The organism is Synechococcus sp. UW179B, assembly GCF_900474245.1.
Taxonomy (GTDB): Bacteria; Cyanobacteriota; Cyanobacteriia; order PCC-6307; family Cyanobiaceae; genus Synechococcus_C.
In genome coordinates, this window is sequence record NZ_UCNZ01000026.1 from 115,344 (window position 1) to 228,939 (window position 113,596).

The window sequence follows — 113,596 nt, forward strand, 5'->3', positions numbered from 1 at the left end:
TCAGCCCGTCCGGCCTTCATCAGAATTCTTCCTTTTGCATCACAGACCACGGCATGGACGCGATGGATGGATTCCACCGAGGAACCTCGTTTCAGCACGACCTCAAAAGCAGGACAGCTGGAGTTTCTGGACGATCTGCCGTAGCCAGAAGAAAGGGTCATAGAGGAGATCTCAGCAAGAAAATGTCAGCGAAATTAGAGAGCCGTACAGAGGCTGGCTCCACCAAGAATCAGCCCTGTGGTTGTGGCCATGGCTCTGCCTAGCCGTCCGAGGATGGGGCGAACTTCATGTTGGGCAAGCAGCAGATCACGTTCGCGCCAGGACAAGGGTTTTTCCCAAACTTGTCCGTCATACCAACCGGATTCTTCGTATTCCACGCGTTCAGAAAGAAGACGCTTGTGGACATAGCTCCAACCCAGCCATTGGCGCACCAGTAACAACATCGGTAAAACCAGCCCCGAAACAGCACCTGCCAGCACGAGGCGAACGGGATCGTGTCTCAAGCTCCAACTACCGCTCGCGATCAACACGGTGAGAGGAACGATCAGAAGCCAGCTCAAAACCAAAGCTTTGTCTAGATCGATTTGTCGATGACGCGGCCAGGCAAAAAACCATGATTGGCTGAGCTGGGAAAACTCTTCCTGGGGACGTTGATCCGGGGGAACAGGGCAGGAGATTGTCGCGGCCATATGAACAGGTGTCAGAGGCCTACGGATGTCTCGGACGCTAGATGGGGACGGCGTTCACCGTGACTCCAGAACGCTTCTAGGTCGTAATAACTGCGTTCCTGCGATTGCAGGATGTGAACAATCAACTCGCCGTAATCCAGCAGGGCCCAGCGACCTTCATTCAGCCCTTCCTTGCGTAGGGGGAGTCGTTGCGCTTCCTCTTCCAGGCGGTCTTCAACCGATCGAGCCATGGCCTTGACCTGAACGTCACTCTGACCGCCTGCTATCACTAACCAATCGGCGAGGCTTGAGACCTCTTCGACCCGAATCAGCTGGATATCCACACCCTTGCGATCATCGCAAGCCTCGGCTGCAAGCTCAGCGAGTTGTTCACTATCCATAAACGTTCTCGCTGGTAACGGATTGATTGGAGCCTTGTTGCTGAGCCATTTCAGCCCTTGCTTTGCCTGCACTTTTGCGGAGGGCTTCCAGCCGATCTTCGTAAAAACTCCGCTTTTTCTTTTTGCGTGTCTGCTCCACTAACTCCTTGAGGGCGCCACCCAAGCTTTTGTAGGAGTTCGGAACGCTGTAGCCAAAGCGGCAAGCCAGATCAATCGCCCGCTCATCTGCCGCGATCGCATCACGAAGGCGCTTCTCGGCATTGTTTTTGAGATACAGGCGATAGCCAGCAAACCCGGACAAGCCGAGGGCCATGAACAACAACAGGCCGTCCTGGACCCAAAGCTCACCAATCGCGCCGCCCAGGCCAATAGCCAGAGCAGCCATTTCCCATCCATCTCTGGGAATGGTGTCGTTTTGGATGCGACCGACTTCGTGCCAAAACAGCAGGTTTCTGTGATCGAGAGCGAAGCTGTCCCATAGGTCGAGATCCACTTGAATCTCGACCTCATCTCTGCCGATCTCTTCAAGCGTGATCAGAGCAGGTTCCACAGCAGCAGCAGCTTCCACGAACACCCAGCTCTGCATCTCTGGTGGCAGCAACCCTTTCAGTCGCTGGAGCTCACTCATGGTGAATCAAGCACTCCTTTGACCTAACGCTAGCGACCAACCGACCCGAAAGGTTGCTGGTGAAATCTTTCAAGGGCTCCACATGGGAGTATTGGCTGGTTTGGCTGTATTGAAGGCCCATGCCCCGGCGGAACGATCTTCGTCGCATCCTCCTGTTGGGTTCCGGACCGATTGTGATCGGACAGGCCTGCGAGTTCGACTATTCAGGAACTCAGGCTTGTAAAGCCCTGAGGGCAGAGGGATTTGAGGTCATCCTGATCAACTCGAATCCGGCTTCGATCATGACGGATCCGGAAATGGCCGATCGCACGTACGTCGAGCCGCTCACGCCGGACGTTGTGACGCGCGTGATTGAACAGGAGCGGCCCGATGCCTTGCTTCCAACCATGGGAGGGCAGACCGCTCTCAATTTGGCGGTTGCCCTCGCCGAAAATGGAACGCTGGAGCGGTTTGGCGTTGAGCTGATCGGTGCTGATCTCCAAGCGATTCAAAAAGCGGAAGACCGTCAACTGTTCAAGCAGGCGATGGAGCGCATTGGCGTTCACGTTTGCCCGTCAGGAATCGCGTCCAATTTGGACGAGGCTGAATCGGTTGGTGCCTCGATTGGCAGCTATCCACGCATCATTCGACCCGCCTTCACGCTCGGTGGAAGTGGCGGCGGGATTGCTTACAACCCCGAGGAGTTCAGTGCCATTTGCAAGACGGGCCTGGATGCCAGTCCTGTCTCTCAGATTCTGATTGAGAAATCTCTTCTCGGCTGGAAGGAATTTGAGCTTGAGGTGATGCGTGATTTGGCAGACAACGTCGTGATTGTTTGCAGCATCGAGAATTTGGATCCCATGGGGGTCCACACCGGTGACTCAATCACCGTGGCACCAGCCCAAACGCTGACAGATCGGGAATACCAAAGGTTGCGAGATCAATCGATCGCGATCATTCGTGAGATCGGTGTGGCCACAGGTGGCAGCAATATCCAGTTCGCCATCAATCCGGCTGATGGCGAAGTGGTGGTGATCGAAATGAATCCAAGGGTGAGTCGCTCCTCTGCCCTGGCCAGCAAGGCCACTGGATTTCCGATTGCCAAGATCGCTGCGAGGTTGGCGATTGGATACACCCTCGATGAGATCCTCAACGACATCACTGGGAAGACACCAGCCTGTTTTGAGCCGACCATCGACTACGTGGTGACGAAAGTCCCTCGTTTTGCATTTGAAAAGTTCCGGGGATCTCCCGCTGTTTTGACAACCGCGATGAAGTCGGTTGGTGAGGCGATGGCCATCGGTCGTTGTTTCGAAGAGTCGTTCCAGAAAGCCTTGCGATCCCTGGAGACTGGCCTGTCCGGCTGGGGGGGTGATCGTCCGGAGCCCTCGTGCTCTAAAACCGATCTTGAACGCTCGCTAAGGACGCCTTCTCCCGATCGGATTTTGGCTGTCCGCAGCGCCATGCTGGCAGGAATGACAGATGACCATATTTATGAATTGAGCCATATTGATCCTTGGTTTCTTGCAAAGTTAAGGGGATTGATTGATGCTGAATCTGAGCTTTTAAAGGACCGCACGCTCGAAGATCTTGATGAACCAGCGCTGTTAAAGCTTAAAATGTTGGGGTATTCAGATCGTCAAATTGCCTGGTTTGTTGATAGTAAAGAGCTGGATGTGCGAGAGCGCAGGGATCAATTGGGTGTGACTCCTGTCTTTAAAACAGTGGATACATGTGCCGCTGAATTTGCCTCCTCCACTCCTTATCACTATTCAACCTATGAACGTCCGCTGTTTCGCTTGAAGTCAGATGGACAACTCCAACCCATGGCTCCTTCCACTGAAGTTGCCGTTGAAACAAGACCCAAGTTAATGATTTTGGGTGGAGGTCCTAATCGCATCGGCCAGGGTATCGAATTTGATTACTGTTGTTGCCATGCCTCTTTCTCTGCGCAGGATCAGGGTTTTGCGACGGTGATGTTAAACAGCAATCCTGAGACGGTCTCTACGGATTACGACAGCAGTGACCGTCTTTATTTTGAGCCTCTAACGCTCGAAGATGTGCTGAATGTGATTGAGGCAGAGTGCCCCAGTGGAGTGATTGTTCAATTTGGTGGGCAGACACCTCTCAAGCTTGCATTGCCTCTTTTGAATTGGTTATCCACAGCGAAGGGAGTGTCGACCGGGACTCAAATTTGGGGGACTTCACCAGAATCTATTGATCTCGCGGAAGATCGAGAACAGTTCGAGGCCATTTTGCGGAAACTTGATATCCGACAACCTCGTAATGGTCTGGCTCGGAGTGAAGTTGAAGCGCGATCCATTGCTGGCAACGTTGGCTATCCCGTCGTGGTTCGTCCCTCCTATGTCTTAGGTGGGCGCGCTATGGAAGTCGTCTACGACGAGACGGAGCTCAATCGCTATATGAAAGAAGCTGTTCAAGTAGAGCCAGATCACCCTGTGCTGATTGATCAGTATCTAGAAAATGCTGTTGAGGTTGATGTTGATGCCCTTTGTGATCGTGAAGGTACCGTTGTGATTGGTGGCTTGATGGAACATATCGAACCGGCAGGAATTCACTCTGGAGATTCAGCCTGCTGTTTGCCTTCTATCTCTCTGAGTGATGATGCTTTGGCTGTTATTCGGCGTTGGAGTGAGGCGTTAGCAACCACATTGAAAGTTCAGGGATTGATCAATTTGCAATTCGCGGTTCAACGTGCTGTCGATGGAGAAGAGAAGGTGTTCATCATCGAAGCCAATCCCCGTGCGTCTCGAACGGTTCCCTTTGTGGCCAAAGCCACCGGTGTGCCTTTGGCCCGACTGGCAACACGCCTGATGGCTGGTGAAACCTTGAGTCAGGTTGGTCTGCTGAAGGAGCCCGTTCCTCCTTTGCAAACCGTGAAAGAAGCGGTGCTCCCCTTCCGGCGTTTTCCAGGGGCCGATTCTCTTCTCGGTCCCGAGATGCGCTCGACTGGTGAAGTGATGGGTTCTGCATCTGATTTCGGCATGGCTTTTGCCAAGGCAGAACTCGCGGCAGGGGAAGCGCTGCCTACCGCCGGAACCGTCTTTCTTTCCACCCATGATCGCGACAAGACGGACTTGGTGCCTGTGGCGCACCAGCTGATTGGATTGGGCTTCAAGTTGATTGCAACGTCTGGAACTGCCAGGGCTTTGCGTGAGCAAGGGTTGGAGGTTGAGTCTGTCCTCAAGGTGCATGAGGGACGGCCCAACATCGAAGACCTGATTCGCTCTGGCGGGGTGCAGTTGGTGATCAATACGCCGATTGGACGTCAAGCTGCTCACGATGATCGCTATTTGCGCCGGGCCGCTCTCGACTATTCCGTTCCCACCCTCACCACACTGGCTGGTGCGCGTGCAGCTGTTGAGGCGATTGAAGCCTTGCAAACTCGAACAATCGTGATTCATGCCCTACAAGACGTCCACGCATCGCTTGTTGGCCAGTAGGGTTTTAAGAGCTTGCTGTTGATCTCTTGACCACGACCTCCGCGACAGTTATCGCTCCAGGCAGCGATTGCCGGGATGCTTTTCGTGCTGCTTATCAAAACCGTTACACCTGGGATCCAGGATTTTCCGGATACTCAGGTCGCTGCATTTGGCTACAAGGTGAGCGCTCTGTAGAAGGGACGTTCCATGTTGGCTCTGATCTAAAAGCCAAGGTTGAAGGGGTTTCCGATCCTGAAGTTGAAAAAGCTTTTGCGTCGCAACTTTGGGAAGTCTGTATTCATCGTGTGCGCCGCACATTTGAGCAGACCCATTCTGAAAATACCTTTACCGCCGGTGATTGCACCGATGAAGGTCTTGAGGTGATTATTGGCGGTAAAGGTGAAGGTGATAAGTACCGAATTAACAATGATGTTGTGACGATGGTCCATCGTCATATTCATGGAACGGTGGTAACCATTCATACCGAAAGCACAACTGATACAGGGAATGGTTACCTCAGTCGTTGTTACACCAGTCAGTACTCTGATCCAGCGAGTGGAGAGGCCCGCGGAGGAATGAATCGTTTCACCGACACCTTTGTTCCCGTTTCTGAAGGTGGGGCTTGGGTGCTGAGCGAGCGCACAATTCGTACGGATGCATGCGCTGATTCTCCTGCAAGTGAGCAGACTTTTCGCTTTGTTGACCTGACAAGCGCCTGAAATGTGGCACCATCAGCTGAGTTTCAGCTGATGAATGGAAACACTTATTTCGGCAGTCAACGATCCCATCAATGGGATCGTTTGGGGCTGGCCGATGGTCATTTTGATTGCAGCGACGGGCATTCTTTTGATGTTCGGCCTGCGTTTGATGCCGTTGCGACGCTTGATCTTTGGCGTTCGCGTGTTGGCTACTAGGTCAAGCGCCTCTGAACAGGGAGATATTTCTCCTTTCGCAGCTTTGATGACATCTCTGTCTGCCACGATCGGCACCGGCAATATTGCTGGTGTGGCTGGTGCCATTGCCGTGGGTGGACCCGGGGCTGTGTTTTGGATGTGGGTGATTGCTGTGTTTGGTATCGCCACCAAATATGGCGAGGCTGTGTTGGCTGTGAAATATCGCGAGGTTGATGGTCTTGGGAACCACGTCGGTGGTCCGATGTATTACATCCGCAATGGTCTTGGTAAAAACTGGCAATGGCTTGCTGTTTTGTTTGCCACGTTTGGAATGCTTGCTGGTTTTGGAATTGGCAACGGAGTTCAGTGTTTCGAAGTCTCCAGTGCTTTAGAGGCCTTTGGTATTCCAAGGTTGGTGACTGGATTGGTGCTTGGAGTGCTTGTCTTTGCTGTGATTATTGGCGGAATTGACCGGATTTCTCAAGCAGCGTCAGCTTTGGTTCCAGCGATGACCATCCTCTATATCCTTGCCTGCGTTGTTGCTTTGGGGATCAATATTGTTGACGTACCTGCTGCTTTTGGAACGATTTTCTCCAATGCTTTCAGTGGAGAAGCTGCTGTAGGTGGCGCTGTGGGGCAGGTGGTTCTTATGGGCTTTAAACGCGGCATTTTTTCCAATGAAGCTGGTTTAGGCAGTGCTCCAATTGCCCATGCGGCCGCCAAAACGAATGATCCCGTTCGTCAAGGCACTGTTGCAATGTTGGGAACCGTGATCGATACCTTGATTCTCTGCACGTTGACGGCACTGGTGATCATTACCAGTGGGGTTTATGGCGGTGGAGAGTCTGGTGCGAATCTCTCGATCTTGGCGTTCAATACAAGCCTGAGCGGTGCCGGATGGGTGGTCACTGCCGGTCTCATCGTGTTTGCGTTCACAACCGTTCTCGGTTGGAGTTTCTATGGAGAACGCTGCACCGAATTCTTGTTTGGCGAAAGGGCGATCAAGCCCTTCCGCTTTGTCTGGGTTGCCGTTGTCGTTATCGGCTCAGTGGCAGGAGATCGAGGCGTTGTTTGGGGTGTCGCTGACACCCTGAATGGCCTGATGGCTCTTCCAAACCTTGTTTCTTTGATCCTGCTCTCGCCAGTGATTATCAAGCTCACTGGCGACTACAACTTCAGTCGCTCTCAGGAAGAGGGCTGATCTCTTTTAGGCGTTCGTTGAGCTGCATCGCCATTGACTGGCGCCCTACCGCTAACACTTTGAGGGTGTCCTCATGCATGCGTAATTGGGCGTCAGCAACCTGCATTCCTCGGACGAGCTCTTTCAATTCATCTGGAAGCTTATTCAGGTCGTAGCGTTTTCCTTCAAAGGTCAGAATTGGGTTCTGGTCTTGGGAAACGGAAGAGCTGGTCATCAATGGAGAGCAAACGGGTGAATCTTATTGGCTGGTGCGTTACTTGAAACCATTCATTCGTTAACGCGGATGAATTGCCTTTCGCAGAGTTCTCGATATCTGCCGCCCTGGCTCATCAGAGCGTCGTGGCTGCCCTGTTGGCTAATGCGACCATGCTCTAAGACAACAATCAAGTCGGCTTCCTGAACGGTGGCCAGACGATGGGCAATCACAATCACAGTTCGGCCCAGCATGGCTTGCTTGAGTCCAAGTTGAACTGCGGCCTCCGCCTCGGCATCGAGCGCACTTGTGGCTTCATCCAACAACATCACGGCGGGATTTCCCAGCACAGCTCTGGCAATGGCAATGCGCTGGAGCTGTCCGCCGGAAACGTTGGTGCCGCGCTCCTGCAGTCGGGTGTTGTAGCCGTCTGGGAGACGGATGATGAAATCGTGGGCGTTCGCGAGATTTGCGGCTTGATGGAGCTGTTCCTGCGTGGCCTGTCGACCAAATCGAATCGCTTCCGCGATCGTTCCTGAAAAGACGCTGCTGCGTTGAGGCACAAGAGCGACTTGTTGTCTCAGGTCGCGCGCGCTGACCTGGCTCAGATCCTTGTCATCAAAAAGGAGCTGTCCTTTGTTGACGCGATTAAAGCGAAGGAGCAGAGAAAAAAGTGTGGTCTTACCAGCCCCCGACGGTCCCACGAGGGCCACAACTTGTCCGGCCTTGATGGAGAGATTGAAGTTTTGAAGAACTGGTTGTCCTGGGGTGTAGGCGAACTCAACTTCATGGAAGTTCAAATCTCCCCGCAAGCGACCAAGCGGAAGCGACGGGACGGGATCGGCGGGTTCCGAAGGCTCCTTCTCGATTTCACGCAGACGGCGCAGAGAGGATTGTCCCTGCTGAAATTCGTTGTAATTCGCTGTGACATGGGCGATCGGATCGATTAGCAGGACCAGGCCGGTGAGATAACTGATCAACTCAGGGACGGCAAGGTCGCCGCTACTGATCCTGATCGCGGCTAAGACCAGGACGGTGGCGAAACCCAGGACTTCAATGATCCCGACCACGGGATGTTGAAGCGCCACCAGGCGATAGGTGTTGTACCGAGCTTGGCGGTGCTGATCGATTTCATCTTCAAAACGACTCTCTAGCCAGGGTTCTGCGGCAAACGCGCGTACCAGTGGTAGCCCTTCGATGGCTTCTCCCAGCAGACCTGCCAGCTCACTCACCTTTTTTTGGCTTCGTTCTGTGGCGACCATCACCCTCGCTCCAAACAGGCTGATCAGCCAGGCAACGAAGGGTGCGAGTAGCAGGATTGCGAGGGTTAATTTCCAGTCAAGCCAAAGCATGTAGCCAAGAACGGCCACTAACTGCAGTGCGCTTGGGATGCTGTCGTGGAGGGTTTTGTAAATCACCTCGCTCACACGATCGGCATCTTCGGTGAGCCGATAGGTGAGATCACCTGACGACATTTTTTCCAAGGCACCGAGCTGCACCTTCTGAAGCCTTTGAAACAGATCTCGTCTCAGCGACTGGCTGACTTGCAGAGCAGGACCTGCAAGCAGGGAGTCTTGGCCAAATTGTGCGAGCTTTTGGATCGCGAAGACCAACAGAACCAGGCCAATGACCGGCAGGATTCTTTGCAAATCACCCGAGCCCACATCGGGCAAGAGTCGGCCCATCAGTCGCATCAACACCAACTGGCTGCTGACAAAAACCAGCATGCAAAGAGTGCCGATCGCCAGGAGCCGCCTGTGAGGTCGCAGCAGTGGAATCAACCTGCGGAATCCCGCTTCTGATGGCTTCAGCATCAAGTCAGACTATCAATGGCGATTGGACTGACTGGTGCAGGAATGAGACTTGATCAATTCCTTAAATGGATGGGCTGGGTGGCGACGGGTGGAGAAGCCAAGCTGCGGATTCAGGGGGGTGATGTGTTCGTCAATGGCGACCTTGAGCAGCGGCGTGGCCGTCAACTGAAAGCCGGCGATCGCGTCCAAATGGGTGTCGACTCTGCCGAAGTTTCGGATTCTCTTCAGGCAGGGCCGTAAGTTGTCAGCTGCTGAGCTGCAGAGGACGGAAGCGTGCGCAAACCGGTGATTGCTGGCAACTGGAAAATGCACATGACCTGTGCGCAAGCCAGGGCCTGGATGGGCACGTTTCTCCCTCTCATTGCAGAGCTGCCCGATGACCGACATCTGGTGGTGGCTCCACCCTTTACGGCGATCAGCACGCTCGCTGAGCTGAGCCAAGGAACGCGCCTTGAATTATCTAGCCAGAACGTGCACTGGGAGGGAGAGGGCGCGTACACCGCTGAGATCTCTCCGAGCATGCTCAAGGAGCACAACGTTGAATACGCGATCGTTGGTCACAGCGAACCTCGCAAGTACTTCAGCGAGAGTGACGAACAGATCAACCACCGGGCGCGATCGGCTCAAACCAATGGCTTGATTCCGATTGTTTGCGTTGGGGAAAGCGACGAGCAGCGCAGCCGAGGAGAGGCTGAGCGGGTCATTCGTCGTCAGGTTGAACAGGGCTTAGAAGGACTGGACCCCAGCCAGCTGGTGGTGGCCTACGAGCCGATCTGGGCGATTGGTACGGGCAAAACCTGTGAAGCGAGTGAAGCCAATCGCATCTGCGGATTGATTCGTAGTTGGGTGGGTTCACCAGATTTGATCATTCAATACGGGGGCTCGGTGAAACCAGGCAACATCGACCAGTTGATGGGAATGAGTGATATCGATGGGGTGTTGGTTGGCGGTGCCTCTCTGGACCCTGAAGGCTTTGGGCGGATCGCGAACTACGTGAAAAGCTGACGTCGATGCGCTGGCCGAAGGATTGGGGCACGCGCCCTGCCGTGATGGGAGTGATCAACCTCACTCCCGATTCCTTTAGCGATGGTGGTCAGTTCAATCAGCTCGATCGGGCCTTAGCTGAGGCGGCGCGTCAGGTTGCCTCAGGGGCTGATTGTTTGGATCTAGGTGCGCAAAGCACCAGGCCGAATGCGACTGAAGTGGGAGCGGATGAGGAGCTCAAGCGCCTGTTGCCAACGCTGAAGGCCATTCGTGCCGCTTACCCCAAGGTGTTGATCTCCGTTGATACCTTTCTTGCCGGGGTCGCCAACCAGGCGCTGGAGGCTGGCGCTGATTGGATTAACGATGTGAGCGGTGGACGCCGTGATTCAGGGATGTTTCCGCTGATCGCTCGTGCGGGCTGCCCATTTGTGCTGATGCACAGTCGCGGCACGAGCCAAACGATGGATCGCTGCACGGACTATGGAGAACAGGGTGTTGTCCAAACGGTTTTGGAAGAATTACGAGCAGCAACAACATGTGCTCTTGAGGCCGGTGTGAATCGTGACCAGTTGCTTTGGGATCCAGGCCTTGGTTTTGCGAAAACAACCGCACAAAATCTCACCCTGTTGCAGCAGCTCGAGACCCTTGTGGCTGAAGGGATTCCCCTTTTGCTGGGTCCCTCTCGAAAACGTTTTATCGGAGCTGTGCTCGATGAACCAAGAGCTCGTGCCCGTCTTTGGGGGACGGCTGCCGTCTGTGCCAGGGCAGTGGAGGCTGGCGTTGCCGTCCTACGTGTGCACGAGGTAGGACCTATTCATCAAGTGGTGACCATGGCCTCAGCCATTCGTTCAGATCGCTAGAACAGCGTTCGATTTCCATGTGGCGATGATGAGTGAAACGAGTCTCACTCTTTTGTATGACGGTGCTTGTCCGCTGTGTCTGCGAGAAGTCAAGTTTCTGAAACGCCGCGATTTGCATGGAAGGCTCGCTTTTATCGACATCGATCAAGACGCCTACGACCCTGCCCAATGGAAGGGAATTAGTTACCGAGAAGCGATGGCACGCATTCATGCCATCCGTGCTGATGGAGAGATTCTTCAGGATGTGGCTGTGTTCCGAGAGGCCTATCGCTGCGTTGGACTTGGTTGGATCTATGCCCCGACCCAATGGCCTCTGATTGGATCTTTGATCGATCGCATCTATGCACTTTGGGCCTCGCAGCGTTTGCGCATGACAGGACGCGCAAGCCTGAATGAACTATGCAATTGCAAGCAGAATGCTTCTTGATTCAGGGGATTTCGCGACGAAAAGTTTTCTAATTGCATGATAATCGCCTCTTCTGCTTCGTTATCGAATCCCTAAAAAGCAAGTTTGTTTTTTTTGAATGCTTTGATCTTATCAAGCTCTTATTTAAGAAGTTCTTCTGTTGGCTTGTATTCGTGAGTCCTTGAATCGGAGATAAGCTTCTATCGCATGGTCAATAAAAGACTGCAAATACGCATTGTTAATGGCTTTTGGCGGCTATTTTTTTAAAGCGCTTATATGCTTCCGGGATTTATTTATGAGATGGAAGAGGAAAAATTACCCCTCTGATGTGACTCCTTCGATTCGATCCTCAACCTCTTGATAAAGCTCCTGAAGTTGCTGGATGTTTTCGTCAGATGTTTCCCAGTATCCACGGCCATTTACTTCTAGTAGGGTCCCAACAATACGCCTGAAGCTATGAGGGTTGAGTTCCAGTAAGCGTTTGCGCATTTCTGGATCGTTGATGAATGTTTCATTCGCTTCTTCGTACACAAAGTTGTCAACAGACCCGCTAGTCGCACTCCACCCGAGCGTGAAGTTGAGTCGTTTGGCTACTTCACGCACGCCTTCATAACCCGAATCAAGCATCCCTTCGTACCACTTCGGGTTCAGTAATTTGGTGCGCGAGTCAAGGCGAATGGTTTCGCTTAAGGAGCGAACCTGAGCATTCGCCGTGGTCGTGTCGGCGATGTAGCTCGTGGGTGTTTTCCCATCATCGCGTAGCCCCTGAATCAGCTTGGTGGGGTCGCTGTCGAAGTAATGGCTTACATCGGTGAGCGAGATCTCAGCGGAGTCGAGATTTTGGAATGTCACGTCTGCTGTCTTCATGACTGATTCGAAGACGTCGCGCTTTTGATCCATTTCGCCGGGGTTGTCGGCATTAAACGCAAATGTTTTGCGGGAGAGATACATCTCCTGCAGTTCTCCTTCCTCTTCCCAACTACTGTTTTCAACGGCGAGGTTTACATTTGAGCTGTAACTGCCGCTCGCATTAGAAAACACACGGCAGGCAGCATCGCGAAGGGTTGTTCCTTCTTTTTCAGCTTGTTCAAGGGCATGTTTTCGAACAAAGTTTTGTTCAATGGCTTCATCAGATTCCGCAGCCATCTTCACGCCTTGATCAATCAGGGCCATCTGATTGATAAATAAATCTCGGAACACGCCCGAACAATTCACCACAACATCAATCCTTGGTCGGCCCAGTTCTTCCAGGGGAATGAGCTCTAGCTTGTTAACCCTGCCTAAGGAGTCTGGAACGGGGCGAACTCCGATGAACCAAAGGATCTGTGCGAGAGATTCCCCGTAGGTTTTGATGTTGTCTGTTCCCCAGAGCACGCAAGCGATGGTTTCAGGCCAATCGCCTTGTTCTGCTCTCTGGCGTTCGATCAATTTGTCGACAACAACTTTGGCTGCAGCAACAGCTGCTCTGGTTGGAATCGCTTGAGGATCCAGAGCGTGAATGTTTTTGCCACTGGGCAGTACGCCTGGATTCCTGATTGGGTCTCCACCAGGTCCTGGGAGAACGTATTCCCCATCAAGAGCCCTTAAGAGGCTCTCCATTTCCATGTCTGCGCAGATTTGTTGGAGGCAGAAACGCAAATAGGTAAACAGGGTGTCCAGCGCCGTGTTGTCGATGCTTGTAAAGCCACCAGCTGAACAGGCTCGGAACCAAGGCGATGGCAGTTTGAATCCAAAGCGAGAGATCAGATCCAGCAGCCAACCGAAGTTTTCGCGCATGTTGACGCGACCATCACCCCCCGTGAGCGATCGCACCATAGAACCCACAGCAGCGCGTGAGACTTCTGTGATCGTGCGATTGAGCTCCACATCTTCAAGCACACCATCGTCGTTGCCTCGATAGATGTCTTCAATCTTGCGGCCGATCGATTCTGCGAGCAGCCCAGGAAGAGAACGAAGGCCTTCTTCTTCACGCTCCAAGGCGGCAATGCTCACCAGCGTTGCAATCGCTTCTTCTGCTGTGGGCGGCTTACCGATGGTATGGAGGCCGCATGGAAGCAGGCGACTCTCAATTTCCATCAATTGGCGGTAGATGGCCCCAACAATGGCGTCGCGATCTTCAAGCGTTAGATCAGAGGAATCATCGTCTGGAAGGGTGACGTCTTTATCAAGATTGCAAAGGCGAGCGGTTTCCACGATTGCATTCACGATCTGAACTCCTCGACCGCTTTCCCTCAGTTGTTGATAGGAACCCACCAACTCACCCAGCTCCTTTAATCCTTTGTAGAGGCCAGCATTTTCTGCTGGTGGTGTGAGGTAACTAATCGTGGACGCATATCCCCGCCGCTTAGCGATCGTTGCTTCAGATGGATTATTTGCTGCGTAGTAATAGAGATTGGGCAAGGCTCCGATGAGGGAGTCTGGATAACAGGTTTCACTCATACCCATTTGCTTGCCGGGCATAAATTCAAGGGATCCATGGGTTCCGAAATGGAGCACGGCATCTGCTCCCCAAACTTTCTCTAAATAGGTGTAATAGGCCGCGAATCCATGGTGGGGACTTGCGCTGCGGGAATAGAGAAGGCGCATGGGATCGCCTTCATAACCAAACGTTGGTTGTACCCCTACAAAAATATTTCCAAAATGACGTCCATAAATCAATAAATTCTGTCCGTCACTGTTTAAATTGCCTGGTGGTTTTCCCCAGTTTTCCTCTAAGCGTTCGGAATAGGGAGTGAGTCGTTCATACTCTTCAACGCTCATGCGATGGGCGATCGAGAGTTCTGGTGAGCCTTGAAGGGCTTCTGGATCGTTGATGACTGTTTCCATGAGTGCCTTGGCATCACGCGGCATGTCCTGCACGTCGTATCCCTTGGCCTTCATCTCTTGAAGAACCCTGTGAATGGAATCGAAAACGTTCAGATAGGCGGCCGTTCCCACATTTCCTTTGTCAGGGGGAAAGCTGAAAACAGTGATCGCTAACTTTTTTTCTGCCCGTGGTTTGAGCCGTAGGGACGACCATCGGATTGCCCTCTCCGCAATGGCATCGACGCGATCTTGAAGGGTGTGGGCCTTGCCAGTGGCGTCATCACGACCAGATAAAACAATCGGTTCGATGGCCCCATCTAATTCGGGAATCGCGATTTGCAGTGCAACTTGTACTGGATGAAGACCTAGATCACTTTTCTCCCATTCCTGGGTGGTTTGAAAGACCAATGGCAGGGCCACCATGTAGGGCCTGTTGAGCTTTTTGAGTGACTCCACAGCCTTCGGGTGATCCTGACGCGCTGGACCGCCAACCAAGGCAAAGCCTGTCAGCGAAACGATGCTGTCGACCAAAGCCTGATCTGAATTGAGCGGGTCGTAGAAGAACGCATTGACCGGCTTTGAGAAATCAAGACCTCCGCAGAAGATCGGAATCACGCGAGCACCACGGAATTCAAGTTCTTGGATGGTGGCTACGTAATGGGCATCGTCTCCCGTCACGATGTGACTGCGCTGAAGCACAAGGCCAATCACGGGCCCCTTACGGGCTTTTTCGTTGAGATCTGGGCGACTGGCCGTCCAATTCAAATATTCCTTCAAGTCCTCAAACATTTGAGGTGCGAGTGGATGCCAAATACCTAGATCAGGAAAGACTTCGGGATCTGCAACGGCTAAATCAGGACGATCATCACTTTCTGATGCAGGAAAAACATATTTATCAGCCAGCATCAGCAGAAAATTGCGCAGATTATCTGGAGTGCCACCCAACCAATATTGAAAACTGAGCATGAAGCTGCGGGCGTCTTGCGCTTTCTCGACAGGCAAATATTTGAGCACCGTTGGAAGGGTGTTTAAAAGTTTGAGCATGGCGTCTTGAAACCCTGCGCCACCAGCTTCCTTTCGCTTTTTCATGAAGCCGGCAATCGCGCTCTTGCTCTGGCCGAGCTGCGCCATCGAGAAGCTGCCAAGCTTGTTGAGACGCATCACTTCTGGCATCGAAGGGAAGACGACTGCGGCCTTCAATCGATCGCGGTGCGGACTGACAGCATCAACAACTTTTTGTGCAAGATCTTCAATGAAGATCAGGGATCCAATAAAGACATCCGTTTCAGCGATGTCTTTTTGAAAATCTGCATAGTTGAGCTCATCACGAAGTTCCTCGATGAGATAACCGCACAGTTCGATGCCAATCGGACCGTCTTGAGCATTAAGGCTGATGGCTGCCTGCGTTAACGCACTCTGATATTGCGGTTCAAGAACGACGTAGACGGCCTTCATGACCGAATGGTGATTGTTGTTCTCAGCAGGAACAATCCGACGATCAGCGGAACGGACCTGCGTAAACATCAGCACTTCTGAGCAATGTAACGAAGCTTACGGGTGTGAGAGTCGCTCTGCTTGAGATCGGCATTTCGTGTTACATCCGCGCCTGGCCCCATAGGCTGAGTCCATCTGCAACACGTTCATGAGCGACATCCAGACCGGCTCGATACCCGTAGTGGTGACCGGTGCGCTGGGTCGAATGGGTGCAGAAGTGATTCGAGCTGTGCAGATGGCTCCGGATTGCCATTTAGTGGGTGCCGTGGACAACACACCTGGTAAAGAAGGGCAAGACGTGGGCGAATTACTGGGGCTTTCTGCCCTTGAGGTGGCTGTTACTGCTGATCTAGAGGGCTGTTTGTGCTCTGCAAGTCAGGCGGTTCGTGATGCAGGTCCTGGGCAAGGAGCCGTCATGGTGGATTTCACCCATCCTTCTGTGGTTTATGCCAATACCAGGGCTGCGATTGCCTACGGAGTGCACCCCGTGATCGGGACCACGGGGTTGTCACCGGCTCAACTTGATGACCTCCAATCCTTTTCCGACAAAGCATCCGTGGGTGGAGCTGTGATTCCCAACTTCTCTGTGGGGATGGTGCTGCTTCAGCAGGCCGCTGCTGCTGCTGCGCGGTTTTATGACCACGCCGAGCTGACCGAGCTGCATCACAACCGCAAAGCCGATGCTCCTAGTGGAACCTGCATCAAAACAGCCGAACTCATGGAGGAGTTGGGCAAACAGTTCAACGAATCAGAAGTGGATGAGCATGAATCCCTTGCTGGTAGCCGTGGTGGGCAGCGTCCGAGTGGGCTGCGATTGCACTCTTTGCGATTGCCTGGCCTGGTGGCCCATCAGGAAGTGATGTTTGGCTCCCCAGGTGAGACCTACACCCTTCGCCACGACACGATTGATCGGGCTGCCTACATGCCAGGCGTTTTGCTTTGCGTCCGCAAAGTGCGGCATCTTCAAGCCCTGGTCTACGGCCTTGAGCGTCTTCTTTAAGGGGTTGGAACGATGTTGATTCCGCTTCGTCCCGGTGAGTTGTATCGGTTGATTCCTGCTGTTGCTACGGGCCAGCAATTCAGATCTGCCCTTGGCAATCCTCGAAAAATTCTGCAGCGTTTGCTGATTGCCACGATTGGGGGAGTGATCACTCTCTTGATCAGTCAGAGCCAGCTATCTAGTCGTTGGGGCTCGATCTTGCTGGTGATTGGTGTTGTGTTTCTCCTCTACATCTTGTGGGGACCGATTGTCGAAGCTGGTCGAAAAAATGCAGTCTTACGTCGCTATCCAGCTGCCGCTCTTTTTGAAGGGGAGATCGTTAAGACCTATCGGCAGGAGCGGGTTGAAAATCAAAGGGAGCAGGCTGATGCTCGCGGCCAGCTCGAATTGATTGAAAATCGACGGACCTGGCTGGTGCTGGAGCTAGCTGATGAGGACGGCTATCTCGGACGGATCTCTTTTCCAATGACCAAACAACATGCTTCGATCCGCTCCGGAGTTGTGATCCGTTGTGTGGTCCTGAGTGATCGCAACGACTTTTCGAGGTTGGGGGCCCTAACGGACGCTTGGCTTCCCGGCCTGCGGATGTGGATCGGTGAGTACCCATATCTGCTGCGCCCTGCGTTTGAAGACCTCTGTCGCATGCGCTTGCGCAAAGTTTCTTCACAAATGGGTTACACTTCTTAAACACCGGCAGGTTCCCCATGACTCAGGCCTCTACAAACGCTGCAACCATCCGCGGCGCAACAGTGACCACCGAAGATGGTGGCCGTCTCAATGCATTCGCAACAGAGCCACGCATGGAAGTTGTGGACGTTGAGAGTGGCTGGGGCTTCCATGAGCGCGCTGAAAAGTTGAACGGTCGCATGGCCATGCTTGGCTTCATCGCCCTGCTTGCAACTGAACTGGCCATGGGTGGTGAATCCTTCACCCGTGGACTGCTCGGAATCGGCTGATCACGGTATGACCGGCTCTTTGGCTCCGATTCGGATCAATGGAGCCGGTCCCACTGGAAGTTTGTTGGCCATTGGTCTTGCGAATTTCGGGTACTCAGTTCATCTATTCGATCCCCTCACTGCGGAACAAATCTGTTCTCGGAGTAGGGCTTACGCGCTAACTCACTCCTCAAGACGTCTCCTAACGCGATTGGGATTTTGGAATGAGTTAGTTCCGTTTTTATCACCCTTTAAGACGCTCCGTCTCGAAGATCGTGGTGTCAATCGATCTGTAAATTTTACAGAGTTAGATCTTCATTCATCGAATCAATCAACGCAATCTGTTGGTTGGATTTTGGATCATCGTTCCTTGATGAAGCTCTTAATGAGCAGGCTTGAGAGTTCACCTCATATAAAGCTTCGTCTTGGTGAGACGACGCATCAACCATCTAAATCTCTCGATTCTTTTGGTTTGGTGATCGCCGCTGATGGCCCCCGTTCTCCTACGCGATCACAGTTCAGCTTTCCGTGGTGGTCCCACACCTATACGCAGGGATGTTTAACCGCAAAAGTTCGTTTTCGTGATCTTAATTCTGAATACGCTTTTGAATGTTTTAGGCCGGAAGGACCTTTGGCTATTCTTCCTCTAGGGAATTCCGATTTCCAAGTTGTATGGAGTGCGCCTCTTCATCGATGCCGTCAGCTAGCAGGTCTTGAAACGTCTGCTTTTTTGGATCAGCTTTGTACCATTCTTCCTCAGGGACTCGAGCCTGATGCTTTGCTCGATTCACCGGCTGCTTTTCCTCTAGAGATTAGTTTTGCACCAAAACTGAATAGAGAAAATGTTGTTCTGGTTGGTGAATCTGGCCATCGCTGTCACCCTGTGGGCGGGCAAGGACTCAATCTTTGTTGGCGAGATGTGGACACTCTCCTGCAATTAATGACGTCTGCTTCTTGTGTACGGCGTGGTTTAAAAACTGTGCCTGGTGCTTACAGCAGGCGTCGTTATTTTGATCTGTTAACGGTCGGTTTGGCGACGGATCTTCTTGTGCGTTTGTTTTCTAACCGCCAGTCAGCACTTTTGCTCGTCCGCCGTTTTGGGCTGTTCATGCTCAAGCACTCTCCCTTGTTTCGTCGTGTTTCGCTGCAGGCGATGTCGGATGGACCAAGCACGCTTTTGCAAAGCTTGCCAGAGTGAGCGCAATTGATTGGTATTGATGGTCATTAGCAGTGACCCACAACCCAAGCCATCCGCTGCGTTGCTCGCTTACTTGCAGGGCAAGCTTGGGCTGAGTGCCAGTGCCATCAATCTTGGCCTTCGCCAAGCTGAATTGGAACAGGCACCCCTGCCGGTGGTTCTCTGGAGTTTTGGACTGATCAGTTTGCAGGGATACCAAGACGTTTTGGACTGGCAGCAAGCTCAGGAGTAGTGAATCAGAGATTCAACATGGATGTCGGAGGGAAGACGTGTGCGTCCTTCTAAATCGCTGAGTTCCACAATGAAGGCGCAACCAACGAGTTGACCGCCTGCCTTTTTGACTAAATCGCTTGTTGCCGAGGCAGTCCCTCCTGTTGCTAAGAGGTCATCAACAATCAAAACTCTCGGCTGGTCTCGCATGGCATCTGCATGAATCTCGAGACGATCCGTTCCATATTCCAGGGCGTAATCAATTCCGTAGACCTTGCCGGGAAGTTTGCCTGGTTTGCGCACTGGAACAAATCCCAGTTTCTTTTGCGTTGCTAGACCCATTCCTACGATGAAACCTCGGGCTTCAATTCCCACAATCAGGTCTGGTTTCAACGAATCGCAGAGCGCTCCTAGACGAACCATGACCTCGGCCCAGCCCACGGGGTCGCGCAACATCGGGGATATGTCTCGGAAGAGAATTCCTGGTTTTGGAAAGTCCGGAATATCTTGAACGTAGTGGCGAAGATCCAAGGACGCTTTCTGGTGAAACTTGCAAGGAATTATCGCAGATATTGCCTAGGAGGAGCATGAACTCGCTTGTCCCTCAAATAGCTCATTAGCTCTGATCCACTTTGCGTGAATCCATCATGACGTTGCAACGATCTGAACTTAACTCCTATTTGCATTTTCGTTCTCACGAACGTTTCCTTTGGTGTTTGTGTTTGACTCTATTGATTAAAGTATTTTTCGTGGGTGTTTCTTTCGCTTGCTGATACGTTGTTTTTATGCCTATGTTTTCGTTTTGTATTTAATTTATACCGCTAGTCTTGCCATGGTTGATAGCGTTTACGGCTAAGAATGACCGCTCGCTGAGCGCTCTCGTTTCTTGTTTGGCTTGGATCCTGTGTCAATTCCAGCTGTTGTCGCCATTCCCTTGAAAGGATTGTTTCAAGCCTTAGAGTTGGATTGTCTTGCATACGGCCAAACGTTTTTGGCTGCTGATGAGGGGGCTGATAACGGCTTTTCTGATCGTGTGTTAGCACTGCATCCAAGCTTGATTTGATTGAAATCGAATCGGTATGACTCGAATTGGTACGCCACCCAACCATGACTGAATCACCAGTCACTTCTCCCCAAGAAGCGTCTTTGCCAACGGCGGTTCTTGGCCGTCGAGGGATGGAGCGTCTCGATCTTCTTTTGCTCACTGTGGAGTCCTTGGACTTCAACGGAGGCGAGGCCATGCTTTGGGCCACCCAACAACTCGGCTTCGAAACGCTTTTCCCTAACCGGGTTGAGCTGTGGAAGCGTCGATGCCACAACCCGCTTCGACGCTCCACCCGTCGTGGAAGGCTTGGGTCGCCTGAAACAGAGGCCCTCATCAGGCTGCTTTGCGCGATGGCTGATCGGCTTTATCCGATGCTTCACCAACTTCTGTCGAGTCGTGAACCGGCCGATCTCAGCAAACAGCGCTGGGCCTTAGTGGACCAACGCTTAAGAGATTTGATTGCTGAGCGTTTCAATCTCCGTCGGGGTGCGGTTCAACGCTTGCTGAGCCCCGACCATTCTCAGACGATTCAACGACAGCTTGTTTTGACCCTGGCACTGGCTGCCGGACCTGGTGGAGTGGATCGCCTGCGGGCCAGTCTTCTTGACCCAACACCCTGATGATCTCGATGCTCAAACTCTCTTATCGCTACGACCAAACGGCGTCCAGGCTTGAGGTGGATGGACTTCCTGACTTCTCCGCTGGACATGGCGACAGCGTGATTGGGATCCTGTCTGCCTGGCGTCTTCAATTGGTCGGTGCTCCTGAACTGGAGGGGAAACGCGATCACCTTGAAGCCCTGATGGCTGTTGTGCTTCCCTATGCACGCCATCAAATTTCCGGAGTTTCCAGGGCTGAAGGATGGTCGCAGCATCCAGTGAGCATCCGCCCTGTGGAGGGTGGTCACCAACTGGAACTGACGAGCAGTCAGCCGGATGTTCCCCCGTTGGAAATCAAGTTGGATGATGCTGATCTCGCCGATCTTTTGCGCTGCTTAGATGCACTCCGTGCTGACGATCGCGTGGCGATCTCTTGGCCTGAGGTCGTCAACCATCCCTTGAGTCGTCGTGAATTGGTGGAGCGGGTCCCCTTGGTTCGTCGTTTAGCTGCACCTGTTTTTGGAGGAGTGGCCCTGGTTGTGGTTGGGGTCATGGCCATGGTGATTCCATTGCCCATGCAGGAGACCAAGGCTCCAACCGACTCCGTAGAGGCTCCCAGTTCAGACTCGGTTAGCGATCCTTCACAAGCCGATCCAGCCCGTTGACCCTGTTTCGGTTTTCGCCCATATATTGGCGTTGATTGCTCGTCTATCAATGTCCCCCAGTTGGTCTGATCTGAGACGGCGTGTCGCAAGGATTGGAGCTTCTCTGGATGTGGTTGTACGCAGCGATCCGGAGGTTTGTGGCTTGAGTGGTGCTGATTATCAACTCACACTTCATCACAGTGGTTATGGAGATTGCACTGTTGGAGAACTCAGTTTAATTAACTGCCCCAATGAGTTGGTTCTCATTGAATTTGAGCGCTGGATGCGTCGCGCGAAGGAGTCGTTAGTGCCATGAGGTCCAAGAACATCACTCGCCTCCCGCGTACGCCGAAAGAGCGTCGGGTGTTTAGCCAACGCAAACGATCTTCCAAGCGTTTGCCTATTTGGAGGATGTTCTTGGAGTCAGTCTTGCTGCTCCTACTTGGGACTGGTTTGCTCGCTGGTTTGAGCTGGTTGCCGACAAAGGTCGATGCAATTGTTGTTGTGAGTGAAGCGATTGCGGATTTAATTCGCGGTCTCAGTCAATTGCTGGAAGCGTTATTGGGTTTGTCGGCAGTGATTCTGATTGCTGCGCTACTGGTGTTGGGTCTGTTGGCGCTGATCTCAGGTTTGATTCGATTCGTGCGTACGTTCTCAGTGGTTTTCAAATCATCAGCTCGTCGACAAGCGCTTCAATCTTCCAACGCTCCGAGACAAAGCTCTCGTTCGGCTCGTCGTCGCCGGCTGCGCAGATCACGCTAATCCGGGTGTATCTCAACGGGACCTCGATCGAGGAGCGAGTGAACGCTGCATCATCCATAGTTCGTTCAAAGTCAGGCCCCCGTCACCATTGCGGTCCAGGCTTTCAAAATTTCGCTGAAGCCAGGGCAGAGATGCCACCTCCTTGCGATCCAGTTGGCCATCGAAATTTCGATCGGCTTGTTGAAAGCGTCGTTGCAAGCGCAGCCCGCTTGGATGCGTAGCCGAGGGTCTGATGTCCTCAATCAACAAATAGTTGCGGGTTGGATGGCGTTGTAACCGTCGCTCGAGATAAGGCTGGCCGCTCACTTCTTTCCTTTCCAGACGTCCATCACGATTGGAATCCATCCGAACGAACAACGCTTCCATTCGGGTGCCGTAATGACGCACAGGGTTGGCTTGCACACCCAGATCTGCCAGCAGGAGACCAGCCCCTAGTGCAACGAGTGTGAAAGTGACCCTTTTCTCCATGACAGAAGACTATGGAGTCTGATTGGTAAAGAGATGTCTGAGTGATGACAGATCGTCAATTAACTGTGACATGGTCCGCCTCGGCGCGACAGTTTGCTTGATGCTCCATACGATCGGAGCGTTCAACTGATGTGGGGCGAGTGGTGAAGAGATCATTGTTGATTGGGATGGTATGGCGATGACCCAGCCCTCCAGCACCGCTTCGAACTCACTTGCAAAAAAAGCTTCGATGATTTGGGTCGTGGATGACGATCCGGACCTTCGTCAGATGGTGGGCACCTATTTGATCGATCAGGGGTATGACGTGCGCTGCTTGAGTGATGTCAAGCAGCTTGAGGCGAGGCTTGAATTTCAGCGCCCAGATTTGATCGTGCTCGACTTGATGATGCCTGGCGATGATGGGCTGACAGCACTCCGACGCTTGCGCGACGCTGGTGACGATCTTCCTGTGGTCATGTTGACGGCGAGAGGAGATGGCGTTGACCGCATTATTGGACTCGAGCAGGGGGCTGACGACTATCTTGCGAAGCCGTTTCTTCCCCGTGAGTTGTCAGCACGCATCGAAGCAGTGCTGAGAAGGCGAAGTTCGATTCCCGCTGGCACTCCTTTGGCAGAAGGCGGTGATGTGACGTTCGGAGAGAATCAATTTGATCTTTCCGCCAGAACGCTGTTTCGCGACGGTACGCCTGTTGTGATTACCAGCGGTGAGTTCAGCTTGCTGGCAGCGTTTGTGCAGCATCCCCACCGCCCTCTGTCGAGAGAGCGGCTCATTGAGCTGGCTCGCGGACCAGGGTCTGATACGGATAGTCGCAGCATGGATGTACAAGTTTCGCGGGTTCGCAAGCTGGTCGAACCGGATCCAGCGCGTCCGCGTTACATCCAAACGGTATGGGGATACGGCTATGTCTTCGTTCCTGATGGACAACCTCGTTCGCGTTGAGGGCTGGAATGACCCCACGGGTTTGGCAAGTTCGACTTCGATCCCTATTCGGTTGGAGTGGCCTTGCTCTTGGCAGTTGGGCGTTTTGCTTGTTGGTTTTACAGGTGTTGTTTGGACAGCAGCTTGAGCAGCTGCAAACAGTCCAGCTTGGCCGTGACTTGGCGCTCAATGTAAGGCTCACGGAGTTGGCTCTCGAGCGCTACCCACCCCATCTGGTGACCGAACTCACCGGTCTTGACCTCACTGTTGCGATCCAACCCAAGCCGGATCAAAAGCTTCCATCCGCAGGCTTTCAACGCCAGGCCAAAGCTCTGCAGACGCAGCTTTGTGAGCGTCTCTCCCATTGTCCGATGGTCGTGGCGGATCGAGATCACGAAGGCGATCGCGGAATCTGGATTGAGCTGATTTCCCCGCTGGAACCGATTTGGTTGCGCGTCAATGTGCGCGCTCCGATGAGCTGGCCGCCGGAGCCCACCCTGTTGGGTTTATCGCTGGTTGGGGCGGGCATGATTTGTGGTGGCCTATTTCTCCTCGTGGAGGTGGAGGCACCGCTTCGTGGATTGGAAAAGGCCCTGTCCCGGGTTGGGGATGGAATCGATCCTGATGCTGTTCCTGCGCGTGGTGCGCCAGAGGTTCAGCGCCTGACCCGCCGTTTCAACGCAATGGTGCGACGTTTGGCTGCCAATCGGAACGAAAGAGCCACCATGCTCGCTGGAATCGCCCATGACTTACGCGCACCCATCACTCGGCTGAAGTTTCGTTTGTCGCTGCCTCAACTCAGCGCCACAGAACGTGAGCGTTGTGCCGGTGATTTGCAGTCTCTGGAACGAATCACAGGTCAGTTCCTGCTGTTTGCAGGTGGCGGCGATGAAGAACTCTCTGTGCCCGTTCCTTTGGACCAATTGCTGGCTGAGGTGGCGAGCAGTCATCCTGCCGATCAATTGCAGCTTCAGCTGGACACCTTTGAGGTGATGGTGAAACCAGTGGCTCTGAGTCGAGCCGTTGCCAACTTGATCGACAACGCGTTCACCTATGGCCAAGCTCCCGTGGTGTTGCGATTGCTGCGCTCTGCTGATCAATGTTCAATCGAAGTTTGGGATCAGGGTGATGGCATGCCTCAGCGTCAATGGGAGCAGGCCCTTCAACCGTTTCACCGCCTCGACTCCTCCCGGGGAGGACAGGGGCACTGTGGATTGGGGTTGGCGATTGTTGTGCATGTGGCGCGACTCCATGGCGGCCATCTCGATTGCCTCTATGCCGATGGTTCGGATGATTTGACGGTTCCAGGCCGCTTTGCGATTCGTTTGTCATTGCCGATGGATCTATTGGTGGAGAACGTTGCGAAAAGCTGAATTCCCAACCCTTTTGTTGATTTCGGAGGCACCAATGGGATGTTGCTGATCCCGTTGTCATGGGCCATAAGGAGAACAAAAAGTCAAAACACAACGGCAAAAGCAAGGAAACGGCCCAATCCAACCCCTCGCAGCCCATATCTGATGCGGTGATTGATGCCGTGGATCGAAGCCAGCGCAACAGCGATTCCTCGCCTGAATGGCACGGAGATGAACTCGAGCGGCCAAGTCACAACGGTGAACGACTCAAGAAAAAGATCTATGAGTCTGAACTGGAAAAACTCCAGACACAGCTCGTCAAAATGCAGTACTGGATCAAGGAAAAGGGTTTCCGCATGATCATCCTGTTTGAGGGACGGGATGCAGCTGGTAAGGGAGGCACGATTAAACGTTTAACGGAACCCTTAAATCCCCGTGGAGCCAGAGTGGTTGCTTTGGGTACCCCTTCTGATCTTCAGAAAACGCAGTGGTATTTCCAGCGTTATGTGGAACATTTTCCAGCTGCGGGCGAAATAGTGGTGTTTGACCGTAGTTGGTATAACCGTGCTGGTGTGGAACGGGTGATGGGGTTCTGTACTCCTAAGGAGGTTGAGGCCTTTCTTGAGGATTGCCCTCAGTTCGAACGAATGTTGGTTCGTAGTGGCGTTTTGTTGTTGAAGTATTGGTTTTCCGTGAGTGATACGGAACAAGAAAATCGTTTTCAATCACGCATCGATGACCCCACGCGGCGTTGGAAGCTCAGTCCGATGGATCTTGAGGCTCGTAATCGTTGGGTTGAGTTTTCTGAGGCAAAGGATCTGATGTTCGCAAGCACCAACATCCCTGAAGCGCCATGGTTCTCGGTAGAAGCAGACGATAAGAGGCGAGCCCGTCTTAATTGTTTGAGGCACATTCTTAGCAAAGTGCCCTGGGAAGACATGACTCCTCCAGCGATTGAATTACCACCAAGGCCAAAACAGGGGTCTTATAAGAGACCACCCATCAATGAACAATTTTTTGTTCCTAATCATTATCCCTATGATTCACCAAGTGATTGATTGGCTTCTTGCGGTTTGATCCTATGGAGTCGATCTTTGATGGTGGAATTTTTGTATAACGAGAGAGTTCTTGCAGCTGCATCGAATGCAAGCTGCCACTAGCTTTTATGGTCAATCCATTTGTTTTGTCTTGGCTACAATGATTTTTTTCATATGTCACTGTTCATTGTGACTATTGATGCGGGTAACTGCTATCTGGCAAATAAGGTTTTGGGGTTCAATTATTCGTCAATACATGGATCTTCGTTTGCTTGAATTGCTTGGCAAGTACCAGGAAGAAGAGCTTGAAGCCATCGAGCGATGGTTCAATCACACACAGCCATTGGCACTTGACATTATGGGAAATATGAAGATTGCGAGAGGAACCATTGTTAGGGAGAAAAACACTCAATGATGCCTGCGTGACTCTCTAAAGGTGACTCGTCGTTGCCTTTTATGGGAACAAATGCTGCATCAGCCGTGGAGCTGTTGAAACCAAAAACCTGCGAGTTGCCAGGAGCTCCAAAGAAAGATTGCGAGAAATAGCCAGTTCACCCAGGCCGGTCGATCGCGATTTTCAAACATGCAGTGATGGATGCAACCCTTCAATTGTGGCTGATCAGCGAGGTCAAATCCTGAATTCTTTGGAAGGCTCGTTCCTGAGTCAGGAGCGCACGGTCCCTGAGTACCAATCAGCACTCTGAAGCGACACCTGAGATCCAGCGGCTCGTTTGAGATCATGCATTCCTTCAAGCTGCCGGTACACGGCTTTCAATTGTCTTTGGATGTGATCTGTGTGCGGCATGGCATATAAGGTCAACAGCGCTTCTTCGAGATGGTGTTTTGCATCAATTAACAGGCGGCAATCGGTACTCCCAGGTTCGTAGCCCATAAAAAAATTCGATATTTCCTCTATTCAGCTCTATTGCTACAAGCAACGTTGTGGCAATTTTTACCAAGTGACAAATATCTAGGGTTGGGTTTGTCTTCCACTGGCCTCGATCAAGTCCCATGGTCGTGACAGTCCTCCTTCCACTGCCCATAGGCCTGCTTTGCTGCGCTGCGCTTGTCTCTCTAGCCTTGGATAGTTCAGGTCGTCGCATCGGCCCAGATAACCGTCGTAGGCAAAGACTTGTCCTCCGCTGATGAGTGGGGAAGCGATGTCTATCTTCTCCTTCAGGAGCCTTGCGACCACCCGCCCATAGACGTCACGGGCCCGTAGTTCCATCTCGACGACAGAGCCTTGCGGCAGCGCATTGCTGAGGGCTGTTCTTGCTTGATTGGCCCAAGGTTGTTGCTGCTCCAAAGGAGCTTGAATGCAGGCCAAGCGCACAGCCCTTCCTTCTCCATTGATTTCCACCAGAACCTCTTGGCCATTGTTGACCTTAAGGACGGTGACTTTTTGGCTGGGATGAGACGGTTGAGCAGCCATAGCGATTGGAAAGGCTGGAGCCATTAGTAGGCCGAACAGAACGTTGCGACCTACCGCCTTCAAGGTTGATGCCATGACCGGATGTTTCCTCAACTGACGAACAGCATCTCCCGATAGGAAGGAAGGGGCCAACGATCGTCATCCACGGCTTGCTCAAGTCCATCCACAACATCCCGCAGCTGTAGAAGTCGTGGTAGCAGGACGTTTGCTGCATGGTTCATGGAGGCTGTTGTGTCGCCGTGATGCAGCTGGTGCAATTCCTCCTCGAGGGCGTTGATTTGATCCTGCATCCGTTGCCCTAGCTCTGCTGTCTGTTGCAACGTCCGTTGATCTGGATTCAGACCGACGGCTTGTTGTTGGCTGATGCTGCGTGCCAAAGAGCCCAGATGCTTCTGAACAGCGGGGCTGATTTGGGTTCGAACCATGGACAGTGCAACCTTGGCTTCAACCTCCACTGCGAGCGTGTACTGCTCGCTGTAAACCTCGTAGCGGCTTTCTAATTCAACCGGTGAGATCACAGCTTGACGCTGAAACAGCTCCTTCACGTCATCCCGTCGCAGCACTGGAAGGGCGTTGGCGGTGTTGCGTAGGTTTTCCAATCCCCGTTGCTCTGTTGCTTCCTGATGCCATGCATCGGAATAACCATCGCCACCAAAAACGGCCGCACCGTGTTGATCCATCACCCGCTTTAAAACATCAGCAGCACCCGTTTCCAAGGATTGGCCTGCGGCCATCTGTGCCTCGATTTGATCGCTAACCCACTCCAGCGAATCGGCGAGAACGGTGTTCATTGCCACCAGTGGACCCGCCACGGACTGTCCAGATCCCACGGCTCTGAATTCGAATCTGTTCCCTGTAAAAGCAAACGGAGATGTTCGGTTGCGATCCCCGGCATCCTTCTTGAACTCAGGAAGGCTGTCGACACCAAGACGCATCACATCTCCTGTGCTGCTTCCGGTAACTTCACCTCGCTGGAACTGCTGAAAGACCTCTTCGAGCTGTTTGCCCAGATACATCGAGATGATCGCGGGTGGTGCCTCATTGGCTCCGAGGCGATGGTCATTTCCTGCTGTTGCAACGACGGCTCTTAACAATGGGCCGAAGCGATGCACGCCACGGATGACGGCGGAGCAGAACAGGAGGAATTGCAGGTTGTCGTGGGGCGTTGAGCCAGGGTCCAGAAGATTGCCCTGCGTGCTGTTGCCCACCGACCAATTCACATGCTTGCCGGAGCCATTGATTCCAGCAAAGGGTTTTTCATGCATGAGGCATGTAAATCCATGCCGTTTTGCTGTGCTGCGAAGCACAGTCATGATCATTTGTTGATGATCGGTCGCCACGTTGGCGGCTTCATGAACAGGTGCGATCTCGAACTGCCCGGGGGCTACTTCGTTGTGTCGTGTTTTTGCAGGAATTCCGAGCCTGTACAGCTGGTGTTCCACGTCTTGCATGTAGACCTGAACCCGTTCAGGAATGGCACCAAAGTAATGATCATCAAATTGCTGTCCCTTCGGGGAGGCAGCACCGAACAGGGTTCTGCCTGCGAGAAGTAGATCGGGCCGGAGCGTGGCAAATTGACTGTCGATCAAAAAATATTCCTGTTCAGCTCCACAAGAGCTGTTAACGGCAGCCACGTCCTTGTTGCCAAGCAAACGCAGCAGCCGTTGTGCTTGGCGATTCATGGCTGCGTTAGAGCGCAGGAGTGGGGTCTTTTTATCGAGAGCTTCTCCTGTCCAACTCACAAACACTGTGGGGATGCATAAGGTGACGCCATTGGGCGTTCGCATCAAATACGCCGGGCTGGTGATGTCCCAAGCTGTGTATCCCCGGGCTTCAAATGTGGAGCGGATGCCGCCATTGGGGAATGAGCTGCCGTCTGGCTCTCCCTGAATAAGCAGTTTTCCCGAAAATTCATGGATGGCGTGACCATCCTTTTGAGGACTGATGAAACCGTCGTGTTTCTCTGCAGTTGAGTTGGTAAGGGGATAGAAAACGTGCGCGTAGTAATGGGCACCGTTATTGACTGCCCAATCCCTCATGGCCTGAGCGACCGCATCAGCGACCTCCAGGTTCAGCTTGCCTCCGTCACGGATTACGCGACGAACCACTTTGAATGCTTCCTTCGGGAGCGCATTTTTCATGCGCGCCAGTGTGAAGACATCACTGGCCCAAATCTCCTCTAGTGGAGGAGTTTTGTCACACGCCATGGGCTTGCGTTGCTGAATGGCCTGTAGGGCGGCCAAACGTGAAGGATGGGGCATCGCTTTTTGAACCCCTCAGGGCGTCTTTGTGTCATTCAAGCTAGGCCCTAGGTGGGGCGTCAACTGATTGCTGCTTTTGTTCCATGACAACAGCTCATGGAAAGAGCACGGCTAAGCAGACCGCTGCCATTCAGCTCAAATGAAACTAAAGTCTTAGCTGGTCAGGAAGCTTTCTAGACTTAAGTGGATTTGAAGCCTTGGCGGCAGAGATACGGGACCTCTTGTTTTGTGACTTATCACTTTATTCCTTGATTGGGAACGCTTTGAATCAATCTTTTGATGATTGGATCAAGATGGATATGGGATTGCGAGCTGTTGATGGGATATGGTAATTGAATATTCTGTGGTTTTATGATAACTATTTATTCTTTAGATATTGGCTCGGCTTTTGGGTCTCATTGACAATCAAAAAGCTTTAATTATTTGTTGTGATGTTTTCATCGTCTGATCAAGACCGTCTTTATTTTCCGGCAACGGAGCGTAATCGTGTCCCCATTGGTGATGCTCTTGCTGAAATGCTGCCTGAGCATGGGTCTGTTCTTGAAATAGCAAGTGGAAGTGGTGAACACGCTGTGACTTTCCAGCGCCGTTTCCCTGGTATTCGATGGCAAGCCAGTGATTCTGACCCAAGCCATTGCCAAAGCATTAACGCTTGGATTGCCCATCAGAGTTTGAGTGATCAGATGCCGAAAGCATTACAACTCAATGTACTTGATCGTCCTTGGTTGCTTCCTGAATCCATCAGGCTTGAATTAAAGGTTGTGATTGCGATCAATCTGATTCATATTGCTCCTTGGAGTTGCTGCAAATCATTAATCGATCAAGCATCTGAAAACCTTCCGATGGGAGGTCGCTTCATTCTTTATGGACCTTTTCGCCGCAACGGATCTCATACGAGCCTGAGTAATGAGGTCTTTGATCAATCGCTTCGTGACCGTAATCCATCTTGGGGGGTTCGAGATCTTGAAGCTGTAGAGAAACTTTGTAGTCAAGTTGGCCTCCTAGGAATGCATTTTCAAGAATTACCCGCTAATAATCTTATTGTTAGCCTAACCAAAGAAGCTAATTGCGCCATTTAATTCTAATCTATCCAACTCTATCGCTTTATTGAATCGTGTTTTGATATCAAAATTCTTTATGGCATGTGCAGTCTACATCTTTCCTGTTGCATTTTGAATTAAAATATTAATTATTTCCAGTCAATTCTGAGGCCAATTTGTCTCTTTTGTATTGGTCCATAAACACCTTCTGCCTGCACTTTTAGGGGGAATAATCCTGCCTTGATGATTAAAAATTTTAATCAGCATTTGCGGAGAAGATTGATTCTAATCGCGGGAAAAGTGCTAGGAGCTGTATCCAGTTGCTGTTGAGTGTTCTTTAGTGGTTGATTGTATTGCACCTAGTTATTTGCGAAACAATGTGATTTAGTAGATAGTAGTACTTGCTGTTTCTTTTGTTAGGCGATTATATCTATCTCTAAAAGTCTATTTCTATACTGCACTGATTTGTAAGACCTTGGCGAGGCGACTGCAACCCCATTGCCACTGCCCAACACTGATCGATCTCCTCTTGTCTTCGTCCCAATTAAAAACCCCTCGGTGGGAGGGAGAGTTCACTGGAATGATCCCCATCACCCAGCCCATTGAAGGATAGGTCGATTCCTGCATTGCAGATGCGCTGTTCTCCACGAATTCGAGAGAATCCTCCACAGATCAGCTCAGTATCAAGCCTTTTTCCCACATGCTGTGGAGAAAACAGGCGGAAGGGTGCTGAATAGCTGATTTTGTGGAAAACAAGCCAAAGTGTGTCATGCTTGTGGTTCCCCATCACCCGGCCCCGCCTAGCGCAGCTAAGCGGGGCTTTTTGCTGCGCGCAAGGCGGGAACAGCACCAATTTGATAGTACTGATGAGCCATTCCTGCTTTGCTGCGGAATATGCAGCTAATTTTATTGAGTTATTTGCTAGATATTATTCAAACTCTATATTTTTTAGGGCTTAAGTGGCAGTCTGAGCTTATTTTTGTCTATACGCGTCTATCTTTCTGTCGAGATCGTTGCTTTGTGTGGATAGATTTGGCAGGAATAGCCTATAGAGGTTAAAATTGCCAGATAAAACGTTAGAATTGATAAGAGTGGCTCCTCTACTCTTTAGCCCATCGCTGGTTGCAACGATTGCTGCACTTCATCTCTCCATCGGGATAGTCAAAGCCAGCCTTCCTTGCATTTTTTTCAACTTCAGCTGGATTTGATCCACTAAAGCTTCGTGTTGATTTAGCTAGTGCTGGTGTGACAAAATCAAATCCAAGCGTGCATGCAAACAAAATTAAGATCAAAAACCTGAGTTTTTGCATGTTTGATTCTGTTCAATCTGCTCTCATCTTACTAGCCCATCTCAATCTCACCTTTTAAATCATGTTTTATATAAAGTATTTTACGAATAGAGTGATGTTTTGTTTTGCTTGTTTCAGTATCTATAATTGCCAGTAAAAGACATAAAAGACATGTAATTTATTATTGATGCGTTTGCAACACATCAAGATGTTCAGGCCTTGTCATCAAACGGAAATAGGTTTTTCAGTCTGAGTTTGTCCCATGACTTCTGAGCTGGCATTGATCCAGATGATTCCCTGCTGCCGTACGAGACAGATTAAGTCGTCGTTGCGGAGAACTCTGTACGTAGAGGGTTCTTCCATGCAAAGCGTTTTCGCATAAGTGACCGCTGTATGGATATCTTCCTGTCTGGCACTGGGTTTCCACCCATCAGGAGTAAGCCGTTCAATATCAACCATGAGTAAAATTACTTATTTTTGATAGTTTCTCGCATTGTGGTTCCCATTAGCAAGCAAAGTGTTCACATCCATACCGAGTGGTGAGAATTGACGGATAACGCGTTTTTTTGTGGTTTGAATTGATACTTAAGTTTTGGCTTGGTTATGTTAAAAGAAAATCATCAAGTTTTCTTCTCCTTTTTTGCGGTTTTCATTTTCTGCTTCGACGATGCGTCTGTCGGAATGATGTGTCGATTTCATTCCTCTGAAGATCAGTCCAGATCAGTGGCGATGTAGCAGCGTCTGCGGAGCTGGTCTACAAAAGCCCTTGCCTCTGTGCCCCTGTACTTTTCCTTCAGCTGATCAACGATTCCCTCTTGTTCAAGGTTCTTACCGTAAGCATCAACGACCAGATCGAGTGCAAAGTCGATGAGTTCAGCTTCTTCTGCACTCAGTCGTACATCGACAAATTTGTCCATTCGAGCGCGGTCTTTCTAGGATTTTCATCAGAATTCTGGAGCAATTTCTCGTATTTGTCTTTCGCGTGAAGTGATTCCTTACAGGCTCTTGGCTTTATTCCTGAGGGATTTGAAGATAAGTCTAGTTTATTCCGAGTGTTCGTTCGTCTGATTAAATCAGATTTTCTAAGTTGTTAATCATGTGGTTAATCTAAAGCGATTTAATTTGCCTGTAATGATCATTTTCTGCTCGCCTCGATGAATTGATATTGATGATGTCTTGTTCGTGGAAAGATTATTGATAGCTTCTCTGATTGCGTGAGTGAAGACAACTGCGGTCGGAATCTTAAATCTTTCCAATGTTCGCTGATTTGTGTCATTCACGACTTGTGTCCATCTGCCGAGACAGCTATCAGGGATTTAGTCATTACCAAATCTTGCTATGGCCGTTCTATTCGCCCCTCCTAAAACACAGTCGATCTACCGTCGTTATTGGGCTTCGACCGCTAAGTAGGCCATTCAATTTTCAGGCCATCTGTTGAGATGGCCTGTGCACGGTCGGTTGTTTCCTCTTGGGATGTTGAGCTAAGGCTTTTGAGCTGGGCAAGGGTTTTCGCGAGAATGGTGCCATGCTCAAAATTCTTTCTACCGTCTTTCTTCTTTTGTTGGCTCATGCTTTTTCGGAACGTGTGAGTGCCCAAGGCATGCCTTTGGTGCGATTTCAGTCGTGTTACGACGGGGATACTTGTACGACCACCAATGCTGAAAAAGTCAGGTTGGCGTGTATCGATGCTCCTGAAAGGAAGAAGAGGCCTCGTTTCAGGGCAACCAGAATGCAGCCCACTGCTTATGACAACAGCTTGGCCGATCAGTCGGCATTCCATTTGAGGACATTGGTTTTAGGTCGATTGGTGGGTATCCGCCGCATCGCCACTGATCGCTACGGGCGCACGGTTGCGGAGCTTTTTATTGATAACACCAGCGTTGGCCAGCAGCAGGTAGAGAATGGTCATGCTGTGATTTCTCAGCAGCATGCTTGGCAATGCGCGTGGGCAACGCACCGCACTGACCACTAGAAAAGTTCCCTCCTTGATCGTCAGCCACCCTTTTGATGGAGTCTTCCATGCCAGTTGAGGTTCTCCTGTGACAGTCATCTAAGTGTTGACGATCTGTTGCAGGGCGTTGTTTGGGACGCAAAATACATGTGTGAGGAGGGCTTCTTCACGGAGTGGAAACTAGGCAACACGCCCAACGAGAAGCCGAGAAACCCTGCCTTTGGCGGGGTTTTCTTTTGTCTGTTCAATCTTCGTGTGCATCTTTAGGACCCGCGGCAGAGGCCATGCGAGCAGGTCTTCGAGTTTTGCGTGTTTCTACATTGCGGATTCTCAGCCTGACGTGAGGTGAGAATGGTGGAAATCGAATCGTTCGTCCATGTCCCAAGCTCGCGAGATGATCAATGCCCACCTGTTTCCCGTATTAGCTGTTGTTGCCACAGTGAGTTCTGCATCAGTTGCGATTTCACTTCGACCCATTGCTCAGCATGCGGTGCGTTGGAACACCTGCTACAGCGACAGCATTGCCTGGTATCAAGCCAATAAACCCGATTGGACAGTTCAGGACAAAGAAGTGTTTGCTTCTAATTTCTGCAACGGTGGTACTCCGGTGATGCCAGGGCCAGGTTTCAAGCCTGCAAGCTGATTTTGATCGCTGCCTGTGAATTTCACTCTGTCTTTAGATGGTTTATGACGACCTCGTCGGCAATTCCCCTTGCGGTGTTTCACCGCTTAAAAGCACAGCTGTGCCACTGAGTGACACCATCATCATTCCGCCTTCACCAAAGACTTCGTAATCGATATCCACGCCAATCACCGCATTGGCTTTCATAGCGGTTGCTCTTGCCACCATTTCTTCAGTAGCGACTTGTCGGGCTTTCTCCAGTGCTTGCTCGTACGCCCGTGAGCGCCCCCCAATGATGTCCGTCATGCTTGCAAGCATGTCCCGGAAAATATTGGCCCCGATGATTGCTTCGCCCGTCACCAGACCTCGGTAGTGAATGATGTTCCTGCCTTCCACCGTTGGCGTTGTTGTAATCAGCATGGTCAGTGTTCAACCCTTAAATCGTCCCAACTTAAGATGCCATTTGCGATTGAATTTGCTGAGTTGATCTATGACTTCGGTCTCTTCAATAATGTTGACCTTTTTGTTCTAGGGTTACGGCGTAGGGTTTAGTTATCCATCCATCTGGCGATTGCAGGCAGGGATTTACCTTCAATATTTTATTATGGCAACTGCATACGACTCACCAAGATGGGTAAAAAGTGATTCAGTCCCCTACAAGCGTTTGTTGAGTCCTATGGCCAATGCCTTGATGAAGGCTGAGCGGCAGTAAAGCGTTTCTGCTCAAAGGCGAGAGCTCTTCCGGCTTCCCACCGTTGACCATCGGAACATTGAGCCAGTGTGTGACTTTCAGATCGTTAGTTTTCAGACCAAGGCTGCAAAGGGTGACATGAATCCGGTGGACTATCTCGCTTACTGTCTAGCTGTGGTGATCTACCACAACCTTCAATGTTTGGTGTGATGACAACGTTTTACCATTCGTGTCTGATGTTGTGAATCATGCTCTAGCCCCTTTAGGTCAGGAAGACCTATCTCAGCAATAGAACGCTGAATCATTTAAAAGTGATGACTGCCACGTTTGGGCTTCCGCCGCTTTGATCACTACAAATTTATGGTCCCTCTCTAAAGCAAAGGTTAACAACGGTAACCCTGAAAACCCTGCGGTGATGACATTCCAGCAATGAGATGATGTTAAGGCAGGGTGTGTTATTGACGGCACGGAAGTTGATTCTAGATTTGGAGAAACTTTCCGCTGGGAGAGAAACGCTCAGCTTTGGGATAAGGATTGCGTAAACAGAAAAATGAAAGAGAAAGGGTATGCCAATGCGGTTGTTTTTGACCCAGATAAAATGTCTGATTTCAAAAAAGAAATCTGTGACCTTTATGATCTATCGGTTGTAACGGTTGATGGTGTTGTTTGGGAAAAAGGTTTGGAACTGCTTTTAAGCAATTTCAATAGAAGATCCTGTGGCTTATAAATAAGTGGATGGATATTATTTAGCAGGGAGTTGCAAATAGCAGCTTCAATGGCTGACTGCAGCGATGATTCAGCTATCAGCCCACGCTGTTATAAACGTTTCTTTGAAGAGCGTTTTTCTGATCAGAACCCGATTTGCACATTGAAGCCAGAGGGACGGTGATATCTGACTCCATCCCTATAGCCATATCCATAGGCATAGGCAGGGCGAAGAGGGCGGTATCCGCTGTATAAACCATTGCTATAGGAATTACGGCGATATCGTCTCCAATCTCGCCTGTCATGACGCACGACACGCCGTAGTTGCCTGTTCTCATGGCGCAGCTCTCTGTTGTGCTTGTTTGCTTCAGCTGCTGGAGCTGTCGCCAACGCTGTGACTCCGATCATTCCAATGCAGACAACAGCATTGATGACTCTCTTTTGGATGGGGCCTGAGAAAACTCTCGATTTGATAGCCATCGAATCCTGTGTGCTCACCTGACAATGACGCAATCTCAGCTAACCGTGGTGGTTTAGGGGTAGTCCTTAACCAATACATGCAAGTGGCTGGGATGAAGACAGACGCCAATGAACCCATCGCTCTCCTCAATAAAATGCCGAGAACCCCTGTCTTTGGTGGGCTTTTTCTTCCAAGCACAGACACCATGAGCGGTTATTCAGCCGCACCCCATGGCTTTCTCCGCGCCGCTTGTCTCGACACAGCCTTCGTTTGGAATCCCTATGTTCGCCCACAGTTGTCACCGCTGTTGCAGGGATACAGGGCATATCCCTTGCCAACTAGTTCAGAGAAAGCGCTGTTGTTAATCATCCACTTGTCGATTTTGAGAACATATTTCTCACTATTTCCTTGAGAAAGGCCAGCGAAGTAGATTTTGATGAAGGGTGGCCAACCGTCAGTGCTTGTAGGTTCATTGTCTGCATAGCACTTCCAGCCTCCATCTCCTAGTTTTTATTGGCACACTCCTCAGACGTCTTTGAGGCATCTTCGGAAACTACATTGATCTAGAGATCATCTGAATCTGCTCTACCTGGAACCTCAACTCCTTCCATTCTCACTTCGGATAGTGGATCTCACTTCGTCTTTATAGAGAACAACACTTTTATCATCTTTGATGAGATTGTATTTAACAGCTCTGTTCTGTGACGCATCACGCAAAGGCTTCGTAAACCCACTCAAAATCTGGTGTTTCAAGAATATTTATCATTGCATCTCTTCCTTCAGATTCGACTCTGTATGGCTTTTTTATGCTTGAATGATCACCATCTTCAGGAGACCAGGATATCATGTAAGCATTGGAAAGATAATTTCGATTTGTGGCCTCAGCGGCGTCTACTAAAAGTTGTTTGATGTGGGGATCTGAGAGGCTATACCCAAGAAAAACACAAGGATTTTCAATGAAATATATGAGTAATTTAGCAAATGAATATCTGTGCTTTATAGAAAAATTTTCGTAGTCCGATGGGAGGATGATTATCGAATCGGGGTTGTCGATTGATCCATGTGCATGCAGAACAGAAGTCGCTCCATCCTTCTCAATGATTTCATGCCCTCTTCTCTTCCTTAGGCCCAAGAAGTCTGATAAAAAGTGATCGTAGTTCGTTGTTACTACCTCTTGAGCGTCTATGCTTTTTAAGGCTTCTAGTTCTGAAGCATGTTCGGCCAATGGCGTATTGTACCTTGATATTATATTTGCAACAAGCCTTTTAAGAAACACCTTGTGAGAAATGTTAGGGCTATAAAGTGATTCATTGAAGAATTTCTTTCCTTCTCTGGTCCATGCCCATGTGTGAACAAGATCTGCAATGATTTCGGCAACTTCGATTAAGTCGTCATCTAGATCTTTTTTGTCAGTTTTTTGAAGATAAAAATCAATCTCTGTTGGGTTTTTGATAAACTTAAGGACCTCCTCCAGTAGTGCTCGCCAATTGGGGGCATTTAAGTATCTTCGTGATAAGCCTGCGCCAACGAATAAGACGGGCTTGGTAGAGCCGCAATTGAGCCTATTGTCTTTAATCCATCTTGATGCTTCCATTCTGTAATTCATGTCATGCACTGCAGTTGTTGATGAAATGTAGATTCTCTTTAAGATTTTCTTCTTAACTTGCAAATTGATGTCAAAGCATCCGTGTGTATCCAGTGTTTTTTAATCAAATTCACTTTCTTTCATGATTTCCACCCCGAGTGGCATGCAAGTTTCAATATGTTTCTCGCATGCTTTTTGGGCTGCCGCATTGTTCATCAATCCTGGCATTATGAATCAGTAAAAACTTAGTTTGATCGCAAGCATTAAATAGGTCATCACCCAAACGGGTGATTTTGAGTCCGAAGCCAACAGTTAAAACAAGGGTTGACAGCGGGATGTTTGCTGACCTCTTAAGCAGCTAGCTGACTGCCTACGGGCTAATACAGAAGAACTGCCCCAGGGCGAGAAATCGCCCCGCCTGGTAATCGAGCCATGGCAATGGCATACGCCCCCCCTGCATGGGGCAAGAGTGATTCGGATACCTACAAGCGTTGGCTCAACCGCAAAGCCAACTAATGATCAAGCGTCACCGCAAGAGAGGAGGCACTTACAGGGTGAAGGAGGCCATGGATGCCATCGATGAAGCGATGCACCGGTCACGGCGTTCATCCATTCGACGCTCAAGAAATGGATTCAGAGCTGCTTGGGGCCTACAACATCGCCCAAAGTAAAGAGCGGCGAGCAACCCAGCAAGCTCGACAATTCTGGTTTCCGCTAATCCAAGAACTTCTTCCTGTGCATTAAGTCGCAGGTGAAACTTGCGTATCTTGCTCTCACCAAATGCGTCAGTTATTCGAATACGCCAATAGAGAGAACCTCGCTCCTCAAACAAGCTTCCGCTAAGCCCTTTGGCTTTGATGCTGGCGTTTGTGGCGGCCAGATCCACGCTATTTCTTCGACACATCTTCGAGATATTCCGTTGCGTTTAGGCATATTTCAAGCCGAACCAAGCTCGGAGAGGCTTCACGCTAGGAGGCTCTGTGCCCGGCCCTAGGCAATAAAAAACCCAGTCAATGACTGGGCTTTGCTTGGCTATTGAGCGGAGAGGGTCGGATTCGAACCGACGGTGCCCGTGAAGACACGCTGGTTTTCAAGACCAGAGCCATAAACCACTCGACCACCTCTCCTGGAGGCTTCGATATTTTATCATCTCAGCTTAATGATGGCTGGAGTTCTCCAAATCTGTCTCAAGATGATTGAGTGGTTGTATCTTCCTTTCGTTAGTCATTGACTAAGTTTTTATGATCGATCGCGTGATTAATGTGTAGATATTGGGTTTGCTTTTTGGATGGTTTTGAGGGAGTTATGACTTACCTTGTCTGCATTTATTTTTTTACATAAAAAAGTCTCAGGATTGAAGCCTGAGACTTTTGGGTATTCTTTAGTTATTGGGTTTGGCTAGAGGTAAGAGGCATTTATCTGAATCGCATCCAGCTGGACCTGCTTCAGTGAGCTCTCCGCTGTCATACCTTTGCAATGCGTCGAAAAAGTCACTGTTGACCCTACGTTGAAGCACTTCTTTCTGCATTTGCTCGTAGGTTTGTGCATCGATTGGTTCGAATGGCAAACGAGGGAAGGTTGCGTTTGCGTCGAATCGAGCGAGTAGTGCCGCAGAAATGTAACCGCCACCCTCTTGGATGGTCTGATGTAGAGCATCGGTTAAGGGCTCAATCTCATGCTCACGAAATTCGATTGTTGCCGATGTGTTGTGGGCGGTGAAGTGCGATTGGACTTGCATGTAAAAATCAAACTGTGCCAATGCTGAAAACGCATTGATGTCCACAGTGTCTGCTCCAGGCAGATTGGCCCAACTCACCTCGGTTGGAATTTCTACTAACCATTCCGTGCAGCGTGTATCGAATGGGTCGTTCAAAAGACGACCTTGATCATCTTTATCAGACTGAGAAGGAACCACTGTGTAGCCGTAGTCCATGCAGGCCATCGCTACAGGATCGTTTTTCCGGAATGTAATCCTGCGGATAAAGCGCTGAGCTTTGGGAGGATGCCAACCAGGTGCAGCACCTGTAAGCAGACTTTTTGTTCCAGCGGGTTGAACTGTGGTGCAGCGGTTTGGCCTCCTCAGTTCATGACGATCGCAATAATCCCATACGGTTTCATTCACAATTGATTTCCAGCGCTTTAAGTAATCAGCCTCTTGCCTCTTGTATTCCAATCCTTCTTCTGTTTCAGGTCGGCCAGCTTCCCACCATTGCAACCAAGGTGTGCCGAATGCATGCACGAAAAAGTCAAACAAGCCAGTAAAACTCACACCTACGATTGGGTCCCAGGCACGACTCTGGCGGTAACGCTCTACTTCAAATTTGTGATTGAGTAGGCAGGCAACAGAAAGGGCTGCGGCGCGGAAAGCATCGCGTTGTGACGCTTCATCCTTGGGGTCGATTTGGTTTAAATGAACTTCTGCAAGGTTGCAATGAAAATCTGCACCGAGGATTTCACCGCAAGGGTTTAATCCATAGCGGCTCAGTCGATGCTCAAGTTCGTCTTCTGAGATCGGACCATGATTTTGTTGAAGCCAGCGACCAGCTTCTTCACGACCTTGGTCGCAGTAAATCTCGATAAATTCGCTTTTAAGTTCTTGGGTGGTGAGCAAATCAGCGTTGGAGCGAGCCAGAGCTTCAGGTGCAAACTGAATGGCACCTTCTCCGCTGTGGAATTGACGCGTCACCGCTTCGAGCAGAACATCTCTGCTTGGGCGGGTGTGATAAACGCGGGTATGGTTCGCCATTCGTAGCGCATCGCGCTCAGGATCAATTCTCCAATTCCCTTCTGAATCCTGTTGCCACAAATTCTCCTTGGCTCCTGCTGCTGAGGTGTCATCGGAAGCGAATTGGCGCATCCCTGCGCTGCGTCGGATGTTGCCGGCAACAATCGTGACGGCTGCTTCGTCAATCAGCAGACAGCATTCAATCGATGTGAGCTTTCGACCGATTGCTTTGCCAAGCAATTTTGCGACGCGACCGTAGAGATCTTTCAATTTCACTGGGTTCGCCATGCCTCCGAAGCCCTTGAGGGTTTCACCGACGGGTCGAACATCAGAAAGATCGATCTCGACTTCTACTTTTCTGCCTTCGAATCGAGGATCGCTGCTCAGTTCTAAGAGCAATTGATAGCTGTCGACCCAGCCACGTCTGGTGTCCCCCACCTTGATCGAGACGCTGTGATCACTGATGCTGTAAGTGGTTGCTTCTTGGCGTTGTTCTGCAGCCGTGATTCCAATATCGGAAACGCTCAGAACTTCAATTGGGTTGGTTACGACTGGAAGTCGATCAATGAAGTGAGGCTCAATGATGGCGCCTGTTCCACACCCCATCATCGCCAAATCCATCATCAGCCCGAAAGCCTCCCAATCGACAAGATTTGTGGAGGTGCAGTTGTAGGCCCCGGAGAAATTTTCAGGCTTTTCGATCCATGGAGTACCACCAATCCATTGCCACCGTCCTGAGGGAAGGGCTTTTTTCTCAGCCTGCATCCTGGCCAAGAGAGCCATTTCTTCTGCATTGAGGGAACCAAGCTTTAGGAGCCCCGATCGATTTCTTTCCCCGACTTCGCTCCAGCTTTCTCTTCCTTTGGTTAGGCGACGGCTGTAGGTGCGATAAAAAACCGGGTTAGCGGCAGGCGCGCTTGCTGGGAATTCACCATTGATGGGCGCGAGCCCGCTGGTTTGTGTATCTGACTTTTCTGTGCGGCTTGGTGTGAGAGTCACTAGCGGTTGTCATCTTGTCCTAGGCCAATTCTAACGCCACCAATGGGGTGTGTATGTGTTTGTAGGCACCATCAACAGTGTTTTTCTGGGATGGAGGCCTGATGGTTCACCTGAGATCTGCCTTGCTGGCACGATGGAAGTCTGTATTCAGCGTCCAAGAGGCATGGTTAAGCGCCGCCGCAGTGATTCATGGAGATGGCGTGCACTGGCTTTCGTGGTTGCTGTTGTGTTGTCCGTACTCCCAACAATCGGACTTCGATCAGCGGAAGCACGATCCGTCTATTCCGTTTCAGCTCCCTCGAGCGCGATCCCAGTTCAAGACCAACCTTTTTATCCTTCCTTAGAAGAAATTTCATCGTCTTGGACTGACATTGTTCTGGGGCAAGTGGTAGGGGAGAGTCCAAGAGTTACATTGCTGAATTTTTATGCCGTGATGGCAAAGGTTGGCCATCGTGCTGATTCACTTGGTCAACAAGCAACCCTGAGCAAAGGATTGTTTTCGTCCCAGAAGCGACGAGAACAAATTGAAGATACAGATTTATTATTTAATCTGGCGGTGAAATCGCTTGATTCCTCCCGTTTTCCGGAGAGTGTTCGTAGCGATATGGCTGATGAGGCTGCTATTCAGTTGAAACATGTACTTGATTATGTGTTTTCTCACAGTAATCAGAATATCGTTATTCCCAATATTGAGGATCTTAAAACCTCGGCTGATGGAGGTGCTGATTCAATGTCATCTTGGAGGATCCCAGGAACGGCCATTGAACTCACGACTGCGATTGATAATGACACTAGTAATGAGAATTTTTACTTCTCAAGCAATACGGTTGCGTCCATTCATGAAATGTACGAAGAAATTGAAAATCAAGCGCCTATCGATCAACCCTACGCAACCCCTCATTTTTATAAGGATTTTATTTTTACCCCTGGCTACTTGGTTCCTCCCAAATGGTATTTGATGCTTCCTGTCGGGGTCAGACGTGTGATCGAGATACCTATTGAGGGGCAAACTCTCTTTCAGATTGGCTGTGCCATTGTTGTCTTTGCTTTGTATATTCTTGCAAGTCTCTGGTTTGTTGGTCAACTGATCACAACGTATAGGGACTCCGGGTCTCTTCGGATTCCAGTGTCTTATTGGCTTCAGGATAATATTGCTTGGAGAAGAGTTCTGATCGTTCTTCCAGTTGTCTTGCTAACTAGCTTGACCGATAAATTTATTGATGATGTCATTAATTTCACTGGATTCCCTTTAGTATTTGCGACTTATCTTTTCTATATTATTTTTTACTCTTCTGCAAGTATCTTTGTTTTTTATCTGTTAGAGGCGATTGGCCGAAGTGGTGCTGAGCTTCTGACGCGTTTGCGCGGGGGGCAGTCCACCCTTCAATTGCAGCGGATTAGCAACCTGGTGATGCCTCTGAGTAGGGCTGTAGGACTGCTTGTGGCGGTTGTGCTCATCTATCGATTGCTTTTGCTGCTGGGTTTGCCAGCGAGCACGGTGCTTGCTTTTTCAGCCGTTCCTGGACTCGCTATTGGTCTCGGTGCTTCTAAATTGCTGGGCAATTTATTTGCCGGTTTATCCATTCAAACGGACCGCCCTCTTCGCGTTGGTGAATTTTGTCAAATTGGTGAGAATCTTGGTTTTGTGACGAAAATTGGTCTTCGTTCTTTAGAGCTGCAAACGCTTGAAAGTCTTGTCAAGATTCCAAATTCGGTTGCTGACGAAGCCACGATTGTTAATTTTTCAAGGAGAGATCGTTTCCCCTCACCCCATCCTCGGCAGGGCATGGAATTGCGTTTGCAACTGCCTGCAGATTTTTCACCCTTCCAGTTGGAAGAGTTGCTTCGTCAATCACGTCTATTGATCGATGACCCTGAGCGCCTTCATGGTTTAAAAGCAGAGTCGTCTCTCGTGAGTTTGGATAATGATTCTGGAGATTCCAAGACATTGATCGTTTTTGTCTTGGTTGAACTACACGGCTGGCCTGCCTATCTGCAGATGAGGGAGACCCTGCTGGTGCAGCTCGAGGAATTGCTTGAGAGGATTGATTTGTATGAAATTACGATTGGGGTTTCTTACTCCACAACCTCAGAGCAGTTGTTGCGTGTTCCAGAGCTACTGAGATCCGCTGTCAATATCGATCCTTATCTCCATTGTGTTAATTGTCGTCTGCTGAAAATTTCCGCCTGTAGTTATGATCACGAGTTGGAGATATCGTCTACTCATCGCTTGCAGGATGATTTTGAAGAAAGCATTCACAGGTTGCATCAACGCTTCATTAAAGTTCTTGCTGAAAACAATATTGAAATTCCTTTCCCCACTCAGACTCTCTTTGTGGAGTCTCCACGTCCTTAAGTCAGATGCAACGTTGTCCTGAACCAGAGTTGATGAATGCGCCTGATCAGGTGATCGCCTATGCCGAAGCAGATTTTAGTTCCGGCGACCATTCTGTGATTGAGCGTTTATACGAACTGATTGATGAATCTTCGACTACTCTTTCTCCAGGAAGCTTGATCCTTGACTTGGGTTGCGGTCCGGGAAATATATCTGAGCGGCTTGCTGCTCGTTGGCCCCTGTCGAACGTGATTGGTCTGGATGGTGCTCCTTCCATGATCAATATTGCTACACAGCGACTGACTAGTTTAAGACCTGCTTTTCAGAATTTGAACTATAAGCTTGTTGATTTAAGCCATTATTCTGTCGATAAAATGAATCAATTAAAGGGTGCTTCTGTGATTGTGAGTAATAGTCTTTTGCATCATCTCCATCATCCCCAAAAGCTATGGGATTGCGTGAAGGAGCTTGCCGCTCCCAACGCTTTTATGTTGCACCGCGATCTTCGTCGTCCCTCCCATGAGCAGGAGGTTGATGCTCTTTGTGATCGGTACGCCAGGGAGGCTCCTTCCGTTTTGCAGCGCGATTTTCGAGCATCATTGTTCGCCGCTTTCACTCCAGAAGAGGTTCGTGAACAGCTCGATCTGGCTGGACTGAGTCAATTCAGGGTGGAGGCGATTGGTGATCGTTACCTCGAGGTATGCGGTCAGTGGTGTCCTTGATGCTGTCTCGACCGTTGACTGTCAGGCTGGTGGTGTCAACAGCGAGATCATGAGCACGCATTTGGGAGCTGAAAGCAGCGAGTCGTTGGATGCATTGCGTGGTGAGGATGGGCTTGCTGAAGCTGTGGCGAGACGTCGCAATTTTGCGATTATTTCCCACCCAGATGCTGGAAAAACCACGCTCACCGAGAAGCTCTTGCTGTATGGAGGTGCGATTCAGCAGGCTGGCGCTGTGAAGGCTCGTGGTGAGCAACGCAAGGTCACCTCTGATTGGATGGAGCTGGAAAAACAGCGCGGTATTTCGATTACGTCGACCGTTCTGCAATTCGACTATTCCGGAAGCACCATTAATTTGCTTGATACTCCTGGTCACCAGGATTTCTCTGAAGATACCTACCGAACCCTTGCTGCCGCCGATAACGCGGTGATGCTTGAAGATGCTGCAAAGGGTCTTGAGCCTCAAACGCGCAAGCTGTTTGAGGTTTGCCGGATGCGGGAGATCCCGATTTTTACGTTCATCAACAAGATGGACCGTCCTGGAAGAGAGCCCTTAGCTCTGCTCGACGAAATTGAGGCTGAATTAGGCCTGACTCCTTGGGCTGTGAATTGGCCGATTGGCAGCGGTGAACTGTTTCGTGGTGTGATTGATCGCCGTACGCGTCAGGTTGTTCTATTTAGTCGCGCTGAGCGTGGTCGTCAGTCTGAGGAAAAGTTGTTGGATTTGGATGATCCACAATTAACTGACTTGGTAGAGCCAGAGTTGCTCGCTCAGGCTGTGGAAGATCTTGATCTTCTTGAAGCCGCTGGTGCAGAACTTGATCTTGAATTGGTCCATGCCGGTGAACTCACTCCGGTCTTTTTTGGATCAGCCATGACTAATTTTGGCGTGCGTCCATTCCTGGATGCATTTATGGATATGGCCCAAAAGCCAGTTGCACGTGTAGGTACAGACGGCCCTGTTGATCCTTTGCGACCAGAATTCAGCGGATTTGTGTTCAAGCTGCAGGCAAATATGGATCCACGTCACCGTGACCGTGTCGCTTTCGTTCGTGTTTGTAGTGGGCGTTTTGAAAAAGATATGTCCGTGCGCCACGCCCGTACAGGACGCACCATTCGTCTTTCGCGTCCTCAGAAGTTATTTGGTCAAGATAGGGCTGTTGTTGAAGATGCTTATCCAGGTGATGTAATTGGTTTAAATAATCCCGGTATGTTCTCTATTGGAGATACACTTTATACGGGGGCAAAGGTTGAATATGAAGGAATTCCCTGTTTTAGTCCGGAAATCTTTAGTTGGTTGCGCAATCCAAATCCATCTGCTTTCAAAAACTTCCGCAAAGGCGTTAATGAACTCCGAGAGGAGGGTGCCGTTCAAATTCTCTATGACACCGACGAAAGCAAGCGTGATCCAATTCTTGCCGCCGTGGGTCAGTTGCAGTTGGAAGTCGTTCAGCACCGCCTGGAAAATGAGTATGGCGTCGATACCCGCCTCGAACCCCTTGGGTTTCAGGTGGCACGTTGGGTCACTGGTGGCTGGTCATCGTTGGATGACGTGGGACGCATCTTTAATTGCAAAACCGTGCGCGATGCCTGGAATCGCCCCGTCTTGTTGTTCAAAAACGAATGGAATTTGAATCAACTTGTTGAGGAGCATCCCGAGTTGGATCTCAGCACGGTCGCGCCTGTTGTGAGTGGTGTGGAGCCAATCAGCCTTTAATCGGCCGTCGCTGCTCCAAGGCCACTCACAACATTGCTTCACACTCGCCAGACTGATCCAATGGATCTGTTTGTGTTGAGCCACGTTTGGCTTCTACGCCCATGCTCTGATGGCGGCACCGACTATGTGTGTTTTCGTCCTGGGCAGGACCGTGTTGAGGTGGTTGAGGGCTATCACCTCCCCCCCCAGATGCCATTAATCAAACGCAGAAAATGGCTGGATAGCGCTGAGGTCCCCCATTGCAGGAGCCAACTTGAAAAAGTTCAGGGGTTCAAGCACGGCCAGCCACTGTTTTGATTCAACTCAGCTCTCCCGATTACGCGCTCCGCTCGATACGCTCAATAGAGACTGAAGTGGATTAATGGCATCAGGGGTTGATCTCGGCTCGAGCTCAGAGTCCCAGGATCCTTACGAAAGGCTCGGAATTTCTGCTGATGCAGGGTTTGAGGAGGTTCAACAGGCCCGCGAAACCTCTCTGAAAGCCGCTGGTGATGACCCAATGGCTCGGGCACGGATCGAAACCGCCTACGACGCCGTTCTGATGGGGCGCTTGCGTCAACGACAGTCGGGAACGATTAGCTCCGCTGCTGTCACGGCGTCTCGGCTTGAGAGTCAAAGCACAACGACTGCCCCAACGTCACCTGTCAACAGCTCCGCGCTGTTAACCAGAATTCGGAATCTCTCCCTCCCGAATCCAAAGCTGAACTCAGCCACTTTTCTTCCGAGTTTGCGCTTGGTCGATGGGCAAGGGTTGGTGGTGAGACTCATCGCTGGCGGAATTGGTCTGTTGCTGCTTCTTGCCGCTCCCACCGCTGTCGACTTAGTGCTTGCCCTCTCCACGATTGGCTTGTTCATTTCTCAGGTCAAGCGTGGTCGCCGTCCACTTTGTGCTTTGGGGTGGAGCTTGGCTTTCGTGGCCTTGGGTCTGGTGCTGGGAGCCGTGGTCGGAGCCTTGTTTGCGACGCAAGCAGGATTGCCCTTTAATCCGATTCTCCTCCAAGCAGTCCCTGCCTATTTGGTTCTGCTCGCTGGAGCGTTGTTGTTGCTTTGAGCTTGTTGCTTTGAGCTTATTGCTGAGTAAGTCACTTACAGGCTCTCGACGAGTGTTGATAATTCCTTTTCGTCGAGTTTGTAAATCTCACTGCAAAAATGGCATGTGAGTTCAGCTCCATTGTCTTCTTTAAGCATGGTGCTTAGCTCTTCTTTGCCGAACAGTCTCAATGCATTGAGGCTTCTTTCTCGGCTGCAAGGGCAATAAAATTGAATCGGTTGCATCGGTTCCCCGGCGGGAATTGGCTGAGGATCTAAATCTGGGAAAACATCTTTGAGGAGATTTTCTAGGTGATCCTTGCTGCTACGTAGATGTTCGCTGAAGTTGTTGATTTCGCGGCAACGTTCCTCGAGTAAAGCCACCAACGCTGGTTCTCTCGCTGCTTTGGGTAACACCTGCACTAAAAGTGCACCACTACATTCCAGCCCTTCTTTGTTGATGGTTTCGCCCACAAATACTGCAGAAGGTGTTTGCTCTGAGTGCAGCAAATATGATGCAACATCTTCTCCAATTCCTCCACGAACCAACTCAACAGTGCTGCTGAATGGTTCTCCTTTCCCTTCATCCCTTACAACGTGAAGGTAGCCCGTTCCCGCAGCCGCATTGAAATCAAAGCTGTAGTGACCAGCTTCATTTTCAATGGGGTCTAATTCCAGTTCGGGGTGTCCTACATATCCGCGCACGCGACCATCTCTTCCGGCATCGACAAACAGCCCACCGATGGGTCCATCGGAGCCAATGCGCAGGTTCACACGGCCGTGACGCACCTTCATCGAGCTGGCTAACAACAGCCCAGCACCCATGGCACGACCGAGCATCACCGTTGTCAAATAGGACAGGCGATGCCTCCGCCTCGCTTCGCGTGTGGCTTCTGTGGTGGTCACCGCCACAAGCCTGATGCCTCCGCCAGCTGCCGTGGCCCGGACAAGGCAGTCACCCATGGCGTTTGTTCATCACACCGGCAATGGTGACAGAGCGTGGAGACGCCCCTCCCTCAGGCTCCAATGGTGACCGATCCATCCTTCAAACAGATCCGGTTCATGGGTGACCACGATGAGCAAGCGATCGTGGGCGAGATCTTGAAGCAATTCGAGCACTTCGGAGCGAACGGACCAATCAAGACCAGCGGTTGGTTCATCCAACAGCAGCACTTGTGGGCGGCGCAACAGCTGCACGGCTAAGGCAAGGCGTCGTTGTTGCCCTCCGCTTAAACGTTCGGGGGCCTGTCGCAGATCCACATCACCGAGTCCCACTCGTCTCAGCACATGGCTTCGCTCCTCACTCGTAAGCCGTTTATGGCCAAGCTTTAACTCCTGAGACACGTTCAATCCCAGAAAATGACGTTCAGGAAACTGAAAAACCACACCGCATAGCCAGCGCCTTTGCCGCCGCGAGAGCTCTTCTTGATTCCAGCGGATTGAGCCTTTCTGCGCTGCCGCTAAGCCACTGATCACTTCGAGCAGGCTTGTTTTACCACTGCCGCTATTGCCCGAGATCAGCACTGGCTCGCCTGGGGACGCCTTGAGGTTGATGTCGCTCAGGACCACGCGTTCTGACGTCGCCGGCCGGAATCGAATGTCGTTCAGCTCCAGCATGTGATTCAGAGGCTTCCGTTGGTAGCAGTGCTGTAATCAGCATGATTGATCATGATCGTGGCCGATCTCTTTTGAGACAGCGATGATGCGGAGGTCTCCCATAGGCCATGCACGTTCGTTTCCGAGAGGTTGATCCGTTTAATTGCTGGGTGTGGCTTCGCTTCAGTGAGGCACCCAGTCAAGGGGAGCGAAATTATGTGGATGGCATCTTTGACAGTTGGTATGTGATCGGTCGTCTGGGAGGTTTCAATGCCGAAAACCTTCAGGTGCATGAAGAAGCTGAGGATCTCAGTTTCATGCGTTACGACAACGACGATGCCTCCACGGCGATGCCGGCCTTGATGCACAACATGGGTCAGCTCGAATACCACGAGGAGTGGGCGCGTTGCTGGTTGGACTTGGGGACCAGTGATGGAATTGCTCTGGACGTTTTAATCAATGCCTTAAAGCAACTCAACTCTGATGTTGTGAAGCTCGATGAATTGCTGATCGGTGGCGTCAATGAGGATTGGCCTGTTGAGGATCACCCCGACAGCGTGTTCCCAAACATGAACTGACTCTTTGTTAAATTAAGGCGTCCTATTCACCCCGCACACCTGTCCGTTTCGGGTGCTGGACGTTGTGCTCTGAGCTTTGGCTCATCACGCGCCATACCTGACAGGTGGAGGCGAACCCGAAACCCTCAACAAACATGGCTGTTGTCACTCTCGCCGAGATGATGGAAGCTGGTGCCCACTTTGGCCACCAGACCCGTCGTTGGAACCCCAAAATGTCGCGCTACATCTATTGCGCGCGCAACGGAGTTCACATTATTGATTTGGTGCAGACAGCTGTCTGCATGAATAACGCCTACAAATGGGTGCGTTCAGCTGCGCGTAGCGGCAAGCGTTTCCTTTTTGTTGGTACCAAGAAGCAAGCGTCTGAAGTGGTGGCTCAAGAGGCCCTTCGCTGCGGATCGTCTTACGTCAACCAGCGTTGGTTGGGCGGAATGCTCACCAACTGGACCACGATGAAGGCCCGGATTGATCGTCTCAAAGATCTTGAAAGGATGGAATCCAGTGGTGCCATCGCGATGCGCCCCAAGAAAGAAGGTGCGGTTCTGCGCCGTGAACTCGAGCGTCTCCAGAAGTACTTGGGTGGTCTGAAGAACATGCGTCGGATCCCCGACGTCGTGGTGCTTGTGGATCAGCGCCGTGAAACCAACGCTGTGCTCGAAGCTCGCAAGCTCGACATCTCTTTGGTTTCGATGCTGGATACCAATTGCGACCCTGACTTGTGTGAGGTGCCCATTCCTTGCAACGACGACGCTGTTCGTTCGATTCAGTTGGTTTTGAGCCGTTTGGCTGATGCGATCAACGAAGGACGTCACGGCGGCCAAGATGGCCGTGGTGATGATGGCCAGGGCTGATCATCAGCTCTTAGACGCTTCGTTTTAGCCGCTGCGCGCTCATCGCCGTAGCGGCATTCTCATAGACCCCCCACTTAATTCACCTCATGGCGGCCGTTTCAGCCAAGCTGGTTAAAGAACTGCGCGACAAAACTGGCGCAGGAATGATGGATTGCAAAAAAGCCCTGGCAGAAACCAGTGGTGACACGACGAAAGCCATCGAATGGCTTCGTCAAAAAGGCATCGCAAGTGCTGAAAAGAAATCCAGTCGTGCAGCTGCAGAAGGTGCGATTGGCAGTTACATCCACACCGGTGCTCGTGTGGGTGTGTTGTTAGAGCTCAACTGTGAGACTGATTTCGTTGCCCGTGGCGATCTCTTCCAGGGATTGCTCCGCGACGTGTCGATGCAAGTTGCAGCCTGCCCCAACGTGGAATACGTCAGCACAGACGACATTCCTCAAGACATCATCGATCGTGAGAAATCGATCGAGATGGGGCGCGACGACCTGGATGGCAAGCCTGAACAGATGAAGGTCAAGATCGTCGAAGGACGCATTGGCAAGCGCTTGAAGGAGTTGTCCTTGCTGGATCAACCCTTTATTCGTGACAGCTCAATGTCCGTAGCCGATTTGGTCAAGGAGGTGGCTGGAAAGATTGGTGAAAACGTGAAGGTTCGCCGCTTTACCCGTTACACCCTTGGTGAAGGCATTGAAATCGAGCAGGTCGACTTTGCTACGGAAGTGGCATCGATGACGAACAGCTGATTTTGACGGCTGAGTCTCACTCCACGAGCGGTTACGACCCCAAGGAGCAGCTGCGTCGGCTTCAACAACAAAGCCGACGTCTTGCTCCAGTGTTGTATCGAGAGCAAGCGCTTTACCTACAACTTTTGCGCGAGCTCTTGTTGCCAAGCGTGCGTAATGCCGTCGGCCATCTCTTGTGCGAACGGGGTGAACGACTGTCGCGGATGTCCGTAGAGAAACAGGCGGAACTGCAGCAAACCTTTGATGGACTTGTCCAGCGCTGCTCCAGCCTGCTGACTGTTGAGCAGCTGATGGATCTTTCCAGGCGCCTTCAGAAAGAAGTTTCAGAGTATCGGCAGCAGGCCCAACGCGAGGTGAGCCAGTCCCTTCAGGCTGATGCTCAAACTGAACCGAGAGACATCAATCGTGGTGGGATTGAGTTAAGCCTGAGTCCTCCCATTGAGCATCCTGATCTGCTCGAGGGATTGCTTCCTCGCATGGAGCCTGATGTGGAGATTGAGGTTGATGACCCATCCATGGAGCCCGTGGATGAGCAGCCTCCATCGGTTCAGGATCCGATTGATTCAGAGTCAGCTACTGATGGCACGTCAGCGGACTTTGATCTGTTGCGCTCCCTGTTTTTGATGGCTGGTGAGGCGATGCAGCAGGGCGATTCGGCTGGTGAGCCAATGAGTTTTGAATCCGATGCGTCTGGGCTGGGTGACTCCGTTCTCCCAGCAGATCAGCTGGAGAAGGAATGGCTCCCCTCGATGCCTGTGGATTTGGTCAATTGGCTGGAAGGACAGGAGGCCGCGTTAAACCGCAGGATTCGCAATTTGTCCCATGCCCTCAATGTTGAGTTGCTGAGTGCAGGTTTGGTGAGCAGCCTGCTTCCAACCACGCTCCTGGATGCCGCCATCGCTGGACAGTTGCAGGCGCTTCCTTCGCCCTCAAATCTTTTACGGCTCAAGCTTCCTTTGCCCATTCCTTCGCAGGACCAGCCGTTGGAAATCCTCAGCATTTTGCTCAGGCCAGCAGATCTCGAATACGACAACGGTTCTCTGAGGCACAGCCGATACCGATTGCGCCAACATCGCAGCAATTTGCTCACAATGGTGCGGCAGCAGCGGCATTGGCAGAGCCGTCTTACCAGTCAGGAGGTTCAGAGTCAGTGGTGGCCCAATCCGCCGACGACAGGTCAGGACTGACCCCGGCGCTGGATCGTCAGGGCTTGGAGTGTTTTCTTGCCTGGCTACGCCCGCTGCAGCAGTCCCTCTCCTTAGAAGCGGATAGGGGATTTCTCGATCTACAAGGGCGTCATGAACGGTTTCATGCCTTTCTGAGCCGCCAATTGGCAACGCCCCCTCCGGTGCCTTTGCCCCATGACAGCTTGGTCCGTCTGCAGGCTTTATCAACTGACTTTGCTGCCTATCCCGAATTAGGGGATGCCGGCCGCCGCCGCCTCGTCACTGGCACGCGGCAGTGGCTCCACGGTTTGCGTGCGCGCCTTGAACCATCGGCACCGATGGCCCCCCCGCGGATCAAGGTGGCGTCGTCGTCCCAGTCCTCCGAGCGGGCCACCTCCACTGCTTTCAGTCTCGATTTGGAGTCACCGCTTGCCAGGGTGCATGGCATCGGTCCCAAGTTGGCTGAGCGTTTAGCCAGCCTCGGTCTGCTGGTCGTTCGTGATCTGATCCAGCACTACCCGAGAGATTATGTCGATTACTCCGCCTTGCGCAGAATTGAGGCCTTGGAGGCTGGAGAAACCGCAACGATCGTGGCCACGGTGCGTCGATCCCATGGATTTACCAGTCCTCGCAATCCGAATCTCTCGATTATTGAGTTGCAGCTTCAAGACCCCACCGGTCGGATCAAGGTGACACGCTTTTTGGCGGGGAAACGATTTAGCAATCCCTCCTACCTGCATGGTCAAACCCGTCAGTACCCAGTGGGTGCCACGGTGGCTGTGAGCGGTTTGGTCAAAAGTGGGCCCTATGGCGTCAGCTTTCAGGACCCCTTGATTGAGGTGATGGAAAGCGCCAACGCACCGTTGCGTTCTCGTCAAATTGGCCGCTTGTTGCCTGTGTATCCCCTCACCGAAGGTCTCACGGCTGATCGTTTTCGAAGCTTGGTGGAAGCGGTTTTACCCGCCGTTCATCTTTGGCCTGAACCCCTGCCTGCGCCGCGCCGCGAAGCACGTGGTTTGTTGGCTCGCGATCAAGCGCTGGTGGCCATCCATCGGCCAGAAAATAGCGAGCAATTACAGCAAGCGCGTCATCGCTTGGTGTTTGACGAATTTCTGCTTCTGCAGCTCAGCTTGATGCAACGCAGAGCTGCCCTGCGTCAGCGTTCGGCGCCCGTGCTTCATGGGGGCTTGGAGCGTGAAGGATTGGTGGGTCGATTTCTATCCCTGCTCCCGTTTGAACTCACGGGTGCTCAGAAGCGGGTGTTCGCGGACATCGAACAGGATCTGGAGCGACCCGAACCGATGGCCCGGCTCGTGCAGGGGGATGTGGGAAGCGGAAAAACCGTTGTAGCGATTGCGGCGTTGCTCCGGGCCGTGGAAGCTGGCTGGCAAGGCGCCTTGATGGCGCCAACAGAGGTTTTGGCGGCGCAGCATTACCGCAGTCTGTGTAGCTGGTTGCCTCCACTCCACGTCAGCGTGGAGCTGCTCACTGGCTCAACCCCGCGTCGCAGCCGACGCCAAATTTTGAGCGATCTCGCCGGCGGTACGTTGCGCATTCTTGTGGGCACCCATGCTCTCTTGGAAGATCCAGTCGAGTTCGAACGGCTGGGACTGGTGGTGGTGGATGAGCAACATCGCTTTGGCGTGCGTCAACGCAACCGTCTTCTCGACAAGGGACTGCAGCCCCATCTGCTCACGATGACCGCCACACCGATCCCGCGAACGTTGGCCCTGTCGCTCCATGGTGATCTCGACGTGAGTCAAATCGATGAACTCCCTCCGGGGCGAACGCCGATTCGCACCAAGGTTGTGAAGAGCTCTGAGCGTGAGGAGGCCTATGAGCTCATCCGGGAACAGGTGCTTCAGGGGCAGCGGATTTATGTGGTGCTCCCTCTGGTGGAGGAATCAGAAAAAGTTGATCTGCGTTCAGCGGTTGATGTGCATCGTCAACTCTCGGAGGAGGTGTTTCCAGAGTTCAGCGTTGGCCTGCTCCACGGCCGTTTAGCCAGCGCTGAGAAGCAGGCCGTGATTGCTGATTTTGCCGGCGGCGCAACTCAGATCTTGGTATCAACCACCGTGGTGGAAGTGGGGGTGGATGTTCCTGAAGCCAGTGTGATGGTGATTGATCATGCCGATCGGTTTGGTTTGGCTCAGTTGCACCAGTTGCGGGGACGGGTGGGTCGTGGAGCGGCCGCTTCTTACTGCTTACTCGTGAACGACAGCCGCAACCCTCTGGCCAGACAGCGCCTTGAGGTGTTGGTGCGTTCCAATGATGGATTTGAGATTGCGGAGATGGATCTTCGCTTTCGAGGTCCTGGTCAGGTGTTGGGCACCCGTCAATCGGGTTTGCCCGATTTGGCGCTCGCCAGCCTCGCCGACGATGGCTCTGTTTTGGAGGAAGCTCGCGATGAGGCAGCGAGCATCTTGAAGGAGGATCCCGAACTGAAGGCTCACGATCAACTTCGTGTGTTGTTGGAACAACAACGCAAGCGCGCTGCTGCAGCTGTGCAACTCAACTAGCCATCAACGGGATCGAGATCTCAGCGTCGCTGCGTGTCGCTGCGTTCTCGCCAAGAAACTGGCAATCTGCTCACAGCGATTTCTGTGACTTCTCACCATGCAGCGTCCATGGCATGCCGTTTCGATTGACGATTGCGGTGAATCCTTGCGACCGCTGCGGTCTGTTGTGACCTGCATGGAACCGCACCCCTACGTGTCGTTAGGGGCGCCCTATGGCAAGGGAGCAGACCCCTTTTGTCTTCGCCAAGGGGTGAGGAGCCGTTTGCTGGCTGCTCAGGTTCATCTTTTGGGATTAACGCTGGGTGCAGGACTCCCACACCTTCGGCTTGGGATTTTCGATGCTTGGCGTCCCGTGTCCGTCCAAGCCTTCATGGTGAACCACGCTGTTGAGCAGGAGTGTGCTCGCCAAGGCATCAATCCGGATGATTCTGAGCAGCTGGAGCGCCTGGAGAGCGTTCGCTCCGAGGTGGCACGTTTTTGGGCTCCACCGAGCACTGATTTCTTAATACCGCCACCTCACAGCACCGGTGCTGCTGTGGATCTCACTCTGATTGATGCAAAGGGCACCCCCTTGGATATGGGGGGAGACATCGACGCGATCGGACCTGAATCTCTGCCGCTTCACCATGCCGATGCCGCAGCTGAACATCCTGATGGGAGCGCAGCTTTATTCCATAACCGACGGTGTTTGCTGCATCGGGTGATGTCGCAAGCTGGATTTGTTCGTCACCCCAATGAGTGGTGGCACTTCAGTTTTGGAGATCAGCTTTGGGCTTGGAGCGTTCAAGCGGATCGTGCCATCTACGGAAGGGATCCAGACTTGTTCAGCCTGGAACCTTGAGCATCTCTTGAACAGTGGCGTCACCAAGTTTGGTGATGTGTTCGCCAAAGCCACGCCGCCCGCCAGCATCTTTCCAACTGAGAAGTAAGGGTTCGATGGTTGCTTCAAGGTCTTCCAGGGGCATCTTCTGTAGAAACGGACGCGCCAGTCGCTGCAAATTGGCGCTGCCACCAAGCCAGAGCTGATACTGATTAACGCCGCTGCCAACAAGGCCAAGCTCGGCCATGTAAGGACGAGCGCAACCATTAGGACATCCGGTCATGCGGACAAGAATGGATTTTTTGATCTCTAAATTGTTGAGCTGGGAGTCAAGTCTTTCAAGAACATCGGGCAGAATGCGTTCTGATTCCGTCACGGCCAGTCCGCAGGTCGGTAGGGCTGGACAGGCGAGGGCATGGCGGACCAGGGGAGCAACTTCTGCTGGGAGTTCAAACCCCAATTCAGCCAATTCGGCTTTGATGGATGATTTTTGACTGGATCCAATATTGCAAAGGAGTAGATCTTGATTAGGAGTTAGTCGGATTTCAAGTTGATATCTTTCAACAATCGAGCGAATCCCTGCCTTGATGTCTCCTTCAAGGCGACCACACATGAAGGGGAGGCCTACAAACCACAACCCGGGTTTTTGTCGGTGCCACCCCAAGTAATCCATCAACTTTGCAGGTGCTTCGTTGATCAATTTCTTAATATCTCTTTTGAAATAATCCTTGATTAAGGTTTCACGAAACCACTCAATCCCACGCTTGTGCAAAAGATATTTCATGCGTGCATGCTTTCTAACCTCACGATCCCCATGGTCTCGTTGCAGCGCCATGATGGATTGCAGGAGATCGAAGATGTTTTCAGCTTCTACATAGCCCAAGGGATCAGCAATTCTTGCGAATGTGTCGTCTTGGTTGTGTGTTCTTCCAAGGCCTCCGCCAACGTAAACGTTGCATCCACGCATGGTTCCATTCTTGTTGGTGAAAAGAACGAGTCCAATGTCTTGGGTTAGGAGGTCAACAGAGTTGTCTCCAGGGACGGTTACGGCGACTTTAAATTTTCTGGGGAGATAGGTGTCGCCATAAATGGGTTCATCTTTGCTTCCGGAAAACACCCCTTCGGCGAACTGACGTTCGCGGGCTTGCTTAACAGGCTTTGCAGGCTTAAATCGATAACTAAGGTCTCCATCAACCCACATGTCTAAGTAAGAGCCTTCTGCTGCTTTAGGGCTCAGTAGATCAGCAATCTCGTCGGCAAGTTTTCTGGCAGCCGGATATCCATTGTTTTCAAATGGTGCAGCTGGTGCCATCACGTTTCGATTGATATCACCACAGGCAGCTAATGTTGATCCAAGGTTTTCAATGATCGTACCTATAACTGTTTTAAGATCAGCTTTCGGTATGCCATGCATTTGAAAAGCTTGGCGTGTTGTGATGCGTAGGGTTCCGTTTCCGTACTGATTGGAAAGATCGTCGAGAGCCGAAAATAGTTGTGCTGGAACTCTTCCGCCTGGATTCCTAAGGCGAAGCATCATCTGCCAGCATTTGATTTTATCGGTTTTTCTTAATTCTCTATGGTTTTGTTGGTAACTCCCATGAAACTTGAGTAACTGAACCGCATCCTCACTAAAGCGAATTTCGTCATTGCCCAGCTCTGTCAATAACGGTTCTCGAAGATGTCCGCTGTAGAGCTTTCTCTTTTCAGCCTTAGACAGCGCAGTGTCAATCGATTCCGTAGGTTTTGAAGGGCCATCAAGCATCCGATCGTGCCCTGCTTCTTGCGTCCCTGAGGTTGTCGTCAAACCTTCGTTCACGGATTCAAGGGATAGGTCTTTTGAAACTAGCGAAGCGGCTTCCAATACAGTCAATTGCTACATACCCAATCGGCGTGTCCTCAACATTCCTCCTTGAAATCGGTACCGAGGAACTGCCAGCAGAGTTTGTGCACTCTGCACTGAAGCAGCTTCAGCAGATGGTGGTGTCCGATTTGAAGGACCTTCGATTAAGTCATGGCCGAGTCAGGGTTTCTGGGACGCCTAGACGCCTTGCTGTGCAGGTGGAGGCGTTGATTGATCGTCAGCCCGATTTAGAGGAAGAACGCAAGGGGCCCCCCGTGAAACAGGCCCTGGTGGATGGTCAACCCGGTCCTGCGGCTTTGGGTTTTGCCAAACGTTGTGGGGTGGACCCGGCTGAGCTTCAAGCGCGTGACACCCCGAAGGGTCCTTGTTTGTTTGCCCGTGTTTGCACCCCCGGTGATGCCACCACAACCCTGCTGACGGAGCGCATTCCCGCCTGGATCAATGGTCTGCAAGGCAGGCGATTCATGCGCTGGGGTGATGGTGATCAGCGCTTCAGCCGTCCCGTGCGTTGGTTGGTGTCGCTGGTCGGATCTGAGCTGATTCCGGTCACTCTCTCGGCGGCACAACCCCCGGTTCAAAGCGGGCGGTTGAGTCGATCCCATCGTCTCCGCGATAGCACCTTGGAGATTGCCCGTGCGGATGATTACGTCGATGCCCTAGCGAAGGCTGGTGTGATGGTGGATCGCTCTCAACGGGAGCAGTTGATTCGCTCAGCGTTGGACCAGGAGGCAAGTGCGTGCTCTGCCTCTGTTGATTGTCCAGAAGGTTTATTTGAGGAGTTGGTTGATCTTGTTGAGGCCCCCAGGGTGCTGAGTGGGGAGATTGCCGACTGTTATCTCGATTTGCCACCAGAAGTGATTGTCACGGTGATGCAATCCCATCAGCGCTACGTCCCTTTGAAACGGGAGAACGCTCATGACGATCCCCTGGCTCTTCAGGCTCGGGACGTTCTGCTGTCCAAGTTTTTGCTCGTGAGCAATGGCCTTGATCGTGCAGATGCAACCATCGTTCGGGGGAATGAGCGGGTGTTGGGTGCTCGCTTGGCTGATGCTGAATTTTTCCTGAACGTGGATCGGAAAAGTCCGAGTGAGACGCGCCGCGATGGCCTGGATCGCGTCACCTTTGCCAAGGGGCTCGGCAGCTTGCGAGATCGATGTGATCGGATCGCCTGGATGACGGAGCGTTTAATCGAATCGCTCTCCATTCCTGCAGACATCGCCACGCATGCCAAGAGAGCAGCTCATTTCTGCAAGCATGATTTGGTGAGCCAGATGGTGGGCGAGTTCCCTGAGCTGCAGGGATTGATCGGCGGCAAATACTTGTTGGAAGAGGGTGAAGATCGCCAGGTTGCGCTTGCTGTCGCTGAGCACTACCAGCCCCGCGGGGCTGGAGATGCCCTTCCCTCCAGCGATGCTGGAGCGCTTTTGGCCCTATCTGAGCGCTTGGAATTGCTCTTGAGCATCTACGCCAAGGGCGACCGTCCCAGCGGTTCATCGGATCCTTATGCCTTGCGTCGGGCTGGGAATGGCATTGTTCAGATTCTTTGGGACAGGGGATGGCGTCTCTCGTTGCAGAGCCTGCTGTCGGATGCAGCAAATTATTGGGCGGAACGGTTCCCCTCCTTTGCGGTGCAACCTGAGGCTTTAGTGGCAGATCTTTCGCTGTTATTACGACAGCGGATGGTGTCTCAGTTTGAGGAGGATGGTTTCCCTGCCGATTTGGTTCAAGCGGTGGCAGGGGAGTCCGTTGGCGACGAGCGTCTGCTCAGTGATCCAGTCGATGCTCGAGAACGTCTTGTCCTGCTGCATCAGCTTCGTGGCGATCAACGCCTGCAGGCCGTGCAAGCGGTTGTGCAACGTGCAGCCAAACTCGCCGAGAAGGGTGATCTCGGAAGCGATCAGCTCAGTCCTAAGGGGGTTGTTAAAGCTGATTTGTTCGAATCAGAGAGCGAAGCTTCCCTGCTGCAATCGCTGGAGGACCTGTCGCCTCTCGCACAATCACGCAATTACATCGAGCTTGCGGAGGGTTTGCAGGGTGCCGCCAAGGCACTTGAGGCCTTTTTTGATGGACCACAAAGCGTGATGGTGATGGCGGACAATCCAGATGTCCGCCGTAATCGCCTCAACCTTCTAGGTATTTTGAAAAATCAGGCATCAGTCCTGGCGCAATTTGATTGCATCCAGTCCTGATGTCTCGAAGCGGGGCCTCAGCTTGCAGTGACCTTGGAACGCTCTTCCTCGATCCCCGCCTCTCCTTGTTTGGGAGCATGACCTGAGGTCTGAGCCTTGATCGCTTGGGCAGCTTCGTCGGCTAAGAAGTCACCATCGGACCTGCCAACGGCTGAAGGAACGGAGTCGTAGGTGGAGGGGGCTAAAGCTTGACCGCGGAGAAGACTGCCAAGGGTGCGAGCGGTGAGTTTCACCTGTTGCCAGGGATTCATCATCACGACCTTTTTGTACAGATAGCTGTCAAAGGTCAGCTTCTGGACGTCTTGGTCATCGCACATTTCAACGAATGCTTCTCGAGCTGCATCAGTGCGATAGAAGATGCGTTGAAGAATATCGAGCACGATGTACGTGGCTCCATATTTGCGATCCCATCGCTTGAGGTAGGTGTTTTTGATCTCCTTTTCAGTGGGCATTTGCGTGCCGTTTTTGGAGATTTCAACAATCGCTTCCGCGCACATGCGGCCGCTCTTTGCGGCGAAATAGATCCCTTCTCCTGAGCTCTTGGTCACGTAACCAGCGGCATCTCCCACAAGGGCCATACGGCCCACCACTCTGCGAGGGCGGGGATGTTCGGGAATGGGGTGCGCTTCAACTTTGATCACTTCGCCCTTGAACAGACGCTTTCGGGCCCGTTCGCGAATGCCTTTTTGAAGCCCCTTAATCAGGGATTGATTTTGTTGCATGGTCCCTGTCCCCACGGCCACGTGGTCGTACTTAGGGAACACCCAGGCATAGAAGTCGGGTGAGACATCTGTTCCTACGTACATCTCGGCGAGATCCTCGTAGTAAGCCATCTCTTCTGCCGGCAGCTTGATGCGTTCCTGAAACGCGATCGCCACCTTGTAATCACCAGCGTCCATCGCTTTGGCGACCCGGGAGTTGGCTCCATCGGCGCCAATGATCAGATCCACGTCCAGGCTTTTCATTTCGCCGGTAGGACCGCCTGAGCTGTAGTCGGCGTAATGGAGGGTGTAAGGACCTTGGCGATTGTCTCCAGTGTCGATCTTTTGCACCAACCCATTAATAAGGGTGGTGCCTAGGTCGGCAGCTCGGTTGCGAAGGAAGGAGTCGAACACCTCGCGTCGACACATGCCGATATAGGCATTGTCGTCGTATCCGAGGGGATCCAATTTGATATCAACCTCCCGATTGGAGGGTGAAATCATCTTCATGTTTCGTACTTTGCGGTCGATGATCGAATCCGGAAGATCGAATTCCTCAACCATGCAAAGCGGAATCGCTCCCCCGCAAGGCTTGGCGTTATCGAGTTTTCTCTCGAACAACCAGGTCTTGATGCCGGCCCGTGCAAGCACTTCTGCGGCACAGGATCCGCTCGGTCCACCACCGACAACGGCAACTCTCAGCATCTCAGCAAACTCCGCCGGGTCATTGATTTCAAACTAATCACGCATCCTGAAAAGTGGTACTAGGCCCTGGCGGAGCCCCTTACGATTGAAACAACACTGCATGAATCCTCTGGGAAGAGCCGTCGCCACTCGTCGCAGCACCCGGGATGACATTCCTGTTGCCCGTCGCTCGAAACCTGCTCCTCGTCAGCGACGGAGTGGTTTTGGAGTTTTTTTGGCCTGTCTCCTCGTGGGGGGAGGAAGTTTGGCGGCTGTTTGGTTAGGGCCAGGTTTGTTGGCGCGTCGTTCTTTTTGGTTTCCTACGGCTCCAGTTCCCGTGGTGGAAGGGATTGAAGCGCCGCCAGATGCCGATGGTCGACTGCTTGGACATTTCCCTTATGACGAGGCGATTGCCAGCCAACTCGTGCCCGTTGAGGCTGGAATTGAGTTGCACCAGGATGCAGCCTTGGCCCTGGATTCGATGCGCCGTGCCGCAGCTTCCGATGGAATCGATCTAAGGCTGATCAGTGGTTATCGCTCCCATACGTTGCAGCAAGGGATTTTCTTTGATGTGAAATCAGAAAGAAATCAAACCGCCGAAGAGCGGGCCAAGGTTTCGGCACCGCCGGGTTATTCCGAGCACAGCACTGGTTATGCGATTGACCTTGGCGATGGCAGCCGTCCAGATACCAATCTTTCCGTCTCTTTTGAGACGACTCCGGCATTTCGTTGGTTGCAGGATTACGCCGCTAGTTATCACTTCACGCTGTCCTTCCCTGAAGTGAATCCTCAGGGTGTGAGCTATGAGCCTTGGCACTGGCGTTTTGAGGGGTCGGCGGAGGCTTTGCGCCAATTTGAACCCGCACGTCAGCTGGCTCTTGGGCGTTGAACACATCATCTTTCCCAGAGTTGCTCTCCCCAGCTGGGGATTGGAAGGCCTTGAGGGCGGCGGTCTCCAACGGTGCTGATGCCGTTTATTTCGGGGTTGAGGCTTTTAATGCTCGTCTTCGGGCAGAGAACTTCCAGCTTGTTGAGCTACCCGAGATCATTGCCTGGCTTCATGCCCGGGGGGTGAAGGGATTTCTCACGGTGAACGTCCTCATCTTTGGCGATGAGTTGGAGCAAGCGGCCCATCTGCTGTTGGCCGCAGATCGGGCTGGCGTTGATGCTCTGATTGTTCAGGACCTAGGGCTTTGCCTTCTTGCGAAAGCGCTTGTGCCCACGTTGTCTTTGCATGCATCCACCCAGATGTCGATCACCAGTGCTGCTGGTGTGGCGCAGGCAGCGGCAGCGGGCTGTGAGCGGGTTGTGCTGGCGAGGGAACTCGCCCTCCGCGATCTTGAGAGGCTGCAAAACCAACTGAAGGAGAGATCCCTTGCCATGCCTCTCGAGGTGTTTGTGCACGGGGCCTTATGCGTGGCCTACTCCGGTCAGTGCCTCACCAGTGAATCCTTGGGCCAGAGAAGTGCCAATCGTGGTGAATGTGCACAAGCTTGCCGTTTGCCTTATGAATTGGTGGTGGATGGTGAATCGCTCGATCTCGGAGATCAACGCTATTTACTGTCTCCCCAGGATCTCGCCGCTTGGCCGCTCCTGGCGGATTTGGTGAAGCTCGGAATCAGGAGTTTCAAGATCGAAGGTCGCCTCAAGGACCCCACCTATGTGGCGTCGGTCACGGATGCCTATCGCCGCAGTCTCGATGGCTTGGACTGTGATCTTGCGGAAATTCAACGCCAGCTTGAGCTTGGTTTTTCCAGGGGCTTATCCACTGGTTGGTTGCGGGGCATTGATCACCGTGCCCTCGTGCATGGTCGTTGGAGCAAGAAGCGTGGTCCGGTGATTGGTGAACTGGTTCGCGTCGAGGCAAAGGGATGGTTGGTGTTGCAGTGCACAGAGAGCCCTCGCAACGGTCAGGGTTTGGTTTTGGAAGCGTCGGATCGTCAGGATGACCCTCTGACACCTCCGCGTGAAATTGGTGGACGGGTGATGGAGGTGAAGGCGATGGAGAGAGGGCGCGTGCGTTTGCGGATAGGACCGGGCCGTGTCGATCTATCCGGACTGCGTTCAGGATCCTCGGTCTGGCTCACCAGTGATCCGCAATGGCAAAGCACCTGGCAGCGTCGGTCGGAACGCGTGATGTCTCCGCTTGAACGGGGTCTTCAGGTTCGTGTGAGTGGGCAGATCGGTGAAGCTCTGGCGTTGGAGCTGATTGAACCTGTTTTGCCTGGTGGAGAACGCTGCAGCGTGACGAGTCAGGCCGTGTTGGAGCCTGCCCGTGATCACGGTTTAGATCGTGAGCGTTTGGTCGCTCAGCTTGGGCGTTTGGGCGGCACGGGCTGGTGTCTTGAGCATCTGGAAACGAACCTGGGATCGGGGTTATTTCTTCCCGTTGCTGAGCTGAACAGGATGCGCCGCTCGTTGTTGCAGCAGATGGCTGATGGCGGCCTCACGGCAGCCTTTCAACAGGCGGGGCTGGAGGCGTCTTCGGAGCGTGTGGACCCTCAGCCCATCGTTGCGGCAACACTCGAGCGCTTGGCTGATTGGCGGGACTCAGCACAGCAGCAGTCCAAGTCGCCGTCGTTGGTTGTGCTCGTTCGAAGCCTGGAGCAGTTGCGTGCTCTTCAAGACATGGGCGATGGACCGATCGCCTCGGTTATTGCCGATCTAGAGCATCCGAAGGATCTCAAAGAAGCTGTGGCGATAGGCCGTGGCTGCTGGCCTGATGGAATTTGGTTGGCCGGACCGCGCATCACCAGGCCTGGTGAACGCTGGATGTTGGAACCGCTTCTGAAAGCGAAAGCGGATGGATATCTCGTGCGCAACGCGGATCAGTTGGAGCTACTCACGGGCCAGGCTCGCTGTGCTGGAGACTTCACGTTGAATGTCGCAAACCCGCTCAGCTTGCTTTGGTTCCTGGAGACCTGGGGACTGGATCGGGTCACAGCCAGTTGTGATTTGAACCTCAGCCAATTGCTTGATTTGGTGCAGGCATCTCCACCCGAACGGATTGAAGTGGTGTTGCATCAACACATGCCGCTCTTTCATATGGAGCACTGCTTGTTCTGTTCGTTCCTCTCGGAAGGCCACGATCACACCGATTGCGGAAGGCCCTGTGAGCAGCACACCGTGATGCTCAGAGACCGAAGTGGGGTGGAGCATCCACTGAAAGCGGATCTTGGTTGTCGCAATACGCTCTTCAATGGCAAACCTCAGACAGGAGTGGAGGCCCTGCACGCCCTGCGTCAGGCAGGAATTCGCAGGTATCGCTTGGATCTTCTCGATGAAGACGCCAAGGCCACGTTGCGGCGGGTCCAGCTGTATAGCGATGCTCTTTTGGGTCGCACCCTGTCAGCCGACGTATGGAAGAGGGAGCAAATCGATCACAGGCTCGGCGTCACGCGTGGCAGTTTGCGCATCGGCAATGAAAATCAAGCGTTACAAGTCTCACTTTGAGATAGCATGTCGCGGCTACGCCTGTAGGCGTTCCCAAGTTTCCCTTTATAACGTTACGGACCTCATGAGCGCCCAGAATAAGGCGATTCGCAATATAGCGATCATCGCCCACGTGGATCACGGCAAAACCACGCTTGTGGATGCTCTGCTCAGCCAGTCCGGAATCTTTCGCGACAACGAGGCCGTTCCAACCTGCGTTCTTGATTCCAATGATTTAGAGCGGGAACGCGGAATTACCATCCTTTCCAAGAACACTGCGGTTACCTATAACGACACGAGAATCAATATTGTTGATACACCTGGTCACGCCGATTTTGGTGGAGAAGTTGAGCGTGTGCTCGGCATGGTGGATGGTTGTTTGCTGATCGTTGATGCCAATGAGGGGCCCATGCCCCAAACCCGTTTTGTGCTTAAAAAAGCCCTCGAACAGGGTTTGAGGCCGATTGTTTTTGTCAATAAGATTGACCGTGCGCGTGTTGATCCAGAAACGGCTGTCGATAAAGTTCTCGACCTTTTTCTAGAGCTTGGTGCTGATGATGATCAGTGTGATTTCCCTTACTTGTTTGGTAGTGGTTTAGGCGGTTTCGCGAAGCCCGACATGAAGACAGAGAGCGATAATGTGCGTCCTCTCTTTGATGCCATTTTGCGTCATGTTCCGCCTCCAGTAGGAGATCCTGAGAAGCCTCTACAACTTCAAATCACGACTCTTGATTATTCTGATTTCCTTGGTCGAATCATCATTGGTCGCGTTCACAATGGTGTTATTAGACAGGGGCAAAGAGCCACGCTCATTAAAGATGATGGCAGCGTCAAAAAAGGTCGTATTAGTAAACTCCTAGGCTTCGAGGGTCTTCAAAGAGTTGATATTGAAGAAGCTTCTGCTGGCGATCTTGTTGCAGTTGCAGGTTTTGACGATGTCAATATTGGCGAGACGATTGCTTGCCCGGATGAACCAAAAGCGTTACCTCTGATCAAGGTTGATGAGCCCACGCTTCAGATGACCTTTGTGGTCAATGATTCGCCTTTCGCAGGAAAAGAGGGCAAGTTTGTTACCAGTCGTCAGCTTCGAGATCGTCTGCAGCGCGAATTGCTCACGAATGTTGCTCTACGGGTTGAAGATACAGATTCTCCTGATCGTTTCTCTGTTTGCGGTCGCGGTGAACTCCATCTCGGCATTTTGATTGAAACGATGCGCCGTGAGGGATTTGAATTTCAGGTGTCTCAGCCAAAGGTTATTTTTCGCACCATCGACGGCACCCCTTGTGAGCCTGTGGAAACACTGGTGATGGACGTTCCTGAAGCTGCTGTTGGTAGCTGTATTGAGAAGTTGGGAACCCGAAAAGGTGAAATGCAAAATATGGAAACTGGCGCTGACAACCGCACGCAGCTTGAATTTGTGGTTCCGTCTCGGGGACTCATTGGCTTCCGCGGTGAATTCATTCGCGCTACTCGGGGAGAAGGAATTATGAGCCATTCATTCTTCGAATATCGTCCGATGCAGGGTGATTTTGACAACAGAAGGAATGGCGTGTTGATTGCTTTTGAAGAAGGCACAGCTACTTTCTATGCTCTAAAAGGAGCTGAAGACCGTGGACAGTTCTTTATTACTCCAGGTACGAAAGTTTATAAGGGAATGATTATTGGTGAAAATACTCGTCAACAAGATATGGAAATCAATATCTGTAAAGCGAAGCAGGTCACAAACATCCGTTCAGCTGGCGCAGATGTTTTAGATTCGCTTCAGTCACCGATCCAGATGACGCTCGAGCGTGCTTTGGAATATATCGGACCTGATGAAATGCTTGAAGTTACCCCTGAATCGATGCGATTAAGGAAATTACCTGCAAAAAAAATGGCTAAGCGTTGAGCACTCAAGCCGATCCGCGATTCCTACAGGCCGTCGATCTTTTCAATCGACGGGCCTGGTACGAAGCGCATGATGCTTTTGAGGAGGTGTGGCATGAAACGGCCGGGTCCGACCGCCGATTGCTTCAAGGTATTTTGCAAATCGCAGTCGCTCATGTTCACTTAGAACGTGGCAACCTTAGGGGCGCAACAATTTTGTTAGGTGAAGGTGTAGGTCGCCTTTCCGCAGCAACGCCAGGAGATCTTGGTCTTGATTTGCCTTTGGTTCGAGATCAGGCTCGTTTGAGATTGGAAGCGCTTCAACGGGAGACCGATCCTGTCGTACTTCCAGTTCCTGAGTTACGTGTCCACTCTTAGGTTTATAGGTAAATTGGCTGGAATAATGAGGGTGACCTGATGCTTTTTCCTTCCCTCAGATCTGAAATGACCACTTGGATTGCCAAATTCTCAATCGCTGCTGCCCTGTTGGTTGTTTCTGGTGCTGTTCTTCCAGTCAGTGCCCAGACAGCAGCAGGTGAAGACAGCTTGATCACGATCGAATCCGATACACAAAGCGCTGACAACATCACGGGTGTCGTCACCGCTGTTGGAAACGTTCGGATCGTTTATCCCTCCCGAGGGATGGTGGCAACGTCCCGTCAGGCTCAGTATTTCAGCAGGGAAGCGATGCTTGTATTAAGCGGTGATGTGGATGTGGTTCAGGAAGATGGAAACAGTATTCGCGCTGAACGGGTTACTTACAACCTTGATGATGAACGCGCTCTGGCGAACCCCATCCCAGGTCAGCAAGTTCAGTCCACTCTTCTCTTAAAGCTGAGTCCCGACTCGCAGACTCCCCTAACGCCATGAGTTTGAGTCTTGATCAGGTCACTCTGACCCTTGGAGGCAGAACATTGGTTCGCTCCCTGTCACTCACCTTGAAACCTGGTGAGGTGATTGGCTTGCTTGGACCCAATGGGGCAGGCAAAACCACCAGCTTTAATTTAGTGATCGGGCTGCTGCGTCCTGATCGTGGTCAAGTTCTGCTGGACGGTCATCCGGTTGCGGATCTGTCAATGCCCCAAAGAGCTCGTCTTGGCATTGGCTACCTGCCGCAGGAACCCAGTGTGTTTCGCCAATTGACCGTTCAAGAAAACCTTGAACTTGTGTTAGTTCAAAGCGGACTTTCTAAGGCCGATAGTCGTCAACGTCTCCATCAATTAATTGAGGACTTTCATCTTGAGTCCTTCATCAATCGCTGTGGGTACCAGCTTTCGGGTGGTGAACGCAGGCGCTGTGAAGTCGCCCGTGCCCTTGCTGTTGGTTTAGAAGGGCCGCGCTATTTACTTCTTGATGAACCCTTCGCGGGGGTGGATCCACTGGCTGTGGCTGATCTGCAACAAATGATCCACGGGCTGCGTGAACGCGGGATGGGAATCCTTATCACCGACCATAATGTTCGCGAAACTCTTGCCATTACCGATCGGGCCTACATTTTGACGGATGGAAGCATTCTCGCGTCCGGACGTTCCGATGAAGTGGCTCATGACCCACTCGTACGCCGTCATTATCTTGGGGAGGATTTTCAGCTTTGAAAAATAATATTTTGATAGATATCCAACATAAAATTCGCAAGCTCATTCATCGCATTCCATTACTTGATCGGTGGCTGCTTGGTGAACTCATTGCCCCATTATTGTTTGGTCTTACACTATTTACGGTCGTATCCCTATCCGTAGGGGTGATGTTTGATCTGGTTCGCAAGATTGTTGAATCGAATCTCCCTTGGACGATCGCCGTTCAGGTGTTGTTGCTGAAGTTGCCCAGTTTTTTGGTGATTTCTTTCCCAATGGCCACGTTGATTGCATCACTGCTTGCCTACAGCCGACTTTCTGCTAACAGCGAGCTGACGGCACTAAGAAGTGTAGGCGTCACAGCGAGTCGCATGATTGCACCTGCAATTGCCTTGGCACTGTTGATGACAGGCCTTACATTTGTTTTCAACGATGTCATCGTGCCTCGCACGAATCGTTCAGCAGAATTTACGTTGCAACGTTCCCTTGGTAAAGCCATTGCGGCTGAAAAAGGTGATGACATTATCTATTCCCGCTTCGGCCGAGTCACGGGCCCTGATGGGGATACAGGGAAGGGTTTGACTCAATTATTTTATGCAACAAAATTTCGAGATGGAAAAATGATTGGAGTTACTGTTTTGGATTTTTCAAGATTTGGCTTTACTCAAATGCTTGTTGCTGACCATGCAAATTGGAGTGAGGCTCAGGCTAAGTGGGAGTTTAATGATGGTAAAATTCTTACTCTGACTCCTTCAGGTAGTACAACAACAGCTGATTTCGATCGATATTTCTATCCACTGAGCTCTGCGCCATTACGGATCGCGAAACTGCCAAAGGATGCCAACAATATGACTGTTTCTGAAGCCATCGAGGCTGAACAACTCTTATCTGATGCTGGTGACCGTAAAGAAGCTCGCAGGCTAAGGGTTCGTATTCAAGAAAAGTTCACGGTTCCAATGGCCTGTTTAGTGTTCGGCTTGATTGGCTCGAGCCTTGGTGCAAGGCCAAATAGCAGAACAAGTCGTAGTCAGGGTTTTGGCATCAGCGTGGTGCTTATTTTTGTTTACTACGTGTTGAGTTTTAGTTTCAGTTCTCTTGGCGTCAAAGGAACCTTGGATCCGCTTTTGGCTGCTTGGGGTCCTGTTCTGATTTCACTTGCTGGTGGTGGAGTGTTGTTGCGGCAGGCCAGCCGGTAAGCAAACACGTCAGAATCAGGTGGTTTCGTGGTGATGGGGTTCATGGAGTTGGCTGGGATGGATCCGGTGCTTGGCCTCGGATTGTTTGCGTTTGGTCTGTTGCTGTTGGCCTTACCGCTCGCCTTCTGGAAAGTGAGCTCTGAACAAACGTCTGGCCTCGTCACGTTGTTGATTGCCACTGCCAACCTGGCCCTAACGGCTCAACTGGTTCTGCGTTGGTGGCAATCGGGACATTTCCCGATCAGCAACCTCTACGAATCGCTCTGCTTCTTGGCTTGGGCCTGCACGCTCACGCAATTGCTGGTGGAAAGAACCTGGCCTACTCCGATTGTCGCTGCAGCCGCGACTCCGATGGGTTTGGGATGTATTGCCTTTGCGAGCTTTGCACTTCCTGACCAGTTGCAAGAAGCGTCTCCGCTGGTTCCAGCGCTGCGATCCAGCTGGCTGGTGATGCACGTGAGCGTGATCATGGTGAGTTATGCAGCCCTTTTGGTGGGCTCACTGTTGTCAGTGGCTGTTTTGGTGACCGACCGTGGTCATGCGTTGGAATTGCGCAGCAGCTCGATCGGAAGTGGAGGGTATCGGCGTGCTGCGCTCGCGACTCCCCTCGGCAGCGTGGGTGACCCTGAAGAACCAATGGCTTCCCTTGAGCTCTCCTCTGTTCAGTTCACTCGGAATGAACGCTTGGACAGCCTCAGCTACCGCACCATTACGGTGGGCTTTCTATTGCTCACCGTTGGCATCATTAGCGGGGCTGTGTGGGCCAATGAGGCCTGGGGCAGCTACTGGAGCTGGGATCCCAAGGAAACCTGGGCACTCATTTGCTGGCTGGTGTATGCCGCCTATTTGCATACACGCTTAAGCAGAGGCTGGCAGGGAAGGCGTCCGGCGTTAGTGGCGAGTGCCGGCTTGGTTGTGATTGGCGTTTGTTACATAGGTGTGAATCTTCTGGGTATTGGTTTGCATAGCTATGGCTGGTTCTTTGGATAACCAGGTTTTCGTTGGGTACTGAGTTGTGATCCCTTAGAAGTCTATTTATTCTATTTGGCAAACGTCACGCAATGCAATAATGCCAAGTTTTCTCCCTGCCTTTCAATCATCTCACCAATGGATTGAGAGTAAATCCCTCAAACGGGGGATGCACAAGTTTCCTCGCTTACCCCTTTGAGGGAAAGCATGGCAGATACTAAATGAGTTAGTGAATGCATCTATATAGTGGTAGACCACGGTTCGGAAGTGAATGGACTAAAGTGATTAATCTCTCGTCAACACAATGGAACAACAGAGATACGTACCCTTTGACATCGATAAAGGTGCAGACAAGGTGTTCCTAATTGGAAGTTCGTTCATTGTTCTCTTTCTGTTTCTCCTGTGATCTAAACTCCTCTACGTTGTACCAAGACAGAGGGTTTGAAAAGTTTCTGAGTTAGTTGGAGTAGGCGTTGACATCAATCAATTTGCCTAACGAGGCTGCAAGATTCATATCGAATCGAAGATCAATTTTCAATTGCCGAAAAAGAAACTCAAGCAGCAGAAAGAAGTATCACCTTTTTGCGTGTGAAAGAAGTTATTGGTTAAGGGCAACTGCTTAAAGCATTACCCCTTCGAAAACCCCCCGCTCGTGGCAGGGGTATGGGAATGCTGGTCTTCTCTTAAGTGGTTACAACGCTGCGAGTGGACCGTTCCATCTGCTTGCGTTTGTTAGCTGATTGATGTCTAGCTAGTTCACCGGTTCAAAGTCGCCTGGCATCCAGCTTTTTTCGAACCATGGTTCAAGAGGGCCGTAAAGGCGAAGAATCGCGTTGTATCCCTTGCCTGGCATGGTCTGCACCCAATTAACTTCTTGTCCTTCCGGTGGCTTGGGGCCGAAGTAAACGGTCGCAGACCCATCATCATTCAGTTTCACGCCTTTTGAGTTGCTATCCAAACCACCGGTGACCTGATCGGTCTCGAGGATCGAACGAGTCTGATTGTCGTAGACCATGAAGGACCAGAAGTCTTTGGCCGGGATCGGCGCTGGCAAAGTCACCTTGTAAGTCATCGCTCCATTCAGAGGCACGCCATTGATGTCAGTGGTTGTCATCGCATAGACCGATCCCTTACCAACCATCGGCTTGACCATCATCGGGGTACTGCCCGTGGCGTAGTAGTAAAAGATCAGGCGATCATCTAACACTCGCTCGCCATTGTTGAGAAACTCATGGCTCCCTCCAGCGAGAGGTGAATACCACTGACGCTTCCCCGGATAGAAGTAAACCTCTTCATTGCGAGGGCTGAATACGACGGTCCGGGCATAGGCATTGGCGATGGTGGAAGCCTCGGTGAGGATCTTCTTCATCCGATCGTCCGGCTCGAACGTCTGCCCTTTTTTGATGCCAATCGCCCCAGCTTGCCCAACTAGCTCAGGATCCCAGGCGGTCGCGGGCTCATACTGAATCACTTCATTGAGCTCCTCATAGAAGCTCGCGTCATTGGCATGAATGGTGTTGTATCGGTTGTTTGACAGATTGATAAACCCAGTCGGTTTCGGATTGTTGGCGTCGGCAAGTGGGTAAATCTTGAAGGTTTTCTTGAAGGCCTCAATGGCCTCCTTGGTTTCACCGGGCTTGGCGGCGATACGCATCAACGCCCAATGACGGTAGGTCGATGTCTTGGAGACGAAATATCCTTCGGGGATCTCCCCTTCATAGTCAGGGCCCACCAAGAGGTATTTGCCTCCTCTGCCCTTGTCGGCACCGACCACCCCCAGGTCCGTGACATAACGGAAGAAGGCATCATTCACAAAACCGAGCACCGGTGTGCCGATCTCGAGCACCACGGGTCCGTCTTTCACATCGATTTCCGCATGCACGTAAGGCGTGGTCGTCTGTGGCGTGAGCCACAGGGAACGGGCATTCATCAACTCCTCAGTGATCCCCACCGAGTGGTTTGGCTCGAGCCCGATTTTGACGTGCCCGTTAAGCATTCCATACATCGAAGCGGCTGGCGTTCCATTGATGAACAGTTCGACCGCACGGGAGATGTCTACGAAGTTGCTCACTTTGGAGGCAGTTTCCTTCGTCGGAAAACCGTCTTGAAATCTCAGTTCACCGAGGTAGCTGCTCTCCATCTTGTCGGGAGTTAGCAATTCCTCGGGAACCTTGGCTTTATAGGTTGGACTCTCCTGCGCTTGAAGGGGTGAAACGGCAATTGACCCTGCAAGAACCGCGGCGGTGAGGATGAGGCGCTTGATTTTCATTTTCTAATCTGCTTAATGTTGAGTTGGATTGCTTGAAGACATTGGTGAGACAGGAAGGACTGATCTCGCGCCCCGAGTAGAACTTCTGGTAGCAGCCCCTTAGTGGGGCTTTCTCATGCAATCGTTAGTTCACCGGCATGATGTCCTGCAGGGGATAGGTCTGATCGAAATAGGCCTGAGTCGGTCCGTAAAAGCGCAGATAGGAGAACCAGCTCTCATTGGGATTGGTCTGAATCCAATTGGCTTTTTCAATGCCAACCGGCAATTCAGGGCTGAAGTGCAACGTCACTGAACCATCGTCGTTCTCAATCAGACCCGTTCTGGAGCTCAGTGCAGCCCTGCCTTCATTGTTGAGAATCAACGTGCGCGAATTGACGTCATAAACCACAACCGACCAAAACACTTCCGCAGGCGCGTTGGGTGGCATCGTCAGCTTGTAGTGCTTGTCGCCTTCCAAAAAGTTGCCATTGCCATCCTTGTAAGCCGTCCGGTATTGCTGTCCTATGCCTGCCTGCTCGATGTAATAAGCCTTGCCCCTTGAAACAGCCTCCCAGGTAAAGGCAGCCCTGCGATACAGCTGATCCATATCACCATCTCTGTCATCCACCGTGACCACCATCAGCTGATCCCAGTACGTGCCCTTGTAGAGATCATTGTTCGAGAAGGGCTTGTCAAAGGTGATCGATTTGAGCATCGCCTCACCAATGACGGCCGCTTCTTTCAAGACCCCAGCCTGAGCCGCTGTGGGCTGAAAGGGTTGGCCCTTCTCCAGACCAAGCGAGGCGAGCATGCTCAAAAAGAAGCGATCGCGATCTTCAAAAACTTCGCGATCCATGATTTTTTTCAATGCCTGCCAGTAGGCCATCCCATGGGGCTGCCATTGCCCCCACTCCGTGCTTTCATCCACATCAATGATCGGAAGCAGCGTGGGATTGGCCCGTTTTGCGTAAGGGAAGATGCGAAAACTTGATAACAGCTGATCCGCCTCAGCAGGATCAGGCATCAGAGCCCTGATCCCAAGAAACGCAATGTTCGAGCCATTGCGAATGACGGTGTACTCATTGGTATCCAAACCATCGGGGATGGACATCTTCGGCGCAAGGATGAGCAGCTTTGCGCCATTGCCCTTATCCGGACCAGACATCCCGAAATCATGAATGCCACGCTGCCAGATGTCATTGACAACCCCGGCTGACATTCCTTTGGGAATGTCAAAAACTAATGGCCCTGTTCTGGAAAGATCGGCAAAGGCAACTGCATAGGGAGTCGTGGCATTTGCCGTCAGAATTCCTTGCTTCGCCTTGGGAGAGGTCAGCCGCACGATCTGTCCATCCTTGGCACCGAAAAGCTCTTCATTGGACTCAAGCCATCGGGCATAGCTGACTATCGGAACGGCCCAGATGTACGACTGCGTTGCTTTGTGAAAATCGAGCTCGTTCTTAAGCGCATCGATGGTCTTAAGACTGGGGTAACCGCCAGCAAAACCGCCCTTTGTGAAGGTTAGATCACCAAGGCGAGATCTCAGTGTCTTGGGTGAGCTCTCTCCATAGGCCCTGAATTCAGATGGGCTGAGTTCATCTTTGATGTCTGTGACATCAACGGATTGAGCATGGGCGATCGGCCCCCGCTCAGCCAATCCGCCAAAAACCAGACCCAAGGACAAAGCAATCGGGAGAGCACGCATGAAAATGAAAAACCCTAATCTGAGTCAATTGTTTTAATAATTATATTCGAGCTGTAAAAAAATTTGGTCCTAATAGTGCATTCTTTCTCTTATGGAGGCGTGCAGTGTTTCTCCCCGATCTTCTGCGGGTTAATTCAGGTCTCGATGTCTAGGGGCATGAGCTTCGGTGTGATTACGGTTTGACCACCATCCTGAAGCGAGCTGGGCTCGAAGAAGACCTGTTGCATCTATATATTGCGACGATAAGACATGAATTGCATTTGCTTTTAGCACTTTATGGTTACAGTATTGATTGAACAATTCTCAGAAAAGATTTATTTGTATTAGTTGCTCCGCTGTCAACTTCATTAGCCAACATTGATTAACCTTTTGCTGATAATTTCAGTATTTTTTGGCTTCATATTGATGATATCGTATTTGTATTGATCGCTACAGAGAAAGGCTAGCTGTGCTTCCCAGCCTGAACTCTCAACTGGTACTTTCCATTCTTTTTTGCCTGCTGGTCTGTGCAACTTTCTTTTGCAATCAACTTCATAGTTGTAAACCGGAGAATATTTTTCTTCTCTTTATGTTGGATGTAAAGATGTTCCACTGTACTGAATGATTCCATTATCGATCGTATTTAGTTTGATCCAGCTGCAAAACCAATGGCATTCGATTAGGCACCACCCTTCCCAGCATGTTTTTTCAGTATCAGCAAATCGTACATCTTTAGATAGTGCAGGAGCTACAAATAAGCTCGACAGAGCTAAGCCGATGATCGTTGTTTTTCAATAGTCTCCTTCTTCTAGCCACAATTCTATATTGCGCATCCACTAGTCAAGATCATCTAGTACACGAGCCGAGTTCCCCAGGATCTGGGTGAGTTTTGATTCGTTATGATTTTTTAGATTTTTAAATCAACCACGCCATGTCGGATGTCCATCACTTACAAGAACTCCCCGATTACGCCATAGAGCTCCTGAATACCATGTTGAGAGGCTAATTGTGCTGCAGAAGAACTGGTAGGAGTCAAACGCATTTGAGCAGCAAAGCTCTCATCCTCTTTGAGCAATGCTTTAAGGGCCACAAGTGAGTCACTGGTTTGCGAAGTCATGATTATTCCCTTTTATATACCTGAATTTTAGTTTTGTTAATCAATTCTGGCATGAGTGCAATTACTGATCTTGCTTTTAACAATAGATCTGTATCACTAGGTTTATCTGCTCAGTGATTCAATCTTTCAATATTCTAGGTCTGACTGCATAATTTCGTGGCCTTGATTCTTTTCAGGAGAATCAATGATTCAAGCTTTATCACCTAATCGGAGAGTATTGCCTGAATGAATATTTTGATTGACTGCCTAATACTTTTCATTTTTTCTGATTGATGTCCAGTTTTTAGGCTACTTGCTGTTTGTCTTTTGCTTCTATGATTCGTGAGATGGTGATCGTCTTGTTAACTGATTGTCGATAATCTCTTTGAAGCTGCTGTGCATATTCGATAACTTCCCCCCATTTGTTTGTGTTGTTGTGATGTTTCAGCTTTTGTGTTGGATCATGAAACCGCCATCAACGAGCAACATCGATCCAGTCACAAAGCTTGCCTGATCAGACAGTAACCAGACCACGGCATTGGCGACATCGGTTGGTTCGGCCATTCGCCCCAGGGCGTGGAGTTGTTTGGCCTGATCAAGCAGTTGATCAGGATGATCACTGACGGCCAGAGCTTGATGGGTGAAACCTCCATTCACCCATCCAGGCGCGACATTATTCACCCGAATGCCACGACTTGCGAGTTCCCCTGCTGCTGCGAAAGTGAAACTCAACACAGCTCCTTTGGAGGTGGTGTACGCACCTCCATCATTGGAGCCAATAAACGCAGAAACGCTCCCAATGGTGACGATGGCACCTTTGCTGTTTTCCAGGTGAGGAATAGCAGCGCGTACTGCATGCATAGTGCCGTCCACATTCACCGCCATCACGCAACTCCAGTCTTCTTCACCCTGGGTCGTGATACCCCCCGTTCTTAAGACTCCTGCTGCTGTGACGAGCCCATGCAACGGTCCGAGCTGTTCAACAGCCTGGGCGGTGACGGCATCAACATCGTTTCGGTCGCGTACATCGATTCTGAATGCCGTGGCTTTTCCCCCCTTGCGTTGGATGGCATCAGCAACCTTTTTGGCAGCGCATTCATTGATGTCACAAACAGCTACCGCTGCACCTGCCTGTGCCGATTCCATGGCTATGGCACTTCCGATCGCTCCCCCTCCACCGGTCACCATCACAAGGCCACCGTTGAGATCAATGTGTTTCATTGATTAATTTTGCATCGTTGCCATGGTTGTGGCGGAGGCTCCGTTTCCCGTTGTTGAATCTGTCTACAGAGACCCTGGCAAGGGATGTCAAGGTCACAGTATGAAATGCACACATTTGTTGCCTTGGGTGCAAATCAACTGTGAGTTTTGATACCAGGACAATTAATCGTCATATTCATTTAATCCATTCGATGGAATGTACAGTTAATATCTAATTGTTCTTGTTGACTCATCATGACGGACATCACCGATAAGTACGAAAAGTTCAAAGTTCCCTACAGCACGAACGAAAAGCATTCTGCTGACGAGTTTGATCCCAAGGAAAATGGTGGCTTAGACAATCCAGCTAATCGTCACAAAGACAAAGTATTGGATGATATCTGTGATACTCATCCCGGTTCACCCATGTGCAAAGTGTTCGATTGCTGATCAACTCAGCTGATTCATCGAGTTTTAACAAGGCGCTGCGAGGCAAGAGATGATCTCTAGCTTTGCAGCTTTTTTATTGCCAAAACGTTGTTTCATTCACCTGATTTGATGATTTGTTGATCGTTCACGATTGATGCGTTGTCATAGGTCCGTCTTGGTTGATCCTGGTTACCTTTTCTGGCATCGAGGAAAGCATGCCGGCGCTGGCTCCTACAGCCGTTTGCCTTTGAGCTCTCTCGACTTTGAGCCCTTGATTTTGAGTTCAGCGCCCTGATGAGCCTTGGCCCTTTAGGTTTTCTTTACATTTCGCTATCCAAAGTGGCATTTATTTTTTGTTTGGGTTAGAGCTGTAGAAGATAGGGCTGAAATCATGAGTTATGAAGCTAAAGAGCGCACGCCATTTCCCTATGGCCAGGTTGCTTATCCAGCTTTTCTTGGTGTAAAGCCCGGTGATTACATCATTGTTAAAGGGGAAAACCAAGTACAACTCAAGAAGGATCACAGCTGGTGGATGGGACAGGTTGTTTCTTGTAAAGCTGAAGCTAGAGATCCCAGTGGACAGCGTGTGATTCAAGTTGTGGATGTTGATGACGAGAAGATCAGCTGGGTAAATGTGGATGAAATATCACATGTGTTGTATGGGCTTGATGGTTTGTCAAATGATTAGATAGCCTGCTTCTTTGCAGCTATGATGTTCAACGCTCCCCTTGCCTATGTCAATATTCTATAAAAAGAAAGAATGCTCTCTGTTTACACATAGCGAGTCATGAATTCCGATAGTGTGATGCCCTCTTTCTTTGCTGAATTGCAGCAATCCCTGAAGAGTTCGTCATCAGTTTCTGTACGGGCTAGGTCTCGAAATTGTTCTGAGCTCAGCTGATTGTGATCAGGGCTGCTCTCCCGCATAGAATTCCATTTGGCACAGAGTGAATCGACCATCTCTTTTCTTGAATAGGGAAGGTTGATCTTTTTCTGTTTTGCCAAATGAATGCGACTCCAGTTCTTGTCAAAACTATAGTGACCAGAAGGATTTTTGACAATAGTCTCTAGTCGTGACGCTTTTTTCGCTTTTGATATTTTATTGTGTTGCGTAATTGCATTAAATGCAAGTAATCCGTACTGCTTGCTTTCAATGCTCTTGATTGTTTTAGGCTGAAAATGGTTTGAATCGAAGTCTATTCAACTCCATGTATCTATTAAAAGTTGTCTTTGAAAGTTCACTTGGCGACTGATTGCCGCGCCAATCGCCAAGATGGCATTGGCTAACTGGCCAGTGTTTGGCAAGACTGGACATCACCGTTCATCCGTGATCGCCATCTGCGCAGTTCATGGTGATCAAGCATGGCTCGACGAGATTTCTCTGCATGAGCTAAGCGTTGAATCAATGCATGGGTGTCATGGGTAGAAAGCTCACCGTCTGAATCCCACTTCATGCAGAAAACGCCTTTTTTGGAAGTGTTGACCATTGCGCTTGCCTCTTTCGTTCTGTCACGGTATGCGCACATAAAGCCTTTGCCATGGAGCAAACCTTAAGAAGTCTCGATTGCGACGCCTGCGACCGGCAGCAGGTCTCTGCGCTGTTCTTGGGAGTGGTGTTTTGCTTCTTGCCCTTCTCGTTGATGCGCTGCAGGGAGGCCTTTTGGGCCTCCCTGCAGCACGATGTTCCCGATCAAACAATCGATCTTTACCGAGGTGACTCGACAAATTCAGCATCGATCACATCATCGTTCTCACTGTTTGGTTGTGAGGCTTTAGGCGCCTCTTCCTGCTGCGAGTACAGGGAGGCTCCCATTTCCATCAGCGCAGTTTTCACTCCATCAAGGCGTTCCTTGATGAGCGCTGTGTTCTCTGTTTGAAGGGTTTCTTTGAGTTCCGAGAGCACCAACTCCACTTTGGTTTTGGCCTCGGCTGAGATCTTGCTTTCCAATTCCAGCAGTTGCTTTTCTGCCTGATAAATCAGGGATTCCGCTTCGTTCTTGGTGTCGATCGCGTCTCGCTTTTGCTGATCCGAGTCAGCGTGTGCTTCTGCGTCCTTCACCATCCGATCCACTTCGTCCTCGCTGAGGGTTGAGGCACCACTGATGGTGATCGATTGTTCTTTCCCTGAGCCTTTGTCTTTTGCTGTGACACTCAAGATTCCATTGGCATCAATGTCAAAGGCCACTTCCACTTGAGGAACACCACGAGGGGCAGCAGGGATCCCATCTAGTCGGAAGGTTCCAAGGCTCTTGTTATCAGACACCATCTGTCGCTCTCCTTGGAGAATGTGAATCTCCACGGAGGTTTGGCCATCCATGGCGGTGGAATAGATCTCGGTTTTGTTTGTTGGAATGGTTGTGTTCCTCGGAACCATCACATTCACCACACTGCCCATGGTTTCCACTCCCAAGGAAAGAGGCGTGACATCTAATAAAAGGATGTCTTTCACTTCACCTGAGAGAACACCCCCCTGCACAGCAGCACCGATGGCAACCACCTCATCAGGATTCACGGTTTGATTGGGATCTTGACCCGTTGCCACTTTGACCAGCTCCAACACGGCAGGAATGCGTGAACTGCCGCCCACCATCACCACTTCATTGAGGTCATGAGCTGAGAGTTTGGCGTCCTTGATCGCCTGTTGAACTGGTTTCTTACAACGATCAATCAAGTCAGAAGATAACTCCTCAAATTTGGCTCGGGTCACTGTCAGCGTCAGATGCTTGGGACCATCAGCCGTTGCCGTGATGAAGGGGAGATTCACTTCGCTCTGTGTGGAGGCGGAGAGTTCAATCTTTGTTTTTTCTGCCGCTTCCGTGAGGCGTTGCAGGGCTTGCGAATCCTTCCTTAAATCAATCCCTTCCTCCTTTTGGAAGGTTTCAGCCATGTAATCAACAAGCACTTTGTCGAAGTTGTCACCTCCAAGATGGGCATCACCACAGGTGCTGATCACTTCAAAAACACCATCTCCTACTTCCAGGATGGAGACATCAAACGTTCCACCTCCCAAGTCAAAGACCAGGATTTTTTCTGCATCCTTCTTGTCTAAACCGTAAGCAAGCGCTGCTGCTGTGGGTTCGTTGATGATCCTCAGGACTTCTAGGCCAGCAATTTTGCCAGCATCTTTTGTGGCTTGTCGTTGGGAGTCATTGAAGTAGGCGGGAACAGTCACCACCGCTTGAGTCACGGTTTGACCCAAATATTTCGAGGCATCATCGGCCAGCTTCCTAAGCACACTGGCGCTGATCTCCTCTGGTGAGAAGGATTTCTCCATCCATGATGATCGGATTTTGATCTTGCTTCCGACCGATTCAACGGTGTATGGAACGTCTTTGGTTTCATCTGTGACCTCATCCGTGCGCCTGCCAAGGAAGCGTTTGACAGATCCAAATGTGTTGTCTGCATTCATCACCGCTTGGCGTTTGGCGATCTGTCCAACGAGCTGGTCCTTGCCCTTGGTGTAGGCAACTACAGAGGGAGTGGTCCTAAACCCTTCTGCATTTGCGATCACGGTGGGGTTTCCCCCTTCCATTACGGCGACACAGCTGTTGGTTGTGCCTAAGTCAATGCCAATTACTTTTGTCATTTGTTTTTATTGATTGAATCTATTTTTGTGGATAACTCTTCCAAACAAGGAGCGAGTAAACCCAACCAATGAGGTGGGTTTTCCCCCAAATCCATCCTTTTGGTTCGGTTAGAGTACGGTTTATACGACTTCTTTATTCTGTCTCTTTGATTCGCATGTCCAAGGGAAAGTGTGTGCCTTATTTCTCTCGATTTTAGGTTCGAAACGTGTCTACTTTTCTTGTGGTATTGCGGTTATCAGTTGCTCTTCTAGCAACATGTTGAACTCAAATAATTGTTCGTCACTGAGTTGTTGTCTTGATGAGGCCCCTAGTTTTGACTGCAGGAACGTCTTTGCACGTTCTTGATCCCATTTCAAAGTCGTGAGCATTTCGTCGCCTTGCGCGATTAAGTCGCTTCTGCGTAACGGAGTTGGAGATGAACTGGCATCCGCGCCGGTTTCAATGCTTTTAAGCTTATTGAGAAAGGAAACGAGATCGCTATATCTCGTTAATCTGTGCCTGCTTCCATGGCCATAGGCTCGCTCCAAATAAATCTTTTCCTGATCCCGGGTCCAGCCAATTCGTTTTAGTTGTAGATCGATGGCTGTTAGTTCTTCGCTCCAATCCTCTGGGTCCGTGGGAGCTTCGCTTGGTTCAGGATTGGAGACGGCCTGAGGCTCATTGTTTTGAAAGGGGATTGGAGACGCTGTGTTGGCTGGATTGGTCTCACGACTGCCTGGATCTTTGGCTGGTTTTGCTGGTTGAACCTGGGGGTCACCCTGCTGTTTGATGGCTGGCTGCGGGTTCCGCTTCGGCTCAGAGCTCACGCTCCCTTTCAGATTGCGTTCCTCTAATCGCTGTCGAGCTCTGTCCTCTGCCTCCTCAGCATCGGCTCCCTCTCCTAGCGCGCTACCGAGATCTCGTTCTCCATCGAAGCCGCTGACACGCACCACACATCGATTGCTATCGATGTGGCAAATCTCCACCTTTGTTTTCATGCCTCTGGAGGGGGTTAACCATTTCTAAGCTGTTGGGATGGATTCAGCTTCCTTAACGTCCCTCACGCCTGTTCTCGACGGTGTAGATCGATGGGCTGAGCTCTTGCCTCTTCTTCCAGTGCTTGTGGCCCTGGAACTGGTGCTCTCCGCTGACAATGCGATCGCTTTAGCTGCTGTCGCTCGCAAGCAACATGACCCAATCAAGGAAAAGAAGGCCCTTGACCTTGGTATATCCATTGCTTTTTTCCTCAGGGTTGGCCTGATTTTGTTGGCTCAGTGGGTGTTGGCATTCAAGCCATTGCAACTCCTTGCGGGTGTTTATCTTCTCTGGCTTTTCCTATCCCATCTTTGGTTCAAGCCATCAGACACCGAGAGTTCTTCTGGATCCTCAGGGCAAGCACCCTCGATCTCTTTTGCGCGAGCGATTGTTGCCCTAGCTTTAACGGATCTCGCCTTTTCTGTTGATAGTGTTGCTGCCGCTGTCGCGATTAGTGATCAACTAATTCTTGTGATTACGGGGGCCTTTATCGGAGTTGTGGCACTGAGATTTACCTCGGGTTTGTTTATTCGCTGGCTCGATATCTATACCCGTCTAGAGACGGCTGGTTATCTTGCGGTTGGTTTAGTGGGAGTCAAACTGATTGGAACGCTGGTCGTTTCGGACTTGCATCCACCTGCATGGTGGACCCTACTCACTGTTGCCTTGCTAATGATTTGGGGCTTTTCTGAGCGCAAAGAGCCCCTAGGTGGAGAGGCTTGATCCGATGCTTGTTGAATTACGTCAGGCTGCTACGCAGGTTTTGCTCGATCGCATGGAGTTGAGTGATCCTCCAATGCCGGGGCAATGGTTTACTCATGATCAGGACAGTTATCTCGTGATTCAACGCAGACATCGCTATAAATTGTATTCAGGTCGTTATGAACTGTCTTCGATTGTTCTCCTTGTTAAATGTCAAAAGCAGCCTGCTGATGCACGGTTTATTGGTCACGGTTGGGTGATTGGAGACGCTGAGTGCCGCTTCAATGCTTTGAGCCCTTTGCTTCGCTGTGCCGTATTGCCCGATGGACCTTGTGATCGTTGTGTTCACCGGGAAGTTCGCTGATGACATCCCTCCGTTGGCATTCAGCTGTTCTGCTCGCTGGGCATGGAGTGGCCTCAGGCCAAGCTTTGGATCGCGCTGAACCACGCCTGTCTCCTTACCCGAAAGGCACGATTGCGATGCAAACGTCGTTTTTTGCGGCGTTAGGTCTTGATCTTTCTCCGTATTGGCCTGGAACACTCAACCTTTCGTTTTCTCCTGCTGAGCTACAGCTCACCAATCCAGATTATTCGTTTCCTGATTTGGAATGGACCGATTTGCATCCGCCTGAAACCTTTTCCTTTTGGAAGGTTCGCCTGCGTTCTGTAGGACTTTTAGATTTTGATGTTCCAGGGTTGGTTTACCGGCCTCATCCAGAAACAAAGATAAGGCACTGGCAAAACACGTCCGTTCTTGAGATTCTTGCTCCTTATCTTGATGGTGTTTGTTTGGGTCAATGCCTTGAGCTTGGCGTAAATCCTGACGCAATAAAAGTATTGGGTTCTTCGTTGTCGTGATTGATTGTCTGTTTTTTGGGGTTTGTTGGTCGCTTTTCTTTTTATCTTGCGGTTAGGTGTGCTTGCTGCCCGTTTGTTGAATCTCCCCCTCTGTTTAAATTTGGCAGATCCTCAAGCTTGCGGGTAAAACTTGATGACGGATGCTGAACGGATAAAAACTCGCTCAGTGCTGCTTGAATTTTTGAAATTCAGGGTGTTAGCCGCAGGCCAGCAGTTTTTTGATGGCACGGCCTCGGATCATCGGCGGCAGTGGTTGGCTTTGGTGCACCCGCAAGCGCTTGCCCTCTCAGATGAGGATCTGGAGCAGATCTGGAATCAGGCCCGTTCGCTCTATACGGAGGGTTGAAGGTGTGGATCTAGGCTGAATCTTTCGCTCTGCTGGCCATTTCCGCTTCTCCTGTTGCATCTGAGTCCACAGCCTCTGGTTTTGATTCCCTTGGTTTGAGTCAGCCGTTGCTGAAGGCTTTGCAGGAGAAGGGATACACCGCTCCGTCGCCGATTCAATTGCAGGCCATTCCCGCTGTGATCTCTGGTCGTGATGTGATGGCGGCAGCGCAAACAGGAACGGGTAAAACCGCAGGCTTCACGCTGCCAATGTTGGAGCGCCTGAACCATGGAGCGCGTCCTGGACGCGCACAAATACGCGCCTTGGTGCTGACCCCTACGCGTGAGCTTGCTGCGCAGGTGTTGGCGAGTGTTCGTGATTACAGCAAGCATCTTCCGCTGACCAGCGACGTGGTGTTTGGTGGTGTCAAGATCAACCCTCAAATTCAACGGTTGCAGAAGGGCGTTGATGTGTTGGTTGCGACACCAGGCCGCTTGTTAGATCTGCTCCAGCAGGGGGCTGTTCGTTTCGACCGCGTGGAATTTTTGGTGCTTGATGAAGCCGACCGAATGTTGGATATGGGGTTTATTCATGACATTCGGCGTGTGATTTCTCGCCTTCCTGATCGTCGTCAAACCCTGATGTTTTCGGCCACTTTTAGTGCGCCAATTCGGAAACTAGCAACAGGCCTGCTTGATCATCCTGTTCAAATTCAGGTGGCCCCTGCCAACCAAACCGTGCGCTCTGTGGAGCAGGTTGTTCATCCTTGCGACATGGTCCGCAAGATTGATCTGCTCAGCCATCTCATTCGCAGTGGAGAATGGCTCCAGGTGTTGGTCTTTTCCCGCACGAAGCATGGTGCCAACCGTGTTGTGGAACGTCTCAGTCAGCAGGGTCTCCTAGCGGCTGCCATCCATGGCAACAAGAGCCAGGGTGCACGCACTCGCGCTTTGCAGGGATTTAAGGACGGTTCGGTGCGCGTTCTTGTCGCCACCGATATCGCAGCCCGAGGAATTGATATTCAGCAGCTGCCTCATGTGGTGAATCTCGATCTCCCGAATGTTGCTGAGGACTATGTGCATCGCATTGGCCGTACAGGTCGGGCTGGAGAAACTGGACACGCCATTTCTCTTGTTGCTGCTGAAGAGGCACTGCTCTTGAAGGCAATTGAACGCTTAACGGGTGAGTCCCTTCGTCGAGAAAACGTGCCGGGATTTGAGCCCACCGTTCTCAAGGCCGCCCCCCTGGATCTGAGTGGAGGACGGGGACGGCGCTCAGGAGGTTCATCGCGCCGTCGGCAAGACACGCGTAGCACGAGAACGTACCGCCGATAACGCTATTTCGTTACGTAAACGTGCCAAACCGTTGTTTGGGTGCCGCGTTTAGTTGTTGGATCAGGGAGTCGCCATGGCTCCGCCCTTTCCCTTCCAGCTGCGCAGCGCGAATCAGGATTGGGCAGCCATTCGTGCTGACCACGACGCCCATTCCCTTCACCGATTCCAGCACTGTGCCTGGTGGATGCCCTCCCGTGGGCCAGCGGCCGATGAGGGGGTGCACCTCAGCCGGCAGCTCTTTTCTCAAGCGATCGATGAGCGGTTCGCAATGCAGAAGTTTGAGGCGTTTGTCGTTCCAAAGCGTGACGGCATTCGGATAGAGCGCCATCACCTTGCGATGAATGTTGAGTGCCGATGCGGACCAGTCGATTTGGTGGTCTTGTTTGGTGAGCATGCGTGCGTAACTGGCTTCTCCAGGACGATCGGCCTGGTCGACCAGCTTCAGCCTTGCTCTGCGTTCGGGTTCGGACCCGTGTCCTGCCGATTCGATCAATGGCAAGGCTTCCACCATCAGATCAGCTGTCAGAGCACTCATCCGCTCGGCCAGGGTGTGGCCGTTATCGAGTAGCCCAATCGACAGGTTCCTTTCGATCAGAACGGGTCCAGTGTCGAGGCCTTCTTCCATGGCCATCACCCCCACACCTGTTTCGGAGTCACCTTCCAGCAGGGACCACTGAATCGGTCCTGCACCTCGCCAGCGGGGAAGCAGAGATCCATGGCCGTTCCAGCATCCCAGCGGCGGTTGATCCAGCACACTTTTGGGCAAAATTTGCCCGAAAGCCACCACCACGGACAGATCGGCGTGGAGCTCAGCGAGTTGCTGTTGACAGGTTTTGTCCTGTTTGATGCGTTCGGGGGTGAAAACCGTTAACCCCAGCTCAAGAGCTTTGGCTTTCACCGCTGAAGGAATCAACGTCTTGCCGCGTCCCCTGCGTCGATCCGGCTGGGTGACCACTCCCACAAGCGCATGGCCAGCTTGATGGAGAGCCACCAGTGTTGGCACGGCATAGTCGGGCGTTCCCCAGAACAAAATGTTCATCGAGCGAAGCTCAGGCCTCTCCCGTGATCGCTAAACCATCCACCCAGACATGGGGTGAAACGCCTTGATGGGTCACCACCTCATGGGGTTCTAGGTGAACGATTCCTTTCAAAACCTCGCGGATGTCGCCAGCGATCGTGGCTGCTTCCACAGAGATGCGCTCACCATCCTTCACGAGCCAGCCATCAAACGGCAGCGAAAAGGCTCCTTGGCTGGCTTTTACGCCTGCATGGAGTGCGCTCAAGCTTTCAATCAACACGAAGGGCTCTTGGGTGCTGCGATGGTCGAGATGGGGAGAGGGACTGATCAATCCTTGACTGGAACTCACCTCAAACCAATCGGGTCCAACGGAGACCTTGGCTCCGAGTCCGGCATGACCGGTGGGAGACACTCCAAATTGACGTGCTGTGGCTTCGGAATGGAGAAGATTCTCCAATGTGCCGTTGCCGATGAGGCAGAGCCGTTTGGTTGGTGTGCCTTCTCCATCAAAGGCCGCCGCCCCCACGTGATCGGGATGTAACCCGTTGTCGTGCAAATTAAAAAATGGCACGGCGAGCTGTTGGCCAAGCGACTCTTTGTTGCTCAGGCTGACGCCATCGAGAATCGATCTGGCATTGAGCATGCTGCTGAAAGCACCAATCAGATCAAGGAATGCCTCCGGTGTGAAACAGACCAAATAACGACCGGTATCAATCGGTTTGTAGTTGAGATGGCTGATGGTGCGCTCGGCTGCTTCCTTGATACAGCCGGCCAGGTCAAGATCGGCACTGCCAAGCGCAACGCGAACGGCCCCACCGCTGCGTGGTTTTCTGCCGCTTTCTTCGGCACGTGCATACAGGTAGAGGCTTGCCTGAGTGCGTTGCATGTGGCGAAGTGCCCCCTCGCTATTGAGGTAGATCCGCTCGCTATTGCCTTCGGTCAAGCCGTTGTAGGGGACGGTTTCGATCGCAGGATGTTTGGAAAGCAGCTCCCCTTCCACCTCTTTCAGGGTGCTGAGCAATTTTTGAATGCTCTGAGAGGGTTTTAGCGGCCGATCAAGCTCTGGAATCGGTGCCGTTGCCAGGGGTGAAAAGCCTGGGATGTCTTCTGTGTTGCCAAAGGAACTGGCCTGATAAGCGCCATGCAGGGCTTTTTCGAGGCCTCCTGGAGAAAGGTCAGACGTGCTGGTCACACCAACCAGTCCTTGCTCATTCCAAACGCGAACGGTGATCGAGCTGCGTTGAGCCGCTTTCATTTGCTTGGCTTCACCCCGATCCACTTGCACCGAGGCATTCATTCCTCGGCTGGCTCCAAGGTCCCATCGACGGATTCCGTCCCTGGTCGCGAGGGTGTGGAGCTGATCGCGGAGCTCTTTCACATTGAGAGGTGTATGGGTCATGCTCAGCGGCCTCCCACCGTGATCGAATCAACCTTGATGTGGGGCTGCCCCACCGTGACAAAAATGCTGCCGCTTACCGAGCCGCAGTATCCAGCGGCTAAGTCGAGATCATTGGCGCACATGGAAATCCTTGGCATGACTTCCTTGGCTTCACCGATCAAGGTGGCCCCTTTGACCGGACGGCCTAATTGGCCATTTTCAATGATGTAGCCCTCTTCCACAGAGAAATTGAATTGACCGGTGGGTCCCACACTTCCACCGCCCATGGACTTGCAGTACAAGCCACGATCAACGGATTGGATCAGCTCATCGGTGCTGTGGGGACCTGCAGCGATGTAGGTGTTGCGCATGCGGCTGGCAGCTGCAAATCCATGGTTTTGCCGTCGACCACTTCCCGTTCGCGGATGTCCGGTGCGGAGTTCACCGGCGCGATCGCTCAAAAATCCTTTTAGGACACCATTTTCAATGAGGACGGTTTTCTGCGATTCCATTCCTTCATCGTCCATCGATAAAGAACCGAAGGCACCGGTACTCAGCCCTTCATCAATCGCGGTTACAGCCGGATGGGCAATCGTTTTCCCAACTTGATCGGCAAACGGGGTTGTCCCCCGTTCCACTTGGGTGGTTTCGAGCAGATGGCCGCAGGCCTCATGGAAAATCACGCCGCCAAAACGATTGGCGAGGACCACAGGCATTTGTCCTCCATCCACGTAATCGGCATGAAGCATGGTGGCGGCACTGCTGCACACTTCGTTGGCGGCTGCATCCACATCCCACTCCCGCAAATCATCCGGGCGGTCGCTCGATCCAAAGCGGCGAGCGATGCTTGCACGATGCTCACCATCGGCGGCTAAGACACTGAGGCCGCTGGACTGATGCAGGCGGATATCGCGGGCATAGGTTCCATCACTCGCAGCGACAAGCACCTCTTGCCAGTCGCGTGAAAAGCTGCCGCGACGCACGTCCAGATGCTCTCCGAGCTGATCCAGTCGCGCTGTTCCTTCCAGCAAACGTTGGGTGATTTCAGCGAGCTCAGGTGACTGAGCCAGCCAGCCATCTTTCTTCGCACCAAAATCTTTGAGCTGATGGAGACCTTGAAAGCCTCCCTCGCGCTGGAGACCGTTGTGCTCCAGTTCGAGCATGGCCAACGCTTGGTCCAGTGCTTGGACAAGGCCTGATTCACTGAGGTCGTTGGTGCTAACGAACCCATCTCGGTGTCCAAGGAAGACCCGAATCCCCGCTCCCATCCCGAAGGATGGAGACACGCTGGTGATGCGCTCCTGTTCGGCGAGAACGCCGAGGTGATCTGTGCGTTCTAAGAACACTTCCACAAGATCAGCGCCCGCACGCATCCCTGTATGGAGAAGCGTTTCCAGGCGATCTTTCCAGGGTGTGTGGCTCGGATCCAGATTGAATGTCTGGTTAAGACCGGGATGGGTGACGACCAAGCCCCTCGTCTGCGTCAACCTTGATTATGGAGAATCGCGGAAGGAATCGGAGACAGGGGCTCTGGTTGCTTGGCAGCTCTCAACGAACGCTGGGGTGGTACTGATCGCTGCGGATCGGTGCCATGAAGAACAGGGACGCCATTTGAACGCCGTTGGCCACCCAATGGGGAAGTTTGCGCAGCACTTTGATGGGTGCAGGGGAGTGCGTTGCATCCACAGCGCTGAGCGCTGCGTTGTTGTTCACCAGGCGCTCGAGACCATCGAAAAAGCGGGGATTTTTCACGTCGAGGACCACGGGGAACACCCGTGCCGTGTTTTCGTTCGTCTTGTCGATGACCAAGCGGTCGTATTCGCGCGCATCCAAACCGAGGGATTCGTAAAACTCTTTGCGTGCCACATCACGGACATACATGGTGGCGAAGACCGCAAGAAGGAAAAAACGGCACCAGAGCCTTGCGCGCAATCCCCTCACCGTGTCCGGCTGAGCTTTCATTAAAGCGTCGAAGAAATCACCGTGGCGATTTTCGTCCTGGCACCAATTTTCGAAGAAGTTGAAGATCGGGAAAATCTTGCAATCTGGATTTTGCTCAAGATGGCGGAAAATGGTGATGTAACGCCAGTAACCGATTTTTTCAGACAGATATGTGGCGTAAAAGATAAATTTCGGTTTGAAGAATGTATAGCTTTTGCTGGCCGTTAAGAAGCCAAGATCAAGTTGTAGACCGAAATCGCTCATCGACTTATTGAGGAAGCCGGCATGCCTAGCCTCATCACGGGCCATGTGCGAGAAGCATTCGGCAAGGAGGGGGTTCTTGGTTTTAATCCGACGGCTGAGCTCTTTGTAAAGCAAAAATCCGGAAAACTCAGACGTGCAACTTTGCTCTAAAAATTCAACGAATACTTTGCGAGTTTCGGGGTCGAGTTGATCGGCAGCTCCATCAAATTCGCCATTGCGGACGAAGTGATGACGGTTGTAATCCTTGCGAAATTCTTCGCAGATGGCCTCTAATTCCGCCTCATTCGGGCGCAGATCCATCGCGGCCATCGCCTCGAAATCTGTCGTGTAAAAACGAGGGGTCAGGATCGTGTCCTTCTCCGGGTCTTTCGCCGTTACGTTGGATCCTGGTGCTGCTGTGGCTTCCGTCACGGCTGTTGGAGGCACCATCGGTTGCATCAGTCACTACAGCCCATCGTAGGTCGCCCTCTGGTAACCCCGCAGCCCACTGTTACGAGCTCTCAGTTAATTCCCACCTAGCCATTTCTGGCCATTCAGACGTTGCAGCAAACGGGACTGGAGCAGGGCCAGATTGATGCGCTTTTCGTCGATTAAAAAAGACTCCAGCAGGCTTGGCTCTGTACCGGACTCTGCAAGCGCAATCGTTTTACCGGATGTGATCGAATCCGATTCAAAGCAAACCCAGAAGCGCCGATCGCCAGGAAGGGCACCGGTGAGCATCCAGCATTGGCCTCCCACCACGGGACGATCGCCTTCAACTAAATCGATCGAAGCGCTGATTTGGTGTTTGGTGCTCAGCGCTTTGCTGAGAGATGGGATCAGGTCGTCCTTCATGAACGCCTGAAAGGGCTTGTCCTCCAGCTTGGGCTTTGGAGCAGGCTTGGCTGCAGGCTTCGCTGCGGGCTTTGCCGCTGATTTGGCTTCAGCTTTGGGTGTTGCGGGAGTTTCGCTCACCGGACTTTGGTTGCTGGGCGAACTGTAGACAGCCCAGTGCGCTCTCTACCAATCATCGCCAATCTGTTGATTCCAATCGTCGGCCTCAACGCCTTCTCCTCTCCCGGCATCAGCCGCCGATGGATTGGTCTGTTGTTCCCTTGGCTTGATGGGGTTGGTGTCGGCGGCCTGGGTTGCTGAGGTCGTGGCTTGATTGCCTCGATGCACCACCCTGAACGGCACCGAGACGGTTGGGGCTGGATCGCGCACGTCCCGTTCTGGCCAGGGCGTGGGTTGAGCCGGTCTGGCCTGGGATGGTTGCTCGCGAGGCATCGGCTCGTGAACATCGGGTCCTGTGGCTGGACGCCGAACCTCTCGGCGCAGCACAGGTCTTGAGGTCACCATCGCCAATCCCCCCACTGCGCTGACGCTCGATCCCAACACGGTTGCGACGGCGATCCAGGCCCCAATCGGCAATGGTGGCAATCTCCAGGTGAGCACCCTCAACGATGAGGCTTGTCCGAGATTGAGGGTTGCGATCAACAGCATCACCACCACCGGACTCAGACAGGGAATCAGCAGCAAGCGTTGAAAAGGCGTCATGGCTGGCGCCCCTGCCAACGGTTCAAAGGACTTAATTCCTCACCGAGGGAGTCGAAGAGGCGTACAACGAGGAAATCAACCATCTCGCTGAGATTTTGAGGTTGGCTGTACCAGGCAGGAATGGGGGGGGCAATTCTTGCTCCCGCTTCCGCGAGCGTTGTGAGATTGCGGAGATGGATCAGGCTCCATGGCATTTCTCTTGGAGCCAGCACCAGGGGTCGGCCTTCCTTGAGATGAACATCCGCACAACGTTCGAGAAGATCACTGGCGACACCGGCGGCAATGCGTCCCACGGTGCCCATCGAGCAAGGAACAATCACCATGCCCCGGGTGGCCACACTGCCACTGGCAATGGTGGCGGCTTGATCTCCCCAGCGATGGCAAATTAGAGATCCGGTCTGAACATTCAGCCGCGTTCTCCAAAAGCGTTCCTGAAGCTCAGGATCGACGGGCACTTGGATGGATTGTTCCGCGAGCCAAACCTCATGGGCACCACGACTCATGATCAGGTGAACGCTGCGTTCCCGCTGAAGCAGCAGTTGCAGGGCCCGCTCGGCAAGCGGTTGGGCTGAGGCACCGCTCACTCCCAGGACGTAAGGACGATCTCGTTGCTCCGAGAGGGACACGGCCTTAACCCTCACTCACGGCCACCGGCAGCGGCGACGCATCCTCAGCTTCTGCCGATGCCATCACGATGTCCAGGTCGATTTGATTGCGCAGGACATCCACCTTGGTCACACGCACCGTGACGGGATCTCCAAGTTTGTAAACGCGGCGGTTGCGTCGACCGACTAAGCGATTTTGGCGTGATCGGTATTCGTACCAATCGTCGTTCAAGGAGCTGACATGCACGAGTCCCTCCACCATCGAGGGGGCAATTTCCACGAAGAATCCATAACTTTGAACGCCGCTGATGACGCCTTGTTGCTCCTGATCGAGCATGGGTTCGGCACTTCGTGCCTGAGCCATCGCAATCACATCTCGGCAAAGCTCTGCCTGCTGGCGACGCCGAGAATTGAGCCGTTGTAGGTGGCGTTCTTGGAGCAGCTCCTCCAATCGTTGTTGCAGAGACCCACTAAACAGGGGCCAGGTCAGCGTTGAAGCAGCCCCTTTGCTGCCAAGATTGACCGTTTCTTTTTGGCGAACGCTGGGACGATCTTTGCCGTCGTTGAGTAGCTGACACAGCACCTGCTGGTTCAACAAATCGGCGTAATGCAGGGTGGGACAACACCAAGGAGCCAAGAGGGGAGTCGATCCATCCTGAGCGGGCAGAGACGTGTCTTCTGTCTCGGTCGCTGATGCATCGTCTTCCCCTGCAATGTCCTCGCTGCCGTGCGTGATGTGCTTGGCTTTCGCCTGCATCAAACGGAACTGGGGATCGGGAAGGGTCTGTTTCAGCTGAAGGTTGAGCACCCGTCTGGATGGGCTTGCGATCAAGGCTTGAGCAAGTTCGGATGCCGAGGTGGTGCCCTCCTCATCCAGGGAGAGGGGTAGCTCTAAGGCAATGGCTGCTTTGGCAACATCATTCAGAGCTCCACTTTCGGGCTCGTTGGCTTGAAGCACCAAAGCGGGAAGATTGAAATCCTGGCAATGCTGAGTCCAGGTTGCATGCGCTGCTCGCAGGAATACCGCCAAGAGTGAGAAGGGATCCTCTTCCCTTAGGGGCTCCATCCACTGACGATTGCCCCCATCAGGTTCGCTGGCTCGGAGGTCTCCCAGAGAGTCCAAATCGGGTGTTGGGAGATCCAATTCGATCTGACCCTGCTTCAACTCGGCGGCGTGAAGAGCTTTGGCACAAAAAATCAGTGTCTCGAGTTGTCCGATCTGATCTTTGATGGATTTGAGGGCTGCTGGAATGGCACGAGATCGGGGTTTTCGCCCCGCCAAAGCTGCCAAAGCCCCAGATGTGACCTCAGCGACAGGGCGAATCTGCGTTAAACAAAACTCCCAATCGCGTGCTTCACCTTCAGAGTCGAAATCAACGCGAAGACTCAACGCGGCTTGGGACTCACCAACGTTGAAGGCTGCCGCTTTGGCCAGGTTGGGACTCAGCAGCGGGATCCACTTATTGCCGAGACAAAGAGCTTCGCTTTGTTCGCACAGCCATTGATCAAGGCTGTTTCCGGGGTTAACGCGTTCAGCCACCGCAGGAGCATGAATCCATAGCTGGGTCCCACCTTCATGAGGGCTGACGTGGACTGCAGGTAGGTGGGGAGCACCATCCATCACCCAGTTGTTCAGGAGCAAACAGGGCTGATCGGTGAGGTCCTTGCGACGTTTATCTGCTGGTGCCTTAATCGTGGTTCTGGGCGCACTTGCCCTGGTGTGCAGATGGGCCTTGGTGAGTAAGAGATCGCGATCAGCATCCACTCCGCCGTTGAGTGGCAACGATCGGGCCACATGACCGCGCGCTGGGTGTTGAGCGATCGGATAGCGATCGAGCTGAACTTCAACCACCGATGTGGCTGGTCCCTCAAGGCGATAGTTGCTGTCGCCTTCGGGTAATTCGATCGAGGCGAGCACTCGATCATCAAGCGGGACGGCGAGCAGGCGCTCATCCTGTTGTTCCACCTGGGCCAGAAGGCTCGTCGTGGCTCTCTGCAAAATGCATTGCACCCCTCCTTCTGGAGATCGGCGTCGGCCTGCATCACGGATGATGCGCACCAACACACGGTCGCCATTCCAAGCGTGATTCAGCTGATGGTCACGGATGTAAATGTCTTCACCGCCGTCATCACGAATGGCAAAACAGAACCCTTTGCTGCTGCAGCGCAAACGGGCTTCGATTAACCCGATTTCATCGCCTCTGGAGACGGAACTCTCCTCTTCAAGGCTCAGCACTCCAAGCCGATCAAGGCCCTTAAGCGCAATGCTGAGTGACTGTTTGTCGGCTCGATTCGTTAATCGGAGAATTTTCTCGAGCTTGCTGACCTCAAGGGTACCGTCGTGGGGGACCTGGTCGAGAAGGTCGGCGACCGTGAATTTCATCGGAGCGTGAAAGAAACCGGCCTTCAGGACCGGGAGTTGAATCAAAACCGTTGCACTCGAAGAGTTGGTAATGCAACAGCTGAATGACTAACCGACTCTAATCGCCCGACTTGCGCAATCCCCTTCTTATTCCTCCGTCTGGGTGGATCCCAGCCCGGCTTGGAGCATGGGCAGGAGCAAGCGGCCTCCGATCACCAGGAATCCTGTGGAGGCCACCAGTTGCAGCCACTCGGCGGGAATCACAGCCGACAAGGACCCTCCAGCAACAGCACCAATCAAGCTGGCGAGCACTAAGGCGCTGGACGATCCCAGAAACACAGCCAACGGTCGATCGGATGTGCCGCTGATGGCCACTGTTGCCAGTTGGGTTTTGTCACCGAGCTCTGCCAGAAACACGGTCACAAAAGTGGAAATGAGAAGGGCGAAGTCCATAACAATTTCAGAGTGATTGGGTCTCTATCAGTGACTTCAAGGCCTGACTTCCCAGCCACAATCCCAGTCCCACCATCAACAAACCTGCCATTTGTTCCAGGCGTTCTGGGGGAAGGATGGTGGAAAGCCAACGTCCCACCAAGACCCCCACAAGGCTTGAACAGATCAAGGCCAGCGCGGCCCCGATAAACACCAACCATGGCTCGCCGGATTGGGCTGACAGAAGAAGGGTTGCTAATTGGGTTTTGTCACCCAATTCAGCGAGAAAGACGGTGGTAAAGGTGCTCAGCAGAACGGCATTAAAACCAAGCTTGCTGTCGCTACCTGCTTCAGTCATCGGAATCCTGACGTGAGCGAATCAACCGCTCGAACTTACGCAGTTCCAGGCTTCTTCCGCCATGAACCGATCGAATTTGCTGTCGACAGCAATCAATGGCAAAGCCATTGACCTCCTCCGCTGGTACCGCAAATAAATCGGCTAAACCGCTCACCCGGCAAAAGTCGGGTCGGTCCTCATAAATCCTGCAGCGCCGGCCTCCCTGGTCGAAATGCTTGCACCATCCGTCTTCTCCCACCATCTCCAAATAAATCGTTTGCTGGTCGTCCGATAACGCTTCAAGAGCTTCCGGTCGTTCGGCCGGCGCAAGCCTGCAACATGCTCCGCATTGACTCAGGCATGACCAGTGAAGAGGAGGGCGGCTCATGGCTCAATTCAAATGCTGCTGTGACAAGGCATCACATTGATACCTATCGATCAGGGCAATGCGGAGGAAAGCCCCGTACCCTTTTTGAGGCATCATGCTGATCAACTGCTTTCCTTCCATGGGATTTGATATCCACCTGATTGCAAATTTTGGGGCCCTTGCTCTAATCACGCTTGCTGGCCCAGCAGTGATCTTCATTCTCTTCTACAGGCGCGGAGCTCTCTGAAGCTTGGCGAGTGCGTGATACACCGGTGTTCGGGAGACCAGCCGGCCGGTGTAAGCGGCGATGACAGCCGTGAGACAAGCTCCTGCAAATAATTGTTGATCGCCCACCAGTCGCCAGGAAAAAATCAGGGAGACCAGTGGCAATTGGGTGGCTCCAGAGAGTCCGGCTGCTAACCCAAGGCCAACGCCAACTTGGGTGCTGAATCCGATCACAGCACAGACCGTGTAGCCGAGAACGGCACCAAACGTCAGGGATGGATCGATCAATCCGCCTGGGACTCCAGCTGCGAGGGCCAGCATCGGTCCGATCACTCTGACCACAGTGATCCAAATGCTCATTAGACCCGATCGGACATCACTGTGCTCGGAGCCAAGTTCGGGCATTCCTTGACTGAGCAGTTGCCTCACGAGTGCCTCACCATCCGCCGTGCTCGTTCCCCAGCTCAACAGGGCGAGCAAACTGAGCGCCCCGCCAAGGCAGAGACCGGTGCGTAGGGGTCGCTGCCGGACCATGGGAGCCAAACGCGCTGTGGTCCAAACCAGACCACGGTTGAAGAATCCACCCACAAGACCAGCGGAGATCCCGATGGGAATGGCCAGCAACAACTGCTCTGTTTCTGGCGCGAACACATTGATCAGACCCAATCCAAAGATCGGCTCTCCCCCAAGGTTTGAAAACCCAGCAGCAGCGACGCACACCAGCAAAGCTGGCCAAATCGTGACGATGGAATATTCAGCGGTGAGCTCTTCAAGCATGAACACAACGCCAAGCAGAGGCGTGTTGAAACCACCGGCTAGGCCCGCACCTCCACCAATGGCAACCATCTGCCGTTCGGTGAGAGCTGGCATCCAATTGGGCCAGCGTTTCTGAGTGGCGCGTGCCACGGCAGAGCCAAATTGCACCACCGGCCCTTCCCTGCCCAGAGGAAACATGGCTGCTGTGGCCACTGACCAAAGGATTCCTCTTTGCAGTGTGCTGCCTGCTTCCATCGCGGCCGGCATCAACGAAGAATCCTCCAGGGCGTTCATCGTTGAAGGAATGCCCGATCCAGCGCCTCCCCGCCACGGTCCCCGTTGAAGAATCAACAGGATTGGCATCACCACTAACGGGACAAGGGCAATCAGGAGACCAATCGAGCTCCAGCCGGTTTGGCCGGTTGTTGGCAGGAAATGGAACAGCCACTCCTGAATTCGATCAACGAGATTCAAGGGGAGGCAAGCCAGGCCGATTAAGACACCAACAACGAGCAAGCCAATGAAATGGCGCCCAAGTCGACGGATCTCGTTGAAGACCGATGCTGTGCCACGGAACCGTGAGCTGGTGGTTTTGCGTTCAGAGGTCATGGAAGAAGGCCAAGGCCAATGCAAGCGTCTCGGATGAGGTCAGCAACGTAAGGGTGCCCGGCTCTGCTGTCTTCAGTTTCAAATACACCGTTGCGGTTGACCAGTCCAGACAGTCGCTCTCCAGAAGGGTTCTCAATCTCTACGGTTGCATCGTCGGGGCTCGTGCAGCGATAAACCCCCAGGCCGCGGTGGAGATCCAAGCAGGCGTGATGTTCTCGTAGAGCCTGGATTTCGAGTTGTAGTTTTGCTTCTCCTTGCCAACGGTTGAGGCTGATCCGATAGGCAACGTCCACGATCGCTGGCAGTGGTTGGGTTTGCTGCCAGCGCCAAGCGATGGCTTCCCTTTCACAATCTCCCTGCCCCAGGGTGAGTTTCAGGTGTCCGCCGCGGAGCAACCGTTGGGAGATCACCTTGCAGCCTCTCGACCAAAACAATGGCGCTGGATGGCCGATTCCAAAGGGTTCAAGAGAAAGCAACGACGACCAAAGGTCGTGATTGATCGCTGAGAGCGAGAGGAGGGCTTCTGGTGCCACAAGAATTCCCTCCCCACGCGTTTGGATCCATGACTGAGCCAAGCCATTGAGCTCCTCATGGAGGCGATGCACGTGCTCGGCTTTCACCGTGAATCCACCTGCGGCGGGGTGGCCACCATGGCGTTCCAACAGAGCGGTGCAGTGGTCGAGGGCTTTGTCGACAGCGAACCCTTCGGGTGCACGAACCGAGGCCCGCATCAGGCCGTCGCCATCCGCAGCCAGCAAGGCGGTTGGGCGTTGAAATCGTTCCATCAATCGTGCCGCAACGATGCCAATCACGCCGTGATGCCAGTGGCCTTGGGCGAGCAGAAGAAACGGTGGTAAGGGATCACGGTCAGACTCCAATAAGGCCAGGGCCTCGGCCTCTATGGCATCGCAGAGCTCTCGTCGCTGTCGGTTGAGACTGTCGCATTGGCGGCCCAGCTCAATGGCGCTGTTTTGGTCGTCTGCGGTGAGCAAATCCACCACCAACTGGGGATCGCCGATCCGTCCCACCGCGTTGATTCTGGGGGCCAGTTGAAAACCGATGTCATCCGCGCGCAGGGGGCGATCGCCGAGTCCTGCAAGTTGCTGTAGGGCGCGCACTCCTGGGCAGTTGCTTCGATGGAGATGAAGCAATCCTTCTCTGAGAAGGGTTCTGTTGGCGCCTGTCAGCGGTGCCATGTCGGCCACCGTTCCAATGCAAAACAAATCACGAGCACTGGCGATGGCCGCTGGCTGGCGCATGCGTTCTGCGAGTTCGCGCGCTACGACGTAGGCGAGCCCAACGCCGGCTAATCCGCGATAGGGAGAGTGTTCCGGGGTGGTGGCCGGATGAATCAAGGCGAGAGCTTTGGGGCGTGTCTTTGGGAGCGTGTGGTGATCGGTTAGCACCACCTCGATGCCCAGATCCTCTGCTCTGCTTAGGGCCTCATGGGCTGCCACTCCGTTATCGACAGTGACAATGAGCCGGACTCCATCGGCATGGAGCTCATTCACCATCGAGCAGTTCAAGCCGTAGCCATCAGCCATGCGGCTTGGGATCGCCGCTTGGGGTTCCGCTCCCAAGGTGCGCAAGGTGCGAAGCAACAGCGCAGTGCTTGTCATGCCATCGGCGTCGTAGTCGCCACAGATCGCAACGCTCTCTGCCGTTAAACAGGCCTGATGCAAGCGTTGGACGGCCTTGTCCAATTCGGGGAAGTGGCCATCAGGTTTTGGGAGGGGTGAATCACTCAGAAGTGCATGGACCTGATCTGGTTCTGTCAGACCACGGCGGAAGAGCAAGGCCTTGAGGGGAAGAGGCAGTGGCACCGCATCCAAAGCCCCGGGGTCAATGCCCCTCGGTAGTTGCCATTGCTGAACGGACACGGCAGACGGCAACGGGCAGGTGCTCAAGCAGCCTGCATTGTGCTTCGTCCTTCAAGCTGTTGCCATGAATTGCATGACCGTCATGCCTGTCTTGAAGACCGTGTTCTGGGATGTGGATGGCACCCTTGCGGACACGGAAATGGATGGGCATCGACCTGCCTTCAATCGAGCTTTTGCAGAACAGGGTTTGGATTGGACCTGGGATCCAGAGACCTACAGAGCCTTGCTGAGCATTCCTGGTGGAAGCCTTCGGATGAAAACGTATGCCCAGCAGCAGGGAGAGGTCTTGACTGACGCGCAGTTTGCTGAGCTGCGCGTTTCAAAACAGCGTCACTATCTCGATGCAGTGCGTTCCGGCGCGGTGTCTCTTCGCCCAGGGGTCGCAAGACTGCTTCGTGAGCTTCAGGCTCGGGCGATTGATCAATGGATCGTGACCAGCAGTGGCGGTCCGTCCGTATCGGCATTGTTAGACACCCTATTTCCCGGCGGCGACCATCCCTTCGCTGGGGTGATTAGTGCCGATGATGTATCGAGGCATAAACCCAGTCCTGAACCTTATTTAAAAGCGCTGGAACGCAGCAAAACCGAGCCGAATGCGGCTTTGGCACTGGAGGATTCAACCCCAGGTCTTCTTTCGGCCAGAACGGCTGGACTGCGTTGTCTGCTCATGCCTTCTCCCTGGGATCAGGAGCTCCATCGGTATCAAGATCAGGCCGAGGCGGTGCTGGATCATCTAGGGAGTGCCCAGTGTCCATGCACTGTTTCGAGCGGCCCCCCTTGTGTGGATGGCCTTGTCACGCTGGAGTACCTGCAGATGCTTCTCGTCTTACCGGATTGATGACGACCCATCTCACCCGCTATGAACAGTTTCAGAGACGGATTGGTGTTCAACTCACCCAAGCGCTAACGGGATCTTGGCGTCGCCGGAGCCTGGGTGTTCTCTCCCTGCTGCTGGGGTTCCTTGTGGGCAGCAACTTCACCATGTATTGGTTTCAACGCGTCGGTCAACGTCCGTTTGTGGTGCTCACCATGGTGATCGTCATTGAGCTGTTGGTGCGAGCAAGGACCTATGTGAAACGGGAACCCTGGCCGATTGCTTGGCTCGCGATCGACAACATCCGGATTGGAGCTGTCTTTTCAGTTGTGTTTGAGGCCTTCAAGCTTGGTTCTTGACCCGTTGCAAATGGCTCCCAAGGGTTGGCCTTTGCTCCTTGAATCCTTGGGCTGGTCAGATCCCGAACTCTGGTGGTGCCATTGGCAGCAACGCGGTGGTTTCGAGCTTGCCCGTCGCGTCTGGCCCGCGGACGTAAAAGATCAATGGCTGCTGGGAGTGGCGTTGCCATTGCTTTCACAGGCCGAGTCTCTCTTGCAGATGGGTGGCCGTCCTTTGCTCGGATTGAGTGCGCTCCCTGGATGCGGGAAAACCACGCTTTGCGATTGGCTTGTGCACGCCAGCTCGGAATTGGGCTGGTCGATCGCGTTCCTTTCGATCGATGATTTTTATTGGCCTGGTCTAGAGCTTGATCGACGGATGGCAGGAAATCCCTGGGGAGTGCCCAGGGCCATACCGGGGAGTCACGATCTGGAGTTGATGGCCACAGCGCTCGATCAATGGCGAGAGACGGGGGAGTTATTGGCCCCTCGCTTTGATAAATCCCTTCGCGACGGTCGCGGGGATCGCAGTGAATGGGTCCGCTCCACCCCTGATTTAGTGGTTTTGGAGGGATGGTTCGTTGGCGTTCTCGTTTCCGATCAGGCTTCTGAGGCACAAAACATCCATTCACTCGCGCTGACGACGGAAGAGCTTGTGTATCGCCAACAGCTCTTTCGTCTCGTACCTGACTATGCACCGATTTGGAATCGGATCGATAAGCTCTGGCACCTCAAAGGGCAGAGCGGCACTTCAAGTCGGCTCTGGAAGCGCCAGCAGGTCGACACCCAAGCCAAAACAACGGGAGTTCACGTGTCTGAATCCGCTGTTCAAGATTTTGTTCGGATGATTGAAACGGCATTTCCAGCAGCTTGGTTGCAGGATCTGGATCAATCTGATGTTGTGATCGATCTCACGAACCAACGCGCTGTTCGTGAGATCACCTTGAAATGAATTCAGTCCTCGCTGTCATCAGCATCAGCAACCGGATACACAAAACCCTGTGCGCGACCACTCAACACTGATTTGCCGATTGACATGGCACGTTGTGCAGCAGTGGCTGCTTTTGCCTTCCAAACAGCATGCCGTTGATTGCGCTTGCTCTTAGAGGTTTTCTTCTTCGGTACAGCCATTGCAGCCGGAACTCTTCCAAACGCCCATAATCTCCTTTCGAGAGTCCGCTCGTCAAATCGCTACTCTTAATACATCGCAGGAACGGTGTGAGTTCAGGTCCGGAAGATCGTGAAATCATTGTCTCCCAGGCATCTGGGGGCGATGCCAAGGAAAAGCCCACCAATCCTTTTGCTCGCTTTAAATCGGATCCACCGCCGAGTTACAGCGAGTTATTGACGCAAATTTCAGCGGGAAAAGTCAAAGATCTGCAATTGGTTCCTGCGCGTCGGGAAGTGATTGTGGAATACGACGATGGTCGCAACGCCACGGTTCCCACCCTGGCGAACGATCAAATGATTTTGCGCACAGCCGAAGCCGCTGGCGTTCCCCTGACGGTGAAGGATGTTCGTCAGGAACAGGCCTTGGCTGGGTTGGCTGGAAATTTGGCCCTGATCGTTCTGATTGTGGTGGGCCTTTCGTTTCTTCTCCGGCGCTCAGCGCAGGCCGCCAATAAGGCCATGGGCTTTGGGCGCAGCCAAGCGCGGATCCGCCCTCAAGATGAAATCACCGTTCGATTTGAGGACGTTGCCGGCATTAGCGAAGCCAAGGAAGAACTCCAAGAGGTTGTGACCTTTTTGAAGCAACCGGAGAGTTTTATTCGTTTGGGTGCGCGCATCCCTCGGGGGGTGTTGCTGGTGGGACCGCCAGGGACGGGAAAAACATTGCTTGCCAAGGCCATCGCTGGGGAGGCAGGGGTGCCGTTTTTCTCCATCGCGGCCTCTGAATTTGTTGAGCTGTTTGTGGGTGTGGGTGCCAGTCGTGTGCGCGATCTGTTTCGCAAAGCCAAGGAAAAATCGCCTTGCATCATTTTTATTGATGAAATTGATGCCGTTGGTCGTCAACGCGGTGCAGGAATTGGTGGAGGAAATGATGAGCGCGAGCAAACCCTCAATCAGCTGTTAACTGAAATGGATGGTTTTGCGGATAATTCAGGCGTCATCCTGCTTGCTGCCACCAACAGGGCTGATGTGCTCGATACGGCATTGATGCGTCCCGGCCGGTTTGATCGTTGTATTTACGTTGATCTGCCCGACCGCAAGGGGCGTGAGGCGATTCTTGCCGTTCATGCCCGCAGTCGGCCGCTTTCAGACGACGTGTCTCTGGCGGATTGGGCCTTAAGAACTCCAGGCTTTTCCGGTGCTGATCTTGCCAATCTCATCAATGAGGCCGCGATCCTGACGGCACGAAATGAAAGCTCTTTTGTGGGGAGCTCTGAATTAGAAGCAGCGCTCGAACGCATCACGATGGGGTTGTCTGCCTCTCCTTTGCAAGACAGTGCCAAGAAACGGCTGATTGCCTATCACGAAATTGGCCATGCCCTGGTGGCAGCCCATACGCCTCACGCCGATCCCGTCGACAAAGTGACGTTGCTTCCCCGCAGTGGCGGTGTGGGCGGATTCACCCGATTTTTCCCTGATGAGGAGGTGATTGATTCCGGCTTGCTCAGCAAGGCTTATTTGCGGGCCCGTCTTGTGATGGCTCTGGGTGGTCGTGCTGCTGAGATGGTGGTGTTTGGACCAGGTGAGATCACCCAGGGAGCGAGTGGAGACCTGCAAATGGTGTCTCATCTCGCCAGAGAAATGGTGACTCGCTTTGGATTTTCTTCTTTGGGGCCCGTTGCTCTTGAAGGTGGAGATCAGGAGGTGTTCCTTGGCAGAGATCTCATTCATACGCGTCCCTCTTATGCGGAAAGCACAGGGAAAGCGATTGATGCCTGCGTCCGCCAGCTGGCAATCCAGGCTCTCGATGCGGCGATCACCCTGTTGGAACCTCGTCGCGAGGTGATGGATCGTCTTGTTGAGGCGTTGATTGCGGAAGAAACACTATCGAGTTCTCGCTTCTATGAATTAGCGGGCCTAGATCATCCTCAAAACGGAGAGAATCGATTGATGGAAAATAATTCTCATCAACCCGTTCTGGCTCAGAAGCCAGCTGCAACTTGATCCGCTCCACTGCAGTGGCAAATTCAGTGGTCAATCCAGTGGCAAAGATCTTCAGGATGATCGGGCGTTTTGGGATCTTGTTGATCCCATTGATTGTTATTTTCTCAAGACTGCAGGTTGAGTGGTACTGGTTCGATCAATTTGAACTTGGGTCTGTTTACGGCAAACGCTTATCTCTTCAATTAGCAGGCGCATTCATTGCCTTTGTGTTTGTGGGCAGTTGTGCGTTTTGGCGTCAGTCTTGGCTGCGACCACCTCAAGCAGAAAAGGACGAGAGAAGACCTGTCCTAACGGGGTTTCGCTACGGGCTCTGCCTCTTGGCATGTCTTCTGGTGATGCTCACAGTTTTAGCCATTGATACCCGTTTGGCTTGGCTGGCCTGGAGTGACCCCTTTTCACTGTCGTATTGGTGGAGTCTTCCCTTTTCGACAGGTTGGCCGCTGCTCAGCTTGTCCATTCTGGTGCTGACGTTGATCATGTCCGGCTTGACCCGCAGCCGTCGTCTAGGTCTTGCCCAGGTTTATGGAAGTGTGTGTATCTGTTTGATCGTTGCGCGGAGTTGGGGACTTTGGAGTCTTGCTCTTTCAATTCCTGACCTCGGCCGCGTGGAACCGATGCTGGGGTCTGATGTGAGCTTTGGTTTAGGTCGTTTTTCTGCGATCGCGCTGGGGCTTGAATTAGTACTTTTGCAGCTTTTACTCACCCTTAGTACTGCTTTATGGAGTCAATTAACACGTTCAACATGCCTCAGTGATTGGGCGTTCTCAGGATTAACGAAGCGTCAACGACATGGTTTGAGGCCTGGTTGTGCACTTTTGCTGGTGACTTGTTCTGGCTTGATGTGGCTTTCAAGGCACCAGTTGCTTTGGACTCAGGATGGAATCGTTGCGGGTGCAGGTTGGCTCGATGTTCATCTGCTGCTTCCTTTGCGATCGGCGGGAGCTGTTGCGCTGCTTGTGTTGGCGATTGTTGTTTTGCCGTCACCCTTTTCCAGTTTTCGTCGTCGTCAGCTTCGGCTGATTTTGTCCTGTATCGCGGTGGCCTCCTTTGGCTTGGAAATGGTGTTGTTTCCGCTGATGCACTGGCTTGTCGTGCGCCCGCGGGAATTACAGCTGGAGACCCCCTATATCAGTCGTGCGATTGAGGCCACACGACAGGCATATCAATTGGACCGTATTACCACCCAACAGTTTGATCCTTCTCCTCGCTTGAGCCCTAAGGATCGCGAGCAAGGTGCCAGTACTTTGCGCAATATTCGTTTGTGGGATAGCCAACCTCTACTCGCAACAAACCGACAGCTGCAGCAGCTCAGGGTTTATTACCGCTTTACGAATGCAGCCGTTGATCGCTATCAATTGCGTCCTGATTTACTTGAACGCCAGCAAGTGATGCTCGCTGCGCGTGAACTCGACCAAGCAGCTCTCCCTAAGCGGTCACGCACTTGGCAGAATCGTCACTTCGTGTTTACGCATGGCTATGGATTCACATTGAGTCCAGTGAACTCCAGAGGAGCCGATGGGCTCCCTGATTATTTCATCAGTGACATCGGTCGTTCAGCGAGTATTAGTGGTAATAAATTCCTCGATATTAGTCGCGAAGATGTCAAGAATAATGTGCCAATTGGTCGGGCTGCGCTCTATTTCGGAATGCTTCCATCTCCCTATGCCGTTGCTCCAACGCAAATCGAAGAGTTCAATCATCCAGAAGGCGATGAAAACACATACAACCATTATTCAGGTAGAGCTGGTGTGCCACTGGCGTCTTTAGGGCAGCGGATTGCGGCATCGATTTACATCCGTGACCCAAGGTTGCTGAATACGGGCGTCTTGCAATCGGATTCGCGTTTGTTGTTGCGACGTGACGTTAAAAAGCGTGTGAAGGCTTTAGCACCTTTTTTGCAGTTGAAAGGTGATCCCTATTTAGTCTCCGTTCCCATGGAGTCTGGTCTTGATCAGTATCAGGAAGATCAACATCAGTATTGGATTGTTGATGGATACACCAGCTCTAACACCTATCCCTATGCCTCAATCCTTCCTGACGGACAAGAGATGCGTTATGTACGCAACTCAGTAAAAGCCATTGTTGATGCCTACAACGGAACAGTGCATCTCTATGTGAGTGAACAAGATGATCCAATGATTCGTGGTTGGCAGAAGGTGTTTCCCGAATTGTTCCAGCCCTTGGCTGCTATGCCACCATCTTTGCGTCAGCATCTGATGGTTCCTAGTGCCTTGTTTGAATTACAGGTTCAACAATTGCTTCGATATCATGTAACGAATCCACGTATTTTTTACAGTGGAGATGATGTTTGGCAGGTTCCCAAAGAGCTGTATGGAAAAACACAGATTCCAGTGGCTCCTTATCACATTACGGCGCAAGTGAAGCCGAGTGTTGATTCCGAATTTTTACTTTTACAACCCCTTACGCCACTTGCCCGTCCCAATCTCTCCGGTTGGTTGGCAGCAAGAAGCGATGCTGAGCATTACGGAGAACTGATCCTGTTGCGCTTTCCTAGTGATGTTCCGATTTTTGGTCCTGAGCAGATCCAGGCTCTGATCAATCAGAATCCCATCATCAGCCAGCAGTTTGGGCTATGGGACCGTGCGGGCTCTCAAGTTGTTCAAGGCAATCTTTTGGTCGTGCCACTTGGAAATGCCCTTCTCTATGTTGAGCCGATTTATCTCAGAGCCCGTCGTGGTGGGTTGCCAACCTTAGTGCGTGTGGTTGTTAGTGATGGCAGTCGCGTGGCAATGGCCAAGGATTTACGCGGGGGCCTTGATGCCTTATTGCAGGGAACTGGCTCGAAAGATGTTGTCGTGCAGGATCTTGATAAGGCATTGTGAAGCCAACCTTCACGATCAAATCATCCTTTCTGGCGACGATACTCTTTTAATGCTTTGCCTGGTTTAAATAGAATAAATAGGCCCCATAGCAGCAATGGCACGGCTACGAGAAAGGTATAGGCTCCAACCTGTGGTGATCCATCAAGTGGTTGTGGAATTTGACTGAGAATCCAGACTGGTACTAACCACCAAGGACTGATTCCTATGTCGTTGAGTCTTCGAATATCAACTGGAACCATGATCAAAAATGCTGAAATTGTGGTTAGGGAAAGATTGTTATCCCAGGTTTCTGGAGTAATTTCTAATCCCACTAACATGCACAGGCCAATATTGACAGCAAGGATGAGTGAGAGGATGAGCAGTCGCTTAATGACCTCGCCTAAATAGTCAAGCCTTCCAAGCTCTCCTTCCCAGCTGAAGAATTGAGGTAGACCTTTCATCAGTGCCCTTGATCGATCCTTTCAGGCTGGCTGAAAAAGCACTGATTGGCAACGAGCATCTCTGGATCACAGGGATGGCTTAATCATCGCTGATGACCTTCTGTGATTCATGCGTTCATTAGCTTCAAACACACGGTGGCTGCTACCACGAGACAGCTAGCAACAACAATGAATCCCATTGGATTGAGTCGAAGATAGTCTCATCATTTGTCTTTCAGGCACCCCATGCCTGTCTCCGATGAGACTGAATCGCAAATTCAACGTGTGTCCGTTCTCAAGCCTCTGCGTTCTTTTCAAGCGGCTTCTCTAGGGAGTTGCTGCGTACGGTCAAAACGCCTCAATCGGAGTCTGATGAAATGGCGCACCATTAAAAAACGGGACAGATCGTTGACCTGTCCCGTGCGTCATCATGCGGCCCTCTGGCCTTAAGTCCCTAACCGATCGCAGCAAAAAACTCTTTGCTGCCCTTGGGATCAGGCTTCATGGTCTTCTCGCCTGGTGTCCAGTTAGCTGGGCAGACTTCATCTGGATTGGACTGCACATACTGGAATGCCTGCAAGACACGCAGGGTTTCATCGACATTCCGGCCAACGGGGAGGTTGTTGATCGTGGCGTGCATGATCACACCCTCAGGGTCGATGATGAACAGGCCACGCAGGGCTACGCCTTCAGCGTCATCGAGAACGTTGTAAGCAGTGGAAATTTCCTTCTTCAGGTCTGAAACGAGCGGATAGTTGATATCGCCGATGCCGCCCTGATTGCGTGCCGTTTGGATCCAAGCCAGGTGACTGAATTGGCTGTCAACGGAGATGCCCAGCACTTCGGTGTTTTTGCTGGAGAAATCTGAGTAGCGATCGCTAAACGCTGTGATTTCTGTTGGGCAAACGAAGGTGAAGTCCAGTGGGTAGAAAAAGAGCACCACGTACTTGCCGCGGTACTGAGACAGGCTGATTTCTTTGAACTCCTGATCAACTACAGCGGTAGCGGTGAAATCAGGGGCCTGTTGGCCCACGCGCAGGCAACCGTTGTCGGTCATGATGAAAGGTCGATGGGGATGTGACGGAAGCAGCAGACCAGACTCAATCCAAAGTCGGTCCGACTTCTAGTTACATCCCTTAATTTATCACGCCCTCGTCTCGGTTGCCGTGCGATGAATCGTTAATAAGCGTCCCTGCTGATGGGGTTCTAAAATCATTCGATGATTGATCAACCCATGTCTTGGGATCAGGCCTTATTGCGGAAATTCAGCAGTACAGGGCATTTCCGACTTTTAAATCAAGTGCGTAGTGAGCTTAAAAGCCAGCCACTCAACCGTGACTCCCAGACTAGAAAGCTCACACTTCAGGCAAGGCCCCACCATGGACAATCGGTGAGGCAACAGCGGCGTCCAAATCCAGTTCCTGAGGATCAACCGATCTTGATCATGGAAGAAACCACGAAAGACAGCCCAACATCATTCAGAGAAAGACTTAATGCAATTGAAATGCGCTGAGATTTGGTCGCGTTAGCGATTTAATCAAAGCAAAAAATGGCTCGGGGGAGACTTGAACTCCCGACCTTGGGGTTATGAATCCCACGCTCTAACCAGCTGAGCTACCGAGCCGTTACCCCAATATTTTAAACGATCGCCCGGGTGGTTTATGCGCGGCGACGTGCGGGGAGCTTGGCCATTGGGTCGAGTGCTGAACCACCACGTTGGCGAATTTCAAAATGCAGATGAGGTCCAGTGCTTCTTCCTGTGCTGCCCATGAGGGAAATTTTTACTCCCTGGGGAATCATTTGTCCTTTGCGAACTAAGAGGCGGCTGTTGTGGGCGTAACGGGTGGAAGATCCATCGGCGTGAGCTAACTCCACTAAATAACCGTAACCACTGCTCCAACCAGAAAATTTCACAACGCCGTCTTTGGCGGCAACGATGGGAGTACCAACGTTGTTGGCAATGTCGATGCCCTTATGCATGCGGCCCCATCGCCATCCGAAACCAGAGGTGAAAACACCTTTTGTGGGCCATATGAAGGATTGATTTCCAACAGACTCACCCTCAGCTCCAGGCAATGCAGGTAGAGCTGGAAAGCTGGCTCCGCCTGAAACCGTTGGACGAATCGCAAGAAGCGCTCTGGGAGAAGCCTTGGCAACACGCACTTCGCTACCGATCGCCAAACGGGCTAGATCGAGACCAGGATTCAATGAGCGCAACTCACTCAAGCTGACTCCCTGATCTCTAGAAAACGTTGACAGAGACTCGTTGGCTTTGATGCGTACAACGGATTGTGGAGCTGGAGGGGTTTGAAGCGGTGCTTTGCGGAGGACCGTTGTTCCGTCAAGACGGGTCGCGCTAGCGAGGCTTTCCTCAGCGTCAGCAGGGATCACGATCCAAGCACCAGGCTTGATCGTGTCTTGGGAAGCCTGGTCGTTAAGAGCGGTTAAATCTGAGTTGGAAAGTCCGAGATCAGCAGCTATATCTTGAAGAGTGCTCCTTGTCGAGACCTTGACCCAAAGCCTGCTTTGGGTTGCTGGTGCCGATGCCAGGAGAAATGGTGCCTGCACATGGCCAGCATCCGCAAACCCGGGATGCTGTGACAAGACAGATAAAGACGTTCCTGATGCGATTGCCGTAACGAGAACGAGAAGGGGCTTCATCTGAATCAGCGATGGGTAACGATCCTGGAGAAGCCGCCACAGCTCAGGAACGGCCTGAAAGTAGCGGCTGTAGGACATCGGCGCAAGGGCTGAAGTGTCAGCTTGCCAATTACCACAGTTGAAGCTGCAAGCCTGCGTGGTGGCTGACGATGGCGCAAGCCACGGAAAGATTGAGGCTCCGCACGCCCCCTTGGCCATCTTCTCCGGCGCTGCAGGGCATTGAAATGGTTGTGATTTGGGTGCAGCGACTGCGTGTTGCTTCCGATAAGCCGGTGTCCTCTCGACCGAATAACAAGACATCTCCGCGTTCGAACTGCATCTCTTGAAGAGGCACGCCGCCTCTACGGCTGCAGCCAATCACCCTGGAGTCTTTCCCAAGCGACTTAAAAAACGCATCGGTGTCCTTGTGGATCGTGAGATCAACGTGGGGCCAGTAATCAAGACCAGCTCTTTTTAAATACCGATCTTCAAGGCTGAACCCAAGGGGCTCAATCAAATCCAGGGGTAAACCAAAAGCTGCGCAAGTACGGGCAATGTTTCCCGTATTGGGGGGAATTTGCGGTTCCCACAGTGCCACCCTCAAAGGCTTTTGAATCACAGGCCGTTCATTCAATGCTTGATCATTTGAGATTTGCTTCACGGAACGAGAATGCCTAATTGAGAAAGATTCAATGCTCTTCCCTGTACAACGAGCCAGCTATCGGCAGCGTGTTGTTCTAGTTGTTGAGCCAGCCAACCTTGGCGGTCCCTAAACAATCCGCCAATCACTGTGGCGGGGACGACGCCCCAGCCTGTTTCTTCGATCACGATCACGGTGGGGCATGTTCGTGTGAGAAGACTTTGGATGAGATCTTCTGCCTCCTGTGTCCAGGCATGATCGTTGAGGTCGAGATGCGCTGCCGTATATCCGCCAAGCGCATCGATCAACAACGGTTGATGGGGCTCTTCTTTGCGAATGCATTCGGCAAGCTTGCCTCCCGGTTCGCGCAGCTGCCAGTGCAAGGGTCGTCTTTCGCGATGCAGCCGCATCCGCTCGTCCCAGCTTGGATCATTCGAACGATGCGCTGAGGTTGCGACGTAGGTGACCGTCTGTTGAGAGCTGAGTAAATGTTCAGCCCAGCGGCTTTTCCCTCCTCGGCTTGGCCCGCTTACAACAACGAGCCCGTTCGGAAGCTTGGGTCTTTGCTTGTTTGGGCTAGCCAACGGTTTATCCGCCTCCGTTCATGCCTCGCAGTGTGGCAACGGAGGATGGACTGACACGATTGAGGTACCGGAAGATCCAATATTTGAAAATTGTCGCCAAAATCACCGGGAATGTAGCGATGAATAGGAGAATAAAGTTTTCTCGGGCAGGGAATCCAAAGTGATTTGCAATGCCATCAAGCAGCACAGTCCAGCCTTCTGGACTATGAAATCCAACGAAGATATCGGTGAAGAGAATAATCGCAAATGCCTTGGCTGAGTCGCTTAATCCATAAACAGCCTCATCAAAAAATCCGCGAAGAACTCTCAGCTCTTCGCGACTGAATAAGCAGACCATCACGAAAGCAAGCGTGGCTGAAATGTCAGCTAAGACATTTTTTACAGCATGGGTGCTTTCGGCGTCCGCTTCTTCTTTGAGTTCAGAAGCTTTTTTCCCAAGTTTTTGTTGGAGCTCTTCTTGGCTTGGGATGGAGTCCCCACGAAGAAGGGCATCGAATTCAATTTCCGCCTTATATACGCGCAACTTTTCGACGGCCTGTTCTTCAAGCTGTGGCTTCGGATAACTCAAGAAGGGCAGGTCTGGAGCAAAGCGGTCAACAGCAGGACTAATGATGTAAGTGCGGCTGACCTGTTGGACCAACAGTGGCACCAGAATCAGTAGTAGAAGAACCTTCAATGAGATCAGGGTTGAATCCCTGCGTCTCCTAAAGCCTGCAACTAAGGTCGCTTCACCCGCTGGATTGAGCTGCCTCCGCACCTTGTCGAACACCCCGAGTAGGGAGCGCGGCAGCGGATCAGGATCCCGTGTCATGGTCGGAGCGGTCGAAGCCCGTTTAGGGCTGTACCGATTCACAACACTTTCAATCAGCTGAAGTTGTCGCAGTTCCTGAGGATCCAGCTGGGAGCGCTGATACTCCAGCTGATCGAGCGACGTACGACAAACATTGATCGCAACACGAAACTTGCGCAGAACGGTTGCCTGAACAGATTTCGGAACAGAGAGCTCTAGATCGGGCCTGATGGGACGGTCGCCGTAGTACTCCAGCTCCAAGCTCTGGATCAAGAGCGCCGCTTCATAGCCGCGGTCCAGATCAGAGTTGACATCAAGGGAGTTGGCCTTGCCAAAGGCTCCGATCCAATTGCGAAATGCCATAGCTGGTTAGCGGGAAAAGACCCACCAGGTGGCCATTGGAACAATGGTTCCAACGACTAGAAGCACAATCACCCAGGTGAAAGCGTTGCTTTCGCTCGTTTCCTCGACCGTGGGAATGTTTGTGGGAAGGGTGGTGCGTTCAATTTGAACCGGAGGGCCGGGATCTTCACCGCCATTGAGAACCACCGCAATGCGTTCAATTCCATCCATGGAGGCCTGGCGGAATCGCTCTCCATCTCGCATCGGCTGACTCATGGTGGTCCGCGCGGTACTGCGGAGCAAGGCGTCTGGCAGTTGATCACTCAGCTCTGCTGAGACAACAATTGCAGCTTGTTTGTTCTGGGTCTCCTCAAGGAAAAGGATGAGTGGACGCTCACTGCTGTTGTCGTTATTGGACCAACGTTCCACCAATTCCTCTCCGAATCCCGTGAGGCTCAGCCCGTAGTCCAGTTTCCGCAAAGTGATGACTCTGGCGTCCACCTTTGAGGATTCCAGTTGATTCAGCCGAGCTTCAATTTCATTTTTTCCAGCTCGACTCAACACATCAGCTGAATCAAGGACGGCTTTCTCCGGCGGCTGAGCTGGTAGGTCTTGAGGCGATAAGGCAAAACCCGCTGGTACTGCCAAGAAAAAACAGAGACTTGCGGCGATGAACAGCTGAAGAGACTTAAAAAGGCTAGGCATCATGAGGCGTTCGATTGGTGGAGTCTGTCGTCAGCTGGCAAGGCTGTCGTGATTCAAGGCCATGATCGCGTCCATCACGGCTTGTGCTTTGCCTTGAGGGAGATCAACGCTTTGAGCGAGTTCGTTGAGAAACGTTTGCTCTTCAGTCGTCACCGTCCTATCAGCATGAACCAGCTGTACGGCCACAGCGAGAGCCGTTTCCTTTTGGGACTCTTTGAGTTGGGGGAGGGCATCTTTGATCAATTGTCTTGATCCTTGCTCGCGAAGGCGTTTGAGTAGTTGGTCAAACAACATTGCCATCTCACTTTCGCTTCGATCCTTATAAGGGGTTCGATATTCCAGTTGAAGCCTCAATGCGTGCGCTTCATCCTTGCCCAGTACTCCATCGCAAGCGACTGTGGCCAGTGCAATCGCGGCAAAGGCTTCGGATTCCGTCATCAGCGTTGGAGCGTTGACTTCTATTTCAGCAAGAGTGCATCGATCTGACTGCTCATGAGTTGCAAAACATGTTGAGATCCGCCCAATGGTGTTTGCTTGCAGGCGTGCTTGTTTTGGGGCTTTCCATCCTTAACGCCAGCACAGCAGAAACGGTCACTCCCAGCTTGGAGCGTGCCGATGTTCTCGCCGGGATGGCAGGCGTTGGCTTGATGCTCGTTTCCATCCTCTGGACAAGGGCTTCTCCACGCAGTCCGGAAGCTGTTGAACTGGAGGGTGAACAGGGTTTTGTGCTCTCCTCAGATTTAGCGGATACGGTCCGGTCTGAACTGGCGTGGGGCAGCCATCAGTTTCTAACCGCAACCTCTGCAGCCACCATTCTTGTGTTTTGGAAGGGTTCGGTTCTACTTCGTCGGGGCCTTTTAGGTTCTGGTGATTTTGCACCTGGTGAGATCTGTCGACGATCCCTGCAAAAACAAGAACTGGTATCTCTGGTAAAAACAGCCCTTTACCCGGGTAAAGCCGAATTTGATCCGGTCTTGCCAGGCTTGCCCTCCGTGATGGTGCAACCCTTAGGTCAAAACGGATGGGTTGTGATTGGTGGTTGGTCGGAACGATGTTTTAGTCGTTCCGATGAACGTTGGCTCACTGGTTGGGCAGAGAGGCTTAAAACAACGCTGACCGTTGCCGAATCAGAACCAGAATCAGTTTTAGAAGCAGAAGAAGAATCGTTGATCTAGCACTACTTCTTTGCTTTCCGTTTGCGAGATGCCGCTGCTGTTGAAACAGGTTGAAATTAGATAAAACCAGCGCGCTTTGCTGGATGGGGCTTAGAACCAATTGCCGACACTTAAACTGAGATTTTTCAGATCAACAACCTTTGAGCGAATCCACCGGTAGTGCTGACAAAGCACAGTTCTTCCCTTATCTCGTCACCCTCGCTTATGGCGAAAAAGACACACCAACGCTTGCTCAGGTCGTTTTCCTGAGTGACAAAGCGGGTGAAGATACGAGGTCTATTGCGAAGTCTCTACTGGAAAATGCCAAAAACGTAGCTCCCCAAACTCCAAGGTTCGACTGGTCGACTCTTAAGGTGCAAGGAAGCCAAACCTTGGACGACAAAGAGCTATCGAAGTTAGTGGAAGCGGCATCCCAGGGTCAGGTTGGTGTTGGACGAGTTTCTGGGTTGAAACTCAACCAAGATTGACGACGAAAGGTCTGCTGCAAAGCTCAGGTTTATCGTCTGGAGTCAACCCATCAGATGTCGCAGGAAAAACCTTTTGTAGGGTTACTAAGGGTGCTCACAGGGTTGGCTTCTTATTTGCCTTCTCTGCACGGCTCCTGGCTTTGAATCCGCCAGGGATCAATGATTTACATCAAGCATTTTCATTCATCAACGGCCCCGCCAATCGGTGGAGTTTTTTATTGCTTTGAAGCACCTGTGAGCAAGATCACAGCACCGCTTGACGGTGGTCATCACCTCAGCCATTGATTCCGGAGAT

The 113,596-nt window shown here is 52.1% G+C and carries 112 protein-coding genes and 2 tRNA genes (1 of these 114 running past the window's edge); 61 read left to right on the forward strand and 53 right to left on the reverse strand.

Annotated features, from left to right (window positions below):
* The 4 genes in view from DXY38_RS11805 to DXY38_RS11820 are tightly spaced (at most 33 nt apart) and all read right to left on the reverse strand, a layout consistent with a single transcriptional unit that may run on beyond the window.
* On the reverse strand, nt 1–161 hold the start of the coding sequence (locus DXY38_RS11805) for an asparaginase (RefSeq protein ID WP_115071802.1). Its footprint begins 811 nt before the window's first position; the window shows 161 of its 972 coding nt (coding positions 1–161); the start codon lies at nt 159–161; its stop codon lies beyond the left edge, outside the window.
* Nucleotides 162–194: 33 nt separating this feature from the next.
* Nucleotides 195–689, reverse strand: a complete 495-nt coding sequence (locus DXY38_RS11810; protein ID WP_115071803.1) for a CGLD27 family protein — start codon at nt 687–689, stop codon at nt 195–197.
* 11 nt (nt 690–700) lie between these two features.
* Nucleotides 701–1,069, reverse strand: a complete 369-nt coding sequence (gene rsfS / locus DXY38_RS11815) for a ribosome silencing factor (protein WP_115071804.1) — start codon at nt 1,067–1,069, stop codon at nt 701–703.
* Nucleotides 1,062–1,697, reverse strand: coding sequence for a DUF3318 domain-containing protein (locus DXY38_RS11820; protein ID WP_115071805.1), 636 nt, complete (start codon nt 1,695–1,697; stop codon nt 1,062–1,064). The genes rsfS and DXY38_RS11820 overlap by 8 nt, the downstream gene beginning before the upstream one ends.
* A gap of 119 nt (nt 1,698–1,816) precedes the next feature.
* Here DXY38_RS11820 and carB point away from each other — a divergent pair, with 119 nt between their 5' ends.
* The 3 genes from carB to DXY38_RS11835 are packed head-to-tail and all read left to right on the forward strand — an operon-like array spanning nt 1,817 to nt 7,213.
* A complete protein-coding gene (gene carB, locus DXY38_RS11825) occupies nt 1,817–5,140 on the forward strand; it encodes a carbamoyl-phosphate synthase large subunit (protein WP_115071806.1) in 3,324 nt (1,107 codons plus the stop codon).
* A gap of 26 nt (nt 5,141–5,166) precedes the next feature.
* Nucleotides 5,167–5,838 carry a DUF3386 domain-containing protein gene (locus DXY38_RS11830; protein ID WP_115071807.1) on the forward strand — a complete coding sequence of 224 codons (672 nt, stop codon included), beginning with the start codon at nt 5,167–5,169 and terminating at the stop codon, nt 5,836–5,838.
* A gap of 34 nt (nt 5,839–5,872) precedes the next feature.
* Nucleotides 5,873–7,213 (forward strand): sodium:alanine symporter family protein, encoded by a 1,341-nt coding sequence (locus DXY38_RS11835; protein ID WP_115071808.1) that lies wholly within the window; start codon nt 5,873–5,875, stop codon nt 7,211–7,213.
* Here the strand turns inward: DXY38_RS11835 and DXY38_RS11840 are convergent.
* Both DXY38_RS11840 and DXY38_RS11845 read right to left on the reverse strand, forming a co-directional pair.
* Nucleotides 7,188–7,427 (reverse strand): DUF6447 family protein, encoded by a 240-nt coding sequence (locus DXY38_RS11840; protein WP_115071809.1) that lies wholly within the window; start codon nt 7,425–7,427, stop codon nt 7,188–7,190. The genes DXY38_RS11835 and DXY38_RS11840 overlap by 26 nt on opposite strands.
* A gap of 53 nt (nt 7,428–7,480) precedes the next feature.
* Nucleotides 7,481–9,220, reverse strand: coding sequence for an ABC transporter ATP-binding protein (locus DXY38_RS11845; protein WP_115071810.1), 1,740 nt, complete (start codon nt 9,218–9,220; stop codon nt 7,481–7,483).
* 15 nt (nt 9,221–9,235) lie between these two features.
* Here DXY38_RS11845 and DXY38_RS11850 point away from each other — a divergent pair, with 15 nt between their 5' ends.
* The 4 genes from DXY38_RS11850 to DXY38_RS11865 are packed head-to-tail and all read left to right on the forward strand — an operon-like array spanning nt 9,236 to nt 11,491.
* Complete coding sequence (locus DXY38_RS11850) at nt 9,236–9,460, forward strand: RNA-binding S4 domain-containing protein (protein ID WP_006852427.1); 225 nt, start codon at nt 9,236–9,238, stop codon at nt 9,458–9,460.
* 33 nt (nt 9,461–9,493) lie between these two features.
* Nucleotides 9,494–10,225, forward strand: a complete 732-nt coding sequence (gene tpiA, locus DXY38_RS11855; RefSeq protein ID WP_038013100.1) for a triose-phosphate isomerase — start codon at nt 9,494–9,496, stop codon at nt 10,223–10,225.
* Between the two features lie 5 nt (nt 10,226–10,230).
* Nucleotides 10,231–11,064 carry a dihydropteroate synthase gene (gene folP / locus DXY38_RS11860; RefSeq protein ID WP_115071811.1) on the forward strand — a complete coding sequence of 278 codons (834 nt, stop codon included), beginning with the start codon at nt 10,231–10,233 and terminating at the stop codon, nt 11,062–11,064.
* A gap of 25 nt (nt 11,065–11,089) precedes the next feature.
* Nucleotides 11,090–11,491: a thiol-disulfide oxidoreductase DCC family protein gene (locus DXY38_RS11865; protein WP_115071812.1), complete on the forward strand. Its 402-nt coding sequence runs from the start codon at nt 11,090–11,092 to the stop codon at nt 11,489–11,491.
* Between the two features lie 294 nt (nt 11,492–11,785).
* Here the strand turns inward: DXY38_RS11865 and DXY38_RS11870 are convergent, their stop codons facing one another.
* Nucleotides 11,786–15,799, reverse strand: coding sequence for a magnesium chelatase subunit H (locus tag DXY38_RS11870; RefSeq protein ID WP_115071813.1), 4,014 nt, complete (start codon nt 15,797–15,799; stop codon nt 11,786–11,788).
* 118 nt (nt 15,800–15,917) lie between these two features.
* Between DXY38_RS11870 and dapB the strand changes: the two genes are divergently transcribed.
* Genes dapB through DXY38_RS11895 form a run of 5 tightly spaced genes read left to right on the forward strand, consistent with a single transcriptional unit; the run spans nt 15,918 to nt 19,134 of the window.
* Nucleotides 15,918–16,769: a 4-hydroxy-tetrahydrodipicolinate reductase gene (gene dapB, locus DXY38_RS11875; RefSeq protein WP_115071814.1), complete on the forward strand. Its 852-nt coding sequence runs from the start codon at nt 15,918–15,920 to the stop codon at nt 16,767–16,769.
* A gap of 12 nt (nt 16,770–16,781) precedes the next feature.
* Nucleotides 16,782–17,456: a hypothetical protein gene (locus DXY38_RS11880; protein WP_006852433.1), complete on the forward strand. Its 675-nt coding sequence runs from the start codon at nt 16,782–16,784 to the stop codon at nt 17,454–17,456.
* 17 nt (nt 17,457–17,473) lie between these two features.
* Nucleotides 17,474–17,725 carry a hypothetical protein gene (locus tag DXY38_RS11885; protein ID WP_006852434.1) on the forward strand — a complete coding sequence of 84 codons (252 nt, stop codon included), beginning with the start codon at nt 17,474–17,476 and terminating at the stop codon, nt 17,723–17,725.
* Nucleotides 17,726–17,732: 7 nt separating this feature from the next.
* A complete protein-coding gene (locus DXY38_RS11890; protein ID WP_115071815.1) occupies nt 17,733–18,902 on the forward strand; it encodes an FAD-dependent monooxygenase in 1,170 nt (389 codons plus the stop codon).
* Between the two features lie 19 nt (nt 18,903–18,921).
* Nucleotides 18,922–19,134 carry a DUF2949 domain-containing protein gene (locus DXY38_RS11895; RefSeq protein ID WP_115071816.1) on the forward strand — a complete coding sequence of 71 codons (213 nt, stop codon included), beginning with the start codon at nt 18,922–18,924 and terminating at the stop codon, nt 19,132–19,134.
* On the opposite strand, the gene DXY38_RS11900 is transcribed toward DXY38_RS11895, so the two are convergent.
* Nucleotides 19,125–19,643: an adenine phosphoribosyltransferase gene (locus tag DXY38_RS11900; RefSeq protein WP_115071817.1), complete on the reverse strand. Its 519-nt coding sequence runs from the start codon at nt 19,641–19,643 to the stop codon at nt 19,125–19,127. The two genes, DXY38_RS11895 and DXY38_RS11900, sit on opposite strands and share 10 nt — an antisense overlap.
* Before the next feature lie 576 nt (nt 19,644–20,219).
* Here DXY38_RS11900 and DXY38_RS11905 point away from each other — a divergent pair.
* Genes DXY38_RS11905 through DXY38_RS11920 form a run of 4 tightly spaced genes read left to right on the forward strand, consistent with a single transcriptional unit; the run spans nt 20,220 to nt 22,162 of the window.
* Nucleotides 20,220–20,777 (forward strand): DUF3038 domain-containing protein, encoded by a 558-nt coding sequence (locus DXY38_RS11905; protein WP_006852438.1) that lies wholly within the window; start codon nt 20,220–20,222, stop codon nt 20,775–20,777.
* Between the two features lie 8 nt (nt 20,778–20,785).
* A complete protein-coding gene (locus DXY38_RS11910; RefSeq protein ID WP_006852439.1) occupies nt 20,786–21,421 on the forward strand; it encodes a DUF4335 domain-containing protein in 636 nt (211 codons plus the stop codon).
* A 49-nt stretch (nt 21,422–21,470) separates the two neighbouring features.
* Nucleotides 21,471–21,716: a hypothetical protein gene (locus DXY38_RS11915; RefSeq protein WP_006852440.1), complete on the forward strand. Its 246-nt coding sequence runs from the start codon at nt 21,471–21,473 to the stop codon at nt 21,714–21,716.
* The gene (locus DXY38_RS11920; protein WP_006852441.1) at nt 21,713–22,162 is read left to right on the forward strand and encodes a hypothetical protein; all 450 of its coding nucleotides are present in this window, start codon (nt 21,713–21,715) and stop codon (nt 22,160–22,162) included. Before DXY38_RS11915 ends, DXY38_RS11920 begins: the two co-directional genes overlap by 4 nt.
* A gap of 12 nt (nt 22,163–22,174) precedes the next feature.
* On the opposite strand, the gene DXY38_RS11925 is transcribed toward DXY38_RS11920, so the two are convergent.
* The gene (locus DXY38_RS11925) at nt 22,175–22,630 is read right to left on the reverse strand and encodes a hypothetical protein (protein WP_006852442.1); all 456 of its coding nucleotides are present in this window, start codon (nt 22,628–22,630) and stop codon (nt 22,175–22,177) included.
* 229 nt (nt 22,631–22,859) lie between these two features.
* Between DXY38_RS11925 and DXY38_RS11930 the strand changes: the two genes are divergently transcribed.
* From DXY38_RS11930 to DXY38_RS11945, 4 genes are all read left to right on the forward strand, one after another.
* Nucleotides 22,860–23,570, forward strand: coding sequence for a response regulator (locus DXY38_RS11930; protein WP_006852443.1), 711 nt, complete (start codon nt 22,860–22,862; stop codon nt 23,568–23,570).
* An 8-nt stretch (nt 23,571–23,578) separates the two neighbouring features.
* Complete coding sequence (locus tag DXY38_RS11935; protein WP_115071818.1) at nt 23,579–24,922, forward strand: ATP-binding protein; 1,344 nt, start codon at nt 23,579–23,581, stop codon at nt 24,920–24,922.
* A gap of 59 nt (nt 24,923–24,981) precedes the next feature.
* Complete coding sequence (ppk2, locus tag DXY38_RS11940) at nt 24,982–25,959, forward strand: polyphosphate kinase 2 (protein ID WP_115071819.1); 978 nt, start codon at nt 24,982–24,984, stop codon at nt 25,957–25,959.
* A 178-nt stretch (nt 25,960–26,137) separates the two neighbouring features.
* Nucleotides 26,138–26,353, forward strand: coding sequence for a hypothetical protein (locus tag DXY38_RS11945; protein ID WP_115071820.1), 216 nt, complete (start codon nt 26,138–26,140; stop codon nt 26,351–26,353).
* Nucleotides 26,354–26,602: 249 nt separating this feature from the next.
* Here the strand turns inward: DXY38_RS11945 and DXY38_RS11950 are convergent, their stop codons facing one another.
* The 3 genes from DXY38_RS11950 to DXY38_RS11960 form a co-directional block, all read right to left on the reverse strand.
* Entirely contained in the window at nt 26,603–26,830 is a 228-nt protein-coding gene (locus DXY38_RS11950) for a hypothetical protein (protein WP_006852447.1), read from the reverse strand.
* Between the two features lie 78 nt (nt 26,831–26,908).
* Complete coding sequence (locus DXY38_RS11955; RefSeq protein WP_115071821.1) at nt 26,909–27,445, reverse strand: thermonuclease family protein; 537 nt, start codon at nt 27,443–27,445, stop codon at nt 26,909–26,911.
* Nucleotides 27,446–27,459: 14 nt separating this feature from the next.
* Entirely contained in the window at nt 27,460–29,631 is a 2,172-nt protein-coding gene (locus tag DXY38_RS11960; RefSeq protein WP_115071822.1) for a glutamine synthetase III, read from the reverse strand.
* A gap of 515 nt (nt 29,632–30,146) precedes the next feature.
* Here DXY38_RS11960 and DXY38_RS11965 point away from each other — a divergent pair.
* Nucleotides 30,147–30,710, forward strand: a complete 564-nt coding sequence (locus tag DXY38_RS11965; RefSeq protein ID WP_371411013.1) for a DUF938 domain-containing protein — start codon at nt 30,147–30,149, stop codon at nt 30,708–30,710.
* Between the two features lie 1,061 nt (nt 30,711–31,771).
* Here DXY38_RS11965 and DXY38_RS13790 read toward each other — a convergent pair.
* The 3 genes from DXY38_RS13790 to DXY38_RS13795 form a co-directional block, all read right to left on the reverse strand.
* On the reverse strand, nt 31,772–31,981 hold the full coding sequence (locus DXY38_RS13790) for a hypothetical protein (RefSeq protein WP_115071825.1): 210 nt from the start codon (nt 31,979–31,981) through the stop codon (nt 31,772–31,774).
* 689 nt (nt 31,982–32,670) lie between these two features.
* Nucleotides 32,671–32,877, reverse strand: a complete 207-nt coding sequence (locus DXY38_RS11985) for a hypothetical protein (protein ID WP_115071827.1) — start codon at nt 32,875–32,877, stop codon at nt 32,671–32,673.
* A 485-nt stretch (nt 32,878–33,362) separates the two neighbouring features.
* The gene (locus tag DXY38_RS13795) at nt 33,363–33,530 is read right to left on the reverse strand and encodes a hypothetical protein (protein ID WP_170952939.1); all 168 of its coding nucleotides are present in this window, start codon (nt 33,528–33,530) and stop codon (nt 33,363–33,365) included.
* A 30-nt stretch (nt 33,531–33,560) separates the two neighbouring features.
* On the opposite strand from DXY38_RS13795, the gene DXY38_RS11990 reads away from it, so the two are divergent.
* Both DXY38_RS11990 and DXY38_RS12000 read left to right on the forward strand, forming a co-directional pair.
* Nucleotides 33,561–33,932 (forward strand): thermonuclease family protein, encoded by a 372-nt coding sequence (locus DXY38_RS11990; protein WP_244279148.1) that lies wholly within the window; start codon nt 33,561–33,563, stop codon nt 33,930–33,932.
* A gap of 355 nt (nt 33,933–34,287) precedes the next feature.
* Nucleotides 34,288–34,554, forward strand: coding sequence for a hypothetical protein (locus tag DXY38_RS12000; protein WP_115071830.1), 267 nt, complete (start codon nt 34,288–34,290; stop codon nt 34,552–34,554).
* Nucleotides 34,555–34,596: 42 nt separating this feature from the next.
* On the opposite strand, the gene DXY38_RS12005 is transcribed toward DXY38_RS12000, so the two are convergent.
* The gene (locus DXY38_RS12005; protein ID WP_115071831.1) at nt 34,597–34,953 is read right to left on the reverse strand and encodes a heavy metal-binding domain-containing protein; all 357 of its coding nucleotides are present in this window, start codon (nt 34,951–34,953) and stop codon (nt 34,597–34,599) included.
* A gap of 821 nt (nt 34,954–35,774) precedes the next feature.
* On the opposite strand from DXY38_RS12005, the gene DXY38_RS13800 reads away from it, so the two are divergent.
* Nucleotides 35,775–35,951 carry a hypothetical protein gene (locus DXY38_RS13800; RefSeq protein ID WP_170952944.1) on the forward strand — a complete coding sequence of 59 codons (177 nt, stop codon included), beginning with the start codon at nt 35,775–35,777 and terminating at the stop codon, nt 35,949–35,951.
* 122 nt (nt 35,952–36,073) lie between these two features.
* Here the strand turns inward: DXY38_RS13800 and DXY38_RS13510 are convergent, their stop codons facing one another.
* From DXY38_RS13510 to nrdJ, 4 genes are all read right to left on the reverse strand, one after another.
* On the reverse strand, nt 36,074–36,409 hold the full coding sequence (locus DXY38_RS13510) for a hypothetical protein (protein WP_136988122.1): 336 nt from the start codon (nt 36,407–36,409) through the stop codon (nt 36,074–36,076).
* 689 nt (nt 36,410–37,098) lie between these two features.
* Nucleotides 37,099–37,995, reverse strand: a complete 897-nt coding sequence (locus DXY38_RS12015; RefSeq protein WP_115071833.1) for an SIR2 family protein — start codon at nt 37,993–37,995, stop codon at nt 37,099–37,101.
* A gap of 1,019 nt (nt 37,996–39,014) precedes the next feature.
* A tRNA-Ser gene (locus DXY38_RS12025) sits at nt 39,015–39,101 on the reverse strand.
* 254 nt (nt 39,102–39,355) lie between these two features.
* Entirely contained in the window at nt 39,356–41,698 is a 2,343-nt protein-coding gene (gene nrdJ, locus DXY38_RS12030; protein ID WP_115071835.1) for a ribonucleoside-triphosphate reductase, adenosylcobalamin-dependent, read from the reverse strand.
* Between the two features lie 163 nt (nt 41,699–41,861).
* On the opposite strand from nrdJ, the gene DXY38_RS12035 reads away from it, so the two are divergent.
* The 5 genes from DXY38_RS12035 (at nt 41,862) to DXY38_RS12055 (ending at nt 47,520) form a co-directional block, all read left to right on the forward strand.
* Nucleotides 41,862–44,054: a mechanosensitive ion channel family protein gene (locus DXY38_RS12035; protein ID WP_244279121.1), complete on the forward strand. Its 2,193-nt coding sequence runs from the start codon at nt 41,862–41,864 to the stop codon at nt 44,052–44,054.
* 5 nt (nt 44,055–44,059) lie between these two features.
* Complete coding sequence (locus tag DXY38_RS12040; protein WP_115071837.1) at nt 44,060–44,755, forward strand: trans-aconitate 2-methyltransferase; 696 nt, start codon at nt 44,060–44,062, stop codon at nt 44,753–44,755.
* A 49-nt stretch (nt 44,756–44,804) separates the two neighbouring features.
* Nucleotides 44,805–46,469: a peptide chain release factor 3 gene (locus DXY38_RS12045; protein ID WP_371411014.1), complete on the forward strand. Its 1,665-nt coding sequence runs from the start codon at nt 44,805–44,807 to the stop codon at nt 46,467–46,469.
* A 60-nt stretch (nt 46,470–46,529) separates the two neighbouring features.
* The gene (locus DXY38_RS12050; RefSeq protein WP_006852465.1) at nt 46,530–46,766 is read left to right on the forward strand and encodes a hypothetical protein; all 237 of its coding nucleotides are present in this window, start codon (nt 46,530–46,532) and stop codon (nt 46,764–46,766) included.
* A 64-nt stretch (nt 46,767–46,830) separates the two neighbouring features.
* Nucleotides 46,831–47,520 carry a CPP1-like family protein gene (locus DXY38_RS12055; protein WP_115071838.1) on the forward strand — a complete coding sequence of 230 codons (690 nt, stop codon included), beginning with the start codon at nt 46,831–46,833 and terminating at the stop codon, nt 47,518–47,520.
* Between the two features lie 35 nt (nt 47,521–47,555).
* On the opposite strand, the gene hslO is transcribed toward DXY38_RS12055, so the two are convergent.
* Both hslO and DXY38_RS12065 read right to left on the reverse strand, forming a co-directional pair.
* A complete protein-coding gene (gene hslO / locus DXY38_RS12060; protein ID WP_115071839.1) occupies nt 47,556–48,461 on the reverse strand; it encodes an Hsp33 family molecular chaperone HslO in 906 nt (301 codons plus the stop codon).
* Nucleotides 48,462–48,473: 12 nt separating this feature from the next.
* Nucleotides 48,474–49,115 carry an ABC transporter ATP-binding protein gene (locus DXY38_RS12065; protein WP_115071840.1) on the reverse strand — a complete coding sequence of 214 codons (642 nt, stop codon included), beginning with the start codon at nt 49,113–49,115 and terminating at the stop codon, nt 48,474–48,476.
* A gap of 107 nt (nt 49,116–49,222) precedes the next feature.
* On the opposite strand from DXY38_RS12065, the gene DXY38_RS12070 reads away from it, so the two are divergent.
* The 6 genes from DXY38_RS12070 to DXY38_RS12095 all read left to right on the forward strand — a co-directional run bounded on the left by DXY38_RS12070 (nt 49,223) and on the right by DXY38_RS12095 (nt 55,792).
* Complete coding sequence (locus DXY38_RS12070; RefSeq protein WP_006852469.1) at nt 49,223–49,672, forward strand: DUF3531 family protein; 450 nt, start codon at nt 49,223–49,225, stop codon at nt 49,670–49,672.
* Nucleotides 49,673–49,806: 134 nt separating this feature from the next.
* Nucleotides 49,807–50,523, forward strand: a complete 717-nt coding sequence (gene rpsB / locus DXY38_RS12075) for a 30S ribosomal protein S2 (RefSeq protein ID WP_006852470.1) — start codon at nt 49,807–49,809, stop codon at nt 50,521–50,523.
* 86 nt (nt 50,524–50,609) lie between these two features.
* Nucleotides 50,610–51,266: a translation elongation factor Ts gene (gene tsf / locus DXY38_RS12080; RefSeq protein WP_115071841.1), complete on the forward strand. Its 657-nt coding sequence runs from the start codon at nt 50,610–50,612 to the stop codon at nt 51,264–51,266.
* Nucleotides 51,267–51,268: 2 nt separating this feature from the next.
* Entirely contained in the window at nt 51,269–52,453 is a 1,185-nt protein-coding gene (locus tag DXY38_RS12085) for a hypothetical protein (protein WP_115071842.1), read from the forward strand.
* Nucleotides 52,417–54,951, forward strand: a complete 2,535-nt coding sequence (recG, locus tag DXY38_RS12090; protein WP_115071843.1) for an ATP-dependent DNA helicase RecG — start codon at nt 52,417–52,419, stop codon at nt 54,949–54,951. Before DXY38_RS12085 ends, recG begins: the two co-directional genes overlap by 37 nt.
* Before the next feature lie 97 nt (nt 54,952–55,048).
* Nucleotides 55,049–55,792, forward strand: coding sequence for a M15 family metallopeptidase (locus tag DXY38_RS12095; RefSeq protein WP_115071844.1), 744 nt, complete (start codon nt 55,049–55,051; stop codon nt 55,790–55,792).
* Here the strand turns inward: DXY38_RS12095 and DXY38_RS12100 are convergent.
* Nucleotides 55,776–57,533, reverse strand: coding sequence for an NADPH-dependent assimilatory sulfite reductase hemoprotein subunit (locus DXY38_RS12100; RefSeq protein WP_115072051.1), 1,758 nt, complete (start codon nt 57,531–57,533; stop codon nt 55,776–55,778). The genes DXY38_RS12095 and DXY38_RS12100 overlap by 17 nt on opposite strands.
* A 128-nt stretch (nt 57,534–57,661) precedes the next feature.
* Here DXY38_RS12100 and glyS point away from each other — a divergent pair, with 128 nt between their 5' ends.
* Nucleotides 57,662–59,821 (forward strand): glycine--tRNA ligase subunit beta, encoded by a 2,160-nt coding sequence (gene glyS / locus DXY38_RS12105; RefSeq protein ID WP_115071845.1) that lies wholly within the window; start codon nt 57,662–57,664, stop codon nt 59,819–59,821.
* Nucleotides 59,822–59,838: 17 nt separating this feature from the next.
* On the opposite strand, the gene chlP is transcribed toward glyS, so the two are convergent.
* Nucleotides 59,839–61,227: a geranylgeranyl reductase gene (gene chlP, locus DXY38_RS12110; RefSeq protein WP_115071846.1), complete on the reverse strand. Its 1,389-nt coding sequence runs from the start codon at nt 61,225–61,227 to the stop codon at nt 59,839–59,841.
* Between the two features lie 100 nt (nt 61,228–61,327).
* Between chlP and DXY38_RS12115 the strand changes: the two genes are divergently transcribed.
* From DXY38_RS12115 to ccsB, 8 genes are all read left to right on the forward strand, one after another.
* The gene (locus DXY38_RS12115) at nt 61,328–62,095 is read left to right on the forward strand and encodes a M15 family metallopeptidase (protein ID WP_115071847.1); all 768 of its coding nucleotides are present in this window, start codon (nt 61,328–61,330) and stop codon (nt 62,093–62,095) included.
* Complete coding sequence (locus DXY38_RS12120) at nt 62,092–64,659, forward strand: U32 family peptidase (protein WP_115071848.1); 2,568 nt, start codon at nt 62,092–62,094, stop codon at nt 64,657–64,659. The genes DXY38_RS12115 and DXY38_RS12120 overlap by 4 nt, the downstream gene beginning before the upstream one ends.
* 64 nt (nt 64,660–64,723) lie before the next feature.
* Nucleotides 64,724–66,526 carry a translational GTPase TypA gene (typA, locus tag DXY38_RS12125; RefSeq protein ID WP_115071849.1) on the forward strand — a complete coding sequence of 601 codons (1,803 nt, stop codon included), beginning with the start codon at nt 64,724–64,726 and terminating at the stop codon, nt 66,524–66,526.
* Nucleotides 66,523–66,882 (forward strand): DUF309 domain-containing protein, encoded by a 360-nt coding sequence (locus tag DXY38_RS12130; RefSeq protein ID WP_115071850.1) that lies wholly within the window; start codon nt 66,523–66,525, stop codon nt 66,880–66,882. The genes typA and DXY38_RS12130 overlap by 4 nt, the downstream gene beginning before the upstream one ends.
* A gap of 66 nt (nt 66,883–66,948) precedes the next feature.
* Complete coding sequence (locus DXY38_RS12135; RefSeq protein ID WP_244279123.1) at nt 66,949–67,374, forward strand: LptA/OstA family protein; 426 nt, start codon at nt 66,949–66,951, stop codon at nt 67,372–67,374.
* Nucleotides 67,371–68,099: an LPS export ABC transporter ATP-binding protein gene (gene lptB, locus DXY38_RS12140; protein ID WP_115071852.1), complete on the forward strand. Its 729-nt coding sequence runs from the start codon at nt 67,371–67,373 to the stop codon at nt 68,097–68,099. Before DXY38_RS12135 ends, lptB begins: the two co-directional genes overlap by 4 nt.
* Entirely contained in the window at nt 68,096–69,274 is a 1,179-nt protein-coding gene (locus DXY38_RS12145) for an LptF/LptG family permease (RefSeq protein WP_115071853.1), read from the forward strand. Before lptB ends, DXY38_RS12145 begins: the two co-directional genes overlap by 4 nt.
* A gap of 42 nt (nt 69,275–69,316) precedes the next feature.
* Nucleotides 69,317–70,264 (forward strand): c-type cytochrome biogenesis protein CcsB, encoded by a 948-nt coding sequence (gene ccsB, locus DXY38_RS12150; protein ID WP_115072052.1) that lies wholly within the window; start codon nt 69,317–69,319, stop codon nt 70,262–70,264.
* Between the two features lie 730 nt (nt 70,265–70,994).
* Here ccsB and DXY38_RS12155 read toward each other — a convergent pair.
* The 4 genes from DXY38_RS12155 to DXY38_RS12165 all read right to left on the reverse strand — a co-directional run bounded on the left by DXY38_RS12155 (nt 70,995) and on the right by DXY38_RS12165 (nt 76,492).
* The gene (locus DXY38_RS12155) at nt 70,995–72,512 is read right to left on the reverse strand and encodes a DUF1254 domain-containing protein (protein WP_115071854.1); all 1,518 of its coding nucleotides are present in this window, start codon (nt 72,510–72,512) and stop codon (nt 70,995–70,997) included.
* Between the two features lie 124 nt (nt 72,513–72,636).
* Nucleotides 72,637–74,196, reverse strand: coding sequence for a DUF1214 domain-containing protein (locus DXY38_RS12160; RefSeq protein ID WP_115071855.1), 1,560 nt, complete (start codon nt 74,194–74,196; stop codon nt 72,637–72,639).
* Nucleotides 74,197–75,124: 928 nt separating this feature from the next.
* On the reverse strand, nt 75,125–75,292 hold the full coding sequence (locus DXY38_RS13885) for a hypothetical protein (RefSeq protein WP_206749681.1): 168 nt from the start codon (nt 75,290–75,292) through the stop codon (nt 75,125–75,127).
* Nucleotides 75,293–75,715: 423 nt separating this feature from the next.
* Nucleotides 75,716–76,492, reverse strand: coding sequence for an SDR family NAD(P)-dependent oxidoreductase (locus DXY38_RS12165; protein WP_115071856.1), 777 nt, complete (start codon nt 76,490–76,492; stop codon nt 75,716–75,718).
* A gap of 234 nt (nt 76,493–76,726) precedes the next feature.
* Here DXY38_RS12165 and DXY38_RS12170 point away from each other — a divergent pair, with 234 nt between their 5' ends.
* Nucleotides 76,727–76,921 carry a hypothetical protein gene (locus DXY38_RS12170; RefSeq protein WP_006852494.1) on the forward strand — a complete coding sequence of 65 codons (195 nt, stop codon included), beginning with the start codon at nt 76,727–76,729 and terminating at the stop codon, nt 76,919–76,921.
* Between the two features lie 370 nt (nt 76,922–77,291).
* The gene (locus DXY38_RS12175; protein WP_115071857.1) at nt 77,292–77,588 is read left to right on the forward strand and encodes a DUF3104 domain-containing protein; all 297 of its coding nucleotides are present in this window, start codon (nt 77,292–77,294) and stop codon (nt 77,586–77,588) included.
* A gap of 1,017 nt (nt 77,589–78,605) precedes the next feature.
* On the opposite strand, the gene dnaK is transcribed toward DXY38_RS12175, so the two are convergent.
* A complete protein-coding gene (dnaK, locus tag DXY38_RS12185; RefSeq protein WP_115071858.1) occupies nt 78,606–80,486 on the reverse strand; it encodes a molecular chaperone DnaK in 1,881 nt (626 codons plus the stop codon).
* Nucleotides 80,487–80,696: 210 nt separating this feature from the next.
* Nucleotides 80,697–81,464, reverse strand: a complete 768-nt coding sequence (locus DXY38_RS12190) for a hypothetical protein (protein WP_115071859.1) — start codon at nt 81,462–81,464, stop codon at nt 80,697–80,699.
* Nucleotides 81,465–81,501: 37 nt separating this feature from the next.
* Between DXY38_RS12190 and DXY38_RS12195 the strand changes: the two genes are divergently transcribed.
* From DXY38_RS12195 to DXY38_RS12215, 5 genes are all read left to right on the forward strand, one after another.
* Nucleotides 81,502–82,224: a hypothetical protein gene (locus DXY38_RS12195; RefSeq protein ID WP_115071860.1), complete on the forward strand. Its 723-nt coding sequence runs from the start codon at nt 81,502–81,504 to the stop codon at nt 82,222–82,224.
* A 4-nt stretch (nt 82,225–82,228) separates the two neighbouring features.
* Nucleotides 82,229–82,567, forward strand: a complete 339-nt coding sequence (locus DXY38_RS12200; protein WP_115071861.1) for a DUF6464 family protein — start codon at nt 82,229–82,231, stop codon at nt 82,565–82,567.
* Nucleotides 82,568–82,632: 65 nt separating this feature from the next.
* Entirely contained in the window at nt 82,633–83,061 is a 429-nt protein-coding gene (locus tag DXY38_RS12205) for a hypothetical protein (protein WP_244279124.1), read from the forward strand.
* A 133-nt stretch (nt 83,062–83,194) separates the two neighbouring features.
* Complete coding sequence (locus DXY38_RS12210) at nt 83,195–83,407, forward strand: hypothetical protein (protein WP_006852503.1); 213 nt, start codon at nt 83,195–83,197, stop codon at nt 83,405–83,407.
* Between the two features lie 95 nt (nt 83,408–83,502).
* The gene (locus DXY38_RS12215) at nt 83,503–84,720 is read left to right on the forward strand and encodes a DEAD/DEAH box helicase (RefSeq protein WP_244279125.1); all 1,218 of its coding nucleotides are present in this window, start codon (nt 83,503–83,505) and stop codon (nt 84,718–84,720) included.
* A gap of 10 nt (nt 84,721–84,730) precedes the next feature.
* On the opposite strand, the gene fmt is transcribed toward DXY38_RS12215, so the two are convergent.
* The 5 genes from fmt to DXY38_RS12240 form a co-directional block, all read right to left on the reverse strand.
* The gene (gene fmt, locus DXY38_RS12220) at nt 84,731–85,759 is read right to left on the reverse strand and encodes a methionyl-tRNA formyltransferase (RefSeq protein ID WP_006852505.1); all 1,029 of its coding nucleotides are present in this window, start codon (nt 85,757–85,759) and stop codon (nt 84,731–84,733) included.
* Nucleotides 85,760–85,769: 10 nt separating this feature from the next.
* A complete protein-coding gene (locus DXY38_RS12225; RefSeq protein WP_115071864.1) occupies nt 85,770–87,137 on the reverse strand; it encodes a TldD/PmbA family protein in 1,368 nt (455 codons plus the stop codon).
* Nucleotides 87,138–87,139: 2 nt separating this feature from the next.
* Nucleotides 87,140–88,489, reverse strand: coding sequence for a TldD/PmbA family protein (locus DXY38_RS12230; RefSeq protein WP_115072054.1), 1,350 nt, complete (start codon nt 88,487–88,489; stop codon nt 87,140–87,142).
* Between the two features lie 175 nt (nt 88,490–88,664).
* On the reverse strand, nt 88,665–89,750 hold the full coding sequence (acsF, locus tag DXY38_RS12235) for a magnesium-protoporphyrin IX monomethyl ester (oxidative) cyclase (protein WP_115071865.1): 1,086 nt from the start codon (nt 89,748–89,750) through the stop codon (nt 88,665–88,667).
* A gap of 75 nt (nt 89,751–89,825) precedes the next feature.
* Nucleotides 89,826–90,182 (reverse strand): DUF2996 domain-containing protein, encoded by a 357-nt coding sequence (locus DXY38_RS12240; RefSeq protein ID WP_244279149.1) that lies wholly within the window; start codon nt 90,180–90,182, stop codon nt 89,826–89,828.
* On the opposite strand from DXY38_RS12240, the gene DXY38_RS14110 reads away from it, so the two are divergent.
* Complete coding sequence (locus DXY38_RS14110) at nt 90,172–90,303, forward strand: hypothetical protein (protein WP_256359577.1); 132 nt, start codon at nt 90,172–90,174, stop codon at nt 90,301–90,303. The genes DXY38_RS12240 and DXY38_RS14110 overlap by 11 nt on opposite strands.
* 17 nt (nt 90,304–90,320) lie before the next feature.
* Here the strand turns inward: DXY38_RS14110 and DXY38_RS12245 are convergent, their stop codons facing one another.
* The 6 genes from DXY38_RS12245 to DXY38_RS12270 form a co-directional block, all read right to left on the reverse strand.
* Nucleotides 90,321–90,875: a hypothetical protein gene (locus DXY38_RS12245; protein WP_244279126.1), complete on the reverse strand. Its 555-nt coding sequence runs from the start codon at nt 90,873–90,875 to the stop codon at nt 90,321–90,323.
* On the reverse strand, nt 90,854–91,483 hold the full coding sequence (locus DXY38_RS12250; RefSeq protein WP_006852511.1) for a flavin prenyltransferase UbiX: 630 nt from the start codon (nt 91,481–91,483) through the stop codon (nt 90,854–90,856). The genes DXY38_RS12245 and DXY38_RS12250 overlap by 22 nt, the downstream gene beginning before the upstream one ends.
* A 4-nt stretch (nt 91,484–91,487) precedes the next feature.
* Nucleotides 91,488–93,845 carry an RNB domain-containing ribonuclease gene (locus tag DXY38_RS12255; protein ID WP_115072055.1) on the reverse strand — a complete coding sequence of 786 codons (2,358 nt, stop codon included), beginning with the start codon at nt 93,843–93,845 and terminating at the stop codon, nt 91,488–91,490.
* A 126-nt stretch (nt 93,846–93,971) separates the two neighbouring features.
* Complete coding sequence (locus DXY38_RS12260; RefSeq protein ID WP_006852513.1) at nt 93,972–94,277, reverse strand: TMEM165/GDT1 family protein; 306 nt, start codon at nt 94,275–94,277, stop codon at nt 93,972–93,974.
* Nucleotides 94,278–94,284: 7 nt separating this feature from the next.
* The gene (locus tag DXY38_RS12265) at nt 94,285–94,614 is read right to left on the reverse strand and encodes a TMEM165/GDT1 family protein (RefSeq protein ID WP_006852514.1); all 330 of its coding nucleotides are present in this window, start codon (nt 94,612–94,614) and stop codon (nt 94,285–94,287) included.
* A complete protein-coding gene (locus DXY38_RS12270; RefSeq protein ID WP_115071868.1) occupies nt 94,607–94,981 on the reverse strand; it encodes a YkgJ family cysteine cluster protein in 375 nt (124 codons plus the stop codon). The genes DXY38_RS12265 and DXY38_RS12270 overlap by 8 nt, the downstream gene beginning before the upstream one ends.
* A 118-nt stretch (nt 94,982–95,099) precedes the next feature.
* On the opposite strand from DXY38_RS12270, the gene psb30 reads away from it, so the two are divergent.
* Nucleotides 95,100–95,207, forward strand: a complete 108-nt coding sequence (psb30, locus tag DXY38_RS12275; RefSeq protein WP_038013133.1) for a photosystem II reaction center protein Ycf12/Psb30 — start codon at nt 95,100–95,102, stop codon at nt 95,205–95,207.
* On the opposite strand, the gene DXY38_RS12280 is transcribed toward psb30, so the two are convergent.
* Nucleotides 95,186–96,550, reverse strand: a complete 1,365-nt coding sequence (locus DXY38_RS12280) for a chloride channel protein (protein WP_115071869.1) — start codon at nt 96,548–96,550, stop codon at nt 95,186–95,188. The two genes, psb30 and DXY38_RS12280, sit on opposite strands and share 22 nt — an antisense overlap.
* On the reverse strand, nt 96,547–98,442 hold the full coding sequence (gene recJ / locus DXY38_RS12285; RefSeq protein WP_115071870.1) for a single-stranded-DNA-specific exonuclease RecJ: 1,896 nt from the start codon (nt 98,440–98,442) through the stop codon (nt 96,547–96,549). Before recJ ends, DXY38_RS12280 begins: the two co-directional genes overlap by 4 nt.
* A gap of 61 nt (nt 98,443–98,503) precedes the next feature.
* Between recJ and DXY38_RS12290 the strand changes: the two genes are divergently transcribed.
* Genes DXY38_RS12290 through DXY38_RS12300 form a run of 3 tightly spaced genes read left to right on the forward strand, consistent with a single transcriptional unit; the run spans nt 98,504 to nt 100,534 of the window.
* The gene (locus DXY38_RS12290; protein ID WP_170952958.1) at nt 98,504–99,268 is read left to right on the forward strand and encodes an HAD-IA family hydrolase; all 765 of its coding nucleotides are present in this window, start codon (nt 98,504–98,506) and stop codon (nt 99,266–99,268) included.
* Nucleotides 99,268–99,603 carry a DUF565 domain-containing protein gene (locus tag DXY38_RS12295; RefSeq protein ID WP_115071871.1) on the forward strand — a complete coding sequence of 112 codons (336 nt, stop codon included), beginning with the start codon at nt 99,268–99,270 and terminating at the stop codon, nt 99,601–99,603. Before DXY38_RS12290 ends, DXY38_RS12295 begins: the two co-directional genes overlap by 1 nt.
* A 10-nt stretch (nt 99,604–99,613) precedes the next feature.
* Nucleotides 99,614–100,534, forward strand: coding sequence for a kinase (locus DXY38_RS12300; RefSeq protein WP_115072057.1), 921 nt, complete (start codon nt 99,614–99,616; stop codon nt 100,532–100,534).
* A gap of 2 nt (nt 100,535–100,536) precedes the next feature.
* Here DXY38_RS12300 and rpmF read toward each other — a convergent pair whose 3' ends face one another.
* Complete coding sequence (gene rpmF, locus DXY38_RS12305) at nt 100,537–100,713, reverse strand: 50S ribosomal protein L32 (RefSeq protein ID WP_006852524.1); 177 nt, start codon at nt 100,711–100,713, stop codon at nt 100,537–100,539.
* Between the two features lie 87 nt (nt 100,714–100,800).
* Here rpmF and ftsH point away from each other — a divergent pair, with 87 nt between their 5' ends.
* Nucleotides 100,801–102,696, forward strand: coding sequence for an ATP-dependent zinc metalloprotease FtsH (ftsH, locus tag DXY38_RS12310; RefSeq protein WP_115071872.1), 1,896 nt, complete (start codon nt 100,801–100,803; stop codon nt 102,694–102,696).
* A gap of 56 nt (nt 102,697–102,752) precedes the next feature.
* Nucleotides 102,753–105,539, forward strand: a complete 2,787-nt coding sequence (locus tag DXY38_RS12315) for a UPF0182 family protein (RefSeq protein WP_115072058.1) — start codon at nt 102,753–102,755, stop codon at nt 105,537–105,539.
* Between the two features lie 20 nt (nt 105,540–105,559).
* Here the strand turns inward: DXY38_RS12315 and DXY38_RS12320 are convergent, their stop codons facing one another.
* Nucleotides 105,560–105,979, reverse strand: coding sequence for a DUF805 domain-containing protein (locus DXY38_RS12320; RefSeq protein ID WP_115071873.1), 420 nt, complete (start codon nt 105,977–105,979; stop codon nt 105,560–105,562).
* A 433-nt stretch (nt 105,980–106,412) separates the two neighbouring features.
* Nucleotides 106,413–107,015 carry a peroxiredoxin gene (locus tag DXY38_RS12325; RefSeq protein WP_006852528.1) on the reverse strand — a complete coding sequence of 201 codons (603 nt, stop codon included), beginning with the start codon at nt 107,013–107,015 and terminating at the stop codon, nt 106,413–106,415.
* Between the two features lie 162 nt (nt 107,016–107,177).
* On the opposite strand from DXY38_RS12325, the gene DXY38_RS14050 reads away from it, so the two are divergent.
* Entirely contained in the window at nt 107,178–107,471 is a 294-nt protein-coding gene (locus DXY38_RS14050) for a hypothetical protein (protein ID WP_006852529.1), read from the forward strand.
* Between the two features lie 37 nt (nt 107,472–107,508).
* Here DXY38_RS14050 and DXY38_RS12335 read toward each other — a convergent pair.
* The 7 genes from DXY38_RS12335 to DXY38_RS12365 all read right to left on the reverse strand — a co-directional run bounded on the left by DXY38_RS12335 (nt 107,509) and on the right by DXY38_RS12365 (nt 112,097).
* Nucleotides 107,509–107,582: transfer RNA gene (locus DXY38_RS12335), tRNA-Met, on the reverse strand.
* A 35-nt stretch (nt 107,583–107,617) separates the two neighbouring features.
* Nucleotides 107,618–108,619 (reverse strand): M23 family metallopeptidase, encoded by a 1,002-nt coding sequence (locus DXY38_RS12340; protein ID WP_170952959.1) that lies wholly within the window; start codon nt 108,617–108,619, stop codon nt 107,618–107,620.
* Nucleotides 108,620–108,728: 109 nt separating this feature from the next.
* Nucleotides 108,729–109,232, reverse strand: coding sequence for a tRNA (cytidine(34)-2'-O)-methyltransferase (locus tag DXY38_RS12345; RefSeq protein ID WP_244279127.1), 504 nt, complete (start codon nt 109,230–109,232; stop codon nt 108,729–108,731).
* A gap of 23 nt (nt 109,233–109,255) precedes the next feature.
* Nucleotides 109,256–109,822, reverse strand: coding sequence for a bifunctional adenosylcobinamide kinase/adenosylcobinamide-phosphate guanylyltransferase (locus tag DXY38_RS12350; protein WP_115071875.1), 567 nt, complete (start codon nt 109,820–109,822; stop codon nt 109,256–109,258).
* Between the two features lie 4 nt (nt 109,823–109,826).
* On the reverse strand, nt 109,827–110,975 hold the full coding sequence (gene pxcA, locus DXY38_RS12355) for a proton extrusion protein PcxA (RefSeq protein WP_115071876.1): 1,149 nt from the start codon (nt 110,973–110,975) through the stop codon (nt 109,827–109,829).
* Nucleotides 110,976–110,981: 6 nt separating this feature from the next.
* Entirely contained in the window at nt 110,982–111,659 is a 678-nt protein-coding gene (psb32, locus tag DXY38_RS12360) for a photosystem II repair protein Psb32 (protein WP_006852534.1), read from the reverse strand.
* A gap of 30 nt (nt 111,660–111,689) precedes the next feature.
* Entirely contained in the window at nt 111,690–112,097 is a 408-nt protein-coding gene (locus DXY38_RS12365; protein WP_115071877.1) for a tellurite resistance TerB family protein, read from the reverse strand.
* 68 nt (nt 112,098–112,165) lie between these two features.
* Here DXY38_RS12365 and DXY38_RS12370 point away from each other — a divergent pair, with 68 nt between their 5' ends.
* Both DXY38_RS12370 and DXY38_RS12375 read left to right on the forward strand, forming a co-directional pair.
* Nucleotides 112,166–112,834, forward strand: a complete 669-nt coding sequence (locus DXY38_RS12370; protein ID WP_115071878.1) for a cofactor assembly of complex C subunit B — start codon at nt 112,166–112,168, stop codon at nt 112,832–112,834.
* A gap of 140 nt (nt 112,835–112,974) precedes the next feature.
* Nucleotides 112,975–113,301 (forward strand): hypothetical protein, encoded by a 327-nt coding sequence (locus DXY38_RS12375; protein WP_115071879.1) that lies wholly within the window; start codon nt 112,975–112,977, stop codon nt 113,299–113,301.
* Nucleotides 113,302–113,596 lie beyond the last annotated feature (295 nt).

Bases quoted from the DNA above. Each gene is read 5' to 3' on its own strand.
- DXY38_RS11920 (WP_006852441.1), top strand. From the start codon at position 21,713: ATGAGGTCCAAGAACATCACTCGCCTCCCGCGTACGCCGAAAGAGCGT.
- DXY38_RS11990 (WP_244279148.1), top strand. From the start codon at position 33,561: ATGCCTTTGGTGCGATTTCAGTCGTGTTACGACGGGGATACTTGTACG.
- DXY38_RS12295 (WP_115071871.1), top strand. From the start codon at position 99,268: ATGACGACCCATCTCACCCGCTATGAACAGTTTCAGAGACGGATTGGT.
- DXY38_RS12050 (WP_006852465.1), top strand. From the start codon at position 46,530: ATGGATCTGTTTGTGTTGAGCCACGTTTGGCTTCTACGCCCATGCTCT.
- rpsB (WP_006852470.1), top strand. From the start codon at position 49,807: ATGGCTGTTGTCACTCTCGCCGAGATGATGGAAGCTGGTGCCCACTTT.
- DXY38_RS11820 (WP_115071805.1), bottom strand. From the start codon at position 1,697: ATGAGTGAGCTCCAGCGACTGAAAGGGTTGCTGCCACCAGAGATGCAG.
- DXY38_RS13795 (WP_170952939.1), bottom strand. From the start codon at position 33,530: ATGAGCCAACAAAAGAAGAAAGACGGTAGAAAGAATTTTGAGCATGGC.
- DXY38_RS11905 (WP_006852438.1), top strand. From the start codon at position 20,220: ATGACTGAATCACCAGTCACTTCTCCCCAAGAAGCGTCTTTGCCAACG.
- DXY38_RS11930 (WP_006852443.1), top strand. From the start codon at position 22,860: ATGATTTGGGTCGTGGATGACGATCCGGACCTTCGTCAGATGGTGGGC.
- hslO (WP_115071839.1), bottom strand. From the start codon at position 48,461: ATGGGTGACTGCCTTGTCCGGGCCACGGCAGCTGGCGGAGGCATCAGG.
- psb30 (WP_038013133.1), top strand. From the start codon at position 95,100: ATGGGATTTGATATCCACCTGATTGCAAATTTTGGGGCCCTTGCTCTA.
- DXY38_RS12225 (WP_115071864.1), bottom strand. From the start codon at position 87,137: ATGACCCATACACCTCTCAATGTGAAAGAGCTCCGCGATCAGCTCCAC.
- dapB (WP_115071814.1), top strand. From the start codon at position 15,918: ATGAGCGACATCCAGACCGGCTCGATACCCGTAGTGGTGACCGGTGCG.
- DXY38_RS11935 (WP_115071818.1), top strand. From the start codon at position 23,579: ATGACCCCACGGGTTTGGCAAGTTCGACTTCGATCCCTATTCGGTTGG.
- DXY38_RS11850 (WP_006852427.1), top strand. From the start codon at position 9,236: ATGGCGATTGGACTGACTGGTGCAGGAATGAGACTTGATCAATTCCTT.
- DXY38_RS12170 (WP_006852494.1), top strand. From the start codon at position 76,727: ATGACGGACATCACCGATAAGTACGAAAAGTTCAAAGTTCCCTACAGC.
- DXY38_RS12340 (WP_170952959.1), bottom strand. From the start codon at position 108,619: ATGAAGCCCCTTCTCGTTCTCGTTACGGCAATCGCATCAGGAACGTCT.
- DXY38_RS12300 (WP_115072057.1), top strand. From the start codon at position 99,614: ATGGCTCCCAAGGGTTGGCCTTTGCTCCTTGAATCCTTGGGCTGGTCA.
- DXY38_RS11870 (WP_115071813.1), bottom strand. From the start codon at position 15,799: ATGTTTACGCAGGTCCGTTCCGCTGATCGTCGGATTGTTCCTGCTGAG.
- DXY38_RS12315 (WP_115072058.1), top strand. From the start codon at position 102,753: ATGATCGGGCGTTTTGGGATCTTGTTGATCCCATTGATTGTTATTTTC.
- DXY38_RS12000 (WP_115071830.1), top strand. From the start codon at position 34,288: ATGTCCCAAGCTCGCGAGATGATCAATGCCCACCTGTTTCCCGTATTA.
- lptB (WP_115071852.1), top strand. From the start codon at position 67,371: ATGAGTTTGAGTCTTGATCAGGTCACTCTGACCCTTGGAGGCAGAACA.
- DXY38_RS11955 (WP_115071821.1), bottom strand. From the start codon at position 27,445: ATGGCATCAACCTTGAAGGCGGTAGGTCGCAACGTTCTGTTCGGCCTA.
- DXY38_RS12070 (WP_006852469.1), top strand. From the start codon at position 49,223: ATGCACGTTCGTTTCCGAGAGGTTGATCCGTTTAATTGCTGGGTGTGG.
- DXY38_RS14050 (WP_006852529.1), top strand. From the start codon at position 107,178: ATGATTGATCAACCCATGTCTTGGGATCAGGCCTTATTGCGGAAATTC.
- DXY38_RS12260 (WP_006852513.1), bottom strand. From the start codon at position 94,277: ATGGACTTCGCCCTTCTCATTTCCACTTTTGTGACCGTGTTTCTGGCA.
- DXY38_RS12365 (WP_115071877.1), bottom strand. From the start codon at position 112,097: ATGACGGAATCCGAAGCCTTTGCCGCGATTGCACTGGCCACAGTCGCT.
- DXY38_RS13510 (WP_136988122.1), bottom strand. From the start codon at position 36,409: ATGGCTATCAAATCGAGAGTTTTCTCAGGCCCCATCCAAAAGAGAGTC.
- DXY38_RS12265 (WP_006852514.1), bottom strand. From the start codon at position 94,614: ATGACTGAAGCAGGTAGCGACAGCAAGCTTGGTTTTAATGCCGTTCTG.
- DXY38_RS11890 (WP_115071815.1), top strand. From the start codon at position 17,733: ATGACCGGCTCTTTGGCTCCGATTCGGATCAATGGAGCCGGTCCCACT.
- DXY38_RS11885 (WP_006852434.1), top strand. From the start codon at position 17,474: ATGACTCAGGCCTCTACAAACGCTGCAACCATCCGCGGCGCAACAGTG.
- DXY38_RS11810 (WP_115071803.1), bottom strand. From the start codon at position 689: ATGGCCGCGACAATCTCCTGCCCTGTTCCCCCGGATCAACGTCCCCAG.
- DXY38_RS12095 (WP_115071844.1), top strand. From the start codon at position 55,049: ATGCAGCGTCCATGGCATGCCGTTTCGATTGACGATTGCGGTGAATCC.
- DXY38_RS12175 (WP_115071857.1), top strand. From the start codon at position 77,292: ATGAGTTATGAAGCTAAAGAGCGCACGCCATTTCCCTATGGCCAGGTT.
- carB (WP_115071806.1), top strand. From the start codon at position 1,817: ATGCCCCGGCGGAACGATCTTCGTCGCATCCTCCTGTTGGGTTCCGGA.
- DXY38_RS12165 (WP_115071856.1), bottom strand. From the start codon at position 76,492: ATGAAACACATTGATCTCAACGGTGGCCTTGTGATGGTGACCGGTGGA.
- DXY38_RS11985 (WP_115071827.1), bottom strand. From the start codon at position 32,877: ATGGACAAATTTGTCGATGTACGACTGAGTGCAGAAGAAGCTGAACTC.
- DXY38_RS12325 (WP_006852528.1), bottom strand. From the start codon at position 107,015: ATGACCGACAACGGTTGCCTGCGCGTGGGCCAACAGGCCCCTGATTTC.
- folP (WP_115071811.1), top strand. From the start codon at position 10,231: ATGCGCTGGCCGAAGGATTGGGGCACGCGCCCTGCCGTGATGGGAGTG.
- DXY38_RS13800 (WP_170952944.1), top strand. From the start codon at position 35,775: ATGAAAGAGAAAGGGTATGCCAATGCGGTTGTTTTTGACCCAGATAAA.
- DXY38_RS12040 (WP_115071837.1), top strand. From the start codon at position 44,060: ATGCAACGTTGTCCTGAACCAGAGTTGATGAATGCGCCTGATCAGGTG.
- DXY38_RS13790 (WP_115071825.1), bottom strand. From the start codon at position 31,981: ATGCAAAAACTCAGGTTTTTGATCTTAATTTTGTTTGCATGCACGCTT.
- DXY38_RS12055 (WP_115071838.1), top strand. From the start codon at position 46,831: ATGGCATCAGGGGTTGATCTCGGCTCGAGCTCAGAGTCCCAGGATCCT.
- DXY38_RS11865 (WP_115071812.1), top strand. From the start codon at position 11,090: ATGATGAGTGAAACGAGTCTCACTCTTTTGTATGACGGTGCTTGTCCG.
- DXY38_RS11915 (WP_006852440.1), top strand. From the start codon at position 21,471: ATGTCCCCCAGTTGGTCTGATCTGAGACGGCGTGTCGCAAGGATTGGA.
- DXY38_RS12195 (WP_115071860.1), top strand. From the start codon at position 81,502: ATGGATTCAGCTTCCTTAACGTCCCTCACGCCTGTTCTCGACGGTGTA.
- DXY38_RS11925 (WP_006852442.1), bottom strand. From the start codon at position 22,630: ATGGAGAAAAGGGTCACTTTCACACTCGTTGCACTAGGGGCTGGTCTC.
- typA (WP_115071849.1), top strand. From the start codon at position 64,724: ATGAGCGCCCAGAATAAGGCGATTCGCAATATAGCGATCATCGCCCAC.
- DXY38_RS12255 (WP_115072055.1), bottom strand. From the start codon at position 93,845: ATGAAATTCACGGTCGCCGACCTTCTCGACCAGGTCCCCCACGACGGT.
- DXY38_RS13885 (WP_206749681.1), bottom strand. From the start codon at position 75,292: ATGACTTCGCAAACCAGTGACTCACTTGTGGCCCTTAAAGCATTGCTC.
- DXY38_RS11835 (WP_115071808.1), top strand. From the start codon at position 5,873: ATGGAAACACTTATTTCGGCAGTCAACGATCCCATCAATGGGATCGTT.
- DXY38_RS12045 (WP_371411014.1), top strand. From the start codon at position 44,805: ATGAGCACGCATTTGGGAGCTGAAAGCAGCGAGTCGTTGGATGCATTG.
- psb32 (WP_006852534.1), bottom strand. From the start codon at position 111,659: ATGCCTAGCCTTTTTAAGTCTCTTCAGCTGTTCATCGCCGCAAGTCTC.
- DXY38_RS12065 (WP_115071840.1), bottom strand. From the start codon at position 49,115: ATGCTGGAGCTGAACGACATTCGATTCCGGCCGGCGACGTCAGAACGC.
- pxcA (WP_115071876.1), bottom strand. From the start codon at position 110,975: ATGGCATTTCGCAATTGGATCGGAGCCTTTGGCAAGGCCAACTCCCTT.
- rpmF (WP_006852524.1), bottom strand. From the start codon at position 100,713: ATGGCTGTACCGAAGAAGAAAACCTCTAAGAGCAAGCGCAATCAACGG.
- fmt (WP_006852505.1), bottom strand. From the start codon at position 85,759: ATGAACATTTTGTTCTGGGGAACGCCCGACTATGCCGTGCCAACACTG.
- DXY38_RS11880 (WP_006852433.1), top strand. From the start codon at position 16,782: ATGTTGATTCCGCTTCGTCCCGGTGAGTTGTATCGGTTGATTCCTGCT.
- DXY38_RS12015 (WP_115071833.1), bottom strand. From the start codon at position 37,995: ATGAATTACAGAATGGAAGCATCAAGATGGATTAAAGACAATAGGCTC.
- DXY38_RS12280 (WP_115071869.1), bottom strand. From the start codon at position 96,550: ATGACCTCTGAACGCAAAACCACCAGCTCACGGTTCCGTGGCACAGCA.
- acsF (WP_115071865.1), bottom strand. From the start codon at position 89,750: ATGGTGCCTCCAACAGCCGTGACGGAAGCCACAGCAGCACCAGGATCC.
- DXY38_RS12115 (WP_115071847.1), top strand. From the start codon at position 61,328: ATGAATCCTCTGGGAAGAGCCGTCGCCACTCGTCGCAGCACCCGGGAT.
- DXY38_RS11965 (WP_371411013.1), top strand. From the start codon at position 30,147: ATGCTGCCTGAGCATGGGTCTGTTCTTGAAATAGCAAGTGGAAGTGGT.
- DXY38_RS11950 (WP_006852447.1), bottom strand. From the start codon at position 26,830: ATGGGCTACGAACCTGGGAGTACCGATTGCCGCCTGTTAATTGATGCA.
- DXY38_RS12035 (WP_244279121.1), top strand. From the start codon at position 41,862: ATGGTTAAGCGCCGCCGCAGTGATTCATGGAGATGGCGTGCACTGGCT.
- DXY38_RS12160 (WP_115071855.1), bottom strand. From the start codon at position 74,196: ATGCGTGCTCTCCCGATTGCTTTGTCCTTGGGTCTGGTTTTTGGCGGA.
- DXY38_RS11960 (WP_115071822.1), bottom strand. From the start codon at position 29,631: ATGCCCCATCCTTCACGTTTGGCCGCCCTACAGGCCATTCAGCAACGC.
- ppk2 (WP_115071819.1), top strand. From the start codon at position 24,982: ATGGGCCATAAGGAGAACAAAAAGTCAAAACACAACGGCAAAAGCAAG.
- DXY38_RS11945 (WP_115071820.1), top strand. From the start codon at position 26,138: ATGCGGGTAACTGCTATCTGGCAAATAAGGTTTTGGGGTTCAATTATT.
- rsfS (WP_115071804.1), bottom strand. From the start codon at position 1,069: ATGGATAGTGAACAACTCGCTGAGCTTGCAGCCGAGGCTTGCGATGAT.
- DXY38_RS12230 (WP_115072054.1), bottom strand. From the start codon at position 88,489: ATGCGTGCGGGCGCTGATCTTGTGGAAGTGTTCTTAGAACGCACAGAT.
- DXY38_RS11910 (WP_006852439.1), top strand. From the start codon at position 20,786: ATGCTCAAACTCTCTTATCGCTACGACCAAACGGCGTCCAGGCTTGAG.
- ccsB (WP_115072052.1), top strand. From the start codon at position 69,317: ATGGAGTTGGCTGGGATGGATCCGGTGCTTGGCCTCGGATTGTTTGCG.
- DXY38_RS12100 (WP_115072051.1), bottom strand. From the start codon at position 57,533: ATGCTTGATGGCCCTTCAAAACCTACGGAATCGATTGACACTGCGCTG.
- DXY38_RS11895 (WP_115071816.1), top strand. From the start codon at position 18,922: ATGGTCATTAGCAGTGACCCACAACCCAAGCCATCCGCTGCGTTGCTC.
- DXY38_RS11845 (WP_115071810.1), bottom strand. From the start codon at position 9,220: ATGCTGAAGCCATCAGAAGCGGGATTCCGCAGGTTGATTCCACTGCTG.
- DXY38_RS11840 (WP_115071809.1), bottom strand. From the start codon at position 7,427: ATGACCAGCTCTTCCGTTTCCCAAGACCAGAACCCAATTCTGACCTTT.
- DXY38_RS12370 (WP_115071878.1), top strand. From the start codon at position 112,166: ATGTTGAGATCCGCCCAATGGTGTTTGCTTGCAGGCGTGCTTGTTTTG.
- DXY38_RS12200 (WP_115071861.1), top strand. From the start codon at position 82,229: ATGCTTGTTGAATTACGTCAGGCTGCTACGCAGGTTTTGCTCGATCGC.
- chlP (WP_115071846.1), bottom strand. From the start codon at position 61,227: ATGCTGAGAGTTGCCGTTGTCGGTGGTGGACCGAGCGGATCCTGTGCC.
- DXY38_RS12155 (WP_115071854.1), bottom strand. From the start codon at position 72,512: ATGAAAATCAAGCGCCTCATCCTCACCGCCGCGGTTCTTGCAGGGTCA.
- DXY38_RS12290 (WP_170952958.1), top strand. From the start codon at position 98,504: ATGACCGTCATGCCTGTCTTGAAGACCGTGTTCTGGGATGTGGATGGC.
- DXY38_RS12320 (WP_115071873.1), bottom strand. From the start codon at position 105,979: ATGAAAGGTCTACCTCAATTCTTCAGCTGGGAAGGAGAGCTTGGAAGG.
- DXY38_RS12135 (WP_244279123.1), top strand. From the start codon at position 66,949: ATGACCACTTGGATTGCCAAATTCTCAATCGCTGCTGCCCTGTTGGTT.
- DXY38_RS12005 (WP_115071831.1), bottom strand. From the start codon at position 34,953: ATGCTGATTACAACAACGCCAACGGTGGAAGGCAGGAACATCATTCAC.
- DXY38_RS12210 (WP_006852503.1), top strand. From the start codon at position 83,195: ATGACGGATGCTGAACGGATAAAAACTCGCTCAGTGCTGCTTGAATTT.
- dnaK (WP_115071858.1), bottom strand. From the start codon at position 80,486: ATGACAAAAGTAATTGGCATTGACTTAGGCACAACCAACAGCTGTGTC.
- DXY38_RS12190 (WP_115071859.1), bottom strand. From the start codon at position 81,464: ATGAAAACAAAGGTGGAGATTTGCCACATCGATAGCAATCGATGTGTG.
- DXY38_RS12270 (WP_115071868.1), bottom strand. From the start codon at position 94,981: ATGAGCCGCCCTCCTCTTCACTGGTCATGCCTGAGTCAATGCGGAGCA.
- tsf (WP_115071841.1), top strand. From the start codon at position 50,610: ATGGCGGCCGTTTCAGCCAAGCTGGTTAAAGAACTGCGCGACAAAACT.